Here is a 111,995-nt window from a genome sequence, read left to right as displayed (position 1 = left end):
CCGGGATCGACAGCACCGCGAAGACGAAGCCGAAGAGCCCCACCATCCTCGCCAGGGTGCGGTCGATCCGCTCGCGGCTGCGCGGCGGACCGGTGCGCGGGCCGGGCAGCTCAGTCGGCATGTCCGCGCTCGTCGAGGGCGAGGATGCCGTCTTCGACGGCGCGCCGCAGCAGCTCCACCTTCGACCGTGCCGGCCGCCCCACCTCGACGTACTTGGCCCTGATGCGGTCGAGGTACTCCTTCGCCGTCGACACCTTGATGCCGAGCTTCATCGCCACCTGCGACAGCGGCAGGCCGGAGGCGTAGAGATGCAGCACGTCGCGCTCACGCTGCGCCAGCTGGGCGCGCCCGAACTCCGGGTCGGCGTCGATGGCGCTCGCCCACTCGAGGTTGTTGAGCACCTCGCCACGTGCGAGCGCACCGATCGCCGAGGTGACCGCGCTCGCCGCCGCCGACTTCGGGATGACCCCGGCCGCCCCCGCGGCGAGCGCCTCCCGCACCAGCACGACCCGGTCGGCGATGCTGTGCACGAGCACGGCGGCGCCGAGCGAGAGGGCGTGCTGAACGTTCTCGGTGACGGTGAAGCCGTCGCCGAGGCTCAGGTCGAGCACGATCACGTCGCAGCGCTCCGACCCGAGGGCGACCCAGAGCTCGCTCACCGAGGCGGTGGCGGCGACGACCTTGAACCCGGCGTCGAGGCACACGGCCCGTACGCCGAGGCGCACCGACTCGTGGTCGTCGACGATCGCCACGCGGACCGGCAGCACTGCCGGAGCGTCGGTCGTGCTCTCCGCGGTCTCCTGCGGCACGGTCCACCCCTCGTCAAGACCCGTCCAGTCTACGGATGCAGGCTAATCCTTCACGAACCGCCCGACGCTCTCGAGGTGGTGGGTGTGTGGGAACAGGTCGAAGGCCCGGAGGGCGTCGAGCCGGTAGCCGCCCTCGGCGAGGTAGGCGGTGTCACGCGCGAACGCGACGGGGTCGCAGGCCACGTAGACGATCTGCGCCGGCGACAAGCGGGTGAGTGCGCCGGTGACGGCTTTGCCCGCTCCGGTGCGCGGCGGATCGAGCACGACGGTGGCGGCGGCGAGTCGTCGGCGCTCCTCCTGCCCGGCCGTGCGCTCGAGGTCGGCCAGGTACCTGTCGACCGGGGCCGTCACGGCGTGGGCGCCGATCCACTCGGCGAGGTTCTCGCCGGCGTACTCGGTGGCGAGCGCCTCGCTCTCGACGCTGGTGACCCTGGTGGCCTGGCCGAAGCGGTCGCCGAGGGCGGCAGCGAACAGCCCGACCCCGCCGTAGAGGTCGTGGTTCGCGGCCCGCGGGTCGAACAGCTCGGGGAGGGTGATCTCGGCGACCGCATCGGTGAGGGTGCGTGCGGCCTCGCGGTGCACCTGCCAGAACCCGTTCTCGGCGAGGCGGAACTCCCTCTCCCCCACCCGCTCGACGATGGTGGCGGGGCGATCCGCCGACGATGAGCCCGCCGCGGCTTCGGTGGAACCGGCACCCGGCCGCCGGCGGTCGCCGCCGCGGCGCCCCTGTCCCTGCCTCTGTCCCTGTCGCCGTCCGCCCTGTCGCCCCCGCGATCCACCCGTCTTCGACAGCTCCTCGGCGACCCGCCGCACCCGCACCTCGCCTCCCGCCGTCTCGACGAGCTCGATCGCGGCAGCGCCCTCGACCGGCCGGCCGAGTCCCGCCTCCGCTTCGATCGCCTCGGTGGCGAGCGGAAGGTCGTCGACGTCGACGACGGTGTGCGAGCGCGCGGCGTAGGGGCCGGGCCTGCCATCGGCACCGACGTGCAGCCGCAGGCGGGTGCGCCAGCGCAGCCCGTGGCCCTGCGCGTCGCCCACCGGCTCCACCTCGACGTCGTGCTCGACGCCACCGAACCGGCGGAGCGCATCCTGAAGCACCTCGGCCTTCAGCCCGCGCTGGCGGCCGAGGGCGATGTGCCCGAACTCGGCGCCACCCGCGCGCCGCTCGGGATCGCGGTCGATCGACGCCGCAGACCACACGTGCTCGACCCGGTCGGGCGAGGCGCTCAGCACCTCGACCGTGTCGGCGCGCCAGAACGACGACCTGCGATCGACGACCCGGGCGAGCACGCGCTCACCCGGCAGCGTGTCGGCGACGAAGACGACCCTGCCGTCGAGGCGCGCCACCGAGACACCCCCGTGGGCTACTGTGTCGATGTCCAGCTCGACGAGCTCGTTCTGACCGTCACTCATCCCCCGAGCATCCCACATGCCCGCTGACAGAAGGCGGCCCCGTGCGCCTGTATCTCGCCTCCACCTCCCCCGCGCGACTCGCGCTGCTGCGCCAGATCGGCATCGAGCCAGTGATCGTCCCCTCCGAGGTCGACGAGGATGCGGCGGTCGCCGAGGCCGTCGCAGAACGCGGCCCGCTGAGCACCTCCGAGATGGTGCAACTGCTCGCCGAGGCGAAGGCGGAGGCCGTGGTCGGGGCGCTCCCCGGCGGTGAGCCGATCGACGGCTTCATCGTCGGCGGCGACTCCTCGTTCGAGCTCGACGGCGTCTCCTACGGCAAGCCGCACCTGCCCGAGGTGGCGCGGGAGCGCTGGGGGCTGCAGCGCGGCCGCACCGGCGTGCTGCACTCGGGGCACTGGCTCATCGACCACCGCGGGGGCGAGCGGCGTTCGGCCGCCGGCCGGGTCGACCAGGCCTCCCTCACCTTCGCCGACGACATCACCGACACCGAGCTCGACGCCTACATCGCCTCGGGTGAACCGCTTCTGGTGGCCGGTGCCTTCACCATCGACGGCCTCGCCGCTCCGTTCATCCGGAGCATCACGGGAGCACCGTCCGCTGTCATCGGCATGTCGCTGCCCGTTCTGCGGGAACTCCTCGGCGGCTACGGGGTGTCGTGGACCGACTTCTGGGCGTCCGACCGCTCGTTGTAGGAACCGCGCGTGGCCCGCCAGGCATTTTTGTGCGTACATGCCAAAGGTGCGATGCAGCGCGGCAATAAGCTTGGGAATTATGCCGCGTCTTACCAAGGTCCTCATCGCCAATCGTGGCGAGATCGCCGTCCGTGTCATCAGGGCAGCCCGCGACAGCGGCATCGCCTCCGTGGCGGTGTACGCCGACCAGGATCGTGATGCACTGCACGCTCAGCTCGCCGATGAGGCCTACGCGCTCGACGGCACGACGAGCGCCGAGACCTACCTCGTCATCGACAAGATCCTCTCGGTCGCGCGCCGTTCGGGTGCCGACGGCGTCCACCCCGGCTACGGATTCCTCGCCGAGAACGCCGACTTCGCCCGCGCCGTGATCGACGCCGGGCTCACCTGGATCGGCCCCTCCCCCGAGGCCATCGAGAAGCTCGGCGACAAGGTGTCGGCCAGGCACATCGCCGAGAAGGTGGGCGCTCCGCTCGCCCCCGGCACCCTCGACCCCGTGTCGGGCGCCTCCGAGGTGCTCGACTTCGTCGCCGAGCACGGGCTCCCCGTGGCCATCAAGGCGGCCTTCGGTGGCGGCGGCCGCGGCCTCAAGGTCGCGCGCACTCTCGACGAGGTGCCCGAGCTGTTCGAATCCGCGACCCGTGAGGCCATCGCGGCGTTCGGCCGCGGCGAGTGCTTCGTCGAGAAGTACCTCGACCAGCCGCGCCACGTCGAGACGCAGTGCCTCGCCGACGCGTACGGCAACGTCGTCGTGGTCTCCACCCGCGACTGCTCGCTGCAGCGCCGGCATCAGAAGCTGGTCGAGGAGGCGCCCGCGCCCTACCTCACCGCCGAGCAGAACGAGCTGCTCTACTCCGCCTCCAAGGCCATCCTCAAAGAGGTCGGGTACCTAGGGGCGGGAACGTGCGAGTTCCTCATCGGCAAAGACGGCACCGTCTCGTTCCTCGAGGTGAACACCCGGCTGCAGGTCGAGCATCCGGTCTCGGAGGAGGTGACCGGCATCGACCTGGTGCGCGAGCAGTTCCGGCTGGCCGAGGGCGGCACGCTCGACTACGACGACCCGGCGCCCCGCGGGCACTCCTTCGAGTTCCGCATCAACGGAGAAGACCCGGGCCGGAACTTCCTTCCCTCCCCCGGGCCGATCCACGTGTTCAAGCCCGCCGGCGGCCCCGGCGTGCGCGTCGACTCCGGTGTGCAGGCCGGCGACGTCATCTCCGGCTCGTTCGACTCGCTGCTGGCGAAGCTCGTCGTCACCGGAGCCACCCGTGAAGACGCCCTCGAGCGCGCCCGCCGCGCCCTCGACGAGTTCGAGGTCGCCGGGCTCCCCACGGTGCTGCCCTTCCACCGCGACGTGGTGCGCAACGCCGCGTTCGCTCCCGAGGACGGCGAGCCCTTCTCGGTCTACACGCGCTGGATCGAGAGCGAGTACGACAACCCCGCCGAGCCGTGGAGCGGTTCGCTCGAGGAGGCGGCTCCGGCCGCCGAGCGCCGCACCGTGATCGTCGAGGTCGGCGGCAAGCGCGTCGAGGTGGCGCTGCCCGCACGCCTGCTTTCCGGGTCGCGCTCGGGCGCGAGCGGCGGAGCCGGTGCTCGCGGGGCGACCGGGGGTGCCGCGCCCAAGCGCCGTGGCGCCGCGCCCGCCGGCGCGGTCGCGGCGACGGGCGACTCGGTGAAGGCCCCGATGCAGGCCACCGTGGTGAAGCTCGCCGTCGCCGACGGCGACAAGGTGGTGAAGGGCGATCTCGTGCTCGTGCTCGAGGCCATGAAGATGGAGCAGCCCATCACCGCGCACAAAGACGGTACCGTCGCCGACATCGCGGCCGTCGTGGGCGCCACGGTCTCGTCGGGGCACGTGCTGCTGACCATCAGCTAGGGTTCTGCACCGCGCCGTCGACGAGGTTCACGGTTCGCGTGGCGTGCGCGAGCTGCGCGGTGTCGTGGGTCACCACGAGGGTAGCCGTGCCGAGCTCGGCCGTGAGCGAGAGCAGCAGCTGCATCACCGCGGCACCCGTGCTGCTGTCGAGAGCACTGGTGGGCTCGTCGACGAGCAGCGCCGCGGGCTCGTTCAGCAGCGCGCGGGCGATGTTGACCCGCTGCCGCTGACCGCCCGAGAGCTGGTGCGGGCGCTTGTGGCGATGGGCCGAGAGGCCCACCGAGTCGAGCAGCGCATCCGCTCTCTCCCTCGTGCGCGCCCGACGCCGACGCGCACCCGGCTCGCCGAGCTCGTTCATCACGAGCAGCTGCTCGCGCGCGGTGAGGGAGGGCAGCAGGTTCGACTGCTGGAACACGATGCCGATGCTCCGTCGCCGCAGGGCCGCCGCCTCCCGCGGAGCGAGCTGCGCGGCGTCGACCCCGTCGACGAGCACGCGACCGGAGTCGGGCCGGATGAGCGTCGCCGCCACCGCGAGCAGGCTCGACTTTCCCGACCCGCTCGGCCCGGTGATGCCCGTGAGCGCGCCGGGGCGGGCGACGAGGTCGACATGGTCGACCGCGGTGACGCGGCCGTCGCCGTCGGGGAAGGTGAGGGTGACGTCGTCGAGTTCGATCATCGTGAGCTCCCGAGTGCGGTGAGGGGGTCGGAGGAGGTGACGGTGCGGAGCGCGAAGGCGGCTCCGGCGAGACCCAGCACGGTCATGAGAGCCGCGGGGAGCGCCGTCGTCAGCGGGCTGAGAAGGAACGGGAGCGCCTGACCGGCGAGCAGGCCGAACCCGACCACGGCGAGCGTGCCGAGCCCGATGCCGACGGCGAGCACCACGAGGGCCTGGCCGAGGGCGTCGCGGACGAGCGACGCCGTGCTCGCGCCGAGAGCCTTGAGCACGGCGACGTCGGATGCGCGTTGCAGGCCCCAGACGGTGAAGAACGCCCCGACGACCAGGCCCGAGATGCCGAACAGCAGCGCCACCATGAGCAGGAGCGAGCCGATCTCGGAGCGGAAGGCGCTCAGCGCGCCGAGCGCCCCCAGATGAGACTCGGCGCTGGTCGAGGTCGCCGCCGACACGGAGTCCCAGTCGGGGTCGCCCGACACGGCGAGCACGGTGGCCGTGGCGCCGGGCGAGCCGGTCGCCGCGGCGATGCCCTGCCAGTCGTCGAGGGTGACGGCGACGACGGGCGTGTGGCTGTACCACTCCGCGGTCAAGGCTACCGAGCCCGCGGCGACGGTGAGCCGCATCCCGGCGATCTCGACGACGTCGCCGGAGGTGGTGCCGAGCGCCTCGGCGGCGGGCGCCGACAGGAGCACCTCGCCGTTCCGGGCGGGCACCGGGAGTGCGTCGCCGGGTGGCGCACCGATCACGGCGACCGCTGCAGACGAGCTCGGCCCGGCGGCGCGCAGCTGCGAGATGCCGATCGGGGTGGCCGAGCTCACGCCCTCGGCGGCGGCCCAGCTCGAGAGCTGGGTGTCGGAGATGGAGGAGTCGGCGAAACTGGGTGAGGCGCCGCCCGTCCCTCCGAAGACGATGCGGTCGCCCGGCAGGGCGAGCACCGCCGAGACGTTCTGCACGGCGAGCCCCCCGGTGAGCCCGCTCAGGAAGCCGACCAGCACGGTGATGAGCGCGACGACGGCGCCGATCAGGGCGAAGCGTCCTCTCGCGAAACGCAGGTCGCGGAGCGCGACGAACATGAGGGTCCTTTCCGGCCACCGCTCGGCGGCACCCTCTCACTCTCCCGGTTGCGCGGCGCGCGGTCGTCGGGCGCGGGGAGGGTGATGACCGCCCGAGGTGATGGCCCTCGGCTCGTCCTTTCGGACGATGACTCGGCGACCTCGCCGCGTAAGATCTCCAGTCATGACCCACCCGCTCACCCCCGTCTTCGTGGGGCTGCGCACCGGTCTCCACCTCGTCTTCACCGCGCTCGTCGCCCTCGTCGTCGCGCGCGCCGTCGTCGTTCCCGGGCCGGCCACCGGGGCCGTCGTCGCCACCTCGGTCGTGCTGCTCGCCGTCTACGCCGCCGGGGCGTTCGCCGCCCGGCGCGGCCGGCCACGCAGGCTGCCGGCGCTCGCCTGGCTGCTCACGCTCTCGGTGCTCTGGCTCGCGCTGCTCGTCCTCACCCCTGAGGCCGCCTATCTCGTCTTTCCCCTGTTCTTCCTCTACCTGCATCTGCTCGGCCGCATCGGCGGCCCGATCGCCGTCGCCGTCGTCACCGCGACCGCCGTCGTCGCTCTTGCCCTCCACGGCGGGTGGAGCGTCGGCGGTGTCGTGGGCCCGATGGTGGGCGCCGGCGTCGCGGTGCTCATCGGCCTCGGCTACCGTGCGCTCGCGCGCGAAGCAGCGGAGCGCGAGCGGCTCGTCGCCGAGCTGCTCGCCGCCCGCGACCGCATCGCCGCCTCCGAGCGCGAGTCGGGCGCGCTGGCCGAGCGGGCCCGCCTCGCCCGCGACATCCACGACACGGTGGCGCAGGGGCTGTCGAGCATCCAGCTGCTGCTGCACGCGGCCGAGCGCGCCGACCCCGACGGGCCGGGCATCGCGCACATCAGGCTGGCCCGCGAGACGGCGGCCGCCGACCTCGCCGAGACCCGCCGCTTCATTCGCGAGCTCTCGCCGCCCGCGCTCGAGAACCAGGGCCTCGCAGGTGCCCTCCGCCGGCTCGCCGACACGCAGTGGGCGACCGACGGGGTGCGGGTCGAGATCGTGGCACCCGAGGGCGTCGAGCTCCCCATGCCGGTGCAGACGGCTCTGCTCCGCATCGCCCAGGGCGCCGTCGCCAACATCGTGCAGCACGCCAGGGCGTCGCGCGCCACGATCACGCTGGAGATCCTCGCCGCGGGGCCCGCCCAGGGCGAACGGATGCTGCGCCTCACCGTCATCGACGACGGCGTGGGTTTCGACCCCGAGGCCGTGGCCCGGGCCCGCGCCGGCGGTCGTACCGATTCGTTCGGCCTCCGCGCCACCCGCGAGCGCGTGGAGCAGCTGGGCGGCACCCTCCTCGTCGACTCCGCCCCCGGTAGAGGCACACGCCTCGTCGTCGACCTCGCGATCGAGCCCGTCGCCGCCGCTGCGGGCACGGCGAAGGGCGTCGCGTGATCCGCCTCGTGGTGGCCGACGACCACCCCATCGTGCGCGCGGGCCTGCTCGCCCTGTTCGCCCAGGAGCCCGACATCGCCGTCGTCGCCGAGGCCGCCACCGGCACCGAGGCGGTGCGCGCCGCCGAGCGCGAGAGCCCCGACGTGGTGCTCATCGACCTCCAGTTCGGCTCGGGTGACGCCGCCTCCGGGGCCGACGCGACCCGCCGTATCCGTTCCCTCGAGGTGGCGCCGTACGTGCTCGTGCTCACGAACTACGACTCCGATGCCGACATCCTCGGCGCCATCGAGGCGGGAGCGAGCGGCTACCTGCTGAAAGACGCACCCCCGCACGAGCTGGTCGCCGCGGTGCGCGCCGCCGCCGCCGGCGAGAGCGCGCTGGCGCCCGTCATCGCCTCGCGTCTGCTCACCCGACTGCGTGCGCCCCAGGCCAGCCTCAGCCCGCGCGAGATCGAGGTGCTCGAGCTGGTGGCCGAGGGGCGCACGACGCAGTCGATAGCGGCCGAGCTGTTCCTCGGCGAGACCACCGTGAAGTCGCACCTCGCCCATATCTACACCAAGCTCGGGGTCTCCTCGCGCACGGCGGCGGTCTCCGCGGCGCGCAGCCGAGGCATCCTGCGCTGAAGGGTGCGGCGGCGACTACAAGACGATGTGCATCGCCCGCGCCGCATCCGAGATCGATCCCGAGAGCGACGGGTACACGGTGAACGCGCGCGACACCTGGTCGACGGTCATGCGGTGCTCCACCGCCAGGGCGATCGGGAAGATCAGCTCCGACGCGTTCGGCGCCACCACCACACCACCGATGACGGTGCCCGATCCGGTACGGGCGAACAGCTTCACGAAGCCGTCCTTGATGCCCATCATCTTCGCCCGCGGGTTCGACGACAGCGGAAGCTTGTAGATGTCACCCTGGGCGATGCCCTCCTCGATCTGACGCTGGGTCCAGCCCACCGTCGCGATCTGCGGCTGGGTGAAGATGTTCGAGGCGACGTTGCGCAGCTCGATGGGGTTCACCGCGTCGCCCATGGCGTGGAACAGCGCCGTGCGCCCCTGCATCGACGCGACCGAGGCCAGCGGCAGGAAGCTCGTGCAGTCGCCGGCGGCGTAGATGTTCGGCGCGCTGGTGCGGGCCACCCGGTTCACCCGGATGTGTCCAGACTCGGTCAGCTGCACGCCGGCCTCCTCGAGCCCCATGCCCTTCGTGTTCGGGATCGAGCCGACCGCCATGAGACAGTGCGACCCCTCCACCTTCGTGCCGTCGGAGAGCGTGGCCACCACTCCGTCGGCCGTGCGCTCCACCTTGTCGGCGCGCGACTTCGAGAGCACCGTCATGCCGTTGCGCTTGAACACGTTCTCGATCACCGCCGCCGCGTCGGCGTCTTCACCCGGGAGCACCTGGTCGCGCGACGAGATGAGAGTCACCTTCGACCCGAGCGCCGTGTAGGCGGAGGCGAACTCGGCACCCGTCACACCCGAACCCACGACGATGAGGTGCTCGGGAACGGCGGTGAGGTTGTACAGCTGCGTCCAGGTGAAGATGCGTTCCCCGTCGGGCACCGCAGACGACAGGATGCGCGGGCTCGCCCCCACGGAGATGACGATGGTGTCGGCGTCGATGTGCTCGAAGTCGGTACCGCCCTCGCCGGCCCCGGTCGAGACGATCACCGCATCCGGCCCGTCGAGCCGCCCGTGGCCGGTGAGCACCGTGACACCGGCGCGGATGAGGTTCGCCCGCATGTCTTCCGACTGCTGCCGCGCGAGCCCGAGCAGGCGCTTGTTGACCTGGGCGAGGTTCACGGCGACCTCGGGGCGTACGGGCCGGCCGTTCTTCTCGCTGCGGGAGAAGAACTGCACACCGAGATCGGCCGCCTCCCCGATGCCGTTGGTGGCCTCCGCCACCGCGATGAGCGTCTTGGAGGGCACCACGTCGGTGATCACCGCGGAGCCGCCCACCCCCGACTGCTCGATCAGGGTGACCTCGGCCCCGAGCTGCGCGCCCGCGAGCGCTGCCTCGTAGCCTCCCGGCCCTCCCCCGACGACGGCGACTCGCTGCTTGCGCTCGAACTCATAGGCCATGCACCACATTCTTCCCGGTCGGAGAGAGCCCGCCAAACCACGGGCGAGTGAATAGAGTGGATGAATGTCCTCACCGACCTCGAATCCGCTCGACCTGCCCGACTCCGACCCCTTCGAGGTCGCCCGCGACGCGGCAGCCCGCATCGCCGAGCTCACCGGCGTTCCGCGCCACGACATCGCCCTCACGCTCGGCAGCGGGTGGGGCAAGGCCGCCGACCTCATCGGCGAGACCGTCGCCACGATCCCCGCCTCCGAGGTGGTCGGCTTCAGCGAACCCGCCGTGCCCGGCCACGTCGGGTCGCTCCGCTCCATCCGGCTGCCGAACGGCAAGCACGCGCTCGTGATCGGCGCCCGCACCCACTACTACGAGGGCCACGGCGTGCGCCGGGTGGTGCACTCGGTGCGCACCGCCGCCGCCGCCGGCGCGACGGTGATGGTGCTCACGAACGGCGCCGGGGGCATCGAGGAGCACTGGAAGCCCGGCACCCCGGTGCTCATCAGCGACCACATCAACCTCACCTTCGACTCGCCGCTCGAGGGCGCGACCTTCGTCGACCTCACCGACCTCTACTCCAGCCGGCTGCGCGAGCTGGCCCGCACCGTCGACCCCTCCCTCGACGAGGGTGTGTACGTGCAGTTCCGCGGGCCACAGTACGAGACCCCGGCCGAGGTGCAGATGGCGAAGGCCATCGGCGGGCACATCGTGGGCATGTCGACGGCCCTCGAGGCGATCGCGGCCCGCCAGGCGGGCCTCGAGATCATCGGCTTCTCGCTCATCACGAACCTCGCCGCCGGCATCCAGAAGACGCCGCTCAGCCACGCCGAGGTCATCGAGGCCGGCAAGAACGCCGAGGCCGCCATCGGCGACCTCCTCGCGCGGGTGGTCGCGACGCTGTGAGCACCGGGGAGGCCGACGACCGGGGTGACGACCGCAACGACGTGGAGCTGCTCGTCGAGCAGGCCGCGGCCTGGCTCGCCCAAGACCCCGACCCCGAGACCCGCGCCGAGCTCTCGGGGCTGTTGCGCGGAGTGGGGTCGAGCCTGCCCGGCGCCTCAGACGAGTTGCGCTCACGCTTCGGCTCACGCCTGGAGTTCGGTACGGCGGGCCTGCGCGGCGAGCTCGCCGCCGGCCCCAACCGCATGAACCGGGTGCTCGTGGGCCAGGCCGCCGCCGGCCTCGCCGCGTACCTGCTCGAACGCGCCCATCCGGGAACCACCCCGTCGATCGTCATCGGCTACGACGGCCGCAAGAACTCGCACGTGTTCGCCACCGACACCGCAGAGATCATGGCCGGTGCGGGGGTGCGGGCCGTGCTGCTGCCGCGTCTCCTGCCGACGCCGCTCGTGGCGTTCGCTGTGCGCGACCTCGCTGTCTCGGCGGGGGTCATGGTCACCGCCTCGCACAACCCCCCACGCGACAACGGCTACAAGGTCTACCTCGGCGGGGCCGACGACGGCTCGCAGATCGTGCCGCCCGCCGACGCCGAGATCGCGGCGCACATCCTCCGTGTGGCCGAGACGGGCGACGTGAGCGCACTCCCGCGCTCGAGCGGCTACGAGATCGCGGGAGAAGACGTGATCGAGCGGTACGTGGCGGCCACCGCCGCGGTGGCGGCGTCTGCGGCAGGCCAGGGCGACACGGATGCGCGCCCCGCCTCGGCGAGCGCCGCCCATGGCCCGAAGGTCGTCTACACGGCCATGCACGGCGTGGGGTGGGAGACCTTCGCCCGAGTGCTCGACGCCGCCGGTTTCGACCGGCCGGAACTCGTCGCGGCGCAGATCGAGCCCGACGCGGCGTTCCCGACGGTCGCGTTCCCGAACCCCGAGGAGCCCGGCGCCCTCGACCTCGCCTTCGAGACCGCGCGCGCCGTCGGCGCCGAGCTGATCGTGGCGAACGACCCCGACGCAGACCGGCTCGCCATCGCCGTTCCCGACGCGTCCCGTGCCGAGGGCTACCGCGCCCTCACCGGCAACGAGGTGGGTCAGCTGCTCGGCTGGCGTGCGGCGGAGCGCTGGGTGGCGGCGCGCGGCGCCGGCGGTGCGGGCGGCTCCGACGGCGCCGCCGGCCCTCGCGGCACTCTCGCCTGCTCCATCGTCTCGTCGCCCGGCCTCGGTGCCGTGGCGCGCGCCTACGATCTCGACTTCGCCGAGACGCTCACCGGGTTCAAGTGGGTCTCCCGAGCATCCGGCCTCGTCTTCGGGTACGAGGAGGCGCTCGGCTACCTCGTCAACCCCGAGACCGTGCGCGACAAAGACGGCATCTCGGCCGCGGTGGCGCTGCTCGACCTGGCGCGGCAGCTCGCCGCCTCCGGCCGCACCGTCTCCGACCGGCTCGACGAGTTCGGCGAGCGCTTCGGCCACTACGGCTCGGCCCAGATCTCGCTGCGGGTCACCGATCTCGCCCAGATCTCGCGCGTGATGCAGCGGCTCCGCGCCGAACCGCCCAGCGAGATCGGCGGGCTGACCGTCGACCGCATCGACGACCTCAGCCGCGGCGACGGCGGCGTGCCGCCGAGCGACGTGCTGCGGATGCTGCTGCCGGGCGCTCGCGTCATGGTGCGCCCGAGCGGCACCGAGCCCAAGCTCAAGATCTACCTCGACGCCTGGAGCGACGAGGGCTCGCTGGCAGAGCGCCGCGACGCCGTCGTGGAGAAGCTCGCCCGTCTCGAGGGCGGCATGCGCGACCGCATCTCCTGACCGTATCTCCTGAGAGGGCCACCCTCGCCCCGCGGCTCCGGCGTAACGTCGAGGGTGAGCCCTGAGACGGGCGCCGAGAGACGACGCAATGAGACGGAGCCTTGATGACCACGATCGCAGACACCATCGTCGACATCCTCGACGACGCCGGAGTGAAGAGGGTCTACGGCCTTCCCGGCGACTCTTTGAACGGCTTCACCGACGCCATCAGGCGCGCGGACACCATCGCCTGGTCGCACGTGCGGCACGAGGAGGCGGCGGCGTTCGCGGCGGCGGCGGAGGCTGCGCTCACGGGTGAGCTCGCCGTGTGTGCGGGCAGCTGCGGCCCGGGCAACCTGCACCTCATCAACGGACTGTTCGACGCGAACCGGAGCCGCGTACCGGTGCTCGCCATCGCCGCGCAGATCCCGGCGACCGAGATCGGCACCACCTACTTCCAGGAGACGCACCCGCAGGAGCTGTTCCGCGAGTGCAGCGTCTACACCGAGCTGGTGAGCGTGCCCGAGCAGCTGCCGCGGGTGCTCGAGATCGCGATGCGCACGGCGATCGAGCGGCGGGGCGTGGCGGTCGTGGTCATCCCCGGCGAGATCTTCCTGAAAGACGAGGTGGGGCGCGCGAAGTCGGCGCCCATCCGCGCGACGCAGAGCATCCTGAGGCCGGTCGACTCGGAGCTCGCGAAGGCCGCCGAGCTGCTGAACGGTTCGAAGAAGGTCACCATCCTGGGCGGCGCCGGCACGGAGGGTGCGCACGACAAGGTGGTGGCCCTCGCCGAGCGGCTGAAAGCGCCTATCGTTCACGCACTGCGCGGCAAGGAATTCCTCGAGTACGACAACCCCTACGACGTGGGGATGACCGGGTTGCTGGGCTTCGCATCCGGATACAAGGCCATGGAGAGCTGCGACACACTGCTCATGCTGGGCACCGACTTCCCCTACCCGCAGTTCTTCCCGTCGAAGGCGACGGTCATCCAGCTCGACCTGCGCGGCGAGCAGATCGGGCGGCGCACCCCCGTCGACCTCGCGCTCGTCGGCGACGTGGGCGACACCATCGACGCACTGCTGCCGCTGCTCGAGGAGACGACGAGCACCCGCCACCTCGACGCCGCCCTCAGCCACTACGCGAAGGCGCGCAAAGAACTCGACGACCTCGCCGACGACGACCGCGACCGCACACCCATCCACCCGCAGTACGTCGCGCGGCTGGTGAGCGAGCTGGCGACCGACGACGCCGTGTTCATCCCGGATGTGGGTTCCCCGGTGGTGTGGGCGGCACGCTACCTGAAGATGAACGGCTCGCGCCGGCTCATCGGCTCGTTCAGCCACGGCACCATGGCCAACGCGGTACCGCACGCCATCGGGGCGCAGTCGGCATTCCCCGAGCGGCAGGTGGTGGCGCTCTCGGGCGACGGCGGGCTCGCGATGCTGTTCGGCGAACTGCTCACCCTGCGCCAGAACGGCTTGCCCGTGAAGATCGTGGTGTTCAACAACTCCTCGCTCAACTTCGTCGAACTCGAGATGAAGGCGGCCGGCATCGTGAACTTCGGCACCGGCCTCGACAACCCGAACTTCGCCGACGTGGCGAACGCGCTCGGCATCCGCGGCGCGCGCGTCGAGAAGCCCGGCGACCTCGAGGGCGCGCTGCGCGCCGCCTTCGCCCACGACGGGCCCGCGCTGGTCGACGTCGTCACCGCCCGCCAGGAGCTCTCCATCCCGCCCACCGTCACGGCGCAGCAGGCGAAGGGCTTCGCGCTCTACGCCATCCGCACCGTGCTCTCCGGCAACGCCAAGGAGCTCGTCGACCTGGCGGAGACGAACGTGGTGCGGCGCGTCTTCAGCTGATCTGCCGTCAGGCGCCGTGCTGCGCGCGGCGTCTGACGGGCCGCGCCGGTCCCTGCCCGGCGCGGCGCGATGTGTGATGGGGTGGTCGCTGGCGCGGCCGCCCCATCACCGGGGGTCACCGTTCGCAGGGCCTGTTGCGTGAGGCCGCTGCGGAGGGACGGCGCACCCGGTGCGGCCGGGAGGCGTGGGTGGGCTCAGCCGAGGGCTTCGTCGAGTTTCGACTCGATCTCGGTCTGGTCGAAGTAGTTGGTGATGACGACGATGTCGGCGTTGGTGCGGCCGATGGAGCCGACGAGCTCGGGCGAGGTCAGGATGACCTGGGCGTCGGCCGCCGCCACGGCGATCCCCGCCACGTCGGAGGCGGTGACGTCGGCATCGATGCCGAGCCGGTCGAGCGCGCGCACGGCGTTCACCCGCAGGATCTCCGAGGTGCCGATTCCTGCTCCGCAGAGCGCCACGATCTTCATCGGCTCAGGATAGTTCAGCGCCGGCCGTCGCACCGAGCAGCCGCCTGACCTCGGCGGGTGTCTCGGCGGCGGCGATCGCCGGCACCACCGACTCGTCGTTGAACACGTTAGCGAGCGCCGCGACCGAAGCGACGTGCTGGTCGGCCTCCGTCGCAGCGAGCCCGATCACCACCGACACCGGGTCGTTGTGCGCGTGCCCGAACGCGACCGGCTCGTCGAGGGTCACGAGCGCGAGACCCGGCGAGAGCACGTCGGGCCCGGGCCGCGCGTGCGCCAGCGCGAGTCCGGGTGCGATGACGATGTAGGGACCGTACTCCTCGACCAGCGCGATCATCCGCTCGCCGTAGCCCTCCTCGCAGCGCCCGTCGGCCTGGAGCGCCTCCGCCGCCGCGAGAACGGCTCCCCGCCAGTCGGCGACGGTGCGGTGCAGGGCGATGGCGTGATCGGGCAGGTCGTGCAGGGGTTCGATCGAGGAAGCCATGATCTGGAGAGTATCTCAGCCCCGTCCGACCGAAAGCGGGGAGTTCGCTGCAGATGCCTTCACGATGCGGCGGCCCTCGGCCCGGAGCGCGCTCAGCACCTCGGGCTCGGCGTCGATGCGGTAGTCGAGGTCGTCGGGAATCCAGGCGAGCCAGCTCAGCAACTGGGCGGCCGTGTCGGCGCGGATGGGCCAGACGCTCGACGTCGTCGGCCCGCCCGGGCCCGCGACCGCATCGTCGGCGTAGCCGTCGAACCGCTCCTTGAGCTCCTCGACGCCGATCGAGAAGTGCACGCCGGCGGTGACCCTGCGCCGCAGCGAGGAGTGGGCCTGCCGCACGAACTGGGCGGCGTCGGCGGCGGGGAGCATCCGCTCGGGGAACGACACCCGGGTCGCGAAGAGCTTCGACATGCGATCGACACGGAAGGTGCGCCAGGCCTGCCGCTGCACGTCCCAGCAGACGAGGAACCAGGTGCGCGGGGTGGGCACGAGGTTCTGCGGCTCGACCAGCCGGTCGCTCTCGGTGCCGTCGGCGGCCACGTAGTGGAAGCGGATGCGCTCCCGATCTCGGCAGGCGAGCGCCAGCTGCCCGATGAGGTCGTGCGAGATCGGGTCGGGCCCCGGCCTGCGAGAGACGGGCCCGCCTTCGCCGGGGCGTTGCGGCTGCACGGAACTGAGGGCGTTCACCCGGCGGCGGAGGGCGCTCGGCAGCACCTGTTCGAGCTTCGCGAGCGCGGTGAGCGTCGTGTTCTCGGCGTCGGCGAGCCCTCCGGTGGCCGCGACCCTCAGCGCGATGGCGAGGGTCACCGCCTCCTCGTCGGTGAGCAGCAGGGGCGGCAGCTGCGACCCCGCCTCGAGCCGGTAGCCGCCCGCCACGCCCCTGGTCGCGTCGACCTGGTAGCCCAGCTCGCGCAGCCGCTCGATGTCGCGGCGCAGGGTGCGTTCGGTCACCCCGAGCCGGTCGGCGAGCTCGCCGCCACGCCACTGCCGATGGGTCTGCAGCAGATTCAGCAGGGCCAGGATGCGCGAAGTCGTTTCGGCCATGACCCGATTCTCTCGCGACTACAGGACAAGAAGTGACCTGATTGCTTCCTAGGCTCGGATCACGAGCATCCACCTGGAAGGACCACATCATGATCGAGAACTGGAAGATCGAGCTCATCGCGTTCCCCGTCACCGACATCGACCGGGCCAAGGCGTTCTACGTCGACAAGGTCGGCTTCGTCTGCGACCACGACGCCACGCCGAACGACGACATCCGGTACGTACAGCTCACCCCGCCCGGCTCTGCCTGCTCCATCGCCATCGGCAAGGGCGTCTCCAGGATGGAGCCCGGCAGCCTCAACGCCGTGCAGATCGTGGTGCCGAGCGCCGCCGACGCCTACGCGCACCTTCGCGACAACGGCGTCGAGTGCAGCGAGGTCATCGACGAGGGGTGGGGCCTCTTCGTCTACTTCAGCGACCCTGACGGCAACAAGTGGGCGCTGCAGGAGCTTCCCGACTACGCGACCACGACGCAGGGTTGAGGCCGGGCTGCGGGCGGGGCGCCGGGCTCCGCCCGCAGCTGAGTGCCGGGCGCTAGAGGCCGGCGTCTTCGAAGGCGTCGGAAATGGCGTCGGCGAGGTCTTCGCGGTCTTCGACCGGGAGGAACGTCGCCGCAGCGGCATTGAGCTGGAACACCTCGAGGTCGCTGAGGTCGTAGCCGAACGCATCGGTCAGCAGCGCGAGCTCGCGGCTCACCGTCGTGTTGCTCATGAGCCGGTTGTCGGGGTTCACCGTCACCTGGAAGCCGAGCTGGTACAGCAGGTCGAAGGGGTGGTCGGTGATGTCCTCGCCCCACTCCGCGATCGCTCCGGTCTGCAGGTTCGACGACGGCGACAGCTCGAGGGTGATCTCGCGGTCTTTCACCCACTCGGCCAGCAGGCCGAGCGACACATAGGTGTTGTCGTCGTCCTGCCGCTCGATCTCGATGTCTTCGGCGATGCGCACGCCGTGACCGAGGCGCAGCGCGCGACCGTCGAAGAGCGCGCCGCGGATGCTCTCCAGCCCGTCCGCCTCCCCCGCGTGCACCGTGACGGGGAAGTAGTTCTGGGCGAGGTAGTCGAACGCCGCGATCTGGTTCTTCGGCGGGAAGCCGAGCTCGGCGCCCGCGATGTCGAATCCCACGACGCCGTTGTCGCGGTGACGCACCGCGAGCTCGGCGATCTCGAGCCCACGGTTCGCGTGCCGCATGGCTGTCACCAGCTGCCCGACCCTGATCGTGCGCCCCGCCGCACGGGCGTCGTCGGTGCCGAGCTCGATGCCCTCCTGCACGGCCTCGACGACCTCGTCGAGGCTGAGTCCGCGGGTGAGGTGCTGCTCGGGAGCCCACCGCACCTCACCGTAGATGACACCGTCAGCGACGAGGTCGTTCACGAACTCGCGTGCCACGCGCACGAGGCCCTCCTGGGTCTGCATCACCCCGAGGGTCACGTCGAAGGTGGCCAGGTAGGTCGGCAGACTGCCCGAGTCGGCGCTGTCTTCGAACCACTCGGCGAGCTCCTGCGCATCCGTGGTCGGGAGGGCGAAGCCGATGGCGTCGGCGAGCTCGATGATGGTGCCCGGCCGGAGGCCTCCGTCGAGGTGGTCGTGAAGGGAGACCTTCGGGAGGGAGGCGAAGCTGATGCCCGTTCCCGGGACGAGGAGTTCCTCTGATGCGGCAGTCATGGCTCCAGCCTAGGGTGTCGGCATCGGCGTGTCCCGGGGGTTAGCATGTGACATCTGTCGAACACCCCCGCGACGAGAGCGACCCCGATGACGAGCCCCGAACCCGCCGGCCCACCGCCGACCACGCGACGCCGCGGGCGGATGGTCGGCACCGTCGTCGCCGCCGTCGCGGGCGGCGCGATCGTCGCCGTGCTCGCGTTCTGGGGGCTCAGCGCCCTGGTCGGTCTCCGGCACGACGCCGCCGCCTTCGGTGCGGCCTTCGCCGTCTCCGAACGCGACCAGGCGGCGGCCGCCCACGAGGCACGGATGCGCGGCCTCGACGGCGTCGCCGCCCGCCTCGACGAGGTGGTCGGGCTGCAGCAGTTCGCCGACGACGGCTCGGCCGAGGCGACGGCGCTCGCGGGTCTGGTGGCGAGGCTCGATGAGACGGTGGCTGCCGACGAGACGGTGGGGGCGCCGGCTGGGGAGGCCGGGGCGCCGGGGGCGGAGGACGCCCCGGTGGGCAAGGCCACCACGCCTTCGGACGACTCGCCCGGGTATCGTCCCCCGTGGGAGCTGCTCGCCGGCGCCGAGACGCTCGACGACCAGGCCGACTCCGCGCTCGCCGCCCGGGCGCAGCTCGTCACCCTCACCGAGGAGGGAGCAGCCCTCGACGACGAGCTGCGTGCCGCCGAAGACGCCTACTGGGAGTCTCTGGCGGTGAGAGCCGAGAACGGCATCGCCGAGCATCCGCTCTCCACCAAGGCGACGCAGGTGGCGGTCACCCGGGTCATCGAGCAGGTTCGCGATCGCGGCTCCGCAGACGCGCACGACGCCTCTCTCGTCGCCGAGGTCTCTGCGGGCCTGCAGGCCCTCGCCGACTCCCAGTCCGCGGAGCAGGCCGAGCTCGACGACCCCGCCCTCGCCACCCGACGCGAGATCGAGGCCTACGCCAGGTCGCTCAGCAACGGCATCACCCTCGACTTCGTGTGGGCACCCGAGGTGAACGGCCGCGGCGAGGGCTGGCTCTCAGGCACGGCCCAGACCTGGGACAGCGACGGCGGATGGGCGATCATCAGCCTCAACTACGGCATCGAGGAGGAGTGGGGCTACACCGAGAACCCGCGCGCCCTGGTGGCGCACGAGGTGGGCCACACGCAGGTGTTCCGCGAGGGGTGCTGGCCGTTGTTCTCGGGCCCCGTCTTCGGTCAGGACGACGAGATGTGGGCGACTGCCTGGTCGATCAGCCAGGGCTTCGACCTGCCGGGCTCCGGTATCGAGGCCTACGGGCGCCCGAGCGACGAGCAGATCGCTGTCGCCGGACAATGCCGCTGAGGCGGGGTGGTGCAGCGCGCGGCCGGGCTGCGCGGCGCGGCGCGGCGAGGCGCGGCGCGGCGCGGCACCGAGGCTCAGAAACCGAGGTTCTCGCTGATCTCGTCGGCGGTCTCCCGCGCAGCGTGAACGACGCTTTCGCGGGTGGTCGCACTGTAGCTCGTCGACACGTACGGCACGGTGAGCGCTGCGAGCGCGGCGCGGTCGCGGTTCAGCACCGGGAAGACGAGGTCGGTGATCGACGGTTGAACCGGGTCGGCCCGTTCGAGGTAGCCGAGCTCCCGGATGCGCGCCACGGCCGCGCCGGCCTCCGCCTCGTCGTCGATGCCGTCGTGCACCGCACCGAAGGCGGAGAGCACCGCGCCGGTCGCTGTGGAGACCAGCGAGAACTCGGCACCCACCCGCACCCGGAACCCGAAGTCGGCTGGGCTCTCGGCCTGGGCCACCACGCGCACCCGGTCGACGTCGACCACGCTGAGGTTGCACGACTGCCCCACGGTGTCGGCGAGCCGGCGCATGGGCCCCGCCGCCGCCGCGACCAGGGTGCGGGTGGGCTCCTGTCGATTCACCAGGTCGAAGAGCCGCATCGAGAGCGAGTAGAGGCTCGTCTGCCGGTCGCGGGCGAGGTACCCGCGGCGCTCGAGGGTGCTCAGCACCCGGAAGATCTGGCTCGGCGAGCGCTCGACCGCCTGGGAGATCTCGAGCTGGCTGAGGCCGGACTCGCGGCCCGCGAGCACCTCGATGATGTCGAGCGCCTTCTCGAGCGCCGGAACGGCGTACTCAGGGGGCATGCGGTGCTACTCCGACGCGTTCATCGCCGCGAGCATGCGTCGCGCGATGGTGCGGTCGATGTCGTCGGGAACGGGCTGGGCGCCCGGCGTCAGGGTCGCGGCGGCGGTGGCGACGCGCTCGAGTGAGAGCGTCTGCAGGAGGAAGCCCAGGTCCATCGACTCGAGCGAGTTGCCCTTCGGCTCCCGGCCGGCGAGGTTGAACATGCGGCCACCGGCGATCAGGATGACGTGGCGCCCGCCGGGCAGCTCGATGCGCTCGATGGCCTCGACGATCTCGCGGCTGCCGGTGGCCGCCGCCCGCAGGCCCGCGACGTCGATCTCCCAGGGGAAGTGACCGCAGTTGGCGAGAACGGCGCCGTCGCGCATCCGGTCGATGGCCTCCATCGTGAGCACGTCCGGGTGGCCGGTCGCGGTGATGAACACGTCGCCCCAGGGGGCGAGGTCGACCCCGGTCGACACCCGGAACCCGTCGAGAGCAGCCTCGAAGGCCTTCAGCTCGTCGACCTCGACCACGGCGACCTTGCCGCCGAGCGCGCGGAGGTAATGGGCGACGCCGCGCCCGCACCAGCCGTAGCCGAAGACGACGAAGCGACGGCCGGGCACCATGAGGTTTGTGATGCGCATGAAGCTCTCCACCACCGACTGGCCCACGGCGTGCTTGTTCTCGCCGATGGCCTTGAGAAGGCTGTCGTTGATGACGATCATCGGGAACGGCACCGCCCCCGCGAGTTCGCCTCGCAGCCGGTCGCCGCCCGAGGTGGTCTCCTCGGTGCCTCCCAGGATGCTCGCCGTGACGCCCCGGGCCACGACGCCGGCGGCGAGGTCGCCGCCGTTGTCGAGCAGCATGTCGGGGCGGGCGTCGAGCACTCGAGCGACATTCGCGTGGTGCTCGTCGAGGCTGTCGTCGCGGCGGCCGAAGAGGGTCATGCCCTCGGCCTTGAGATAGTCGACCACGTCGTCTTGGGTCGAGCCGTGGTTGCCGGTGCCCACCACCTCGGCGCCGCCGGCGGCGAGGGTCTCGAGCAGCACAGCCGTCTTCGGCTCGAGGTGCAGCGACATGCCGATGCGGTGCCCCGCGAACGGCCGGCTGACGGCGAGCTCGGCGCGGGCCTGGGCGAGCAGGGGCATGCGGGAGCGGATCCACTCGACGCGGGCGGCGCCTCGGGCTGCGGACTCGGACTCGGTGGTCTGTGCGGTGCTCATGACGCCGATAGTACACAGATGAACGTCGATTTCATATATGCTCCTGGCATGACCCGAAAGATCATCCTCGACTGCGACCCCGGTCACGACGACGCCATCGCGATCCTCCTCGCCCACGGCAGTCCCGAGATCGAGTTGCTCGCCGTCACCACGGTGGTCGGCAATCAGACCCTGGAGAAGGTCACCCGCAACGCGCTCTCGGTCGCCCGCGTGGCCGGCATCACGGGGGTGCCGTTCGCGGCCGGGTGCGAGCGCCCGCTCGTGCGCAGCGTAGAGGTGGCCCCCGACATCCACGGCGAGTCGGGTCTCGACGGGCCGGTGCTCCCCGAGCCCGTGCTCGAGCTCGACCCGCGCCACGCGGTCGACCTCATCATCGAGACGGTCATGGCGCACGAGCCGGGTACCGTCACCCTCGTGCCCACCGGCGGTCTCACGAACATCGCGCTCGCGGCCCGCAAGGAGCCCCGCATCGTGCCGCGCGTGAAGGAGGTCGTTCTCATGGGGGGCGGCTACCACGTCGGCAACTGGAGCGCGACGAGCGAGTTCAACATCATCATCGACCCCGAGGCCGCGCACATCGTGTTCAACGAGTCATGGCCCCTCACCATGGTCGGCCTCGACCTCACCCACCAGGCCCTCGCGACCCCCGAGGTGGTGGAGCGCATCCGCGCCGTCGGAACCGGGCCGTCGCAGTTCGTCGTCGAACTGCTCGACTTCTTCGCGCACAGCTACCAGGAGGCGCAGGGTTTCGTGCACCCGCCGGTCCACGACCCGTGCGCCGTCGCCCAGGTCATCGATCCCTCGGTCATGACGGTGCGCGCCGTGCCGCTCGACGTCGAACTCGCCGGCACGCTCACGCTCGGCATGACGGTCGCCGACTTCCGCAACCCCGCACCCGCCGACTGCACGACGAAGGTGGCCGTCGACCTCGACCACGAGCGCTTCTGGTCGCTCATCGTCGACGCCCTCGAACGCATCGGTGGGCCCGCCAGGGTGTGACCTCGCCCCGGCTGCGGCCTAGGCGCGCATCCGTCGACGTCCCCGCGCACCCCGGGCGAGGCGCACATCCGTCACCGCGCCCCGGGCACCCCGGGCGGAGCGCACATCCGTCAACGTCCCCCGCGCACCCCGGGCGGAGCGCGCATCCATCAACGTCCCCGCGCACCCAGGGCGGGGCGCGCATCCGTTATGGCGCCCCGCGCGCGACGGCAGTGCAGGCCAGCCGCTGCGCGAGGCGGGCGGATGCGGTCGATCGCCGCACGTCGCGAACGGCGCGCGAACCCGAGATCGCGCCTCCCGCGCGCCCGCCGAGGTGCTCGTCAGTCGCCGTGCACGTCGTGGAGGTGGTGCACGGGGTCGTGGATGACGTAGCGCGCCAGCGTGTCCACGGTGAACGCGGAACCGTCGCTGCGGAAGCCGCGGCGCTCCCACGCATCGGCGGGCACGCTCTCGAGCAGGGCCGCGAGCGCCTCCCCCTCCTCGACGAGCTGTCGGGCGACGACGGCGGGGTCTTGCTCGCCGTAACGATCCTCGACCGCGGTGGCGTCCTGATCCCAATCAGCGAACTCGGGGTCGGTCTCGGCCAGCATCAGCGCGAACCGCTTCTGCGACACCCGGAACACGTCGCGCACATGTGCCCCGTACTCGAGCGCCGACCAGGTGGCGTCGTCGGGCCGCTCCCGCACGCCCGCGCGCTCCAGCACCGCCGGCCACGCCGCCGCGTTCTCGCGCACGAGCCCCGCGACCGCCGACGCCTCAGTCGCCGACGAGTCGAACCCGCACTCCGGGCACTCCCGCTCGAGCACCCACGTCCAGTTCTTCGTATCAGGAACAATCGCCATCCCCCCACGCTAGAACCCCCACCCCTCCCCCTCCACCGCATCCCCGCCACCCACCCCCGACTTCCTGCCACCTCCCCTCCCACCCCAACTTTTTGCGGACAAAGTCCGTCCAAACGTCGTTTCCGACGGACTTTGTCCGCAGGAAAGTGGCAGGCGTGCCAATGGTGTTGTGGATAACTCCGATAGAGGCGTTCGGGAGGCGCAGGATCGACCCATGACACCGTCGCTTGGCGCCCAGCAGTTCCCCGACCGACCGTTCACCGTCGCAGAGGCGCGAGACCATGGCGTGAGCCGTAAACGCCTCGGGGCGCGCGACCTCGCCGCGCCCTTCTGGGGCGTGCGGATGAAGAACGAAGGGGATGCGGCAACTCGCTCTGATCCCGACACTACGCCGGGACGATGCCGGGCCTTCGCCCTCCGGATGCCCGAACACGCGGTGTTCAGTCATGTCACCGCCGCCGAGCTCCACGGGCTCCCGCTGCCGCGCGCACTGCGCAATCTGGCCTCGCTCGACGTGACGGTGCCGGAGGCCGAACGCGCGATCGACGCGAAGGACATCCGCGGCCACTGCCACCGGCTCGACCCAAACGACGTGGAGGTGCTCGCGGGCCTCCGCGTCACCACGGCCGCTCGCACCTGGTGCGACCTGGCCGCCGTGCTCGATCAGGCGGAGCTGGTCGCCGTCGGCGACCGCATCCTCCTCCACGACAAGCCCCGCGCCACCCGCGACGAACTCACCCGGGCAGTGGAAGCGCACGGGCGGCGCTGGGGCGCGCGTCCGCTCCGTGCCGTCCTGCCCCGCCTGAGCGATCGCGCCGAGTCACCGCGTGAGTCGCGTCTGAGGGTGATGATCGTCGACGCGGGCTTCCCCGAGCCCTACGTCAACCCCGAGATCCCCTGCACCTGCGGATCCACTCATCGCATCGACCTCGCGTACCCGGCCCTGCACATCGGCATCGAGTACGACGGCGACCACCACCGCACCGACCAACGGCAATGGCGGAAAGACGTGGCGCGCATCCGTCACCTGGAGGCGCTCGGCTGGTCGATGGCGCGAGTGACGGCGAGCGACCTCGACTCCCCGGCTGCCCTGTTCCGCAGCCTCCGCGACAAGATCGACGAGCGCATCCGCTCACTGACCCGCTGACCCACTTTCGTGCAGACAAAGTCCGTCCGAAACAACTTTCGGACGGACTTTGTCCGCAAGAAAGTTAGGGCGACGGATGCGCGGGCGGGCTACGAGATGCGCTCGGCGACGAGGGGGGCTGCGCCGGGGTACTCCGAGGGGGCGCCGATGTCGTAGGCGCCCTCGAGGGATTCGAAGGCGCGGGCGAAGCGGGAGCCGTCGTCGGCGGAGAGGGTGAACAGGGGCTGGCCCTCCACCACGTGGTCTCCGGGCTTCGCGTGCAGGTCGATGCCGGCGGCGTGCTGCACGGGGTCTTGGGCGCGGGCGCGCCCGGCGCCGAGGCGCCAGGCGGCGATGCCGAAGGCGAGGGCGTCTTGACGCAGCAGCACACCGGAGCGCGGCGCGAGCACCGTCTCGGTCTCGCGCGCCACCGGCAGCGCAGCCGTGGGGTCGCCGCCCTGGGCTCGGATGACGCGGTTCCACGAATCCATGGCCCGCCCGTCGCGCAGCGCCTCGGCCACGTCGGCGTCGGGCTGCCCGGCGAGGCGCAGCATCTCGGCCGCGAGCGCGACGGTCAGCTCGACCACGTCGGCCGGGCCTCCGCCCTGCAGCACCTCCACCGATTCGCGCACCTCGTTGGCGTTGCCGATCGCGAGCCCGAGCGGAACGTTCATGTTCGTCAGCAGGGCCGTGGTGCGCACCCCCGCATCGTTGCCGAGATCGACCATGGTGCGCGCGAGCTCGCGCGACAGGTCGATGTCCTGCATGAAGGCGCCCGAGCCGAACTTCACGTCGAGCACCAGCGATTCGGTGCCCTCGGCGATCTTCTTCGACATGATCGAGGAGGCGATGAGCGGGATGGCCTCCACGGTGCCCGTGATGTCGCGCAGCGCGTAGAGCTTCTTGTCGGCAGGTGCGAGCCCGGAACCCGCCGCGCAGATCACGCCGTTCACCGAGGCGAGCTGGGCGAAGATCTCCTCGTTCGTCAGCGACGCACGCCACCCGGGAATCGATTCGAGCTTGTCGAGGGTGCCGCCGGTGTGCCCGAGTCCGCGCCCCGAGAGCTGCGGCACGGCCACGCCGAACGCGGCGACGAGCGGCATGAGGGGCAGCGTGATCTTGTCGCCCACTCCCCCGGTGGAGTGCTTGTCGACGGTGGGCTTGCCGAGCCCCGAGAAGTCCATCCGCTCCCCCGACGCGATCATCGCGAGCGTGAGGTCGCGGATCTCGTCGCGCGACATCCCGTTCAGCAGGATCGCCATCGCGAGCGCCGCCATCTGCTCGTCGGCGACGTACCCCCGCGTGTAGGCGTCGATCAGCCAGTCGATCTCGGCGGTGCCGAGCACCCCGTGGTCGCGCTTGGTGCGGATGAGGTCGACGACATCGAACTTCTCGGTGGCCATGATGCGGTGGTTCCTTACTTCTCTCAGACGGATGCGCGTCACACGGATGCGCGGCGGCGGCCTAGGAGGCGCCACCCTCCCGGTACTCCACGAGCGTGCGCGGCCCGAAGGCGTCGGGAATGACCTCGTCGATCGTCTTGATGCCCGACACCGTCTCGAGCAGCATCCCTTCGGCGGAGTGCTCGAACAGCAGTTGCCGGCAGCGGCCGCACGGCATGAGCGCGCCGCCGTTGCCGTCGACGCAGGTGAAGGCGACGAGCTTGCCGCCGCCCGTCATCATGAGCGTCGACACGAGCGTGCACTCGGCACACAGCGTCAGCCCGTACGACGCGTTCTCGACGTTGCACCCCGAGATGACCCGCCCGTCGTCGACGATCGCTGCCACCCCCACGGGGAAGTTCGAGTACGGCACGTACGCCTTGGTCATCGCGTCGAGCGCGACGGCGCGCAACGCATCCCAGTCCACGGCTCCGGATGCGGACACCACGTCGACAGAAGAACTCACCACAGCCTCCTAAGACGCGACATACGGTCGACCCGCAGCCGCCGGCCCACGCACCCGGCCCACGAGCCCCGCCACGGCGAAGATCGTCACGACGTAGGGCAGCATGAGCATGAACTCCGACGGCACCGGCGAACCGATGATGCCGAGCACGTTCTGCAAGTTCGACGCGAAGCCGAACAGCAGCGCGGCGAGGGTGGCCCGGATGGGATCCCACCGCCCGAAGATCACCGCGGCCAGGGCGATGTACCCGGCGCCCGCCGTCATCTCCTTGTTGAAGGCACCCACCGAGCCGAGCGTGAAGTACGCACCGCCGAGGCCGGCGATGGCACCCGCGAGCGCCACGTTCCAGAACCGGGTGGCGTTCACCTTGATGCCCACGGTGTCGGCGGCCTGCGGATGCTCGCCCACGGCTCGCACCCGAAGGCCCCACTTGGTCTTGAACAGTCCGTAGAACACCACGGCCACGGCGATGTACATGAGGTACACGACGATCGTCTGCCGGAACAGGGTGGGCCCGATGATCGGGATCTCCGACAGCAGCGGGATGGGGATGCGGTCGAACCGGGTGGGCGAGTTGAGAACCTCGGGGTCGGCCGTGAGCACCTTCGAGTAGAGGAAGGAGGTGAGGCCGGTCACCAGCACGTTGAGCACGACACCGACGATCACCTGGTCGACCAGGTACTTGATCGAGAACGCGGCGAGCACGAACGACACCAGGGTTCCGGCGACCACCGCACCGATGAGCCCCACGAAAGGGTTTCCCGTCACCGAGGCGATGACGGCCGAGGCGAAGGCCCCGGCGAGCAGCTGCCCCTCGATGGCGACGTTCACGACGCCCACCCGCTCGGAGATGACGCCGCCCATGGCACCGAAGATGAGCGGCACCGAGAGCGACACGGTTCCGATGAGGAGACCGGGCACCGGAATGGTCTGCCCCGCCGACGCCCAGGTGAGGAACGCGACGAGGAAGAGCACCGCGAACACCGCGATGAGCCACAGCCGCACCTTGCGCCCGCTCCACACGAGCCAGGCCGAGAGCGCCGCGAGCAGCACGAGCACGATCGAGATGACGATGCCGGTGGCGCGGGTGGGGAGCACGACCTCGGGGAGCTGGATGAGGTCGGAGTCGGTCGACAGCCGGAACGTCGACGACCCGTCGCGACCGAAGGCGATGAACAGGATGATGGCGCCGATCGCGAAGATGCCGAAGGCGATGGGGGCCTTCCAGCTCTTCACCACGACGGTCGCGAGCGACTCTCCCGTCGAATCGGGATGGTTGTGCTCGGTGGGAGGGACCCCACCCGTGGGTGCGAGGTTGTTCGACGCCACGTTGCCGATGCCCGATCCGCTCATTTCGCCACCGCCTCACGGTTCGCAGCCGCGACAGGCATCTTGGGTGCCTTGGGCTTCTTGGGCTTCGCGGGATCCGGCAGGCGGAACACGGTTCGGATGAGCGGCGGGGCCGCGATGAACAGCACGATGAGCGACTGCACGACGAGGACGATGTCGATCGGGATGCCCTGCGAGGCCTGCATGGCGAAACCACCTGCCTTGAACGCACCGAACAGGATGCCGGCGATGAAGATGCCCCACGGCTTCGACCGGCCGAGCAGCGCCACCGTGATGGCGTCGAAGCCGATGCCGGCGTCGATGCCCGAGCTGAAGCCCGTCGTCACCGTGCCGAGCACCTGCGAGACGCCGGCGAGACCCACCAGCGCACCCGAGATGACCATCGCGTACACGTACATGTTCTTCACGTTGATGCCGGCGACACGCGCGGCGTTCGGGTTGATGCCGACGGCACGGAACTTGAAGCCGAGCGAGGAGCGGTTGAGCAGCCACCACACGAACACCGTCGCGAGGATGACCAGCACGAACCCGAAGTGCAGGTTGAACTGCGGGCCGAGCAGGTCGGGGAACACCGCGGTCGCGTCGATGGGCGGCGACTTCGGGTTGTTGGAGCCCGGCGCCTGCAGCACCGGGGTGCGCAGGAGGAACGACACCAGGTAGAACGCGATGTAGTTCAGCATGATCGTGACGATCACCTCGTGCGCGCCGGTGCGTGCCTTGAGGAAACCGGCGATGCCGCCCCAGATGCCACCGCCGACGAGGCCGGCGATGACGGCGAGCACCATGTGCAGCCCCCACGGCAGGTGCAGGGTGAACCCCACCCAGCCCGCACAGGCCGCAGCGATGAGCATCTGGCCGCGACCACCGATGTTGAACATGCCGACACGGAACGCCAGCCCCACACCGAGACCTGCGGCGATGAGCGGTGTGGCGAAGGTGAGCGTCTCGGTGATCGGCTTGATCTGCTGCACGAAGTCGGGCCGGTTCGGGTTGATCACCGCACCCTGGAACAGGGCGACGTAGGCGCCCGAGACGGCCTTCCAGATCTCGGCGAAGGTGTCGCCGGGTCGGGCGAAGAAGTACGCGGAGGCCTTCTGCACGTTCTCGTCGGTGAGGGCGATGAGGATGCCGCCCGCCACCATGGCGAGCACCACGGCGAGGATCGAGATCATCACCGAGCCGCCGATGATCTCGGTGAAGGTCTGGCGCCAGCGCGACGGCGGTTCGACCGCCGGCTGCACCGCGCCCGGGTTCGAGGCGGGCGTGGTGGTGGTGTCGCTCACGCGGCCGTTCCTTCCAGGTCGATACCGGCGGGCACCTCGCCCGCCATCATGAGGCCGAGCACGTCGCGCGGGGTGTCGCCCGGCACGATGCCGACGATGGTGCCCCGGTACATCACCGCGATGCGGTCGGCGAGCGCGACGACCTCGTCGAGCTCGGTCGACACCACGATGACCGGAACGCCCTCGTCGCGGGTGGCGACGATGCGCTTGTGCACGAACTCGATGGAGCCCACGTCGATGCCGCGGGTGGGTTGGGCCGCCATGAACAGGCGCAACTCTCGGGAGAGCTCGCGCGCGAGCACGACCTTCTGCTGGTTTCCGCCGGAGAGGCGGCCCACCGGCGTCTCGATGCCCTGCGAGCGCACGTCGAACTCCTTCGACTTCTCCTCGGCGAAGCCGCGCAGGAACGACAGCTGCAGGCCGCCGGCCTTCACGAACGGCTCGCCGTCGGAGCGGTCGAGCATGAGGTTCTCGGCGATCGTGAACTCGCCCACCAGACCGTCCTCCTTGCGGTCTTCGGGAACGAAGCCGACGCCGGCGTCGAGCACCTTGCTCACGGAGAGGCCTCGCAGCGACTTGCCGTCGAGCGTGATCTCGCCGGTCACCCGCGGCTGGAGGCCCATCAGCGCCTCGGTGAGCTCGGTCTGGCCGTTGCCCTGCACTCCCGCGATGGCGACGATCTCGCCGGCCTTGACGTCGAACGACACGTCGTTCACGACGAGCTGCCCGCGCGGGTCGACCACCGAGAGGTTCGACACGACGAGGGCGGGGGTGCCCGGATGCGCGGGCTCCTTGTGCACGGTGAGCTCGACCGCACGGCCCACCATGAGCGAGGCGAGTTCGGCGTTCGTCGCCGTGGGCGACGCCTCACCGACGACCTTGCCGAGCCGGATGACGGTGATGCGATCGGCGACCTCGCGCACCTCGCGCAGCTTGTGGGTGATGAACACGATCGAGGTGCCCGACTCCTTCAGCTGACGCATGATCTGCATCAGCTCGTCGGTCTCCTGCGGGGTGAGCACCGCGGTGGGCTCGTCGAACACGAGTACGCGGGCGTCGCGGGAGAGGGCCTTGATGATCTCGACCCGCTGCTGCACGCCGACGGGAAGATCGTCGACCAGCGCATCCGGGTCGACGTCGAAGCCGAACCTGTCGCTGATCTCGCGCACCCGCTTGCGGGCGGCCGCGAGGTCGAGCCGGCCGGCGAAACCGGTCTGCTCGTGGCCGAGCATGACGTTCTCGGCGACGGTGAACACCGGGATGAGCATGAAGTGCTGGTGCACCATGCCGATGCCGGCGGCCATGGCGTCTCCGGGGCCGGCGAAGTGCTGGACCACGTCGTCGAGCACGATCTCGCCCTCGTCGGCCTGGTAGAGGCCGTAGAGCACGTTCATGAGGGTGGACTTGCCGGCACCGTTCTCGCCGAGCAGGCAGTGGATCTCACCGGGCTCGACGGTGAGGTCGATGTGATCGTTGGCGGTGAGGGCACCGAATCGCTTCGTGATGCCCCTGAGTTCGAGCTTCATAGCCTCAATCTACCTATTCCACGAGGGAGTCCATTAAGTGAAAGAGGTCGGAGGAACCAGCTGCGCTGGTCCCCCCGACCGTGAGCGTTCCGTGGAACGCGGGGTGTTACGGGGTCGAGGGCGACTCGACCTCGATGGTGCCGTCGATGATGCCGGCCTTGATGTCGTCGAGCTCACCCTGCAGATCGGGCGAGACCTTGCTCTCGAAGTCGTGGAACGGTGCGATGCCCACGCCGTCGTTCTCGAGGGTGCCCACGAACGGGGTGGCGTCGAAGTCGCCCGCGGCGGCCGTGTCGACGACGTCGACCACACCGGCCTTGACGCCCTTCATCACCGAGGTGAGGAAGAGGTCTTTCAGGTCGGTCGCGGTCTCGTAGTTGTCGGAGTCGACACCGATGAGCGCGATCTCCTTGCCGGAGTCGCGGATGGCCTCACCGGCCGAGAGGAAGATCGGCCCACCGACGGGGAGGATGACGTCGGCACCCTGGTCGATGAGACCCTGCGCGGCGGTCTTGGCCTCGACACCGGCGGCGAAGCCACCCGTGAAGACACCGGTCTGGCCCGCGACGTCCCAGCCGATGGCCTTGACGGAGGCGCCCTTCTGCTGGTTGTAGTAGTTGACGCCGTCGACGAAGCCGTCCATGAAGATGGTGACCGACGGGATCTGCATGCCACCGAAGGTGCCGACGGTGCCGCTCTTGGAGTAGCTGGCCGCGGTGTAGCCGGCGAGGAACGCGGCCTGGGCGGTGTCGAAGACGATCGGCTTGACGTTGTCGGCCTCGATCGACGAGTCGTCGATGATCGAGAACTCGACGTCGGGGTTGGCTTCGGCGGCGGCCTTGGTGGCGTCGGCGAGGAGGAAGCCGACCGAGATGATGAGGCTGCAGTTGCCCGCGACCAGCTGGTCGATGTTCGGGCCGAAGTCGGTGTCGGCCGAGCTCTCCACGGTGACGGGCTCGACGCCGAGCTTGTCGGCTGCCTCGACGATGCCCTCGTAGCCGGCCTGGTTGAACGACTTGTCGTCGAAGCCGCCCGAGTCGGAGACCATGCAGGGGATGAAGTCGCTGGATGCCTCGCCCGAGCTGGTGGATGCGGTGTCCGACGGAGCGGATGCGCAACCGGCCAGGAGAGCGGCCACCCCGAGGGTGGCGAAGCCGGCGAGACCCGCGCGGCGCAGTGTGATGCTCAAGTTGTCCTCCAAGATGCCGCCCTGCAAGGTTCGCAGGGGCTGTGTGCGAGCAACGTTACTAAATATGACGCCCCAGGACAGGGGTCATCCGCCATCGGGTCGCAAGCGATACAAAGCCGCGACCACGACGTAATCTGCACGAAATGTCCACGGCCTCACGGTGAAACAGCAGATCAGGGGGCCGACGGCGACTCCACGACGATCTCGCCAGACACGATCCTGGCGTTCAGCTCGTCGAGCTCGGCCGAGAGCTCGGGGGTGACCGAGGAGGCGAGGTCGTGGAAGGGCGCGAGCGCCACTCCCCCGTTCTCCAGCGTGCCGACGAACGGGTCGGAGCTGAAGCTGCCGTCGATGTCGTCGCCGACGATCTCGACCACCGCGTCACCGGTGTTCTTCATCACGCTCGTGAGCACGATCGGCCGGTACTGCGCGGGGAGCGTGTCATAACCGTCGTTGTCGACCCAGATGAGCGAGACGTCGCCGGCCTCGAGTGCCGCGGCGGCGGCCCCCTCCCCGACCTGTCCGGCGACGGGCAGGATGACGTCGGCGCCCTGGTCGATGAACCCCTGGGTCACGGTCTTGCCCTTGTTGATGTCTTCGAAGTCGCCGGTGAAGACGCCGTCCTGAGCCGCCTTGTCCCAGCCCAGTGCGCGCACCGAGGTGCCGTGCGCGGCGTTGTAGGCGGCGACGCCGTCGACGAAGCCGTCCATGAACAAGGTGACGGGCGGCTGGTTGCCGCCGCCGAAGGTGGCGACCGTGCCGGTCTTCGAGGTGCCCGCCGCGAGGTAGCCGGCCAGATACGACGCCTGTGCGGTGTCGAACAGGATCGGTTTCACGTTCGGCGCGGTCACCGACTCGTCGACGATGGCGAAGTGCACGTCGGGATGCGACGCCGCCTCCTCGGTCGTCGCATCGGCGAGCTCGTAGCCCACGGTCAGCACGAAGCCGCAACCGCTGTCGACGGCCTGCGTGACGTTCGGCGCGAGGTCGGTCTCGCCGGTGGAGACGAGCACCTGGGCGTCTATCCCGAACTCGTCCTGAGCGCGCTCGAGGCCCTCCCAGCTGGACTGGTTGAACGAGCGGTCGTCGAGTCCACCGGAGTTCGTCACCATGCGCGCGCAGTAGTCACTGGCCGCACCGGTGGGCTCCGCGGTGTTCGTGGGGGCGTCGGCACAGCCCGCGAGGGCGAGGGCGACGGAACCGACGAGGAGGCCGCCGAGCAATCGGGTGCGTCGCAGGGAGAGCATCATGCGACGAGTCTAGGGCGACTCTAGAGAACGTCTCCCGAACCGCCGGCGCGCAGGGCGTCGACGACCGACTTCACCCGCTGAGCGTGCTCGCTCGTGGTCACGAGCAGCGCATCCGGTGTGTCGACCACGACGATGTCGCTGACGCCGATGAGGCTGATGACGCGCTTCGACTGCGACACCACGATGCCAGAGGAGGAGTCGGCGAGCACCCTGGCGTTCTTGCCGAGGATGGCGAGGTCGGTGCCGCGACCGGCCGAGTGCAGCTTCGCGATGGAGGCGAAGTCGCCCACGTCGTCCCAGTCGAAGTCGCCGGGGATGACCGCGAGGGCGCCAGCCGCGGCGGCGGGCTCGGCGACGGAGTAGTCGATCGCGATCTTCTTGAGGTTCGGCCAGACCTGGTCGACGACCTCTCCGCGCCGCGGGGTGTCCCACGCCTCGGCGAGCTCGAGCACGCCGGCGAGCAGCTGGGGCTCGCTCGCCCCGAGCTGCTCGAGCAGCTTGTCGGCGCGGGTGATGAACATCCCCGCGTTCCAGAGGTAGTTGCCTGCCTCGAGGTAGCTGCGGGCGGTGTCGAGGTCGGGCTTCTCGACGAAGTTCGTCACCTGCAGGGCGCTCGGAGCGCCCTCGATCCGGAGCGGCTGGGCGCAGCGGATGTAGCCGAAGCCGACCGCCGCATCCGTCGGGGTGATGCCGATGGTGGCGATGTAGCCCGCGTCGGCGACCTCGACGGCCTGCGCGACGGCGGCCCGAAAGCGCTCGGGGTTCGTGATGACGTGGTCGGCCGCGAAGGAACCGATGATGACGCCGGGCTCTCGCCGCTCGAGGATGGCGGCGGCCAGGGCGATCGCGGCGGTGGAGTCGCGGGGCTCGCTCTCGAGCACCACGTTGTGGTCGGCGAGGGAGGGCAGCTGCTCCTCGACCGCGGCGCGATGGGCGCGGCCGGTGACGACCATGATGCGCTGCTCGCCCGAGATGGGGGCGAGGCGTTCCCAGGTGTCTCGGAGCAGGCTCTGCCCCGATCCGCTCAGGTCGTGCAGGAACTTCGGCGCGTCGGCGCGGGACAGCGGCCACAGCCGCGACCCGATGCCACCGGCGGGGATGACGCTGTAGAACCGCTGGAGAGCTGAGGGGGAAGTGGTCATGGGGCACAGCCTACCGAGCGCCATCCGACGCTCACCCGAGCGCCACCTGAGCGACACCGGGCGGACACGTGCCCTTCCTACCGTGGGACCGTGGCCGGATGAGGCCGCACGGCGACTGCGGAGGCACGTCATGCGCGTAGCGATCATCAGCGAGAGTTTCCTACCCACCGTCAACGGAGTCACCAACAGCGTCTGCAAGGTGCTCGACCACCTCGCCGACAACGGCCACCAGGCGATCGTCATCGCCCCGCAGGCCGGTTCGCCCTCCCACTACCGCGGCTTCCCGGTGCACCAGGTGCCGGCTGTCGCGTACCGGCAGTTCCCGGTCGGCATCCCGAACGCCCAGGTGGCGCGCATCATCGCCCGCTTCGAACCCGATCTGCTGCACGCCGCATCCCCCTTCCTGCTGGGGGCCCAGGGCATCGCCGCGGCGAACCGGCTCGGCGTGCCCTCCGTCGCGATCTTCCAGACGGATGTCGCGGGCTACGCCAGACGCAACAAGCTCGGAGCCACGGCGAGGCTCGCCTGGCGCGTGGTGAAGTGGGTGCACGACGGCGCCGACCTCACCCTCGCCCCCTCGCAGGTGTCGCTCACCGACCTGCGGAACGCGGGCGTGGAGCGGCTGGGCCTGTGGGGACGCGGCGTCGATCTGCAGCGCTACCACCCCCACAACCGCCTGCGCCCCGGCGCCTCGGCTCTGCACGACCTCCTTTCCGGGCCCGCGCGAGACGACGTGGTCGTCGGCTACGTGGGGCGCGTCGCGCCCGAGAAGGGGCTCGAACGGCTGGCCGCGCTGCGCGGGGTATCGGGCATCCATCTCGCCGTGGTCGGCGACGGCCCCTCCGACGAGCACGTGCGCCGCCTCACCCGCGGCATGCCCGCCACCTTCCTCGGCCGGCTCTCGGGCGAGCAGCTCGCCGACGCCTACGCGAGCTTCGACGTCTTCGTGCATACCGGCACCGAGGAGACCTTCGGCCAGACCCTGCAGGAGGCTCACGCCTCGGGCCTGCCCGTCGTGGCGCCCGCGGCGGGCGGGCCGATCGACCTCGTCGACCACGGGGTGAACGGCTTGCTCTTCGACCCCGCCGACGTCTCCGACTTCCGCCGCCACGTCGCGAACCTCGCCGCCGACACGGCGCTCCGGATGCGCATGGGCGAGGCCGGCAGGCGCGCGGTGCTGGGCAGGTCGTGGCAGACGATCTGCGACGAGCTGCTCGGCCACTACGCCGCCGTTATGGCACGCCGGAGTGCGCGTCAGCGCACTCCGGTCGGCTCACACGCCTGAATACAACGGGGAATGCAGAAGGCGTCCCGCCTTGTGATGGCGCGCATCCGCGCCACGACGGGCCTGTATACAAATTAGGACGACCTTAGAAGCCGATCGGGCGATCTGGGCGTAGACTGACGGAGGTCGTAGATCGGGTTCGCACCATTCGCAGTGTGGGCGGTCACGAACTCATTGAAGCCAAGGAGGGTTGTTCATGCCTGAGAACTCGGCAGGGACGATGACGCCGAGGCGGCCCGCTGGCACCCTCTACCGCGGCCGTGAAGGCATGTGGTCGTGGGTGCTGCACCGCATCACCGGCGTCGCGATTTTCTTCTTCCTCCTCGTGCACGTGCTCGACACCGCGATGGTGCGAGTGGCGCCCGAGGCCTACAACGCGGTCATCTCGACCTACCAGAACCCGATCATGGGGCTCGGCGAGACGGCGCTGGTCGCCGCCATCGTGTTCCATGCCTTCAACGGCATCCGCATCATCCTCATCGACCTCTGGTCGAAGGGCGCGAAGTACCAGCGGGTGATGTTCTGGGTCGTCATCGGCGTCTGGGCGGTGACCATGCTCGGCTTCGCGCCGCGTCACCTCATCAACGTCTTCAGCCACATCCCGGGAGCTGGTCACTGATGGCGATCTCGATCGAATCCCCCCGCGCCCCGCACACCGTCCGCCGCCGCAGCGGCGTGAACTGGGAGAAGTGGGGCTGGATCTACATGCGCGCCTCCGGCGTCGTGCTCCTCATCCTCATCTTCGGCCACCTGTTCGTGAACCTCATGGTCGGCGACGGCATCAAGGCCATCGACTTCGCCTTCGTCGGCGGCAAGTGGAGCGACCCGTTCTGGCAGGTCTGGGACGTGCTGATGCTCTGGCTCGCCATGATCCACGGCGGCAACGGCATGCGCACCATCGTCAACGACTACGCGACGAAGGCGCTCACCCGCAAGATCCTGCTGGGCGGCATCCTCGTGGCCGTCGTGGCGATGATCGTGCTGGGAACCCTGGTGGTCTTCACCTTCGATCCCTGCCCCGCGGGCTCGCCGGCCGATCTGCTGCCGTCGTTCTGCCCGGTCAACCAGTAGTCCCCCTAAGACGTGAGTGAATTCGTGAGCCAGTCCTTCCAGTTCGAAGACGGCGCCGTGATCGACGGCGTGCACTACCACCAGTTCGACATCGTCATCGTCGGCGCCGGCGGCGCCGGCATGCGCGCGGCCATCGAGGCCGGGCCGAAGGCGAAGACGGCTGTCATCTCGAAGCTCTACCCCACCCGCTCCCACACGGGTGCGGCGCAGGGCGGCATGGCGGCTGCGCTCGCCAACGTCGAAGAGGACAACTGGGAGTGGCACACCTTCGACACGGTGAAGGGCGGTGACTACCTCGTCGACCAGGATGCCGCCGAGATCCTCGCCAAGGAGGCCATCGACGCGGTCATCGACCTCGAGAACATGGGTCTGCCGTTCAACCGCACGCCCGAGGGCAAGATCGACCAGCGCCGCTTCGGCGGTCACACCCGCGACCACGGCAAGGCGCCCGTGCGCCGGGCCTGCTACGCGGCCGACCGCACCGGCCACATGATCCTTCAGACGCTGTTCCAGAACTGCGTGAAGCTCGGCATCAACTTCTTCAACGAGTACTACGCGCTCGACCTCGTCATGACGGAGGTCGACGGGGTCTCCAAGCCCAGCGGAGTCGTGGCCTACGAGCTGGCGACCGGCGAGATCCACGTCTTCCAGGCCAAGGCCATCATCTTCGCCACCGGCGGCTTCGGCAAGATCTACAAGACCACCTCGAACGCCCACACCCTCACCGGTGACGGCGTGGGCATCATCTGGCGCAAGGGCCTGCCTCTGGAAGACATGGAGTTCTTCCAGTTCCACCCCACCGGCCTCGCCGGCCTCGGCATCCTCCTCACCGAGGGTGCGCGCGGTGAGGGTGCGATCCTCCGCAACGCCTCGGGCGAGCGCTTCATGGAGCGCTACGCCCCCACCATCAAAGACCTGGCGCCCCGCGACATCGTCGCCCGGTGCATGGTGCAGGAGGTGGCCGAGGGCCGCGGCGCCGGGCCGCACAAAGACTACGTGCTGCTCGACTGCACCCACCTCGGTGCGGAGGTGCTCGAGACCAAGCTCCCCGACATCACCGAGTTCGCCCGCACCTACCTCGGCGTCGACCCGGTGGTCGAGCCGGTGCCCGTGATGCCGACGGCCCACTACGCGATGGGCGGCATCCCCACCAACATCAAGGCCGAGGTGCTCTCCGACAACGACACCGTCGTGCCCGGCCTCTACGCCGCCGGCGAGTGCGCCTGCGTGTCGGTGCACGGCTCCAACCGCCTCGGCACCAACTCGCTGCTCGACATCAACGTGTTCGGCAAGCGCTCGGGCAACAACGCCGCCGAGTACGTGCAGACCGTCGACTTCACGCCGCTGCCGCCGAACCCGGCCGGTGCCATCATCGACCTCGTGGCGTCGCTGCGAGCGGGAACCGGCACCGAGCGCATCGCCGCCATCCGCAAAGAGCTGCAGGACGAGATGGACAAGAACGCCCAAGTGTTCCGCACCGACGAGTCGCTCGCGGCGGTCACCGAGACCATCCACACCCTGCGCCAGCGCTACAAGAACATCCAGGTGCAGGACAAGGGCAAGCGGTTCAACACCGACCTCCTCGAGGCGATCGAGCTCGGCTTCCTGCTCGACCTCGCCGAGGTCGTCGTGTTCTCGGCCCGCAATCGCGAGGAGTCGCGCGGTGGCCACATGCGCGACGACTTCCCGAAGCGCGACGACGACAAGTTCATGAAGCACACCATGGCGTACCTGTCGGGAGACCCGCACTCCGCCGACGCCGCCGACCACATCCGGCTCGACTGGAAGCCCGTCGTCGTGACGCGCTACCAGCCGATGGAGAGGAAGTACTGATGTCCCTGGTTCTTGACGAGGCCCCCGCGGGCGGACCAGCACCCGAGGCCCCCATCCAGTCGTTCACCGTCACGCTCATCATCCGCCGTTTCGACCCCGACGTCGACGACGAGCCGCGCTGGCAGGACTTCGACGTGCAGCTGTACGCGACCGACCGCATCCTCGACGCCCTGCACAAGATCAAGTGGGAGCAGGACGGCTCGCTCACCTTCCGCCGCTCCTGCGCCCACGGCATCTGCGGGTCGGATGCGATGCGCATCAACGGCCGCAACCGCCTGGCCTGCAAGACGCTCATCAAAGACCTCGACATCACGAAGCCCATCTACGTGGAGGCCATCAAGGGCCTGCCGCTCGAGAAAGACCTCGTCGTCGACATGGAGCCGTTCTTCGCGTCCTTCCGTGAGGTGCAGCCCTTCCTGCAGTCGAACACCGCTCCACCCAAAGACAAGGAGCGCGTGCAGTCGGTGGCCGACCGCGCCCGCTTCGACGACACCACGAAGTGCATCCTGTGCGCCGCGTGCACCTCGTCGTGCCCCGTGTTCTGGACCGACGGGCAGTACTTCGGCCCCGCCGCCATCGTGAACGCGCACCGCTTCATCTTCGACTCGCGCGACGAGGCGGCGTCGACACGCCTCGACATCCTCAACGACAAGGAGGGCGTGTGGCGCTGCCGCACGACCTTCAACTGCACCGACGCGTGCCCCCGCGGCATCCAGGTCACCCAGGCGATCGCCGAGGTGAAGCAGGCCATCATGCGCGGCAAGCCCTAGCCCGGCGGCGTCTTCTCGCGAAACGACGGAGCCTCAGCCCTTCAGGTGGCTGAGGCTCCGTCGTTTCGCCGTATCGGCCTGAGACCTTCGTCGTTCGTTCGCGCCGACGGGAGCGTGCGGCCTCGGCGGGATGAACCTGCCGCCGGCCCGGTGGCGGGAGGGCTGGACAGTGGCAGGGTGGGAGGATGAGCGAGGCGAAGGGCAGCGGCGGGAACTCGGCGGTGAAAGACGACGAGGCGACGACGGAGATGTCGAGCACGGGTCGACCCTCGATCGACGTCGACGAGAAGAACACCGCGGAGCCGCCGAAGACCGGCATCCAGGCGCTCATCGCCAAGGTGATGGCGCTGCGCCCGGTGCGCGTCTTCCTGCGCTTCGGCTCCAGCGGCGGCGAGATCATGGCCTCGGGCATGTCGTTCCAGGCCGTGTTCGCGGTGTTCGCCGGCATCTGGGTGGGCTTCTCCATCTTCGGCATCGTGCTGGCGTCGAACCCCGCCGTGCTGGATGCGGTCGTCGCCCAGCTCTCCAACGCCATCCCCGGACTCATCGGCGACCAGGGCGCCATCGACCCCGAGGCGCTCAGCCAAGCACGCATCTTCGGCTGGACGGGCGCGATCGCCCTCGTCGGTCTGGTGATGACCGCGATCGGCTGGTTGGCGTCGACGCGCGACTCCATCCGTCGCCTGTTCAAGCTCGACCCGCCCACGACGAACGTCGTGCTGCTGAAGCTCAAGGACTTCGGTCTCGCCCTCGGCTTCGGGATCGCCATCGTGCTCTCCTCCGTCGTCAGCCTCGTGAGCAACCAGGGCCTGTCGTTCGCGTTCGAGCTCGTCGGCATCGACACCGAGTCGCCCTTCGCCCTGTTCGTGGCGTGGCTCGTCGGCGTGCTCATCGTGTTCGCATTCGACAGCTTCGTGCTCGCCATCGCGTTCCGGGTGCTCTCCGGGGTGAAGATCCCGCTGCGCCGGCTCATCGCCGGGGCCGTCATCGGCGGGGCGGCGCTCGGTGTGCTGAAGATCCTCGGCACGCAGCTGCTCGGCGGGGCCACCTCGAACCCCCTGCTGGCGTCGTTCGCCGTGATCATCGGCATCATGATCTTCCTCAACCTGGTGTGCCGCGTCATCCTCATCTCGGCCACCTGGATCGCCGTCGGCATGGACGACGCCGGCCTCGACCCGCGCTCGCTCAGCCCTGAGCAGCTCGAGACCGACCGCAGGCAGCGGGTGGCGGATGCACGCGACACGATCGTGCAGGCCGAGCGTGAGCGGCTCCAGGAGCAGCTCGACGCCTCGCACGGGCTCGCCCGCCGGCGCGTGCGCAAGAAGCTCGAACGCCTCGACCGTCTCGACGCCGCCGACGCCGTGCGCCTGAAGAAGCGCTGACGACGCCCTCCCCGCCCTCCGGTGTCGGAGGCCGACGCTAGGCTTGCTCCATGCCTTCGAAGCCCCTCAGACTCGCCTCGGTGAACGTGAACGGCGTGCGCGCCGCCTTCCGCAACGGCATGGGCGCGTGGCTCGACGGGCGTGACGTCGACATCCTGGCCCTGCAAGAGGTGCGCGCCGCCACCGAAGACCTTGAGAACCTGCTCGGGCCCGAGTGGAACATCCTCCACGACCCGGCCACCGCGAAGGGCCGGGCCGGCGTGGCGATCGCGAGCCGCGACAAAGCGACGATCCACCGGGTGACCTTCGGCCCCGACGAGTTCGACAGCGCCGGCCGCTGGCTCGAGGCCGACTTCGAATGGGGCGAGACCATCGTCACCGTCGTGTCGGCCTACGTGCACTCGGGCGAAGCCGACACCCCGAAGCAGGTGGAGAAGTACAAGTTCCTCGACGGCATGCTCGAACGCCTGCCGAAGCTGCACGAGCACAACGCGCTGGCCGTCGTGGTGGGCGACCTCAACGTCGGTCACCGCACCCTCGACATCCGCAACTGGAAGGGCAACGTCAAGCGAGCCGGCTTCCTGCCCGACGAGCGCGCCTACTTCGACCGCTTCCTGGGCGCCGAGGGCGACGAGGGGTACAACGCCGGCGCCGGGCTCGGCTGGGTCGACCTCGGCCGGCGCTTCGCCGGCGAGGTCGACGGGCCCTACACCTGGTGGTCGCAGCGCGGGCGCGCCTTCGACAACGACACCGGCTGGCGCATCGACTACCAGCTCGCGACCTCCGAGCTCGCGGCCAAGGCCGTCGCCTACGACGTCGACCGGGCGCCCACCCACGCCGAGCGCTGGAGCGACCATGCTCCCGTCGTCGTCGACTACGCGCTCTGACGACCACCCCCGCGCCACCGGCACCGACCGGGTGAGCGGCGCTCGGCCGTGTCGGCCCCGCCCTCGCCTCCCCCAGACCCCGCACCACCTCACGAACCCAGGCAGACCATCATGACCTCCGCTCCCGCATCCAAGCCCCGCCTGCTCTCGGGCATGCAGCCCTCGGCCGACTCGCTGCACCTCGGCAACTACATCGGCGCGCTGATGAGCTGGAAGGAGCTGCAGCAGACTCACGACGCCTTCTTCTTCCTCGCCGACCTGCACGCCATCACGGTGCACCAGGAGCCCGAGGCGCTGCGCGCGAACTCGCGCCGCACCGCCGCCCAGTACATCGCCGCGGGCATCGATCCGTCGGCGTCGACGCTGTTCGTGCAGTCGCACGTTCCGGCGCACGCCGAGCTCGCCTGGGTGCTCAACACCCTCACCGGCTTCGGTGAGGCGGCGCGGATGACGCAGTTCAAAGACAAGGCGGCCAAGCAGGGCCAGGAGGCGGCCTCAGTGGGGCTGTTCACCTATCCGATCCTGCAGGCGGGCGACATCCTGCTCTATCAGGCCGTCGATGTTCCGGTGGGCGAAGACCAGCGGCAGCACATCGAGCTCACCCGCGATCTCGCGACGCGCTTCAACTCGCGTTACGGCGACACGTTCACGGTGCCGAAGCCGTACATCCTGAAAGACACGGCCAAGATCTTCGACCTGCAGAACCCGACGGCCAAGATGTCGAAGTCGTCGGAGTCGCCCGCGGGGCTGATCTGGCTGCTCGACGAGCCCAAGGTCACGGAGAAGAAGATCATGCGAGCCGTCACCGACGCCGACGGCGAGGTGCGGTTCGATCGGGAGGCCAAGCCGGGGCTCGCGAACCTGCTCACGGTCTTCGCCATCCTGAGCGGCCGCACCGTCGACTCGGTGGTGGAGGAGTTCGCGGGCGGCGGCTACGGCACGCTCAAGAAGGCGCTGGCGGCGCTCGTCGTCGAGACCGTCGGGCCCATCCGCACGCGCACGCTCGAGTTGCTCGACGACCCCGCCGAGCTCGACCGCATCCTCGCTGTGAACGCCGACCGCGCCGAGGCGGTGGCCCAGGCCACTCTCGACACCGTCTACGACCGGGTCGGGTTCCTCCCCCGCCGCCGCTGACGCCTTCCGGTACGTGACCGCCCGCGCCGCGCTCCGCGGCTCAGCGCGCGTGCGGGTCGTCGATCGCCCCCACGATCTCCTCGCGCACGCGGCGGAGGTCTTCGAGCAGCGAGCCGATGAGGATCCAGTGGGCCGAGTCGGGTGTGAGCGCTGCGACGGGCGAGGTGAGCAGCGGCTCCTCGTGCCCGAGCACCTCCGCCTCGCCGGTGGGCAGGTCGGCGTGCACCATCACGAGCCGAAGGTCGTGCGCAGCACGACGCAGTTCTTCGGCGATGGCTCCGGTCATCGGCTCGCGGTGCAGCGAGTCGTCGAAGTGGTCGTTGAGCGCCCTGGCCATGCCGAGCACCCGGGTGACGACGACCGCCAGTCTCTCCTGCAACGCCCGATCGCCGGCGATCTGCTCACGCTGCCCGTTGCGTCGCGGGTTGAACCGCAGGCTCTCCTCCGCGGCGTCGATCGCCGCCTGCGCCTTGTACTGCATCGGGCGCAGGAGCCGAGCCTCCACCAGCACCTGGGTGCGGAAGGCGACGTCGGTGGGCGAGCTCAGCACCACGGCGAGACCCTCCATCGTCGCCGCGACCTCACGGCCGAGGGCAGCGACCGCGTCGTGCGCCGGCTGCAGGGCGACCGGCGGCACGATGAGCCAGTTGATGATCACCCCGATGACGCAGCCGATGATCGTCTCGATGATGCGGGCCGTGGCATACCCCGGCGTCGCGGCTCCGATCGAGAGCACGAGCATGGCGCTGATCGGAATCTGCACCGTCGACGACGCCGGGAAGCGCAACACCCAGCCGAGCAGCAGCGACACGACGATCGCGACCAGGATGAGCCAGCTCGGCGCTCCGAACACGAGCGCGGCGACGTAGGCCACGACGACCCCGACGATCACGCCGATCGATCGCTCCACCGCCCGGCTGAGCGACTGGTTGACGCTCGGTTGCACCACGAGGATGGCGGCGATGGGCCCGAAGATCGGCGCCTCCCCCGGCACCACGAGCGACCCCACGAGCCAGGCGAGCACCGCGGCGACAGCCGACTTCAACACCTGCAGCAGCGGCGTGCGCGTGGCGGTGCGGAACGACCGCGCCGGCCGCATCAGGGCGCCGGTGAGCCTCACCCACCGTGACCGAGCATCCGGACGCCCCACCGCATCCGTTCGCTGCCCGTCACCCGATGTGCTCACGACTCCAGGCTAGACCGCCGGGCGCTCGGCGCACCGGCGTCGTGCCGCCCGTGGCTCAGGGAACGGGCGTCGACTTCTCGGCCCCCGCGACACCCTGGGGTGCGGCGGGCACGCGCACGCGGTGCTCGCCGAACACCCACACCCGGTAGAGCACGAAGCGGAAGGCGGCGCCGAGCGCCAGCCCGATGACGTTGCCCGAGATGTTGTCGGCAAGCACCGAGGTGAAGCCGAGCACGTAGTGGGAGAACCACAGGCAGGCGAGCCCGATGCCCATGCCCACGATGCTCACCGCGAAGAACTCGACGCTCTCGCGCAGCACGTCGGCGCGGCGGCGGTCACGGAAGGTCCAGAACCGGTTGCCGAGCCAATTGACGAGAATGGCGAGCGTCGTCGAGATGAGCTTCGCGATGACAGGGCCGCCGTGCATGACCGACGGATCCATGATGGTCAGGCGCAGCAGGTTGAACACCCCGAAATCGACGACGAACCCGAGACCGCCCACCAGCCCGAATCGGATGAATTCGCTTGCTAGAATGCGGAGTCGCGTGCGCGCGGGGGAAGCTTTGCTCATGGATGGGCTGCCGTTTCTGACGGGCTGTAGTGAGTAGAACAGACTGAGTATTTCAGGCGAATGCTGAGCCTACGTGGTGAGAATGAACAGAAGGCGTCGATACGCTTTCGCTCGCGGAAGACCGCGATTGACGAGTGAACGAGGAAACAGTGGCAAAGACCGTCGTGGTGATCCCCACCTACAACGAGATCGGGTCGATCTCCGGGGTGACCGAACGCATCCTGAAGACGGTGCCCGAGGCCAACGTCCTCATCGTCGACGACAACTCCCCCGACGGCACCGGCCGGCTCGCCGACCGCATGTCTGCTGACGACCCCCGAATCCACGTGCTTCATCGTACCGAGAAGAACGGGCTGGGGGCCGCCTACGCCGCGGGCTTCGCCTGGGCGCTCGACCGCGACTACGACTACATCGTCGAGATGGATGCCGACGGCTCCCACCAGCCCGAGGAGCTCCCCCGCCTCATCGCCCTGCTCGAGGCGGGCTGCGACATGGGCATCGGTACCCGGTGGATTCCGGGCGGCGTCATCAAGAACTGGCCCGCCTACCGCAAGCTCATCTCGCGCGCGGGAACGGCCTATGCACGCATCCTGTTGAACTCCAAGTTGCACGACCTGACCAGCGGGTATCGCGGCTTCCGCGCCGAGTCGCTCCGCACCATCGACTTCAGCACCGTGAACTCGCAGGGGTACTGCTTCCAGATCGAGCTCGCCTGGCTGTTCGAGCGCAGCCGCGGAAAGATCGGCGAGTTCCCCATCACCTTCGTCGAGCGCGAGGAGGGCGTGTCGAAGATGTCGACCGGCATCGTGGTGGAGGCGCTCGCCAAGGTCACCGGCTGGGGGCTGTCGAGCGTCATCGGCCGCGCCCCGGAGCGCCTGGCCCTCCCGACGGCCGGCACCGCGCGCTAGACCCCGCCGCTCGGCGCACCCGGTGGCGGTTCAGAATCGCAAACGACACGCGATACGAGCTGCATACCGGCGCGGTCGGCACGACGTTTGCGCTTCTGAACCGCCCTCGCGCACCAGAGTTGAGGTATAACAGAAGAAGTAACGTGCTCCGGGGTCAGTGAGATTCTGAACCGGCGGTGACAGTCCGCGAGCCGAGACCCGCTTTCGAGCGGGACGAGGTTGATCTGGTGCAATTCCAGAACCGACGGTAATGGCGATGTCGAACGACATCTCCTCAGTCCGGATGGGAGGATGCACGGACGGTTTCCGCGTTCGCGGGAGCCGTCGGCGTTCATCGAGCGCACCCCGGAGACCGTCGAGAGACGAGGACCGGATGACCGCTGTGCTGACCGAGCGCGATGCGATGACCCGCGCCCTCGAGCTCGCACTGCTCGGCCCCCGCACGGGCGTGAACCCGCAGGTCGGGTGTGTGCTCCTCTCCCCCTCCGGCGAGCTGCTCGCCGAGGGCTGGCACCGCGGCGCAGGCACCCCTCACGCGGAGGTGGCCGCACTCTCCTCTCTCGCCGACCCTGCAGCTGCGACCGGCGCCACAGCGGTCGTCTCTCTCGAACCCTGCAACCACCACGGCCGCACCGGCCCCTGCAGCACCGCCCTCATCGAGGCCGGCGTGTCGCGGGTCGTGTACGCCGTCGCCGACCCGGGAGGCGCCTCGAGCGGCGGAACAGAGCGGATGCGCGCCGCCGGCCTCGAGGTCGAGGGCGGCCTGGGCGCGGCCGAGGTGGAGCAGGCGATCCGCCCCTGGCTCACCGCCACCCGGCTCGGCAGACCCTTCGTGACGGTGAAGTGGGCGTCGAGTCTCGACGGTCGCGCCGCGGCGGCCGACGGGAGCAGCCAGTGGATCACCGGCACCGAGGCCCGCGCCGACGTGCACCGGCGTCGCGCCGAGCACGACGTGATCGTCGTCGGCACCGGCACCCTGCTCGCCGACGACCCCGCCCTCACCGCCCGCGGTGACGAGGGACTGCTCCCCAGTCAGCCCGCCCCCGTGGTGCTGGGGTCTCGGGAGGTGCCGGCCGATGCCCGGGTGCGCGAGCATCCGCTGCCCCTTCGCCAGTTCGACGGCAGCGACCTCGAGCTCACCCTCGGCGCCCTGTTCGCCGACGAGGTGCGCACGGTCTTCGTCGAGGGCGGGCCCACCCTCGCCAGCGCGTTCATCGCCGCAGGTCTCGCCGACGAGCTCCTCGTCTACCTCGCACCCACCCTGCTCGGCGGCCCGCGCACCGCGCTCACCGATCTCGGGGTCGCCGACATCGGAGCCCAGCGGCGCCTGACGCTCGACTGCGTGGAGCGACTCGGCGACGACCTCCTGGTCGTCGCCCGCCCGGCCACCGCCCCCGAACCCCCGTCTCCAGGCGTTCACCTCGGCACCGACGCCGAGGCACGCCCCCTCGACCCACCCTTCCCCCTCAGCACCAAGGAGTAACCCATGTTCACCGGACTCATCGAGGAGCAGGGCGAGATCCTCGCCCTCGACCGCACGCCCGACGCCGTCGTCATCACCGTGCGCGCACCACTGGCCGTGAGCGACGCGAAGCACGGCGACTCCATCGCGGTGTCGGGTGTGTGCCTCACCGTCGTCGAGCAGACGGACGACAGCTTCACCGCCGACGTCATGGCGCAGACCCTCGCCATGAGCACCATCGGCGGCCTCACCGTCGGCGACCGCGTCAACCTCGAACGCGCCGCCCGCGTGGGCGACCGCCTCGGCGGCCACATCGTGCAGGGCCACATCGACGGCACCGGCACGGTGCTCGCCGTCACGCCGGGCGAGGCCTGGAGCGTGCTGCGGATCAGCCTGCCGCGCGACCTCGCGCCGCTCGTCGTCGACAAGGGCTCGATCGCCGTCTCCGGAGTCTCGCTCACCGTCTCGGCGATCGGCCACACGGGCGACAGCGACGCGGGCCACGGCGCCGCGGGCGGGGGCGACACGGACGGCGCCGCGGGCGGCGGAACGGATGCGCAGCACTGGTTCGAGGTCTCCCTCATTCCCGAGACGCTCAGCGCCACCACCCTCGGCGCTCTCACGGTCGGCGACCGCGTCAACCTCGAGACCGACGTTCTCGCCCGGCACGTCGAGCGCCTGGTCTCGTTCGCGGGCGGGAGCGCGTCATGACCTCCTTCTCCCCCATGTCCGAGGTGCTCGACGCACTGCGCGCGGGCCGCCCGGTGATCGTCTCCGACGCCGCCGACCGCGAGAACGAGGGCGATGCCATCCTCTCGGCCGCCCTCGCGAGCACCGAGTGGATCGCGTGGATGGTGCGCAACACCTCCGGCTACCTCTGCGCGCCGCTGCCGGGCGAGCTCGCCGACCGGCTCGCCCTCCCGCCCATGGTCGTGAACAACGAAGACACCCGCCGCACCGCCTACACGATCACCGTCGACGCCTCGGCGGGCGTGACGACCGGCATCAGCGCCCACGACCGCGCGCTCACCCTCAACCGGCTCGCCGATGCGGCGGCGACCCCGGCGTCGTTCATCCGCCCCGGACATGTGCTGCCGGTGCGCGCCGTCGACGGCGGGGTGCGCGAGCGCGCCGGGCACACGGAAGCGGCCGTCGAGCTGATGCGTGCCGCGGGCCTGCCGCCCGTCGGGGTGATCGGCGAGATGATCGCCGACGACGGCTCCGCCATGGTGATGGACGAGCTGCAGCAGGTCGCCGCGCGCGAGAAGTTGCCGATCACCACGATCGAGCTCCTCATCGAGTGGCTGGACGAGCAGGACGGGATCGGCGCGGGCGCGGCCACACCGGCCACACCGGCCACTGCGACGAACGCTCCCGGCGGTGTGGCCGATGCGGCCGCCGCCGACCTCGTCGTCGAGCCGGCAGCATCCACCGGCCCGCACAGCGCATCCGAAGCGCGCGTGCAGTTCGAGGTCGAGACGACGGTGCCCACCACCCACGGACCGCTCCGGATGCGCGCCTACCGCGACCTCAAGACCGGCACCGACCACATCGCCATCGTCTCCGACGCGCCCGCCGGCGCCGCGCTCGACCCTGGTCATGCACCGCTCGTGCGGGTTCACTCGGAGTGCCTCACCGGTGAGGCGTTCGGGTCGCTGAAGTGCGAGTGCGGCCCGCAGCTCGACACCTCGCTCGATCTGATCGCCGAGCACGGAGGTGTTGTGGTGTACCTTCGCGGTCACGAGGGGCGCGGCATCGGCCTGGTCAACAAGCTGCGCGCCTATCGGCTGCAGGAAGACGGGCTCGACACCTTCGACGCCAATGTCGCCCTCGGCCTTCCCGCCGATGCGCGTGACTACGGGGCGGCGGTGGCGATCCTCGACGATCTGGGGGCCTCGAGCATCAGGCTGCTCACCAACAACCCCGAGAAGGTGCGGCAGCTCGAGGAGCACGGCATCGTCGTGACCGAACGCGTGCCCCTCGTGGTCGGCGAGACGCCGCAGAACCGGCAGTACCTCGACACCAAACGCGACCGCATGGGGCACCTGCTGCCCACCAGCGCCGTCTGATCAGTCCGCGTCTGCGCGGTCGAACCCACGGCGATCAACGCCACCGAGTCTCACCCACCACGAAAGGAACACGCCCATGAGCGGAGCAGGAGCCCCCACCCTCGACACCGAGCTCGACGGCACCGGCCTCAACGTCACCATCGTCGCCGGAACCTGGCACACCGAGATCACCGACGGCCTGCTCGCCGGGGCGCGCCGGGCGCTGGCCGCCGCGAACGTGACGGTGAGCGAGGTGCGCGTGGCGGGCAGCTTCGAGCTGCCCGTCGTGTCGAAGGTCGCGCTCGAGAGCGGGGCGGATGCGGTGGTCGCCCTGGGGGTGATCATCCGCGGCGGTACGCCCCACTTCGAGTACGTGTCGGATGCCGCGACGTCGGGGCTGACGCAGGTGAGCATCCTCACCGGCAAGCCCGTGGGCTTCGGGGTACTGACCCTCGACGACGAGCAGCAGGGACTCGATCGCGCCGGACTCCCCGGCTCGAAGGAGGACAAGGGCCGCGAGGCCGCCGAGGCCGCCGTCGCCACCGCCCTCACCCTGAAGGCCCTCCGCCCCCCGCGCGACTAGGCGCGCGCGGTCAGGGCTGCGCGCCGAGCCAGGTGACCGAGAGGGCAGCGGCCGCCGAGGCGGCCTCCATCGCGTCGGCGTCGGCGACGCCCGCGGCGAGCGCCGCCGCGAGGGTGCCGCAGTAGCTGTCGCCGGCTCCGGTGGTGTCGACGACGGCAGCAGCCTTCTGGGCGGGCACGATGTTCTGCCCCCAGCGCGACCCCTCGCTCCCCAGCGTGACGAGCACCGAGCGCGGCACCAGGTCGTCGGCCCAGAGCAGGGCGTTCTCGTGCTTGTTCACCACGACCGGGTCGGCGAGGTCGAGCACGTCGGCGGGAAGCGGCGCGTAGGGCGCGAGGTTCACCACGCTGCGGGCCCCGCGTGCTGCGGCGATGCGCACCGCCTCGGCGACGACGGCGGTGTCGACCTCGAGCGAGCACAGCAGCACGTCGCCGGGGCCGAGCGACCCGAGAGGGGCGAGGTCGCCCACCGTCACCCGCGCGTTGGCGCCGGGTGACACGATGATGGTGTTCTCGCCCGAACCGTCGACCGCGATGGCGGCGTGCCCGGTGGGCACCCCCGTGGTGCGCGCCACGTGGGTGGTGTCGATGCCGTACGAGGCGAGCCGCTGCAGGTACGCGTCTCCGTCGGCGTCGTCGCCGACCCTGCCCACGAAGCCCACCTTCGCCCCGGCCCGCGCGGCGGCGATCGCCTGGTTGGCGCCCTTGCCGCCGAAGTGCTTCACGACGTCGCCGCCGATGAGCGTCTCCCCGGGTTGCGGGTGCCGCTCCACCTCGACCACGGAGTCGATGTTCAGCGAGCCCAGCACGACGACGGCGCCCATGTGCACCCCTTCCGGTGTCCGATGTCCACCAGCATCCTATGGTGAGCGTAATATTGCTCCTCACGGGTGACCCTCGTTCTTCTGCCAGCGCCGGTGCCCTCTGCGCCGAACCAGCGCACAGCCTCTCCGCGCACCCTCCTTCTTCTTCTCCTCCTCGAAAGCGACCAATGTCCACATCCGTCATCGACGCGCCGTCCGGCCGGGGCGGCGCCGCCGCCACCAATACCCGCGGACGGGTCATCCTCGCCAGCCTCATCGGCACGTCGATCGAGTTCTACGACTTCTACGTCTACGCCACGGCCGCCGTGCTGGTGTTCCCGGCGCTGTTCTTCGCGAACTCCGACCCCACCATCTCGCTCCTGTCGTCGTTCGCCGTGTTCGGTGTCGCGTTCATCGCCCGCCCGGTCGGCTCCATCCTGTTCGGTCACTTCGGCGACCGCATCGGCCGCAAGAAGACCCTGGTCGCTTCCCTTCTCACCATGGGCATCGCGACGGTGCTCATCGGCGCCCTGCCCACCGGCCTCACCCCCGGCTGGGAGATCATCGCCCCCGGTCTGCTGGTGCTGTTCCGCTTCTGCCAGGGTCTCGGCCTCGGCGGCGAGTGGTCGGGCGCGGCGCTGCTGGCCACCGAGAACGCGCCCGAGGGCCGCCGCGCCATCTACGGCACCTTCCCGCAGCTCGGTGCCCCCATCGGCTTCATCATCGCGAACGTCGTCTTCCTCGTGCTGAGCACCACGCTCGACCCCGAGCACTTCCTCGCCTGGGGCTGGCGCGTGCCGTTCCTCGCCAGCGCGGTGCTCGTGATCATCGGTCTCTACGTGCGCTTCAAGCTGGTCGAGACGCCGGCCTTCACGAAGGTCGTCGAGAAGGGCGAGGTGGCGAAGCTCCCCCTCGCGCGCGTGTTCAAGACCAGCTGGCGGCCGCTCATCCTGGGCACGTTCATCATGCTGGCCACCTACGTGCTGTTCTACCTGATGACCACCTTCACCCTCACCTTCGGCACGACCGCCTCCTCGGTCGAGCAGGCGCAGGCGGCGGCCGAGGCGGCCGGCAAGGCCTTCGACCCCTCCACCTTCGTGCCGGGTCTCGGTTACAACCGCAACGACTTCCTCATCATGCTGGTCATCGGCTGCGTGTTCTTCGGCATCTTCACGCTGGTGTCGGGCCCCCTCGCCGAGCGGTTCGGCCGTCGCAACTCGCTGTTCTGGACCACGGTCGGCATCGCCGCCTTCGGCCTGTTCTTCGTGCCGCTGTTCGCGGGCGGGTTCGTCGGCGTGATGGCCCTGCTCATCATCGGCTTCACGCTGATGGGTCTCACCTTCGGCCCGATGGGTTCGACCCTGCCCGAGCTGTTCCCCTCGAACGTGCGGTACACCGGGTCGGCGATCAGCTACAACGTCGCGTCGATCCTCGGCGCCGCGGTCGCCCCCTTCATCGCGGTGGCCCTGTGGCAGGCGGCGAACGGCAGCCCGGCGCTGGTCGGCAACTACCTGTCGCTGATGGCCCTCATCACCCTGGCCGCGCTGTACCTGAGCAAGGAGACGCGCGACCTGGCCTTCGACGACAACGTCAGCTGACGCCGTCTCGTCGTGCGCTTCGCCGACGGCACACGGGCCCGTGTCAACTCACGTTGACGCGGGCCCATTCGTCAACTACGGTTGACATCATGGATGTCACGGATGTGCGAACCCTCGCCGACGACGCCGGCAGCGACGACCCCATCGTCTCGCTCCGGGCGGTGGCCGGCCTGCGGCGCGAACTCGACCGGGTGGAGGCCGTCGCCGTGCGGCGCGCCCGCACCGCCAACGCCTCGTGGCAGCTCATCGCCCTCGCCCTCGGTGTGAGCCGCCAGGCAGTGCACAAGAAGTACGGGCGTCACTAGCCGCCCCCAGACGGCGTCACGGATGCGCGGTGCAGCCGCGGGCATCCGCCCACCACCCGGCGGGCTGAGGCACCCGCCGCCCGCCGGGCCGACGCACCGCCCGCCACCCGCGGGCCCGACCCTCCCACCGCCGCCACCCCCGCCCCGCCGCACGACCCAGAAGGAACAGCATGTCCGACACCACCCGCGCCCCGCGCTCCCGCGGCGGATTCGGCCGCGGCCGCAAGCCCGACGACGGCCCGCGCGCCACGTTCAAGCAGCTGCTGCCGTTCCTGTTCGAGCACAAGAAGGTGCTCGCGCTGGTGATCGCCCTCAGCATCGTCGGCGCGGCGGCGAGCCTCGCCCAGCCGCTCCTGGTGAGCCAGGTCATCACGGTGGTGCGGAGGGTCGCCCGCTCGACATGCTGGTGTGGGCGCTCGTCGTGCTGGTCATCGCCTCTGGCCTCATCTCGGGCTTCCAGCACTACCTGCTGCAGCGCACGGGCACGAGCGTCGTGCTCTCGGCGCGGCGGCAGCTCGTGCACCGCATGCTGCGGCTGCCCATCTCGCAGTTCGACACGCGGCGCACGGGCGACCTGGTGTCACGGGTCGGCTCTGACACGACGTTGCTCTACGCCGTCATCACCCAGGGCCTCGTCGACGCGGTGGGCGGGTCGCTGGTGTTCGTGGGCGCGCTCATCGCGATGCTCATCATCGACCCCGTGCTGCTCGGGCTGACCGTGCTCGTCATCGCCGTCTCGGTGGTGACCGTGGTGAGCATCTCGGGCCGGGTGCGCACCGCGAGCCGCAAGCAGCAGGAGAAGGTGGGAGACCTCGCCGCGGCCGTGGAGCGCTCGATCAGCGCCATCCGCACCGTGCGCGCCTCGAACGCCACCGAGCGCGAGATCGCCGCCGTCGACGCGGATGCGCAGGGCGCCTGGCAGATGGGCGTCAAGGTCGCGAAGATCTCGGCTCTCGTCGTGCCGATCGCGGGCATCGCGCTGCAGGTGTCGTTCCTCGTGGTGCTCGGGGTGGGCGGCTTCCGCGTGGCCTCGGGCGCGATCACGATCGCGAGCCTGGTGTCGTTCATCCTGTTCCTGTTCATGATGATCATGCCGCTCGGCCAGGCCTTCGGCGCCATCAACTCGGTGAACCAGGCGCTCGGGGCGCTGGGGCGCATTCAAGAGATCGTGTCGCTCCCCGTCGAGGGGCAGAACGACCGCGAGCTCGCGCCGCTGGCCACCCCCGGCGAGATCGCGGCGGCGAGGGCGACGGATGCTCCGGCCATCGAGTTCGTCGACGTGCGGTTCCGGTACGCCGAGGGGCGCGTCGCGACGGCGGTGCCGAAGCCGGGCGAAGCAGACGCCGGCGCAGCGGCCGGCGCCGCCTCGGGCGCCGCCCCCGCTCCCGACCCCGACACCGAGGCCGGCGTGCTGCACGGCGTCTCCTTCGCGGCGGGGCGCGGCGAGCGCACCGCGATCGTGGGCCCCTCGGGTGCCGGAAAGAGCACGATCCTCGCCCTCATCGAGCGCTTCTACGACGCCGACTCCGGCTCGGTACTGTTCGGTGGTGTCGACGTGAAGCGACTCGACCGAGAGGCGCTTCGCGCGCAGATCGGCTACGTGGAGCAGGATGCGCCCGTGCTGGCGGGGAGCATCCGTCAGAACCTGCTGCTCGGCTCGCCCGACGCGAGCGACGCCGACTGCGTGAGGGTGCTGCACGAGGTGAACCTCGGCGAGGTGCTCGAGCGCTCGCCCGAGGGTCTCGACGCGGCCGTGGGCGAGGACGGCGTGATGCTCTCGGGCGGCGAGCGCCAGCGGCTCGCGATCGCCCGCGCGCTGCTCGCCGCTCCTCCGGTGCTGCTGCTCGACGAGTCGACCTCGTCGCTCGACGGGCTCAACGAGCAGATGCTCCGCGAGGCCATCGACGCGGTGGCCGAGAACCGCTCGCTCATCGTCATCGCGCACCGGCTGTCGACCGTGGTCGACTCCGACCGCATCGTCGTCGTCGACCACGGGCGCGTCGTGGGCGTCGGCACCCACTCCGAGCTCGTCGCTTCCACCCCCCTCTACCGCGACCTCGCGAAGCACCAGCTCCTCGTCTGACCCGCCGCGACAGAACGCGAAGTGCCCCCTCCGGGTTCGGGAGGCGGCACTTCGCGCTTTCTCGGGGAGTGTGACCCGGCCCGCGCGTCAGCCCTTCGGGGTAGTGCGGCGGAGGATGAGGTACCCGAGCACGCCGCTCAGCGCGGTGGGCACGAGGCTCCACAGCATCACGCCCACGGGGCCGTGCTCGACGAACCACTGGCCGAAGGCGGGCCATCCGTTCGTCAGCGTGATGAGGGCGGCGATGCCGACGAGCAGCAGGATGAGCGAGGCGAAGAACACGAGCATGCCGTTCACCCGCCAGCGCTGGTAGATGGTCGCCACCACCGCGCCGACGAAGAAGAAGAACAGGAACCCTGTGAAGAACAGGAAGAACCGCGTGTACCAGGTCGCGTCGGCCCCGCCGAAGTAGATCGCCGTGAACATCTGGCCATGGAAGCCCCACCCGTTCGTCGCCGTCTCGAGGCCGGCGAGCACGGTCATCCCCGCGGCGTAGAGCGCCGAGAGCAGCACGAAGGCGAGCGAGGTGCCCAGCCAGAAGTCGCGGCGCGTGGTGCTGTAGCCGAGGGCGAACGGGAAGGTGAGCGCCACCGCCTGCACCCCCATCACCGTCATGTAGACGAAGATGTAGAACGAGGCGCCGCTGTACTGCAGTCCGTCGGAGACGTCTTGGCCCGAGCCCGGGCCGGCCGCGCGGCTGATGATCCACCAGATCAAGAAGTTCACCAAGAAGATGAAGCCGAGGATGAGCCACGGCAGCACGAACACCGTGAAGCGGTTGATGAGGTGCAGGCGCAGCACCGGCACGACGCGGCTCGACGTGCGTGGCGCCGCCGGGCGGGAGGGCGTGGTCAAGGAGTCGGTGACGGCGGTCATGCGCTCACCTCGTGGTCTTTCTGCTCGAAGTCGTTCAGGGAGGCGCTCGTCTTCTGCACGACGAGCTGTTGCAGCGACACCGGCGTGAGCTCGAGCCCCGCTGCGGCGGCCTCGGCCCGCTCGGCGGCGTCGAGCCGCCCGATGGTGACGGAGGCGAGTCCGCCGAGGTGGTCGCGGTGCAGCACCTCGCGACCCCGGACGAACGCGTCGACGGCGGTGCGGGTGCCGACGACGGTGGTGGCCGACCCGCGCAGGCTCTCCGCATCCTGATCGAGCAGGATGCGCCCCTCGTCGATGAGCAGCACGTGCTCGAGGAGGTTGGAGACCTCGTCGATGAGGTGGGTGGAGAGGATGACGGTGCGCGGATGCTCGGCGTAGTCGTCGAGGAGGCGGTCGTAGAAGGTCTGCCGGGCCACCGCATCCAGCCCCAGGTAGGGCTCGTCGAAGAACGTCAGCGGCGCCCGCGAGGCGAGACCGACGATGACGCCGATGGAGGAGAGCTGGCCGCGGGACAGCTTCTTGACCGGCCGCTTGAGCGGCACCCGGAAGTCGTCGATGAGGGTGGCGGCGAAGTCGGCGTCCCAGTGCGGGAAGAACCACGGGGCGCTCGCGAAGACGTGCTTCGGGAGGAAGTCGTCGGGGTACTTCTGGCTCTCCTTGATGAAGCTGGTGCGCTGCAGCACGTGGGAGTTCTCGACGGGCGACTCGCCGAACACCCGCACCTCGCCGCTGGTGGCGAACTCCTGGCCGGTGAGCAGCTGCATGAGCGTGGTCTTGCCGGCGCCGTTGCGGCCGAGCAGGCCGCAGATGGTGTTCTCCTCGACGGAGAACGTGACGTCGTCGACGGCGGTGACGCTGCGGTAGTGCTTGGTAAGGCCCCTGACCTCGATGACGGCGCTCATCGTGAGCCTCCTCTGATCATCGCAGCGAGCTCCTCACGCGAGATGCCGAGCTTGTCGGCCTCGGTGACGAGCGGCTGCACGTACTCGGTCTCGAACTGGTCGCGGCGCTTGGCCACGAGGCGGTCACGCGCCCCTTCGGCGACGAACATGCCGATTCCCCTCTTCTTGTAGAGGATCCCCTCGTCGACGAGCAGGTTCACGCCCTTCCCGGCGGTCGCCGGGTTGATGCGGTGGAACGCCGCGAACTCGTTCGTGGAGGGAACCTGGGTCTCTTCGGGGAGCGCGCCCCCGATGATGTCGTTCTCGATCTGCTCGGCGATCTGAACGAAGATCGGTCGTGACTCATCCACGACGACGACCCTTGGTTGGTTCATTACTCATGTAACTAACCAACCAGGTGCGCGCATGGAAGTCAACCCCCGGGGGTCAGCCGGGGGTTGAGAAGGATTTCAGCGGAGAGTTTCGGTTCGGGATGCGCGTCCAGCGCATCCCGAACCTCAGCGCTCGACGAGGTCGGAGGTCACGAGATCGGCGCCCGCGTGCGCGAGTTCGGCAATGGCCGCCCGCGACGTCTCCGGCGACACCCCGGCGATGAGGTCGGTGATGATGCGCACGTGACGGCCGTGCTCGATGGCATCGAGAGCGGATGCGCGCACGCAGTGGTCGGTCGCGAGACCGGCGATGTCGACGTCGGTCACCCCGTTGGCGTCGAGCAGCTCGTGAACGGTGCCGCCCTCCTCCGTGGTGCCCTCGTAGATGGAGTAGGCGGGCTCACCCTGACCTTTGCGCACGTGGTGGTCGATGGCGTTGGTGGTGAGCTCGTCGTGGTACTCGGCGCCCCAGGTGCCCGCGACGCAGTGCACGGGCCAGCTGCTGCGGTAGTCGGGCTCGCCTTCGAGGGCGAAGTGGCCGCCGTTGCTTGACTCGGGGTCGTGCCAGTCGCGCGAAGCGATCACGTAGTCGTAGGCCTCGCGATGCTCGGAGAGCAGCTTCGAGATGCCGTTGGCGACGGCGGTGCCGCCCTCGACCCCCAGCGCACCGCCCTCGATGAAGTCGTTCTGAACGTCGATGATGAACAGCGCTCGTGCCATGGCTCAAGTCTAGAGACGCGGGGCATCGGCGCCCAGCGGTAGGCGAGACGGATGCGGGCTCAGCTGTTCGAGAGCGCGTTGCCGCACTCGTAGACTCCCGTGGTGAGCGCGTCGAGCGCCGCCCTGGCGCTGTCGTCCACGTCGTCGAGGGCGAAGAAGGCGAAGGTGAGCACGGTGCCGTCGGCGGCGTTGACGATGCCCGACAGCGTGTAGCCGGTGTCGATCCACCCGGTCTTCGCGATGACGCTCCCGGCGGCGGGCGAGTCGGTGAAGCGGCCGGCGAGGGTGCCGCTCACCCCACCTACCGGGAGCCCGTCGTAGATGATGCCCAGTTCGCTCTCGTGCGCGTTGATCTTCATGAACAGCCGGGTGAGGAAGTCGGGCGAGACCCCGTTGTCGTCGCTGAGGCCCGAGCCGTCGGCGATGACGAGGCCCGAGGTGTCGAGCCCGTAGCGGGCGAGCGCCTGCGGAATCGCCGTCTGCAGCGCGGCAAAGTCGTTGCCGACGCCGAGCTCCACGGCCACCAGCCGTGCCAGCATCTCGGCTTCGGTGTTGTCGCTGCGCTGCAGCGCATCCGGGATCATCGTCGACAGCGGCGCCGACAGCACCTGACCGAGCTGCGCCGCCCCCGCGGGCGCGAGGCCCTCGGCCAGGGTGGCGCCTGGCACACCAAGGGCGCCGGCGAACGCTTGGCCGGCCGTGAGCACGGCGTTCTCGCTGCGGGTCGAGACGTTCGCCGAGGGCTCGGCACGGTCGCCGTCGACCTGCAGCCCGGTGACCTCCGACGAGTAGCCGTCGTAGAGCTCCTTGCGGTTCCACGACGGCTGCCACCGGTCGCCCGAGAACACGCTCGCGTCGAGCACGATCGAGGTGATGGGGGTTCCCGCCGTCGACGGGTCGGCAGCCCACGCCGCCTGCACCTGAGCGGCGAGGTCGAGCATGCTCGCGGCTCCGGGATAGATGTTGGCCGAGCCGCTCGCGAGGGTGATGTCACCGCCGCCCACCAACACGACCTCGCCCGGGTTCGCGCCCTTCACGACGGTGGTGGGCACCTGGTGAGCCGAACCCAGCACGGCGAGCGCCGCCGCGCTGGTGAGCACCTTCATCACGCTCGCCGTGCGGGCGTAGCTGCCGGCGCCACGATCGAACAGCACCTCGCCCGTGGTGGCGTTGCGCACCGCGCCGAGGAAGGTGCCGAGGCGGCCGTCGAGCGAGAGCCCGGCGACCGAGCAGGTGCGAACGGGCGCCGGCGCGGCCACCGCCTGCGGATGGGCGCGGGGGTCGGGAGTCGGCGTGGGGGTCGGTGTCGGCGTCTGCGTCTGCGTCCGCAGAGGCGCCGAGACCGCCACCGGAGGAGCGGATGCTGTGGTGCCGCCCGCCATCACAGCACCGGCCGCGAAGGCCCCACCCCCCAGCACGAGCGCCACCACGGCGGCAGCGCCGGCCGCCCACAGCCGCGGGCGGCGGGCGATCGACCCCCGGAGGCCGGGGGTGCGGGCGGGAGGAGCCGACATCTCAGCCATGGTACCCGGCGGCTATCGGACTCCCTACTCGCCCGGGTAGCTCAGGCCGATCTGACGGCGCACCTCGTCGAGCACACCCATGATCGCCACCGACTCCTCGAGCGGCAGGATCGGGCTCGAGCTCTCCCCCGCCTCGATGAGGCGCTCGATCTCGTCGGCCTGGTACTGCATCCCACGTGAGACGACGGGCTGCTCGAACCGCTCGATGACGCTGTCGTCGGAGGCGATGACGCTGAACGACGTCGGGGAGTACCACCAAGAATCGATCTCGATTCGTGCATCCGTACCGATGACCGCGGCCCGCACCGGCCCGCGCGCGTCGATGGCGCTCTGCGACATCGACTGGCGCCCACCCTCGTGCTCGAAGATGAGGGCGGTCTGCCGGTCGACACCCGTGCCCGACATGGTGGCGCTCGCGAGGATGCGCGAGGGCAGGCCGAGCACGTCGACGGCGAACGACACGGGATAGATGGCGAGGTCGAGGAGGCCGCCGCCGCCGAGCTCCCGGTTGTTGATGCGGTGCTGCGGGTCGGAGGGCAGCTTCTGGCCGTGGTCGGCGATCACCGTGCGCACGTCGCCGAGGGTGCCATCGGCGATGATCTCGCGCACTCGCACCATGTGCGGGAGGAACCGTGTCCACATCGCCTCCATCACCACTACGCCGGCGTCAGCGGCGGCGGTCTGGACGGCTCTGGCCTCGGCCTCGTTCACTGTGAACGACTTCTCGACGAGCACGTGCTTGCCGGCTGCGATGGCGAGCTGGGCATCCGCCGCGTGGGACGGATGCGGGGTGGCCACGTAGACGACGTCGACATCGGGGTCGGCGACCAGCTCGGCGTAGCTGCCGTGCGCGGTGGCGATGCCGAAGCGGGAGGCGAAGTCGTCGGCCGACGACTCCGTGCGCGAGCCCACGGCCGCCACGGAATGGCCGGTGGCGAGCAGATCGGTGGTGAAGGCCGAGGCGATGCCTCCGGTGCCCACGATTCCCCAGCGGAGTTCGGTCACGGTGAGTCCTTTCTCATCACCTCGACCGTATCCCACGTGGCGCGAGCCCGGCTCACGCAAGGGCGGCTACTTGTAGACGATCGCCGCCCACGCCAGCACTCCGGCGAGGAGAACCAGCACGACGATGAGACCGGCAGTGAGGGCCATCCGCAGTCGTGGACGCTGCGGCTTGTAGTACTTGTCGTACCGTGAGCGGCGTCGGGACCTCCGACGTCTCGTCGTCGAAGGCATGCCTCCACCGTAGGCAGTGCGAGGCGGGCGCAGGTGACGATCGTGTGAACGAGTGCTGAGAATTACCTAGGGCACTAAGTAATCGACACGCGTTGTTCGGGTGCTGCGAGGGCCGGGTCTCAGACTCCGGCGAAGCGGGTGAGGGCCACGTAGGCGAGGGCGCCGGTGCCGGCGAGCAGCACGGTGATGACCGTGATGCGCAGCACGAGGCTGCCGCTCATCCTGTCCCAGCGCGAGTGCAGCTCAGGACGGTAGAAGCGTCCGTGCTTGTCGGCCTTCTCCGAGCGGCTGGTCGCGGCGGACGGCCGCTGACGCACGGCCGGAGCGGGGGCGGCGGTGTCGGATGCAGGACCCACGTGCACATGCCGGCTCGCCGCGACGGGCTCCGCGGGGACGATGGGCTCGAGCGGCGCTGCCGGCTGCACGGCACGGAGGGGGGCGACCGGAGCCACGTCGTCCGCGGGGGTGACGTCGGCCAGAGGGGGCACGGCGCGGAGCGGAGCGACAGGAGTCTCCGCCGGTGCCGGCACGTGTTCGACCGGCGCCGGCACCGCCGCGACGGGGGCCGCTGCGGCTGGTGACGGCGCGGCTGGTGACGGCGCGGCTGGTGACGGCGCGGCTGGTGCCGGCGCGGGCGCTGCCGCCACCGGCGCGGCGGGGGCGGCTGCCGCCACCGCCGCTGCGGGCGCGCCCGTCACCTGGGCCTCGGCGAGTCTCTGCAGGCGCGCGGCGCGGCGGCTCGGGAGTGGCGCAGGGCCGGCCGCGTCGGCGTTCTCGGGGCCAGAGGCCGACGAGAACGACACGAGGTCGTCGAAGGTCAGTTCAGCGTTCGTCATGGTGCTCCGGGGTCGTCTGTCGCGCAACGTTCGGGTTATCGTCGGCTGGTTGTGGTATGTCGACGGGTGTGCGCGAGGTTTCACCATAACCGACACGTGTCGCACCTGCCAAACGCAAAAGCACGTGATACAGGAAAACCCCCGGGCTCTGTGAGCGCCGGGGGCTGAGGTGGGGCCGCCTGTGGGAATCGAACCCACGACCTATTCATTACGAGTGAATCGCTCTGCCGACTGAGCTAAGGCGGCCTGGCCGGCGACTCGCGCACGGCACAGCTACAAAGCATAGCCGAAACCGAGGCGGTCGGCGCACGCTCGATCGTTCGCGCCCCGCAGCGGTGGCGCAGTTCAGCGCGTGCCCTGACAGGAGGGTTCGAGGGGCGGCACGACCTCCCGCAGCCGCGCGTACGAGTGCCTGATGGTCTCGGGCAGCGACTCCGCGTCCGGATGCTCGGCCCAGGCCAACCACGACCCCCGCGCGACGGCCATGGTGACGAGGCCGACCATCCGTGCCTTCTCGGCGAACTCGGTGTCGGGCACCGGCTCGTTGCCCTGTTTCTCGGCGTCGCGTCGCAGGCGGCGCTCGACGGTCTCGGCGATCGAGGCCTCGAACGCACGCATGCGGTCGATGCGCAGGGCGAAGATCTGCGGGTGGTCGTTCATCACCCGGTGGCGCAGGCTGTGCAGCTCGGGGTCGATGCCGCCGTCCTCCTGGGCCTGCACGGCCATCAGCTCGAGCATCTCGCCGAGCGGGTCACCACCCGGCCCCGCCTCGACGAAGGCGGCGATCGCGTCGGCGGTGAGCGAGAACGGCGCGTCGCCGGCGAGCGACGCCTCCTTCGTGGGGAAGTAGTTGAAGAAGGTCCGCGGCGAGACGCCGGCGTCGCGGCTGATCTCATCGATCGTCACCTGGTCGAGGCCGTTCTCGGCGGTGAGACGCAGCACGGCGAGCTGGATGCTGCGCCTCGTCGCTCTCCTCTTGCGCTCACGGAGACCGACCTCTTCGGGTTCGACGGTCATCCCCCCATGATCGCAGACGGGGATGCCCGAACGCTCAGCTGGTGCAGTCGGGGTCGCTGCCCGGCACCGTGCCGTTCAGGAAGTAGTCGTCGACGACAGCCGCCACGCAGCTCGAGGAGTTGTAGGCGGTGTGCCCCTCCCCCTGGAACGTGACGAGGTGGCCGTTGTCGAGCTGGTCGGCGAGGGCCTCGGCCCAGGCGTAGGGCGTGGCCGGGTCGCCGGTGGTGCCGACGACCAGGATGGGATCGGACCCTGCGGCGGTGACCGGCCCGGGAACACGGGTGCTGGGGTAGGGCCACTCCGCGCATCCGATGTCTCCGAAGGTCCAGTACGGGCCGACGGTGGGAGACGCCTCGATGAGCTTCTCGTTCTGCTCGGCCCACACGGCCGGGTCGGTCTGTGCCGGGTAGTCGGCGCAGGAGATGGCGTTGAACGACTCGATGAGGTTGTCGGCGTAGCTGCCGTCGGGGTTGCGGCTGTTGTAGGCGTCGGCGAGCTGGAAGGCGTAGTCGGCCTGACCGTCGGCGACCGACGTGAACAGCGTGTCGAGGTAGGGCCAGCTCGACTCGTTGTACAGCGGGTAGAAGATGGCGGTGAGCAGCGAGCTGGAACCGAGCTCTCGGCCGTCGCTGGAACGCACGGGGCTCTCGTCGACCTGGGCGAGCAGCTTCTGGATTCCGGTCAGCGCCGTGTCGGCGCTGCCGTCGAACCAGCAGTCGGAGCGCGAGGCGCAGTCGGTGAGGTAGCTCTTCAGCGCGTTCTCGAACCCGGCGGCCTGGGAGATGGTGATGTCGAAGCCGCTCGACCGGGGGTCTTCGGCTCCGTCGAGCACCATGCGGCCGACCTTGTCGGGGAAGTTGTCGGCGTAGATCGCCCCGAGGAAGGTGCCGTACGAGTAGCCCAGGTAGTTGAGCTTCGAGTCGCCCACCGCGGCGCGCAGCATGTCGAGGTCGCGGGTGGTGCTCTCGGTGTCGATGTGCTCGAGCAACGGCCCGGTGTTCTCGGCGCACTTGGCACCGAAGTCGGCGGCGGCCTCCGTGTAGGCGGCGAGCCACTCCTTCGAGCCGCGCTCGCCCGGGATGATGTCGTAGAGCCAGGCGTCGCGTTCCTGGTCGGTGAGGCAGCGCACGGCGTCGGAGTGGCCGGTGCCGCGGGGGTCGTAGCCGATGAGGTCGTACGACTGCTGGAGTTCGGGATGCGCGGCGAAGTCGGGCGACTGCTCCACCATGTCGTAGGCGGAGCCGCCCGGGCCACCCGGGTTCACGAAGAGCGACCCGAGGCGGTCGCCCCCCGATGCCGGCTTCTTGATGAGCGCGAGCTCGATGGTGTCGCCGGTCGGGTCGCGCCAGTCGAGCGGCGCGATCGCGGTGGTGCAGAGGAAGGAGCCGCTGCACGGTTGCCACTCGAGCACCTGGCCGTAGAAGCGCTGGAGGTCTGCGGGCACGTCCTCCGCGGTGGGGGTCGACACCGTCGGTGCCGACGGCGAGCCGCCGCGCTGGGCGTCGACGAACCAGGTGACGCAGCCGGAGAGGGCGAGGGCCGTGGCGAGCACGACCGCGACGAGCCCGGTGGTGCGGCTGGCGGATGTCATTCGGCTCACGATCAACCCTTTCGTGCCGCTTGGCGGTTCGACTCAGCGACGGTGACGAGCATCGCCTCCAGCGCGAGGGCGGGAGCGACGTTTGCGGCAATCCTGCGACGCGCATCGGTGATCGCGTCCATCGCCGCGAGGGTCGATGTCGGATCGTTATCGGCGGCGGCCTTCCTTACCCGTTCGGCGATGGCCTCGTTCACGAGTTCGAGACCGGCACCGAGCTGCACGATCACGACGTCGCGGTAGAGGGAGAGGAGGTCGGTGAGGATGCGGTCGATGCCGTCGCGCAGGCTCCTCGTGGCACGGCGCTTCTGGTCGTCTTCGAGCGCTTTCATCTGCCCGCGCAGAGCGGGCGGCACCGGCTGCCCTGGCTCGACGCCGAGCGAACGGAGGGCGGCGGCGCGCTCCTCGGCGTCGCGCTCTTCGGTGATGGCCTGGGCGTCGGCGCCCGCCAGCTCGAGCAGGCGGGCCGCACCGCGCACGGCGTCGCCGACGGTCACGACCTGGAGTGCCAGGTCGAGCGTCTCGGCGCGCCGCCGACGGGCCTCGTCGTTCGTTGCGAGACGATGCGCCATGCCGATGTGACTCTGCGACTCGCGGGCCGCCTGCAGGGCGAGCTCGTGGTCGACGCCGTCTCGGCGCATGACGAGCGACGCGACGTCTTCGGTGCCGGGCACCCGCAGGCGCACCGAGCGCACGCGGGAGCGGATGGTGGGCAGCAGATCGGCCTCGCTCGGGGCGCACAGAATCCAGACCGTGCGCTCGGGCGGCTCCTCCAGCGCTTTAAGCAGCACGTTCGAGGTGCGCTCCGCCATGCGGTCGGCGTCTTCGATCACGACCACCCGGTAGCGGGACACCGAGGGTGAGAACTGTGACGACGAGACGAGCTTGCGCACCTCGTCGATGGTGATGACCACGCGCTCGGTGGCGAGGATCGACAGATCGGGGTGCGTGCGGGAGGCGACCTGTCGGCAGTCGGGGCAGACCCCGCATCCGCCGTTCGGGCACAGCAGCGCCGAGGCGAAGGCGTAGCCGAGGTTCGAACGGCCGGAGCCGGGCGGGCCTGTGATGAGCCACGCGTGTGTCATGGAGTCGGCGGGGCTGGCGCTGGTGCTGGTGCTGGTGCTGGTGCTGGTCGCACCGGAGCGGCCGGCTGCTGCCGACTCGGCGGCGGCACGGAACACCTCGATCGCGGCGTCTTGGCCGGTGAGGTCGTTCCAGACGGTCATGGTGTCAATCTACTGAAGGGGTCTGACAGTGGGCCGGGTCAGCGGGCTCGGGTCGTGTCGCTCGCGGCGAGCAGAGGGGCCACACGCTCGCGCACCTCGGCGGCGATCGTCTCGGCGTCTCGCGCCGCGTCGACGACGAGGAAGCGGTCGGGCTCGTTCCGGGCGAGAGCCAGGAATGCCTCCCGCACTCGCCGGTGGAAGTCGCTCTTCTCGGCCTCGAGACGGTCGAATCGCTTGTTGGCGCCGTCGAGCCGGGCGCGGGCAGCGTCTTCGTCGAGGTCGAGCAGGATGGTGAGGTCGGGCAGCAGCCCCTCCGCAGCCCACAACGACAGCTCGCGGATCTCACCCGCATCGAGTACACGACCAGCGCCCTGGTAGGCGACCGAGGAGTCGAGGTAGCGGTCTTGCACCACGACCTCTCCGCGCTCGAGCGCCGGGCGCACCTTCGTGCTGATGTGATGGGCACGATCGGCCGCGTAGAGGAGCGCTTCGGCGCGCGGGGCGATGTGCCCGCGGCTGTGCAGCACGATCTCGCGCACCTCGTTGCCGATGTCGGTGCCGCCGGGTTCGCGCGTGCGCACCACGGTGCACCCCTGGGCGGCGAGCCACGATTCGAGCAGCTCGGCCTGGGTGGTCTTGCCCGCGCCGTCGCCGCCCTCGAGCGTGATGAACAGGCCGGTCACGGCTGGGGTTCGGCAGCGGGGGCGGGAGCCTTGCGCGTCGTCGTCTTCGCGGCCGTGGTCTTCGCCGAGCTCGTCTTCGCTGCGGAGGTCTTGGCCGCGCTCGACTTGGCCGCCGTCGTCTTGGCCGCCGTCGTCTTCGCAGCGCTCGACTTGGCCGCTACGGGCTTCTTCGCGGCGGCGGGTTTCTTCGCGGCGGGCTTCTTGGCCGCTGCCGCCTTCGCGCGAGGCTTGGCGGGGCCCTTGGCGCGCTTGTCGGCGAGCAGCTGCACCGCGCGCTCGAAATCGATCTCCTCGACGGTCTCACCGCGCGGGATGGTGGCGTTCGTGACGCCGTCGGTGACGTAGGGGCCGAAGCGCCCGTCCTTGACCTTGATCGGCTTGCCGCTCTCGGGGTCGGCGTCGAACTCCTTCAACGCCGACGAAGCACGCCGCGCACCGTACTTGGGCTGGGCGAAGAGTTCGAGCGCGCCCGGGAGGTCGATCTCGAAGATGAGGTCTTCGCTCGTCAGGCTGCGGGTGTCGGTGCCCTTCTTGAGGTAGGGGCCGAACTTGCCGCCCTGGGCGGTGATGGGTTCGCCCGACTCGGGGTCTTCGCCCACCACGCGGGGCAGGTCGAGCAGTCGGAGAGCCGTGTCGAGGTCGATGGTGGCGAGATCCATCGACTTGAACAGGGAGGCGGTTCGCGGTTTCACCGCTGCCGCCGACTTCTTCGCTGCCGGTTTCGCCGCGCCGTCGGCGGGCGCCTCGGGGGCGGCCGGCTCGAGCTCGGTCACGTAGGGGCCGAACCTGCCGTCTTTCGCGACGATCTCCTTGCCGTTCTCGGGGTTGATGCCGATGACGCGGTCGGTGACCACGGGCGCGTCGACCAGCTCGCGCGCCTTCTCGGGCGTGAGCTCGTCGGGAGCGAGGTCTTGCGGCAGGTTGACGCGTCGCGGGGGCGCGTCGAGGTCGCCCGACGGGTCGAGCACCTCGAGGTAGGGGCCGTACTTGCCGATGCGCAGGGTGATGTCGTCGGCGATGGAGACGGAGTTGACGGCGCGCGCGTCGATCTCACCCATGTTGTCGATGACGCTGCGGAGGCCGGGGTGGTCGTCGCTGCCGAAGTAGAAGCCGTTCAGCCAGTCGACCCGGTCTTCTTCACCGCCCGCGATCTTGTCGAGGTCGGCCTCGAGCGCGGCCGTGAAGTCGTAGTCGACGAGCTCGGTGAAGAAGTCTTCCAGCAGGCGCACCACCGAGAAGGCCGTCCAGCTCGGAACGAGGGCCTGACCGCGCGGGGTGACGTAGCCGCGGTCGATGATGGTCGAGATGATCGACGCGTAGGTCGACGGCCGGCCGATGCCGAGCTCGTCGAGCGCCTTCACCAGGCTGGCCTCGGTGTAACGCGGCGGCGGGGTGGTGTCGTGCCCGGCGGCCTCGATGTCGGTGGCGGCGAGCTTCTGGTTCTCGCTGAGGTTCGGCAGCTTCGCCTCCGAGGGCTCGGCCGTGGCGTTGCGCTCTTCGTCTTTCCCCTCCTCGTAGGCGTGAAGGAACCCGCGGAAGGTGATGACGGTACCGGATGCGGAGAACTCGGCGGTGGTCGCACCACCCAGTTCGTCGACCGTGACCGGACCGGCGGCGATCGTGACCGTGGCGGTCGAACCCCGTGCATCCGCCATCTGGGAGGCGACGGTGCGCTTCCAGATGAGGTCGTAGAGCCGGAAGTCGTTGCCGCGGAGCGTGGAGGAGAGCTCGCTCGGAGTCTTGAACACCTCGCCCGCGGGGCGGATGGCCTCGTGAGCCTCTTGCGCGTTCTTGCCCTTACCACTGTAGAGGCGTGGCTTGTCGGGGAGGGTCTCGGCGCCGTAGAGGGCGCTCGCCTGGTTGCGGGCAGCCGTGATCGCCTGCTGCGACAGCGACGGCGAGTCGGTGCGCATGTAGGTGATGTAGCCGTTCTCGTAGAGCGACTGCGCCACGCTCATGGTCTGCCGCGCAGAGAAGCGGAGCTTGCGCGCGGCCTCCTGCTGCAGGGTGGAGGTGGTGAAGGGTGCCGCCGGGCGACGGGTGTAGGGCTTCGACTCGACGGAGGTGACGTGGACGTCGACGCCGTCGGCCTCGAGAGCCGCCGTGAGGGCCTGGGCCGCCGGCTCGTCGAGGGCGATCGCCTTGCCCTTCAGCTTTCCCGACTCGTCGAAGTCGCGGCCCGAGGCCACGCGCTCGCCGTTCAGGCGCACGAGGCGCGCGTCGAAGGCGTCGGTCTGCGGGGCGGTGGCGTCAGGAACGAAGGTGGCCGTGAGGTCCCAGTAGTTGGCCGAGGTGAACGCGAGGCGCTCGCGCTCACGGTCGACGACGAGGCGGGTGGCCGCCGACTGCACCCGACCGGCGCTGAGGCCTGGGCCGACCTTGCGCCAGAGCACCGGGCTCACCTCGTAGCCGTAGAGGCGGTCGAGGATGCGACGGGTCTCCTGCGCGTCGACGAGCGCGTCGTCGATCTGCCGGGTGTTGTCGCGGGCCTGCTCGATGGCTTCGCGGGTGATCTCGTGGAACACCATGCGCTTCACAGGCACCTTGGGCTTCAGCACCTGCAGGAGGTGCCACGCGATGGCCTCGCCTTCGCGGTCTTCATCAGTGGCGAGGTAGAGTTCGTCGGCGCCGGCGAGGGCCCTCTTGAGCTCGGCCACCGTCTTCTTCTTGGCGTCGGAGACGACGTAGTAGGGCTCGAACTTGTTCTCGACGTCGACAGAGAACTTGCCGAGGGAGCCCTTCTTGAGGTCGGCAGGGAGGTTCTTGGGCTCCACCAGGTCGCGGATGTGGCCGACCGAGGCCATCACGTCGAAGCCGTCGCCGAGGTACTGGGCGATGGACTTCACCTTGGTGGGCGACTCGACGATGACGAGCTTTCTCGGGCCTGGCAACTTCACTCCTTATATATGCGACGCGGCGGAACGCGTCAGGCACACCATACACACCCCGGACGGGTGAGAACCTAATCCTCCCGTTCGCCGTGGAAGAACGGGGTTCCGTTGCATCTGGGGAGGAGGAGAGCACAATGGTGGTGACCGCTTCGACGTCGAAGAGGAGACAGGGAGAAACGCCATGTCATCGAGCTCTGCCAGCAGCTACACCGCCAAGTTCACCGACGGGCCACTCGAAGGCAAGACCATCCGCACCGACTTCACCGAGTCGGGTGAACCGCAGGCACGACTCACCATTCCCGCAGCGAGCGCGGAGAAGCAGTACCTCTACCGCCGCTCGAGCGGTCTCGAGTACGCCGCCTCCGGGCGCCCGAGTGCCGTCGATTACCGCTACGTGGAGTCGATCGTCTCCTGAGGGGGCCCCGCGCGGGCTCGCGCCGTGACGGCGAGGCCGACGATGGTCGTCGCCAAGGTAACCGATGCCCTTCCCTCCGCGTCCACAGCGCAGTCCGCGAGTGCGAACCCTACGACGGCCGCTGCTTCGGCGGCGACACCACAGGGTTCACCCGCCACCCGCCCCGATGCGGAGTCGGCCGCCCCGAGCGCTGCGGCGTCGGCAGCGCCGCGAAGCGTCTGAGCGGTCGAGAGCGCCCCGGCCAGCGTGGCGAGCAGACACGCGCTGACTGCGACGGCCACGACGAGCGCGAGTCCGAGCACGCTGCCGCTCCCTTCGTCGTCGGCGTGTGAGACCCGGAACGAAGAGAGCGTTCGAGTCGACGGCCTCACGATGCGGCGTCCCCCGGGGCGGGTGCCCTGTCGTCGAGGGCACACCCGGAAGCGCTCAGCTCGACGTGTTCGTCGAGGAGGGCGATCAAAGGTCGTGCGCGAACGGTGACGCAGACCAGGTGGCCCGTGTTCCACGATTCCGCGCCGGCACCCACCTGCACGTCGGCTACCCGGGCGGCCGCGGCCTCCGCTTCACCCCGCCCGAGAAGGCGTGCCGCATCCGCAGCCGCATCGGCGACGCGCACCTGGAGCGCACCGAGCTGCAGCGCCCCCATCCCGAGCGCGAGCACCACCACCACCGCGGGCAACACCACCGCGAACTCCGCAGTCACCGACCCCCGCTCCTCCTCCGCCCCGCTCAGCACCCGCGTGCAGGCACGCGCCACCCGCGCCGCGGAACGCGCCACCCGCGCCAAGGCACCCGCACCCGGCCCTCGCCCCGCACGACGGGCTCGCGCACACCTCCGCCTCAGTCCTGGGTGCGGAAAGCACTCCCCAAGAGCGCCTCGAGGGCATTTTGCGCGACCAATGTGGGACAGCGCACTGCCCCACTCACGCGTCGGTCGCAGAAAATGCTCCCACTTCGTCGCGAAGCAGCACTTTGCGCGACCAAAGCGCGAGAGGTGGGTGGCGCGTGGTGCGCAGGCGCGCCTCGCGCGACCACCTGGCGGAACGGGAATGATGGGCGACGCCAAGTGCGGCGACACCCGGGTCGACCCGGGCACCGGGGCGTGCGGCGAGACGGGGGCCGTGGGCGGCGCCAGGTGCGGCCACACTCGGGTCGGCCCGGGGGCCGGGGCGAGGGGTGGCACGGGTCAGCCCGCCGACGTGAGGGCGCGGTGGATGAGGTCGGTGAGCATGCCCTTGACGTCGTCGCCCTTCAGGATCACCACGAGCAGGCCGGCGAGGCCTACGGCCGCGAGGGTGGCGATGGCGTACTCCGCGGTGGCGGCGCCTGTGTCATCGGAGAGGTTCGGGACGAGGGCGCGGAATCGCGACCATCGGGAGCGGCTCCGCTCCGAGGTCGCTGGGAGCGAGCGGGCGGGAAGTCGTTCGACGTGGATCGTGGAGAGTGGCGCAGAGGAATGGGACTGAGTCATCGTGGGCTCCTTCAGCTGAGTGGGTGGATCGAAAGGGTGGTCGTGGACGGTGCGCCCTGGCCAGTCAGGCAAAAGTGATGGTGTCGCCAAGGACAGCGAGGAAGGCCGGGACGACAGCGAAGAGGAGGAAGGCGGGGAGCACACAGACGCCGAGCGGGAGCATGAGCCAGACGCCGAGGGAGGCAGCTCGCTCCGCGGCGCGGCGGGAGGCGTCGTGGCGGAGACGGGCGGCATCGCGTCGGAGCAGCGTCGCCGGATGCGCACCCGCGCGCAGGGCCAAGGCCATGGTGTCTCGCGCCTCCGTCTGCCAGCGGTCGCCCTGCGCCGCGGCGAGATCGAAACGGCCGACGGCCATCTCGACGAGGGCCTCGGCGGCATCGGGCGGACATCCGCCACTCAGTGCGACGGCGAGGAGCTCAAGGCCGAGGCCGGGCGTTCCTCCGTCGTCGCGCGCCGCCCGGAGCAGTCGCGCCGACCAGAGCTGCGCCACCGCGAGCAACACGGCACCGCAGCCGAGGCAGAGCCAGCCGACAGCAGTGGTGAAGAGCACGCGTGAGGAGTCGATGCCGATCGCCGAACCGGCCGCCATGGCGATCAGCGGGAGACAGAGCACGAGGCGTGTGGTGGCGCGTGGACCGGCGAGGGCGACGGAGGTGTCGCGTTCGACGGCCGCGGTCGCGGCGAACGACGACGCCATGTCGGAGAGGCACCGGGCGATCGGTGCCCCCGACGCCTCGGCGACGAACCACACGCTCGCGAGAGCAGCCCAGTGACGGCGACGCGACTCGCGTTCACGAGTCGACCGCCCGATCCCCTGAACGGCCGAGCCGACGGGCGAACGGGCAGCACCCCTGGGATCCGCACCCTCACCCGCGCCCACCCCCGCCCCCGCACCGGCACCGGCACCGGCACCAGCACCAGCACCAGCACCAGCACCAGCACCAGCACCAGCACCAGCACCAGCACCAGCACCAGCACCAGCCTCCGCCCCGGCCATCGCACCCGCCTCCGCCATCGCTCCAGAACCTGCACCGGCCCCCGCCACCGCCGCAGGCACCCGCACCCCTGCGCGAATGCGCTCGGCAACCCGAGCGACCGCCACGTCATCACCCACCTCCGCGAGGTACAGCCACGCGTCGCGCGGCCCGACCCCCGCCTCGAGCAGCGCCGCGAGCCGCTCGCACACGGTGGCGAGCGCCTGCGCCTCAGGCTGCCGCTTCACGAAGTCCGCCGATCCGCGAGGCCACGTCATCCGGCGCCGACGACGCAGACGAGACCACGGCAGCACGGGACGGAACCCCGCCCCCACCGAGTTCCCGCACCGCGAGACGATCGCGAGGATCGAGGCAGAGCTCCCCGAACTCCGCGAGCTCGCGGCGCTCGCCCACCCGTCGCAGGTGGCAGACGAGCCCGATCGCGCTCACCGCCTGCCGCGCCACCGCTGCCGCGTCGAGCCCGGCGAGCGCGCCGAGCGCCTCGAGTCGCGCCGGCACGTCGCCGAGGGCGTTGGCGTGAAGGGTGCCGGCCCCTCCGTCGTGCCCGGTGTTGAGGGCCGACAGGAGGTCGCGGATCTCGCCCCCGCGGCACTCGCCGAGCACCAGCCGATCGGGTCGCATCCTGAGCGCCTGGCGCACCAGTTCGGCGAGGCCGATGCCGCCGGCGCCCTCGAGGTTCGGTTGCCTGGCTTCGAGGGCGACAACATGCGGATGCGCGACGCGCAGCTCCGTGACGTCTTCGATGACGACGATGCGTTCAGCGGTCGGTGCACTGCTCAGCACAGCCGACAGGAACGTCGTCTTGCCACTGCCGGCGGCACCCGTGACGAGCAGGTTGGTGCGCCGCCGAACCGCCTCGTCGACGATCCCCCGCCGCGCCGCCGCGTCACGGACGCCGAGGCCCGCACCAGCACGCGCGCCCGAACCCGCCCCCGAGCCCACACCCCCGAAGAACCCCCGCGCCTCGAGATCGTCGAGCGACGGGAACTCCGCCTGCGGCACCCGCACCGACACCAGCGTGCCGCCGACAGCGACGGGCGGCAGCACCACGTGCACCCGGCACCCGGCCACAGTCACGTCGACGCACGGCGTCGACTCGTCGACGTGGCGCCCACCCGCGGCGACGAGCCGCACCGCGAACTCGCGCAGCCGCTGCTCGTTCGGGCACGACCAGCCCGGTTCGCGGCGCGGGCCCCCGCCTCGGTCGACCCACAGTTCGCGATGGCCGTTCACGAACACGTCGGTGACGAGCTCGTCGTCGAGGTAGGGGGCGAGGGGCCCGAAGAGCGCGCTGCGAGGTGATGTCATGCGGCGACGGTAAGCCGCCTGCGCCCGTGCGAATCTGCCGGTCTTCGAACCGGTGGAGAATCAGACGAGTTCTGCTCCTGTGCAGAACCCGCCTAGCGCTTAAAAAGAAGGGGCGGCACCCAATGGGGGGAAGGGTGCCGCCGCAGCAACGCTGGATTGGGGGGAATCACTAGTGCGCTGCATCCGAACACGAGGTTCGGTGATTCCGAGTTTACTCGCTCGTAACATGGGCGCAAATCACTCCAGCGAATTCCCAGTGAGCGCACTCCTGGGAGCCGGAATGGATCAGGCGAACTCGGCGATGAGCTCCACCTCGACTGCCGAGTCGAGCGGCAGGACGGCGACTCCGACGGCCGAACGGGCGTGAACGCCGCGGTCACCGAATACCTCGCCGAGGAACTCCGACGCACCGTTGATGACGCCGGGCTGACCCGAGAACGAGGGGTCGGAGGCGACGAACCCCACGACCTTGACGATGCGCACGACGCGGTCGAGCGACCCGATGGCACTCTCGACCGCGGCCAGCGCGTTGAGCGCAGCGGTGCGAGCGAGCGCCTTGGCCTCGACGGGCGACACCAGGCCGGGCTGCTCGCCCACCTTGCCGGTGACGGCGAGCGCTCCTCCGACGAAGGGCAGCTGACCCGCCGTGTAGACGAGATTGCCCGAGACGACGGCCGGCACGTACGCACCCGCGGGCGCGGAGACGGTGGGGATCTCGATTCCGAGCTCGCGGAGCTTGGCGGCGACCTGCGACACGACTACGCCCCCGCTCCGGCGACGGAAGCTTCAGCCCCGGCGACGGGCCGTTTGAGGTAGGCGACGAGCCCGCCCTCGGGCCCCGTGACCACCTGCACGAGCTCCCAGCCGTCGGAGCCCCAGGTGTTCAGGATGGCGGCGGTGTTGTGGATCATGAGCGGCGTCGTCACGTATTCCCAGGCAGGTACAGCGGGCACGGGCGCCCCTTTCTCGGTTTTTCACAGAGTTCTCGCTTACCCTTGATCCTATGTCTGCCCCGAAAGCCTCTGCTACGGGTGCGGTCGGAGCCATTCTGGGCATCGTCGGTATGAGCGCAATCGCGGGCATCCTGGTCACAGCAATGGTCACGCCCGCCCTCGCCGTCACCGGCATTGCCGCGAACAACTCGATCGGCATGTTCGAGAACCTCCCGAGCTACATCAAGCCGGATGCTCTTGCCGAGAAGACCAACATCTACGCCACCCAGAGCGATGGCTCCCCCATCCTGCTGGCCTCCGTGTTCGAGCAGAACCGCGAAGAGGTCGGGTGGGACCAGATCAACCAGTTCGTCAAAGACGCGGTGATCGCCACCGAAGACCCACGCTTCTACAGCCACGGCGGCGTCGACATCGCGTCGACCCTGCGCGCTGCGGCGGGCAACGCGCTCGAGACCAGCGCCAGCGGTGCGTCGACCATCTCGATGCAGTACGTGCGCAACATCCAGGTGCAGAAGGCCGAGTCCATCCAGGACGAGGCCCAGCGCGACGCCGCCTACGAGGAGGCGACGAAGACGAGCATCGACCGCAAGCTGAAGGAGATCAAGCTCGCGATCGGCCTCGAGAAGGAGTACTCGAAAGACGACATCCTCCTCGGCTACCTCAACATCGCCCCGTTCGGTGGCCGTGTCTACGGCATCCAGTCGGCGGCTCAGTACTACTTCGGGGTGAACGCCTCCGACCTCACGCTCGCCCAGGCCGCGAGCCTCATCGCCACGGTGAACGAGCCCAACGGCCTGCGCATCGACGACCCCGACAACATCGCCGACAACCAGGCACGTCGCGACAAGGACGTGCTGGCGTCGATGCTCAAGGAGCACAAGATCACCCAGGCGCAGTACGACGAGGCGATCGCCACCCCGGTGACGCCGAACATCGTGCAGCCCTCCACGGGTTGCCAGACGGCCAACGCCATCGCCGCAGGCTTCTTCTGCGACTACGTGACGCACATCGTGAAGAACGACGAGGCGTTCGGTCCCGACGAAGACACCAGGTGGAACAACTTCAAGACCGGTGGCTACCAGATCTACACCAGCCTCGACGTCGACCTGCAGAACGCGGCGATGGCGGCGATGAACGCGAATGTTCCGAAGGTCGCCGACTTCGACCTCGGCTCGTCGCTCGTCACCGTGCAGCCGGGCACCGGCCGCGTGCTGGCCATGGTGCAGAACAAGGACTTCAGCGACGACCCCGAGGTCACCGCGACGAACCTCGGCGCCAGTGCCATCAACTACAGCACCGACTACACCTACGGCGGTTCGACAGGGTTCCAGGTGGGCTCGACCTACAAGATCTTCACCCTCGCCGAGTGGCTGAAGACCGGTCACTCCCTGGGTGACATCGTCAACGGCTCCCCCGGCACGCTCAACCTGGCGCAGTTCAAAGACAGCTGCACGGGCGGCAACGGCGGCACCTACTCGGTGAAGAACGACGGTGGCTCGAACCCCGGCAACGTGACCGTGCTGAACGCCACCGCGAACTCGGTGAACCTCGCCTACCTCCGCATGGCGCAGAAGCTCGACCAGTGCGAGATCCGCAAGACCGCCGAGGCCTTCGGCGTTCACCGCGCCGACGGCAACCCGCTCGGCGAGAACCCGGCCGACGTGCTGGGCACCAACGAGATCGCTCCGCTCACCATGGCCGCCGCGTTCGCCGCCGTCGCGAACGAGGGCACCTACTGCTCGCCCATTGCGATCGACAAGATCCTCGACGCGGAGGGCAACGAGCTGCCCGTTCCCACCTCGACCTGCTCGCAGGCCGTGGCCCCGAACATCGCGGCGACGATGATCACCGCGCTCGAAGCCGTGATCAACAGCGGTACGGCGACGGCATCGAACCCGCGTGACGGCATCCCGCACTTCGGCAAGACCGGTACCACCGACTCCGAGAAGGACACCTGGTTCGTCGGCGCCTCGACCGAGCTCGCCACCGCGGTCTGGGTGGGCAACGTCGTGGGCACGGTCTCGATCCGCAACACCTCCATCGACGGCCAGAGCGGCGGCAACGTCAGGCACAGCATCTGGAAGCAGTTCATGACCGATGCCGACGGCAAGTACGGGGGCACCGAGTTCCCGACCGCCGACAACACCCTGGTCAACGGCGTGCAGGTGCAGATCCCGAACCTCACCGGTATGTCGATCGACGCGGCGCGGGCTGCTCTCACGGCAGCGGGCTTCGACTTCGATGACGGCGGAGTCGTCGACTCGACGGCGAAGGCCGGCACGGTCGACAGCAGCTCGCCGAGCGGCACCGCCACCAAGGGTTCGACGGTCACCGTGTACACCTCGAACGGTGAGCTGCGCACGGTTCCGAACCTCGTGGGCCTCAGCCCCGATGCGGCGAAGTCCGCCGTGGCGGCAGCCGGCATCGACCCCTCGCAGGTGGTCTTCAACGGCCCCTCGAGCGGCAACGCCAAGGTGACGGGTTCGTCTCCGAGTTCGGGTGAGCCGATCCGCTTCGGCACCGACAAGCTGAGAATCACCACGAAGGCCGGCTGAGGGTGAACTCTCTCGCGCGGGCCACCGCGGGCACCCTCGGGGCCGTCGCGGTGGCCGGCGCCGCCTGTGTCGCGTACGGGACGTTCATCGAACGCAAGCAGTACACCCTGCGCACGGCGAGCATCCCTGTGCTGCCGAAAGGCGCCCCCGACATCAGGGTGCTGCACCTCTCCGACCTGCACATGGCGCCGTGGCAGACCGACAAGCAGCAGTGGGTGCGCGATCTCGCGGCACTCGACCCGCATCTCGTCGTCGACACCGGCGACAACCTGGGCCACCGCGACGGACTCACCGGCCTGCGCGCCGCGCTCGACGTCTTCGCGGGCGTGCCCGGCGTCTATGTGAACGGGTCGAACGACTACTGGGGTCCGTCGTTCAAGAACCCCCTGCGCTATTTCATGGGCCCGTCGAAGCACGCCCACGCGGCCGAGCGCCTCGACACGGATGCTCTTGAGCACTACCTCGATTCGCTCGGCTGGAAGAGCCTCAACAACGCCGCGGCCACCACCGAGGTGGAGGGCACCATCATCGACTTCTTCGGGGTGAACGACCCGCACCGCGGCTACGACCGCCTCGACCGGATCCCCGGAGCCCTCGATGAGCTGCGCGAAGACGACGACCGCGGCCCGCGTCTTCTGATGGGGGTGGCCCACGCGCCCTACCAGTACGTGCTGAACTCCTTCGTCACCCACGGCGCCGAGGTGGTGTTCGCCGGGCACACGCACGGCGGGCAGGTCTGCATTCCGGGCTACGGCGCGATCGTCACCAACTGCGACATCCCGCGCCGCCAGGTGAAGGGTCTGAGCCTGTGGCGGCACGGCTTCCACAGCGCCTACCTCAACGTCTCGGCCGGTCTCGGCACGTCGATCTACTCGCCGTTCCGCTTCGCCTGCAAACCCGAGGCGACCCTCCTCACCCTCACCGCCAAGGGTTGACGGAGGCGACGGATGCTCGCGGTCTCGCCGTCCGGATTTATCAGCTATCCTTGTTGAGGCCTCAGCCGCGGTTCTCCGCGGCGATCCACTCGGGGTGTGGCGCAGCTTGGTAGCGCGCCTCGTTCGGGACGAGGAGGTCGTGGGTTCGAATCCCGCCACCCCGACAGAGGAAGCCGGGCGGAGACAGCGTCTCCGCCCGGCTTCTGCGTGCCGGCTGCGAATGCGCTGCGACGCGCCGAAGCGTTGCGAGCGGTGCGGGCCGCTCCGTCGTACTCTCTCAGCTAGAGACGCCAACCCGAATGTGGCGACATCCGTGTGACGAGGAGGTCATGATGGAGCTCGTAGCTATCGCAGTGATCGTAGGAACCACCTGGCTCGTGAGCGCCACCGGATTCGCCTTCGTCATAGGCCGTTCGATCAAGCTGCGCGACCGCGTGCGGTGATCGGTCGATCCGGCCCAGGGTGGGGTTGCCGCTCCGCACCCCCGGGGGCAGGGTTGACGACATGAAAAGTGTCTCCTACGCCGGCCTGACCTTCGAGACGGCCGACGAGATCGCCGACGCGCTGCTGCAGCTCGCCGCCGCGCTGGGCGCGAACGAGCGATCGGAGACCGTCGACATCCCCGTGGTGGAGAACAACGGCGATCTGGCATCGGTGCAGCTCGTGATCGGCCCGGCGAGCCAATTCATCTCGAAGCGGGTGACGTCACCCTACGACGACCCGTCGAACGCCGAGGTCGTGGAGCACCTGCGCTACCGCACGCGACTGCTCGACCTGCCGAGGGCCGCGGCCATCAGCGACACCGAGATCGAGCGCCTCGACTTCGACTCCCCCTCCTGACCCGACCGGCCTGATCTGCCCGCGTCGATGCCCCGCGCACCCCATCGCGCAGGGCGTCACACCCGTCCGAGCACCCCGTTCGACTCCTCGAGGTAGCAGGCTCCGCAGAGCGACTCGTACGTCACGTCTTCCCCGTCGATGGCGACCTGGGCGCCGTCGAAGACGTAGCGGTCTCCGATGCGTCGGGCGTTGAAGATCGCCTTGCGGCCGCAGCGGCAGATGGTCTTCAGTTCTTCGAGGCTGTGCGCGACCTCGAGCAGACGGATGCTGCCAGGGAACCCTTCGGTCTGGAAGTCGCTGCGGATTCCGTACGCCATCACGGGAACACCGTCGAGGATGGCGATGCGGAGGGCGTCGTCGACCTGCGCCGGGGTGAGGAACTGGGCCTCGTCGATGAGGAGGCAGCTCACATCGTGCCCGGTGGTCTCGAGTTCGCGCCGGCGGAGCGCGGCGAACTCGGCGCGCAGCTCCGTGTCGAGCCCGATGAGAAAGTCGGCGTCGCGCGTGACACCGAGCCGCGAGACGATGCGACGGTCACCCTTGGTGTCGATGGAGGGTTTGGCGATGAGTACGGTCTGGCCGCGCTCTTCGTAGTTGTAGGCGGCCTGGAGCATGGCCGTGCTCTTGCCGCTGTTCATCGCCCCGAACCGGAAATACAGTTTCGCCACCCGTTCACCCTAAACCCCGGCGCGAAGGGCAGAACCAGCCCCGGGCACCGGGCCCCGGCGACACCGGAGGGGTGAGTCGCGGGGTGAACCTTGCCGGTGAGGTCGCGGGTCGGTGGAGTGGGGCACGACGATGGAGGCATCGGTCGAACCGATGTCGACCGGCACCGAGAATCCCCACTCCGCCGGTCACGCGGTCGGCCTCGCGAATCCCCGTAGCGAGGCCGACCGCCCTGCTCAGAACGCTCAGAACAGCATCGGCTGCGAGTCGCCCACCGGGCCGAACGTGGGCAGGCCCGGTTTGTCGGCGCGACCGGGCGGCAGGAGGCCGCCGATCGACGACTCCCGCCCCTCGGCCAGCCGATGCTTGCGCAGCAACGGCCGCATCCGCTCGCCGAGCCACGAGCGGTACTCCGCCGGCGCGTACACCGATGTGCCGTACAGACGCGAGTACGCCGGCAGCAGTTCGGGGTGCTCGCGGCCGAGCCAGGCGAGGAACCACTGCTTCACTCCGGGCTTCAGGTACAGGGTCGAGTACACCACGCTGTCGGCGCCCGAGGCGGCGACGAGCCCCAGGGCGTGGTCGAGCTGATCGATGCCGTCGGTGAGCAGCGGAAGGATCGGCATCATGAACACCTGGCACGGGAGCCCCCGCTCGCGCGCCGCCGCCACCGTGGCGAGACGCGCCTTGGCGGTCGGCGTGCCCGGCTCGATCGACTGCTGCAGCTCGTCGTCGTAGACGGCGATCGACATGGCGAGCCCCACCGGTACGACGGCTGCGGCCTGCTCGATGAAGTCGAGGTCGCGGCGCATCAGCGACCCCTTCGTGAGCACAGTGAAGGGCGTGCCCGAGTGGGCGAGCGCCTCGATGATCGAGGGCATGAGCGCGTAGCGCCCCTCCGCCCGCTGGTACGGATCGGTGTTGGTGCCGAGCGCAACCGGGTTCCGCTGCCACGACGGCTTCGACAGCTCTTTGCGCAGCACTTCGGCCACGTTCACCTTCACCACGATCTGCTGATCGAAGTCGGCCCCGCCGTCGAACTCGAGGTACTCGTGGGTGGGGCGGGCGAAGCAGTAGACGCAGGCGTGCGAGCATCCGCGATAGGGGTTGATAGTCCACGCGAAGGGCATCGCCTTCGATGTGCCCGGCACGTGGTTGAGCGCGCTCTTGGCGAGCACCTCGTGAAAGGTGATGCCCGCGAACTCCGGCGTCTGCACCGACCGCACCAGCCCGCTCACGGCGGCGAGGCCGGGCAGCGTCGACGTGTCTTCGGCCGTGAGTGTCTGTGTCGCCCATCTCATCGCCTCATTCGAACATAGTTTCGAATATCGGTCAAGCTTCGACGACGCGTGGCTCGGCGGGCGCCGTCACGCGTCGTCGTCGGCGTACTCGCGGAGAAGGGCGTGTTCGCGATCGCGGCCCGGGTAGAACAGCACCGCCACGGCGGCGCCCACGACCATGAAGGCCATCCCGGTGAGGTAGGCCCAGTCGGCGCCGCTGAGGAACGACTCCCTCGCGGCCTTCACGATGCCGTCGGAGTACTGCGGGTACTGCGCGGCGATGGCGATGGCGCCGTCGAACGACTTGAGCAGCTGCGTCTGGATGCTGCCCGAGATCTCACTCCGAACTGCTGCGGGCGCAGCGGCGATGGAGGAGGCGATCGCCGACGCGTACCCCGCCGTGAGGATGGCGCCGAGCACCGACTGCATCACCGACCCGCCGAGGTCGCGCTGCAGGTCGGAGGTGCCCGAGGCCATGCCCGCCTTCAGCACCGGCACGGAGTCGGTGAGCGATCGCGAGGCCGGCGGGCCGGCCAGCCCGACGCCGAGACCGATGAACGCGTAGCCCACCGTCACGGGGAGGTAGCCGGCGCCCACGTCCCAGAACAGGTACATCACCACGAAGGCGAGGAGGCAGCAGGCGAAGCCGGCCAGCAGCACCAGCCGCGAACCCAGGCGTGGCACCAGCCGGCTCGACACCGGCGAGGCGAGCGTCATCGTCACGGCGGCGGGAAGGATGGACGCCCCCGCCTCCAGCGCCGAGTAGCCCAGCACGTTCTGCAGGAAGAGCTGCCCCACGTACATGGCGCCCATGAGCGACCCGAACACGACGGTTCCCGCCACGGCGGCCACCCAGAAGGTGCGCCGCCCCGCCACCCTCAGGTCGTAGAGCGGATTCGGCGCACGCCGCTGACGCAGCACGAACCCCACCCCTGCGAGCACGGCGACCGAGCCGAGCACGATCGAGAACAGCTGGGCTCCCGGCACCGCCGCGAAGTTGATGGCGAGCACGAGCGAGGCGACGAGCAGCACCGACAGCACCCCGCCGAGGTTGTCGACGGGCTCGGTGCCCTCGTTCACCTTCGCGGGCACGACCACCACCACGAGCACGAGCGTCAGCGCGGCGAGCGGAGGCGTCATGAGGAACACCGAGTGCCAGTCGAAGACGCTCAACAGGAAGCCGGATGCGAGGGGCCCGAGAGCGCTGATGGCTCCGCCGAGACCCGACCACAGGGCGATCGCGGCGATGCGCTTGCGTCCGCTCCACAGCGCGGCGATGAGCGCCAGCGTTGTGGGGTAGGCCATGCCTGCGGCGACGCCCCCCACCGCGCGTGCGGCGAAGAGCACCTCGATCGAGGGGGCGAAGGCGGCGAGCAGGGCGGCCGGGATGCTCAGTGCCAGACCCAGCACGAGCATCCGTTTGCGACCGTATCGGTCGCCCACCGCGCCGAGGTAGAGCACCGAGCCGGCGAGCCCGAGTGAGAAGCCGACCGCGACGAGGTTGAGCGCGGTCTGCGAGGCGTCGAACGTCTTGCCGATCGAGGGCAGTGCGACGTTCGCCACGGAGAGGTTGAGGTTGGCGACGCCCGAGGCGAGGATGAGCGCCGTGAGCACGAGGCCTCCTCGAGCTGGGGAGCGACCCGCATCGATGCCCGCGGAGGGCACGGTCGGCGCGCTCATCAGGCCTCGTAGAGCTCGAGCGGGAGGCCGTCGGGGTCGGCGAAGAACATCATGGCCTTGCCGGTGTGCGGGTCGACGCGGAGCTCCTCGCAGGCGACGCCCTTGCCGAGCAGCTCCGCCCGCGCATCGGCCACAGAGTCGACCTCGAACGCGAGGTGGCGGAGACCGAGGGCCTCGGGGCGCGTGGGCCTCGCGGGCGGGTCGGGGAAGGAGAACAGCTCGATGAGGTACTGGCCGTTCAGGGCGAGGTCCCCCATCCACGAGTCGCGCTCGGCGCGGTAGACCTCGCTGAGCAGCGTGCACCCGAGCACGTCGAGGTAGAAGGCCTTCGAGCGCTCGTAGTCGCTCGCGATCACCGCGATGTGGTGCACACGATTCAGCTTCATGAGCACATCTTGGCAGTCGCCCGGGCAAAAATTTAGCGGGATGAGAGGACCCGATACTCTCATCCCGCAAGGAAACGCCAACAGGCCGACCGCGTTGAGCCGTTACCCTTACGACCGCGATCGAGCCCGCACTCGGCGTGCCCGTTGGCCTCACATTACACTGTCACACCACTCACAGACACGGGATTGTCAGGCCGGTCACCCCCGTGAGAAGGTGAATGCCCCCAAAGGGGGCTGGACACCGTTGTCATGGTGCGGAATTCCCCACCTGGCGCGATTGATTGCCTGAACGCAACATTTCTTCTTCTCGTAACATTCGGCGTGTCGGAACCGGATATGGTCGCTCTCATGAATGAGATCGTGCTCCATCGCAAGACAGACACCATCGCCATTCTCATCGGGGAGAACGACGATCCGCAGACCGCGACGCCCCTGGCGACGGTCTACCGGATGAAGGACGGGTGGCACATGAAGCTCACCCACCGCCACGACCGCTTCGCCTGGTCGGGCCCGTTCGCCGAGCCCGATGAGGCCGTCGATCGCTACACGCCCGCCGACGTCACGGGGCCGCTGCAGCGCATCGCGGTGTGAGAGAGGCGGTGCGACGGGCGGCACGGACGCTCGGTGTGCACCCGCCCTTCGCCCCCGTCAGGCGGTGAGGGCGATGTACTTCTCCTCGAGGAACTCGAGGATGCCTTCGCTCGACCCCTCCCTGCCCAGTCCGCTCTGCTTCACGCCGCCGAACGGGGCCGCCGGGTCGCTCACGACGCCGCGATTCACCGCGACCATGCCGGCCTCGAGCCGGCGCGCCACGGCGATCGCCTCCCGCTCTTCGCCGAACACATAGGCCATCAGCCCGAACTCGGTGTCGTTCGCCATGTCGACCGCCTGGTCGACGTCGTCATAGCGCACGACGGCGGTGACAGGGCCGAAGATCTCCTGCCCCGTGATCGTGGAGCCGTGCCGCACGCCCGTGAGAAGCGTCGCGTCGTAGAAAGCCCCCTCCTCCGAGCTGCTCCCACCCTGCACCACGCTGGCGCCCTCGCTCACGGCGACGTCGACGAGCGCTGCGACCTTGTCGCGCTCCTTCACCGACACCAGCGCTCCGAGTTCGTTGCTGCGGTCGAGCCCGGGGCCTGTGCGCACCTCGGCGAGCGCTGAGCGCATCCGTTCGACGAAGGCGTCGTGGAGGCTCGAGTGCACGTAGAAGCGGTTCGCCGCGGTGCAGGCGGAGCCGCCGTTGCGCATCTTCGCGAACAGCGACTCGCGCACGGTGAGATCGAGGTCGGCTCCCGGCAGCACGATGACGGGCGCGTTGCCGCCGAGCTCCATCGACGCGCTCACGACGGTGTCGGCGCAGGCGTGGAGCAGTTCGCGCCCCACCTCGGTCGACCCGGTGAAGGAGAGCTTGCGCACGGCGGGGTGGGCCAGCATCTCGGCGACCACGGGCCCCGTGTTCACCGGGGTGACGAGGTTCACGACCCCGGCAGGCACACCCACCCGACGCAGAACGTCGACGACGTAGGCCGCGGTGAGGGGTGTCTCGCGTGCGGGCTTCAGGATGACCGTGCACCCTGCCGCGAGCGCCGGCGCGAGCTTGCGCGTGGCCATCGCCGCCGGAAAGTTCCAGGGCGTGATGAGCAGCGACACCCCGATGGGCTGCCGGTCGACGACGATGCGCTTGTCGCCCGCGGGCGACAGCCGGTACTCGCCTGGGATGCGCACGGCCTCCTCGGCGAACCAACGGAAGAACTCCTTGGCGTAGTTCGCCTCGCCGATCGCATCGGCGTACGACTTGCCGTTCTCCCTGATCATGATCTCGGCGAACAGCTCCACCTCCTCGGTGAGCACCTCGTAGGCAGCGCGGAGCAGCTCGCTCCGGCGCCGGGGCGGGGTCGCCGCCCACCCGTCCTGGGCAGCTGCGGCGGCGTCGATCGCGGCGAGGCAGTCGTCGGGGGTGGCGACGGCGAAGTCGGCGATCGTGCTGCCGTCGCTCGGGTCGACGACGGGGAAGGTGCGGCCCTCCCTCCCTTGCCGCCACTCGCCGTCGATGAAGAGCTCGGCGACGAGGGGGACGGATGCGCAGGGCTTCCCGGACGCGCCCGCCTCGGCGGTCGAAGTGGATGCGGTGGTGACGGTCACGAGAGATTTCCCTTTCCGCGGCCCGGCCTGGCCGAGGCTGCGATGAGACTGCGGTCGCCGGCGTGGGCGGCCTCGAGGATGGTGAGGAGGGTGCCGGGCTCCGAGCCGACCGGCGAGATGGCGAGGAGCCTCGCCGAACCCTGCGCGAGCTCGGCGATGTGCGGCAACTGGTCGTGTGTGATGCCGATCTCGGCCAGGTTCGCCGGGATCCCGATGGTGCGGCAGAGCTCGGCGACCCGGTCGACGGCGTCTTGCGCGGCGACCCAGGTGTCGTCGGCGCGACCGCCGAGCGCAAGGTCGAGCTCGGCGAGGCGCTCGGGAACGGCGGGCACGCAGGCCTGCAGCACGTAGGGGATCATGAGCCCGGTGCCGAGACCGTGCGGCGTCTTGGTGAGCGCGCCGATGGGGTACTGCAGCGCGTGCGAGAGGTGCGTTCCGGTGGGCCCGAACGACATCCCCGCCAGCAGGCTGCCGTACGCGACCTGCTCCCGCGCCTCCCGGTCGGAGCCGTCGGCGACGGCTCGCGCGAGGTACGGTGCGATCCGGCGCACCGCCTCGAGCGCGAGCTGGTCGGCGAAGAGGTTGCTGCCCGTGAAGACGGGGAGTCCTCCACTCCAATCGAGGGGAAGAGGTGCGGCGGTGTACGACTCCAGGGCGTGCACGAGTGCGTCGATGCCGGCATACGCGGTGACCGAGGGAGGTGCGCCGAGGGTGAGCTCCGGGTCGACAACGGCTGCGGCCGGAACGAGGTGCGGGCTCGAGATGCCGAGCTTCATCTCGCGTTGCGGGTCGGAGACGACGGCCACGGGAGTGACCTCCGAGCCCGTGCCCGCCGTCGTGGGCACCGCCACGACGGGCAGCACCGGCCCGGGCACGCGGTTCTCGCCGTAGTAGTCGGCGAGCGTGCCGCCGTGCGTCACGAGCAGCGCGATGAGCTTCGCCGCGTCGAGCGAGCTGCCTCCGCCGTAGGCGAGCACGACGTCGGGGGCATCGCCGACAGCGGCGGCTCCGGATGCGGTGAGCGAGTCGACCGGGAGCTCCGGCGACACCTCGCTGTGCACCGTCACCGTGAGTCCTGCTGCGCGGGCCCGCGTGACGAGTCGCACGAACTCCGGGGAATCGGCCAGGAAGGGATCGACCACGGCGAACACCCGCGAGCCGTGCTCGGCGAGCAGGGCCGGAACCTGGTCGCGCACCCCGTATCCCACGTGGATGCGCGAGGGCAGCCGCAGCGTGCCCGTCGGGGCGAGGTGGGGCGTCGTGGCCTGTCGCTCAGGCACTGAAGCCTCCGTCGACGGGCAGCACGACGCCGCTGATGTGACTGGCGAGATCGCTCAGCAGCCAGGCCGCCGCCTCGCCCACCTCTGCGCCGGTGCCGACCTTCCGCAGCGGGGTCGCCGCGACGCGCGCCTCGACCCCGCCGGGGATGGCGACCCGTGTCTGCTGGAGCATCGGCGTCTCGGTGGGCCCCGGTGCGAGCGCGTTGATGCGCACGCCGAGCGGGCCGTTGTCGTGAGCCGCGGTGCGGGTGAGACCGATCACCGCGTGCTTCGTCGCCTGGTAGGCCCCCATTCCCGAGCTCCCCCGCAACCCTCCGATGCTGCTCACGTTGACGATGGAACCGGCCCCGGCCGCCCGCATCACGCGCAGCTCCTCGCGCAGGCACAACCACACGCCTTTCACGTTGACGGCCAGGATGCGGTCGAACTCGTCTTCGCTCACCTCGTCGAGCCGGCCCGCTTGGGTGAGGCCCGCGTTGTTGAAGGCGCCGTCGAGGCGCCCGAATCGCGCGACGGTCTCGTCGACGACTCGGGCGACATCGGCGCCGACGCTGATGTCGCCGGTGGCGTAGTGGGCCGTGTGCCCGTCGGCGGCGAGCGCCTCGGCCACCTCCCGCAACGGCCCCTCGGAGCGGGCGACGAGCATGACGCTGGCGCCGTGCTCGGCGAACACCCGGGCAGCATCCGCCCCGATGCCCGCGCTCGCCCCGACCACCAGCACGACCTTGTCGTGCAGGAGCCCTGCGCGGCTGCTGTCGGTCATCTCTTCCTCCTCGAATCGACTGTTCTGATTCTCATGCGTTCTCCTGGATCGTGGCGGTCACCGAGCGTGCCGCTCGCACCGCCGCCGTAGCGGCCCCGCCGAGCAGACTCGCGTCGTTGCTCAGCATCGTGAAATCGAAACCGGCGTCGATCGACGCTCGCACAGCGTCCGTCGTCGCGCCTCCCGCGTTGCCCACGGGCACCCCCCTGGCGTGCGAGGCCTCGACCGCGCCGGCGATGAGCTGCACCACGTGGGGATCGCTCTCGGGGAGGCCCTCGCTCACCGAGAGGTCGGCGGCGCCCACGAGCAGAGCGTCGACCCCGGCGACCGCCGCGATCTCTCCAGCCGCCCGCGCAGCTGCGGCGCTCTCGATCTGGGCGATGAGCACCACCTCGTCGCCGAAACGCAGGTACTCCTCGCGGGGCACCGCACCCCACGCCCCGGCACGGCTGGTGCTGCCGACCCCGCGGGTTCCTGCGGGCGGGAAGCGCACGGCGGCGGCCGCGGCCCGCGCCTCCTCCGCCGAGTCGACGTGCGGCAGCATGATTCCCTCGGCGCCCGCGTCGAGCATCCGCTGCACGAGGCCGCCCGCGAGCGACGGCACGCGCACGATCGGCGACATGCCCGCGAGCAGGGCGACGCCGATCTGGCGCGACGCCGACTCGGCACTCATCGCCGAGTGCTCGAGGTCGATGACCACGAAGTCGAAGCCTGCGAGCGCCAGCAGCTCGATGGTCTCCTGTGCGGGAATCTTCGACCAGGTGCCGAGCGGCGGCCCCGAGGGGCGCGCGAGCGCGGTGCGGAAGAGACTCGTGCGGCGGCCCGACCCGATCATGCTGCCGGGTAGTCGTCGGCGTTCAGCACCCAGCCCGAGGCCGAGAAGTCGTGACGCGGGGGCGAGAAGATGTCGAGCAGCTGCTGGTGCTCCCCCACGCCCTGCGTGGTGTGCACGGTGGGCGGCGGGATGATGCAGATCGACGGGGTGCCGATCTCACGGTGCTCGTCGTCGCGCCAGCTCGCCGAGTTGGGCCCCCACGGGTAGCGGATGTGGTGGACGAACGTTCCCTTCACGCCGAACGAGATCTGCTCGAAGTCGTCGTGGTGGTGCGGCGAGAGCTTGTGGGCGTCGCGCGGCCCGGGTTCCTCGGCGAGGAAGTTCACCATGAGCGTCGTGGTGCGGAAGATGCGGCCGAATCGCCCCTCGGCGATCGGGGTGTCGGCGAGCCGGTACACCCGCAGCGCGAAGCCGCCCACCGGGTCGGGCCACGGCTCGAGCGGGGCCGCGCGAAGATCGGGCGAGTCGTAGGCGGCGGCGTTCAGCGCGCTGGTGCGCAGCCCCTCGTCGACCGTCGAGAACACGCGGATGACGGGCCCGTCGGCGAGCACCTCGATGGTGCTCGCGCCGGGCGGCACCACCACGAAGGCCTCCTCGTCGACCTCGACGGAGGAGGCGGAGGATCCGGATGCGCCGGCAGAGGCACCCGCGGTCACGCGCAGCGGCGCGCTGTCGGAGTACATCAGCACCGCGTACTCGTCGGGCTGGTCGTCGCGCGCGAACTCCTCGCCGGCCTTTGCCTCGGAGTAGGCGATGACGAGGTTGGCGGCGCGCGCGATCCAGGTGCGGCTGCCGAGGTCGCTCACCTCGCTCGGCTCCTGGTCGCGGAACGCGATCCACTGCGACGGCTTGATGGGAGTCGATGCGTCGATCCCCTCGCGCACGGGCGCCGGAGCGGTGGCGAGGCGGGAACGGATGTCGTCTTTGGCATACATGGTCATTGCGGTGTCCTCACGGGGTCGGAAGGGAGACGCGCTCGGCTCCCTTGAGTGCGAGCATGCGGCGGGCGTCGTCGGGGGTGGCGATCTGCCGGCCGAGGTCTTCGACGACGGCACGCATCTTCACCACCTGCTGGGCGTTGCTCGTGGCGAGCTCGCCCTTGCCGATCCACAGGCTGTCTTCGAGCCCCACCCGCACGTGGCCGCCGAGCCATGCCGAGTGAGTGGCGAACTGCATCTGCGCCCGCCCGGCGGCGAACGCCGAGAACGAGTAGTCGCCGCCGAACAGCTTGTCGGCGACCGCCACCATGTGGGTGAGGTTCTCGTGATGGGCTCCGATCCCGCCCAGGATGCCGAACACGCCTTGAATGAGGAACGGGGGCTTCGCGAGGCCCCGCTCGGCGAAGTGGGCGAGCGTGTAGAGGTGCCCGATGTCGTAGCACTCGTACTCGAACCGCGTGCCGAGGCCCTCGCCGAGCTCGCGCAGCGTGTGCTCGATGCGCTCGAAGGAGTTGATGAACGGCTGCGAGTAGGTGTTCAGCACGTACTGCTTCTCCCAGTCGTGCTTCCACTCGGTCACCTTGTCGGCGATCCCCGAATAGACGAAGTTCATCGACCCCATGTTGAGCGAGGCCAATTCGGGTGCGAAGCGCAGCGCCCCGGCGAGCCGCTCCTCCATGGTCATCGCCGACGAGCCGCCCGTCGTGATGTTGATCACCGCATCCGTCTCATCGAGGATGCGCGGCACGATCTCTTCGTACACCTCGGCCTGCCAGGCGGGCCGGCCATCGGGGTGCCGCGCGTGCAGGTGGATGATCGCCGACCCCGCCGCCACCGCGTCGAGCGCCGAGGTCACGATCTCGTCGGGGGTGACGGGCAGGTGGTCGCTCTGCGAGGGCACGTTCACCGACCCGGTGATGGCCGTGCTGATGATCACCTTCTCGGCGGTGCGCATCAGGCCGACTCCTCGAGGCCGAGGAGGAAGGCGGTGTTGCGGCAGATCATCTGCCGCACGTCCTTCTCCTTCACCCCGTGGTCGAGCAGCTGCTGGATGACGTAGATGTAGCCGTCGACCGGCAACGGGTTGGTCTTCTGCCCGAGGTCGGAGTCGATGACGGTGCGCTCGGGGCCGACCCGCTCGATCCAGTCGACGAGCTGCTGGATGGGGAAGCCGGGCGCGGGCACCGCCGGGTGGTACATCGACATCTCGTGCTCGACATACGCGCCGTAGCGCAGCATCTCCTCCACGTCGCCCTCCGAGGCGTTGACGATGAAGTCGGGGTGGTGCAGCAGCAGACGGCGCACGCCGTTCTCCTGGGCAGTGGCGAAGAGGGCCTTCATCGAGTCGGCGTCGAGGTGGCCGCCCGAGAGCATGATCCCCGCCTCGGCCACCAGCTGGGTGACCCGCACGGCCTCGGGCGAGACGGTGCCGTCTTCGGCCCAGATCGTCTCCTCCTTCTCCTCGAGGTTCGAGCCCGCGGTGGGGAAGCCGTCGTCATGGCTGTGGGCACGGATGTGCTGACCCGCCGAGACCGTCGGCCCCCACACGGCACGGCCGCCCATCTGGATGGCGACGGCGACCGCCGAGGGATTCACCCCGCCCACCTCGGAGTTGAGTGCGACGCCGCCGAAGGCGGGGGTGGGAGCGTCTTTCAGCAGCTCCTTCATCGCCAGCAGGTCCATCACGGTGTTGTGGTGGTGCGACTTGATGAGGATGGCCCGCATGTTGATGCGAGCCGCGTCGTACGAGGCCTCGACGTGGTCGAGTCGGCGGGGGAAGGGGCTCGGCCCGGAGTGCACGTGAAGGTCGACAGCGCCGTCGAGCACCTTGAGCAGGGCGGGTGAGGGGATGGGCGAGTCTCGGGTGTCGAGCATCCGTGAACCTCCTTGTTCGTATAGTGGGATTGGCGTTCACGATATGCACTTTTTGCGGGAATGTCCAGCCAGATCCGCTGAATGACGCACTTTCGGGCAGGTCGCAGGTGTTCGTCATACGGATTTGGGAATTGCATTATGAACATTTGCTTGCTTTACTGAGTGCGGCAGCACAGCCCGACCCTCGAGGAGGAGGTGACGATGAACGGCACGACCGACCAGGCGCACGAGCCTGAACCCGTGGTCTCGATCCACGACGTCGATCGCGGAGGCATCCAGTCGATCGAGCGGGCTGCGATGGTGCTCGCACTGTTCGACCAGAACACCCGGGTGCTCTCCCCCGCCCTGGTGTCGGAGCGCCTCGGCCTCAACCGCACCACCGCGCACCGTTACCTCGCGTCGCTGCAGGTGTCGGGCTTCTTGAGCAGCAGCTACGGCCCAGGCCCCCTGGTCGATCAGCTCTCCGGCCTGGTGTCGGGGCGCCAGCAGATCCTCTCCCTCGCCCCCACGATGCTGCGCGAGCTCTCCGACCGCACCGGGCTCACCGCTGTGGTGAGCTTCCTCGGCCGCTCAGGTGCCGTCGTGGGCCACGTCGAAGAGGCGGGGGCCGGAACGATCGTGCTCACGGTGCGGGTGGGAACGGTGCTCGAGACGAAGGCCGCGCAGTCGCGGGCCCTGCTCGCGTTCCAGTCAGACCCTGCGGTGGTGGCACGGATGCACGCGGGGCTCGACGCCGACGAGGCCCGTCGCGAGAACGCCGAGCTGGCGAAGGTGCGGCGCGACCGCCTCGCCTGGGCCGACCTCGGCCGGGTGGGCCTGTCGTCGGTCGCGGTTCCCGTGTTCGGCCGACACGAGGTGCAGGCGGCCATGGCCGTGCTCGGCACCACGACCATGCTGCCCTCCTCCGGAGAGTCGGAGGAGCGTGTGGCGATGCTGCGCGAGGCTGCCGAGCAGCTCAGCGCCCAGGTGAACGGATAGACGATGACGACGACCCGAACCTCACGGGCGAGCTGGTTGCTGCTCGTTCCCGCCCTCGGCCTCCTGGCGGTGGTGCTGCTCACGCCGCTCATCCAGAGCTTCTTCCGCAGCATCGGCACCCCCGAGTTCACGCTCGAGCACTACGCGAGCCTGTTCACCGACGGCGTCACCATGACGGTGCTGGGGCGCACGGCGCTCACCGCCGTCATCGTGACCGTGGTCGCGTTCCTCCTCGGCTACCCCTACGCCTACCTCATGACGAGGGTGGGCCCGAGGCTCCGCGGGGTGCTGCTCGTCATCGTGCTCATCCCGTTCTGGACCTCGGTGATGGCTCGCAACTACGCCTGGATCGTGCTGCTGCAGCGCGGCGGCCCGGTGCAGAGCGTGTTCGAGTTCTTCGGCGTCACCGACGTCAGCTTCCAGGGCAGCGTGGTGGGCGTCACCATCGCGATGAGCCAGGTGCTGCTGCCGTTCATGGTGCTCCCCCTGTTCAGCTCGCTCGGCGCCATCGACCGCAAGCTGCTGCTCGCCGCACGCGGCCTCGGCTCCTCACCGCTCGTGGCGTTCTGGAAGGTGTACTGGCCGCTCTCCCGCGGTGGCGTGGTGTCGGGGCTCATCCTCGTGTTCACCCTGAGCCTCGGCTTCTACGTCACCCCCGCCCTGCTCGGCTCGCCGCAGCAGTCGCTCATCGCCCAGCTGCTCGCCCAGCGCACCACGCAGCTGCTCGACTTCGCCGGAGCCGGCGCCCTCGGCATCCTGGTGCTCGTCATCACGCTGGCGCTCGTGGCCTGGGCCAACCGCTTCGGCGGAACCATCTCGGCGCTCGGCGTCGCCAGCACCTCGCAGACGAAGGACCAGTGATGACCGCAACCGTTCCCGCCGCGCGCCGGCCGAGGCGCCGCGACCGTGGAGTCGACCCCATCCCGTGGTGGCTCGTCGTCGTCGGCACGCTCGTGGCGCTGTACTTCATCCTCCCCACGCTCATCGTCATCCCGCTGAGCTTCAGCTCGGCCTCGGCGTTCGAGTTCCCTCCGAAGGACTTCTCGCTGCGCTGGTACGAGAACTTCTTCACCGACCCCATCTGGCTCGGCTCGCTCGGCAACTCGTTCCTCGTGGCGATCCTCGCCGCGCTCATCGCGACGGTCGTCGGCACCGCGGCGGCGGTCGGCCTCAACCGGCTCACCGGGCGTTTCGCCGGCTTCCTCCGCACCCTGCTCATGGTGTCGATGGTCACCCCGGCGATCGTCGTGGCGGTGGCGGTGTACATCTCCTTCCTGCAGTGGCACCTCGTCGGCACCCTGCAGGGCTACGTGCTGGCTCACGCGGCGCTCGGTGTGCCGTTCGTGCTGGTGTCGGTGACCACCGCGCTCGGCGGCTTCGATCCGAAGCTGCTGCGCGCATCCGCGTCGCTCGGCGCCCCGCCGTTCCGCTCGTTCCTCAGGGTGACGATGCCGCTCATCAGCCGCGGCGTGCTCACCGGAGCCATCTTCGCCTTCGTGACCTCGTTCGACGAGGTGGTGATCGCCCTGTTCCTCAGGGCGCCCACGTTCCAGACCCTGCCCGTGCAGATGTACAACAGCGTCACCTTCGAGCTCGACCCCACCATCTCGGCGTCGTCGAGTCTCGTGGTGGTCGTGGTGACAGTCATCTTCCTCGTGCCGCTGCTCATCGGCAGCCGCAAGAAGACCCGTTAGGAGACCCCGTGTCCACCCAGATCAGGCTCACCGAGGTGACCAAGCGCTACGGTTCGGCAGCGCCCGCCGTCGACGCCATCTCGCTCACCATCGAACCGGGCGAGTTCATGACACTGCTCGGCCCGAGCGGCTCGGGCAAGACCACGACGCTCAACCTCATCGCGGGGTTCGAGACGCTCACGAGCGGCACGATCGCACTGAACGGCACCGACGTGGGGCGCCTGCCCCCGCACAAGCGCAACCTCGGCATGCTCTTTCAGAACTACGCGCTCTTCCCGCACATGACGGTGGCCCAGAACGTCGCCTACCCGCTGCGGGAGCGCAAGGTGTCGAAGGCCGAGACCGCACGACGGGTGGCCGAGGTGCTCGAGCTCGTGCAGCTGCCGGGCCGCGACGGCGCCTACCCCTCCGAGCTCTCGGGCGGGCAGCAGCAGCGCGTGGCGCTCGCCCGCGCGATCGTGTTCGACCCGGCGGCGCTGCTGCTCGACGAGCCGCTCGGCGCGCTCGACCGCAACCTGCGGGCTGCGTTGCAGACCGAGATCCGCCGCATCCACCGCGAGGTCGGCTCCACCTTCGTGTTCGTCACGCACGACCAGGAGGAGGCGATGAACCTCTCCGACCGCATCGCGCTGTTCAACGCGGGGCACATCGAGCAGGTGGGCTCGCCGGAGGAGCTCTACCGGGCGCCCGACACACTGTTCACCGCGCGGTTCCTGGGCGACTCGAACGTGTTCGACCTCGGCGGCTCTGGGGGCGGCTCGGCGGGCGGCTCGGGGCTCGGTACCTCGGCGGCCTGGGAGGGGAACACCTGGTCGGTCGACCCCGCCACCGTCACCGCGCATCCGGGGGTCGCCACTCACGCCGCCGTCGTGGTGCGCCCCGAAGACGTGCGCATCGCCGCCTCCCCCGCCGAGGTGCCCTCGGGCGCCAACTGCATCGCCGCCACCGTGCGCGACCTGGAGTACATGGGCGCGTACCGCACGGTCATGCTCGAGCTCTCGCCGACCGGGCCGCTCGGCCGGGCGCGCATCGATGCGCTCGACTCCCCCCTGTCGCTCGGCGACCAGGTCACCGCGTGGTGGCGGCCCGAGCGCCAGCGCATCGTCGCCGCCTGAGCCGCCCCCCACATCCGTTCCACCCTCCCTGCACACCCACACCAGCAAAGGAAAGAATGACAATGACGTCCCGATCCAGAATCCTCACGGCGGGCGCCGGCCTCGTGGCCGCCACCGCCCTCCTCGCCGGCTGCGCCGGCGGCACCCCGGCGAGCACCGGCGCCTCGGGCACCGACTCCGCCTCCAGCGGCGACGCACCCGCCACCATCACCTTCGTCGGCTACGGCGGCGGCGGGCAGGACGCCCAGATCGAGGCGTGGCAGAAGCCGTACACCGAGGCCCACCCGAACATCACCTTCGTGAACACCTCGCCGCCCGACGTGGCGCAGGTGAAGGCGCAGGTGGAGAGCGGCGCCGTGCAGTGGGACGTGATGGCCACGGCCCCGTACGCCGCCCAGCAGAACTGCGACACCCTGTTCGAACCGCTCGACCTGAGCGGCATCGACCAGACCGACCTCGTCGAGGGCACGGTCGGCGAGTGCTACCTCGGCAACTGGATCAACGCCACACCCGTCGCCTACCGCACCGACGCGTTCCCGGCAGGAGAGGGGCCGAAGACGGTCGCCGACTTCTTCGACACCGAGAAGTTCCCCGGCCAGCGCGGCATCGTCACCAACCTGCAGAACGGCATCCTGGAGTACCCGCTGCTCGCCGACGGGGTCGACCCCGACGAGCTCTACCCGCTCGACGTCGACCGGGCGCTCGACAAGCTCGGCGAGATCCGCGACGTCACGACCTTCGCGCCGAACGTGGGGGCGTTGCAGCAGGCGGTCGAGGCCGACCAGGTCGACATGTTCCTGCTGCCCGACTCGCGGCTGGTGCCGCTCCTGCAGGGCGGCATGGACATCACGATCGTGTGGGACGAGACCGTCGCCTCGCTCAACGCCTTCGCCATCCCGAAGGGCGCTCCGAACAAGGATGCGGCCGTCGACTTCATCTCGAGCGTCGTCGAACCGGAGCAGGTTGCGAAGATCTCGGAGCTGCTCGGCGTGGCACCGGTGAACACCGCGGCGAAGCCCGAACTCGACGAGTTCACGAAGCAGGTCGAGGTGTACGGCCCCGCCAACACCGGGGGCACCGTGCTGCAAGACGTCGACTGGTACGCCGAGAACTTCAACGACGTGTCGACGAAGCTCACCACCTGGCTCGCGGGCTGAGAGCGCGGATGTCGGCTCCGGTGGCGCTCGAACTCACCCGCAGCGTTGTTCGCCGGCTGAACTACGCTTCAGTCATGGCGAACACCGACGGCGCGAGTGAGGCATCCGGATCCGACATCCAGGCGGTGGCCCGAGTCGGTCAGATCTGCGCGCTCTTCGGCCCTCACACGGCCGAGCTCACGGCCGCCGACGTCGCCGATCGGCTCGGGCTCAACCGCACCACGGCCTATCGCTACTGCGCGTCGCTCGTGGCAGCAGGCATCCTCGACCGTGGCCCCCGGCGCGGAACGTTCGTGCTGGGAGGGCTCATGCTGCAGCTCGGCATCCACGCCCTCAGCCGCCGTCAGGTGGTGGAGATCGCTCCCCCGCGTCTGGCCTCGCTGAGCGCCGCAGTGCGCATGACGGCGGTGCTCAGCCTGTGGGGTGCGCGGGGGCCTGTGGTGACGCTGGTGGAGGAAGACCGCAGCCGCACCGCTGTGGTGACCGTGCGCGCCGGAGCGCAGCTCGACGCCACGGCGGCCCAGTCGCGGGTGTTCCTCGGGCAGCTCACCGACGAACGGGCGATGGGCTGGATGACCGAGGGCATGACCTCGGCCCAGCGCGCCGAGCTTGAAGCCGCCGTCTACACCGCGCGTCGCGCGGGCTACTGCATCGCCTCCCAGTCGGGAGGGGTGTTCTCCGCGGCAGCCCCCGTGTTCGACGAATTCGGCATCGCCGCCACCGTCGGGCTGCTGGGCGCCGACCCCCAGGCCGACCTCTCCGCGGGGTCGACCATCATCACCGAGCTGCTGAGAACGACCTCAGCGCTCACCGCAGAACTTCGCGGAACGCGAGAGGCACGACCTCATGAGAATTCCGAGCTATGACGAGCTCCTCCAGCGCACACCCTCCGGCTCCAGTTGGGGTGTGTTCGGGCCTGGCGACGAGCTGGGCACCGCCAACTTCCTGACGGCAGAACGGGTCTCGGCCGCGTCGCGCCTCATCCGCACCGGCCGGCGCTTCGGGCTCGACCACCCGGTGACGGCGTTCGAGCCGTACCCCACCGGAACGCGGCGCGCCCTCCGCCACGAGGTGTTCTCGAACAACGAGTGGCACCGCGACGACTGGGTCGACTCCTTCTACCTGCAGTCGTCGTCGCAGATCGACGCGCTGCGCCACATCGGTCACCCCGAGCACGGGTTCTACAACGGCCTCTCGAGCGCCGAGAACTCGCCGGAGTCGGTCGCGCTCGGGGTGCACGCCTACGCCGAGTCGGGTCTCGCCGGCCGCGGCGTGCTGCTCGACCTGCCCCGGTACTTCGCGCGACACGGGCTGCCCTACGATCCGACCGCCACCATCGCGGTCGGCCCCGAGATGCTCGACGAGATGGCTGCCGAGCAGGGGGTGGAGTGGGAGGGCGGTGAGCTGCTCCTGCTGCGCACCGGATGGGCAGAGCAGTACCTCGGGCAGACCGAGGCCGAGCGCGCGCGCATCCCGTGGCGGCGGTCGCCCGGGCTGGCGCAGCGTGAGGAGGTGGTGCGGTGGCTGTGGGACCACCAGATCGCGCTGGTCGCCGCCGACAACCTCGCCGTGGAGGCCGACCCGGTGCTGGAGAGCGACTTCCGCTCGCCCGGCGAGAGGCCGCCCGAGCGCGGGGTCGACCACAGTGGCATGCTGCACCGGCCCCTCATCGCGCTGCTCGGCATGGCGCTCGGCGAGCTGTGGCGGCTCGACGAGCTCGCGGCGGCGTGCGCCGCCGACGGCGTCTGGGAGTTCTTCGTGACCTGCAAGCCGCTCCACCTCATCGGCGGAGTGGGGTCGCCGCCGAACGCGATCGCGATCAAGTGACGGCGATCGGATGCGCGGCTCGCTCGGCGCGTCACGGCCGCAGGTAGACGCCGAGTCGGTGCAGCAGCGCCGCCAACGCCACCCAGAACGCAAGCATCGCGAGCGTGAAGGTGAGCTGCGGCTGCCCGCCGACGGCGATTGCCGCCGCGATCTCGGCAGCCGGGGTGCCCCCTGACGGTGACGACCTCGTGAGCACGCTCATGAGCGCGTGCGATCCGAAGTAGACGAGCAGGCTGTTGCGCCCGAGCGCGACCAGCGGCCAGACCGCGGCGCGCACGCCCCGCCCCACGCGGCGCCGGTCTACCGCGAGGTGCGCCGCCAGCAGGGCGAGGGAGGTGCCTGACGCCACCCAGAGGGCGAACGGCGGCGTCCACAACCTCTTCATGGCGAGCGGATGCACGCCCGCCACCATCTCGGGCACCCAGATCGTGAGGAACCCGGCGAGCGCCGCCCCCGCGGCGAGTCCGATCAGAGGTAGCGCGCTCCGCCCCACTCCCCCGTCGCTGAGTCGCGGGCTGAGCATGAGGTGCCCCGCCGTCGCGCCGGCCGACGCACTCACCAGCGCGCCGAGCAGGGCGACGAGCCCTACTGGGTCGTGCCCCAGCGCACCCTGATGGTAGATGTGCTGCACCCCGAAGACGGCCGGGTCGATGACCCCTGAAGGATTGCAGTCGGGCGTAAGAACCAGCCCCGCGCATCCGCTCGCCCACGCCGAGAGCAGCACGGTGTGGGTCGTCGCGAACGCCGCGGTGACGATGGCCCAGCCCCACCAGGTGCGGGTGATGAGGTGCACGAGGCCCAGCACGGCCACCACCCCGGCGTAGAGCTGGAGCACGCCGGTGAGCCACCAGTCGTCGAGGCTCCAGCTGTCGAGCGCGATCGCGTTGTAGACGAGCCCCGCCGCCAGCAGGATCGCCACCCGTCGCAGCAGCGGCCATGCTCGCACGCGGCGATGCATGGCAAAAGCAAGCCCGCATCCCGACAGCGTCACGAAGACGGGGAACACGACGTCGACCGGATGCACCCCCTCCCACACTGCGTGCCCGAACCACTCCGGCTGGGCCAGCAGCGAGTCGACGGCCACACTCACTACGAGCATCCCCCCGCGCACGACGTCGAGGCTCAGGATGCGGTGGGCGGGCACCCGGCAAGCGTAGCTGACAAATACTCGGATTTGTGGCCGGCGGCCCCCGTGCGCAAGTCGACGATCGTCGTACGCTCGCAGCATGAGACTTCGACTGAAGATCGTCACCGCCTCGGCCGCCGCCGCGCTTCTGGCGGGTGCAGGGCTGGCAGGGTGCACCGCGACTCCCGCACCCCCCGAGACGGTCGCCACCACCCCCTCATCGACCCCGACGCCCACGCCGAGTTCGACGCCGCCTCCCACGCCGACCACGACGCCCAGCGGCACGGCGACGCCCGAGCCGACGGCCGCGGCGCCGTACGACCTCGAGGCCGCCTACGAGGTCTGCGTCGGACTCTCCGAGGAGACCGTCGCGAGCCCCGGCACCTACACGCCGTTCGACCCCGCCGACACCAACCCCATCGCCGAGGAGAAGATCACCACCCCCGTCTCCGACGACCCCGACGCCCTCATGATGCACGTGCACTGGACCGCCGACTCCGGCGACTGGACCAGCGCCTCCTTCTGCTCCATCAGCGGCCCGTTCGACGACCCGACGATCACGCTCGAGCGCGCCAGCAGCAGCAACTGAGAGCTGTCCAAGTCGCTCAACTGCAACTACTTGCCTTAATGGAAACTACATGCCATCCTTGAACCAAGGAAAGGCGGCATCATGCACCCCAGCGACACCATCACACCAGCGGAAGCCCGCGAGCTCCTCGATCGAGCGGAGCGTCTGAGCCGGTCTGCGCACGAGGCGACGCGCTGGCCGTACATCGCGTTCATCCTGGCCCTCGGCGTCGCCACGTCGATGGGTACCTTCGCCATGGCGCTCACCACCGGGCGCGCGTTCGGCCTCGCCTACGTCGGCACGCTGGGCGTGGCGTTCGCGCTGCTGCTGTTCTTCATGATCAGCATCAGGGGCCGCTCGGCGTTCGCCCGCAGCCGGCGGTGGGCCCTCACCATCGCCAGCTGGTCGGTGGCCTACATCGCGGCGATCGCCGTCGTCGCGTGGGCACACGGCTCGGTCGTGCTGGCGGCCATCACCTCGGGGCTCATCCTCGCCGTGGCCCTCGTGAGCGCAGCCCGAGAGGGTCGGCCGTGACCAGCACCGAGCATCACCCCCGCCACCGCCTCGACGAGCTTCTGCAGAACCCCGTGCGCTTCTCGATCGTCGCCGCTCTCGACCGCGCCGGCACCCTCTCGTTCAAAGAGGTGCGCGACGCCGTCGAGATCACCGACTCCGCCCTCAGCAAGCAGGTCTCCTCCCTCGAGGCCGCGGGCTACCTCAAGGTCGGCAAGTCGTTCGCCGGCAAGATGCCCCGCACCTCCCTCACCCTCACCCGCGAGGGCCGCACGGTCTGGCGCACCCACCTCACCACCCTCCGCGAGATCGCCGGCGACGCCATCGACTGAGTCCTGGCCGCGGTCGCGCTCTACTCTGAACCCATGAGCGCACGCGGGCACAGGGTCGTCGGGTGGCTGTTCATCGTGGTCTTCGGCATCGTCGTGGTGCTCATGCTCCTCCTTGGCCGGGTACACAACGGATGGGCGCCGGCCGAGGTGCAGTGCTACCACGGCCCGTTCCCCACGGTTGGTGGGCCCTACTACGAGAACACCGAGGTCTCCGGCGGCGTGAGTCTTTTCCCCCTGGGCATCGACTGCACCTACGACAGCCCCGACGACGCGATCGGCCCGCAGACCGTCCACAACTACCAGCTGGGGCCCACGATCCTGTTCGTCATCGGGATCGCGGGCATCGCCGGTGGCTGCCTGCTCATCGTGCGCGGCCACCTCATCGACCGCCGCTGAGGCATCGCTAGAGTTCGAGCATGAGATCGGTGCTGATGGATGCTCTGGTGTTCACCAACTACGGCCAGTTCGAGATCGTGCAGGCTGCGGAGGGCTTCGACGGTGGCGCCGACCGGTTCTTCGCCGGTCAGGAGAACGGATGGGTCGCCGCCGCCGTTCCGGGAGTGCTCTACCTCCCTCTCGCGCGGTGGGGCGGCGGGTCTTCGGTGAGAGTCGAGCACTGGACGGAGGAACCTCCTCTCGAGGACTGGGAAGACATCGTCGAAGTCTCGACCACCTTCCGTTCGGGCGAGCCGATCGTCTGGATGACCTGGGGCGGAGACGTCGGCGGCACCCTCGATCTCCCCCCGGCCACCTACCGCGTACGCGTCAACGCCCGCGGCCGCGACGCCGGCCACGACGGCGAGTTCGCAGAGGGCATCGTCGACCACTACCTCCTGCAGTTCTGGCCGGCTCCCCCAGCCCCCGATCGAGTACTCAAGACCACGAGCGCCAACGCTGCGTACTGGAACCGCGAGTGGGGCGGAAGACGCCGACAGCATCCCTCCCATGACAGCTGAGGCAGGCCCGCCGAAGAAGGTGCACCGAGCCCCACGGACTTCATGGCCACGCAGACAAATCGTGCTGTTGGCGGTCGCGGCCCTGCTCTTAGCGAGCGCTGCGGCCTTCTTCACCGCGACAGTGGTTCTCATCGATCAGAGCAAGGGTGTGTGGGCGAGCCAAGCTCTCGGCGTTGCAGCATGTCTGTTTGTCGGGGCCGCTAACAGCGCCGTCTGGTGCTGGCGATTGAGCCGCCCGCCCAAGCTGACTGTCACGGCGGTGGCGCGTTGGGTAGCGGTGTTGGCGCTATGCAGCGTCGTCCTTGTGATCTGGGTGGTCGCGCTCCTCTCGAACCTCGTCTACCCCGAGGCCTGGTCTTCCATCTGAAACGTCGACGGCGCCGACCGCGCCGCTGTCGTCAGGCGAACCGTGTCTGACCCCGCGACGAGCCCCCGTAGCTCCGAAGCATGGGCGGCTGAACCGCAATCACACATTTCCCTTCGCGCGATGGCCCCGTCTAGGCTCGGGGCACGCGAGGGGAAGGGTGACGCGATGGCGAGCGTGCATGTGGTGAGGCCGGTCGCACCGCGCACTCAGGCCGATCGGGTGGTGGTTCCCGATGTGGCGAGGGGATTCGCGATCTTCGCCATGCTCGTCGCCCACGCCGTCCCGCTGCTGCCGCAGGTGCCGGGAGCCGTGCGCTTTCTCGAGCGTCAGCTCAACGATGTGGCGTCGCCCCTGTTCGCGTGCGTGATGGGCATGGCGACGGCGATCGTCCTCGCGAAGACTCGTCTCGACCCCCACGGCGTTCGGGCCGTCATCGTGCAGAACGTGATCCGCGGATGCATCCTGGTCGTTCTCGGGGTCTGGTTGCAGACCTGGGGAAGCTGGATCGCCATCATCCTGTCGTTCCTGGGTATCGTCCTGGCCGTCGGCACTCCCCTTCTTCTCCTGCCGACCAAGGCGCTGGTCGCCGTCATCGCGGTCGTCGTTGTCGCCGGCGCACCGCTCAACGCCTTCGTGACGGGAGTCGTGGAGCCGACCATGGCGCTTCCGGGGAGCCTGGGCGCGACCTTCCTCGACTGGGTTTTCCTGAACCCGCACTACCGGGTGACGAACCTCCTGCCGTGGTTCCTGTTCGGCGCCGTCGTGTTTAGGATCGGGTTCTCGTCGCGACGGCTCGCCTGGACCATGCTGATCCTCGCCCCTCTCGCCTGGGGAGGCGACTTCCTCATCCGTCGTCTGTGGTCGGTCCAGCGTGGGCCCTCGGGGAGCTACCTTGACACCCTCCACGACACCGGGCTCGTGCTGGGCGCCCTGGCGGTCATCATGCTGCTCGCAACGGTGCGTGCAGAGGCGCCCGCGCGCTTCATCCGCGACGTGTTCGTGCCCTTCCGGGCGATCGGCACAGTCGCCCTCTCGCTCTACGTTCTGCAGGTGGCGATCGTGGCCTGGCTCGCGAAGAGCGGCACGCTCGTGTTCAGCGAGAACAACTATTCCGCCTGGATTCTCATCGTGCTCGCGGTGCCCGGCGCCGGCATCCTGTGGTGGAGATTTGTCGGCAAGGGGCCGATCGAGTGGGTGATCGGCTTCCTCTCGGGCCGCTACCGTGTCTCGCGCTCGCCCCGGCCGGAGCGCAGCTCGACCCCAGCGTGATCGGGTAGTGTCGTCGTTTCCTATGACGAAATCATCAGCGCCCGTGCTGCGCACCGTCGCGGCCGTGCTGCTCGTGCTCTACGGGCTGGGCGTGGCGTTCGTGGTGTTCTGGCCGTCGCCGGTCGACTCGGCGTCGAGGTCAGATCTGCTGCACCTTATCGCGCAGCTGCACGCCCAGGGTCTCCCGCGCTCGATCGGGTATCAGCAGATCGAGTTCGCCGCCAACGTCGGCATGTTCGTGCCGCTCGGCATCCTCATCGGCCTCGTTCTGGGGCGCCGCTGGTGGTGGCTGGCACTCCTCATCTGCGCCGCCGCGTCGACCTCGATCGAGTTCGTTCAGTACCTGCTCCTCCCCCACCGCTTCGCCACCTACCGCGACGTCGTCGCCAATACTTTCGGCGGCGCCCTCGGCACGGTCGTGGCCGGCGCGGTCTACGCGCTGCGGCGCTAGATCAGTGCCTCTTGCCATACAGCGGCCGGAGCAACTCCCCAAGCTCGACGTCAAAGGCCCGCGCTATCCGGTACCACGATTCGAGGCTGCCCCGCGACGCCGGCTTGTCGGGGTTCCGGCGTGGCTTGCCGCTTTCCATGGACACGAGAGTGGCCCTTCCGACTCCTGAGCGCGCTGCAAGCTGGTCGTAAGACCAGCCTCGCTCGTGACGGATTCGCGCGAGTTCCTCGCGGAGCGCGTCAAAATCCGGTTCCGGCACGGGTCCGTAATCAGTCACTCAGCAAGTGCACCGAAATTACTCATTGGCAGTGTTATGGCTATCCATCACAATTGGATAGCCATAACGAAAGGACTGGAGATGACCTATGTGCCCCGCCGACTGAGCAGCAGCCGCTGTCTCAATTGCGGATTGAGACTCCGGCCCCGGGACCTGATCGCATCCTGGCGAGCATGTTCCGAAGATTGCGCGGACGAGCTGTGGTTCCGACGCCAGGTTGCAGCCACCTAAGGGCCGCCGCGGACGATTGGGGGATCGCCACCACTATTCACCCCCCTTTCGGTGGACTACCGCGCTAACCAATCGTCTGTCACACTTCTCGTATGAGCCAGATATCGAGACGCGCTGTCCTGAGAGCCGGGGCGTGGTCGGCGCCAGTCGTAGCTGTTGCGGTTGCCGCCCCAGCCGCGGTGGCGTCACAGGCGTCCACGGGGTCACTGGCGCTGTCGGAAGAGTATTACAGCACGCAAACCTTCTTCGGCGGCACTTTCCTAGTGACAGGGATGTTCACGCTGAGTACGGGGTCTGCTTACCCGACGGGGGCGGATGTGAGCGTATCCTTCGCGGACCCGCTGCCCCTCACAGTGGACGGCCCGATCTCTGTCGACGCCTCAAATGGGACCCTCAGCTTCACGGTCGTCTTCGAGCCGGTTACACCGCCACAGTACTCTGACACGGTGATGACGGTCAGTGCCCCAGGTTTCTCTGCGGCAACCGCGATCGTTTGGGTGCCAGAACCTGACTAGTTCCAGAATGAGCGCGAAGTGAGCGCATGGCTTCGAGATTTTCATCCATGAAGGCGAACCCGCGATCGACCTTGAGCGAACGGTGAAGTCGATGTTGCCCACGCCGACACAACAGCCGCGCGAATTTCGACTCCGCTGCGGTGCGGGAGGAATAGCGTGGCCTTGTCGGTCCTTTCGTCCGCCTGGCACGGCGCAGCAGCTGCCTGTAGCCTTTCGATCAACGATTGTCGAAGCTGGGGGAATTGATGGGTGAGATCGGACGTCGGACGGTGCTGAGGGCGGCCTGGGCCACGCCGGTCGTGGTGGCTGCTGCCGCTGCGCCGTCTGCTTCTGCGAGCGTGGAGACTCTGACTGCATTCGTGGTGCCGCCTGCGGGAAGGGCTCGGCCAATCTACGTGTACGCGACGACTCCGTCATCAGCAACGCCGGAGAAGATCACCATCGTGATTACGCCGCTGGACGATCCGGACGCCGGATTCTCCTTATCCGAACCTGAAGCACCCGGCTGGGTACTCTCCATGTCTGGGAATGTGGCAGTAGTCGAGACAGTCGCGCCAGTGGCACCGGGATCTACCACGCCGTTTTGGTTCAGCTACGTGCTCCCAGCCGCGGGCGTTTTGGCTGGCATCACAGTGCAGTACCCCGGCTACCCCGACGTGGAGCTGACCGCCATATCGTACGGCGGCGTCTGAGTCTCAGCTTGCTTGCTCGCAGAGCGGGCACCAGGTGCGGCGGACGCCGTCTTCGGCGTACACCATGACAACTCCGTGCGTCTCGCACGGGTGCGCGTTTGTAATCATGAGATCCCCCTCTTTCGATGAGCGCGATCTTACCTCCGGTACGTTTCGTCAAAATGAACGCTTCGAGGGTGCGAATGCGAGTGGGCACGTCTTCGAGATGACCGTGATCCACGCCATTACCGCTTGGACCAAAAATCTAGGAGACACATCCTAGAAGGTCTTAGACGAACGACGCGCGATGTCCGCGTGCGTGTAGGCGCCCTGGGGATTTCGCCCGAGGCGGTCGCGGAGCGCCGCCGCGACGACGTGCCGGAGATGCGCGGGTCGGCCAGCGCGGAGCACACGGCCCCGCAGGGTGTAGGCGTCGAGATAGGCCAGACGCGGAGCCCAAATGGGACGGAGACGACGATTACGGATGCCCGCGGCCGCCGTGAGGTGAAGGAACGCTTGCGTGGTGCCCAGAGCACTCGCCAGGTCGACACCTGGCGAGATCGACGGCAGCGACACTCGTGAGCCGTCAGCAGCCGGAGTGGTCATCGCAACGAGCCCCCGCAGGTCGGAGTACGGCGGGATGTACGGCAGGAACCGCGAGAAGTCGACCTCTGCCTTCGCGACCTCCTCCAGCGGTGCCGTCTTGGAGAGCCCCATGAACCGCTCGAAGGTCCATCTACTCTGCGGGTGGAAGGCCGTGACCTGCGCCGCGAAGCCCACATTGACGACCAGCACGTCCGGGATCCCGAGGCGCCGGGCGGTTCGGGCGATCGTCGTCCCGATCTCCGGATGCGTCGTCTCCGACTCGTCGAACACCAGGGTCGCCCCCTGCATGAACTCGTCGACGTTCTCGACGGTCACGCCGTCGCGGTAGACGTGCACCTGGGCACGGGGGTTGATGGCTCGAACCTCGTCGCGGAACACGTCGGCCTTCGAACGGCCATAGGTCGCGGTCGTCGCCCCGGGCACACGATTGGCGTTCTGAGGCTCGAAGTCTTCAGGGTCGGCGATGCTGAAGCTCGACACACCCATTCGCGCGAGCTTGGTGCCCACCTGGTAGCCGACGCCCCCGACCCCAGCGATGGCGACTCGCGATGAGATCAGCGCCTGCTGCTCGGCTTCGTTCCAGAATCCGAAGTTGCGCGAGAACTCGAGGGAGTCGACGGATCTCATCCGCCCTCGACCACAGCCTCTTCGGTGCGAGCGGTGCGCGGGCTCGAGAACGTCTGGTCGGCTGCAGTGGAAGCATCCGCCATCGCGGCCGCTGCCTCGCGCTGTGCCCGCGACACCCGGCCGAAGTACTCGAGGGAGCCGTCGGCTTCGATGAGCTGGCCGAGAATGGTGGCGTTGCGCTCGGTGATGCGAGCCGCCGACCCGTCGAGGTCGAACTCGACCGGGAGGTTGTAGTCGAGGTAGTGCTCGATGTAGCGGGGCTCACCGATGCGAGAGATGGCGAGCACGCCGGCGAGGTGCCGCTCGAGCCACGGCTCGATGATGGCGAAGGTGCGCCCGACGTCGTGCGCCGTGAAGTAGGAGGACATGAGCGCGAACAGGTGCCACTGCACCAGCTCTTGCATAGCCACGCGCTCATGGCGGGCGATGACGCGCGACACCTCGACGCTGCCGTCGGCGAGCGGGTCGTCGGCGAAGAGCTCGGGGCAGAACTCCTCGACGGGCAGGGGGCGGCTCTCGCCGTCGGCACCCTTGATGATGGTGCGCGCGACTCCCACGATGCGTACGCCCTCGGGGGCGTTCTCGAGCACCGCGAACGTCACCGAGCGTGCGTCGTCTTCGTCGCGATCGAGTCCGTCGTCGGAGAGGTCGGAGGGGTCGAGCTGACCGGTCTGCTCGACGTACACGCGACGGCGGAATTCGAAGTGCTGGCGATACACCTCTTCGAAGCCCGGACGAGCGACACCGTTGATACCGATGATGCCCGTGGCAAGACGCGCATCGGGGTCAGAGAGGAAGGCAGGGGAACCGGTGATGACGGGGATGACCGCCGCGTTGCTGACAGATTTGTCAATCCGCGACACGGGCCGACTTCCGTGCTGGCACCCACGTGCGACGCGTGAATCGGAGCACTTCGGATCCTCCGTTTTCAGGGGGTGGATGACCTTCCGGCGTGTCCGCGAAAAGCACGATGCCGTTGACCCGAGCATAGAAGTGCGGCAAGTCGTTTGCAACTTGGGACGCTATGTCCCAAGATGGTTCCGAGAGGGGCTTTCATGTCGGAGAACAGCTGGACGAAGTCCGCCACCGGTCGCACTCGCGTACCGAAAGACGAAGTACGAACGAAGCTCCTCGACACGGCAATGGCGCTCGTCCAGTCGAACGGGCTGACTGTCGGTTTCGAGCACCTCCTGATGGACGACCTCATCAAAGAGGCAGGCGTTCCGCGCAGCTCGGTCTACCGCATCTGGGACTCTAAAGAGGCCTTCTTCGAAGAGCTCCTCAGCGAGGTCGCGAACCAGGTCTCCCCCGGTCGCGCCGACGAGGAATCGCTCGTCGCCACGTGGGAGTATCTCGGCTTCCGCGCCGATGAACTGCGCACCCCTGAGGGCCGCCGCCGCATCCTCGTCGACGTCACCGGCCTCGCCGCCGAGCAGAACTTCGAGTCGGTCACCTCGTCGATCCAGTGGCGCACCTACGTGGCCCTCTCTTCGACCGCCCTCTCGTACCCCGACTCGCGCGTGCGCGAGCGCATCATCGAGGCGCTGCGCAACAGCGAGCTCGCCTTCCTCGACCAGATGGAAGTCTTCTACCGCAACATCGTGCCGGCGGTCGGCTACAGACTCCGCCCCGACCTCAACGACGACTACCGCCCCCTCGTCGTCGCCGCCGCCGCGATCATCGAGGGTCTCGGTATCGCCCGCACCACTATCCCCGACCTCGTCGAGGGCCGCTACAACGTCGACAACGAAGGCCGCCCCGCCGAGGTCTCCCTCGCGGCGATCTCGTACCACGCGATCATCACTGCGTTCATCGTGCCCGACCCGAACTACGACGCCGAGGCCGCCATCGCCCGCCTCTCGGGTGGCATCGATGAGATGCCCGTAGTGCAGCCTCGCTCCCGCGACCTCGACGGCGGCGTCGACGACTGAGGGTCGGGTTTCGGGCCTGTCGCGAAGAAACTGCACTCCGCCTTGGCCCTTCCCGGGCATATTGCAGCTGACAATGTCGGTCTTGCCGGCCAGCAAGCCGCTGTCGCTTCTGGGCTCGAAAAGTGCACGGTCGATCCACCGCTAGTCTGTCGGTGAGGGTTCCTTCTCCTTGAAGGTCGTCAGCCCTTGGCGCGGGGGCGGCGCACCTGCGGATCTGCACAAGTCCACTGTGCTCCGTCCCCCGCTTCCAATCTCTGCATGGGGCTCGCGGTGCCGAGGGCACCTACCCGATTCGAGTCACGCGTCCCTGCGTTGAGCGACATCCGGTACTGACGGCGTCTCCCCCTGGTGCGTCTTCTCAGCGAACACGCGCTTCTGATGACCAGTGACGAAGTGCCGTTCGACGATCCAGAAGAACCCATAGGAGATCGCCACAGCTGCAGGGACTGCGACGAACACGAGGAGCAGCCGGTTCGTGAGTGTCGGGAGTTGCAGGGGCAGGAGCAGGATATTGGCGAGCGCCAGTATGGGTGAATGGATGAGATAGATGCTGTACGAGAACAGCCCGAGAGAGACCAGCGGGCGTAGCTCTAGGAGGCGCCGCCCCGCACTGAGCCTCCCGTGAAGGTCGTTGCATGGAGTACCGCCACAGAAAGAGCGGCAACAGCACGCAAACCATCGGCGAACTCGAATTTAGGACGCACCCCCGCAGCAGTCACGCACCGATCCTAAGGATCCCGAGCCGGGTTGTCCAAGCGGGTCACGACTGCGCGAGCCGCGACCGGCGGCGGCACAAAGCTGGCGCAGCCCCAATTAGCCCCCGTGAGTAACGACTGAGTAGTATGGCGGAAAAGGTGGAAATTCACCGACGGGGTTCTCGCGCCAGCAGTCTTTTAGGTTCACGAGCCCATCGGCACCACAGCAACGGGCGGAAGCCGGCTGGTGGAGCGCCATATGATCGTGCGCCGGGAAGAAAGAAGGAAGCGTGCCGCTCTCTCAGATCGACTCTCAGTATCTCAGCGAACTGCGTGACTCCACCCAGCTGACTCTCCGGGCTGCGATCGGCGACGCCTCTGATGTAGCGATTCTGGACGCGCCAAACCAGACGAACGTCGGTGACTCCCTGATCTGGGCGGGCGAGTTGGCTTACCTCCGACGGATGGGGCTTCGGCTTCGGTACGTCGCTGACATCAAGACATTCGACGCGGGTCGGCTCCGTAGGGTCATGCCGCGCGGAGTAGTTCTGTTGCACGGCGGAGGTAACTTCGGGGATCTCTGGGTGGGCCATCAGATGCACCGCGAGAAGGTGGTTCGTGAGCTCCCCGATTACCGCATCGTGCAGCTTCCGCAGTCCGTCTACTTCAAGTCGAAAGAGCGCGCCGAAACGGCCAACTCGATCCTCGGTCAGCACCCGGACTTTCATCTCCTCTTGAGAGACCCACTGTCTCTTGAGCGCGCCGCTGAGCTGCTTCCTGCGTTGTCGACCGAGTTCTGCTACGACATGGCGCTGGGCTACCAGCCACCCGAGCCCCCTCACCCGCCCCGCCCCAAGTCCATCCTCATCATTGCACGCGAGGATCGGGAAGCCGCCTCGGGCCTCAGCTCAGTTACGCAGGACTGGATCCAGGGTGCCGAGATCACCAGCACCGATTGGCACAGCGAAGGCTGGTTGGCGACGAAGTACCGTCTTGCTCGTGCCTGCATGCACCTTCAACGAACGCTCGCCCGCGCAAATCGTAAGCTCCGAGTCACCCCGGTGCTTCCGCAAGTCATCGAACGTTCTCTCATCAAGAGTCTCAACCAAATAAACATCGACGGCGCCTTGAAGTGGTACGCGTCCGCCAGCATCGTCGTTGTTGACCGTCTTCACGCCCACGTCCTTGCCTTGCTGCTGGGGCTCGATCACGTCGCTCTGGACAACAACTACAGAAAAATCGGCGCAGTCTTCGACCTTTATACCGGCAAGTTCTCCACCGCTCGCTACGCCACCGACACCGATACCGCCAGGCACATCGTTCAAACTTGGGTGGGCCGCTGATGCTTGCTTTCATCACAACACTCCGACACCCACAGAACTCCGTGAGTTACGACCGCGTAGAAGCCCTTCTCGCGGACACATTGGCGTCAGTGTCCCAGCAGGATTCCGACGACTTCGTCATTCTCGTCGTCGGCAACAAGCGTCCGAGCTTCGACCTCCCCGCCCGAACGCATTTCGTCCCGGTGGACTTCCCGGCGCCGGCCCCTCCGACGGGTGCGCAGACTGCGCGTGAACCCTTCGTCTGGGATAAAGGCACCAAACTCGGGATCGGAATGGTTGCTGCGCGACAGTACGATCCGACCCACGTCATGATCTTCGACGCAGATGACTTCGTGCACCGCAGTCTTGCCGGTGTCGTGCGGGAGAACCCGGATCATCCTGGGTGGATCGTGCGACGAGGCCTGATGTATTCACGCTCACGCAATGCTTACGTACAGAAGGACAATTTCAACCGAACGTGTGGCACGTCCTTTGTGATCCCGTTTGACGCGTACGGAGTTCCCACCGACCTGTCCATCGCGGCGACTCAGGATGAAGTGGCTGGTGCGTTCGGGGAACGTCTTTCAGCGATCATGGGTGCGCACCGCGAGGCGGAAGCGTGGCACAGGGACCACGGGCGTCGGCTGGAAGACTTTGCTTTCCCTGCGGCGGTTTACCATGTGGACACCGGGGAAAATCATTCCGGCAAGTCCCTGACCGGTCTCGCGCGGCCCTACAGCCGGGCCCTCGGTAGGGACTTCGGCATTTCCCCGTCCCGTGGGCGCCTGAGCACACTCTGGGCAGCTCTCGGCCCGGTGGCTGTGGCCGAGGAGCTGAAAAGCTTGTTTATTCGCAGCGTGAAGCGGATACGATCCGTGACCGCTCGCGATGCGAAACGATGAACGGGTTTCTTCTCAGTGAGCGATAGCGACGACCTCCGCCGAAAGGCCACTAAGTCCATCGGCTGGATCATCCTCGAGAAGTGGAGCTCCCGGCTCCTCTCCCTTGTCGTCATTGCCATCCTGACCCGGCTTCTCTCGCCTGAGGATTTCGGACTCGTCTCCCTCGCCACTGTCGTCATCGCTCTGCTTCAGGTCTTTGTCGAGTCGGGCTTCGTCACGGTACTCGTTCAGAAGAAGGAGCTTGGCGAGAAAGACACGTCCACAGCGTTCTGGACGTCGGTTGCCATCAGCTTGGTGCTGTTTGCGGCGCTTTACTTCTCCGCACCGTTGCTCGCTGCGCTCTTCCAGGAACCCGATCTCACTACGGTGCTACAGGTGCTCGGGCTTGGCCTCCCGATCTCGTCGCTCTCGCAAGTGCCTGCAGCCTTGCTCGAACGCTCCTTCGGTTTCAGATCCCTGGCGATCCGTCAGGTCGCTGGCGCCCTGTTCGGTGCCGCGGCGGCGGTTCCGATCGCATTCATCGGCGGTGGAGTATGGGCGCTGGTAGCGCAGACGCTTGTGACGAATGCTGCATCCGTCGTCATTCTCTGGGGCGCAACTACGTGGAGACCGCGCTTCGAGTTCTCCTTCGCCTCGCTGAGGGGCATGTGGAAAATGGGCGTCCGCATCATGGGCATCGGGCTTCTAGACGCCCTCCAACAGAACATCGACAAGCTACTGATCGGGGCGTTCTTCAGCGCCCAAGACCTTGGTTACTACTACCTTGCGCAACGGGTCGGCACGATCTTGATCGACCTGGTGACGACGGTGATGTCGCGAGTCACTCTGACAACATTCTCGAAAGTGCAGGATGACCTACCGCGGCTCAACCGCATCTTCTTGCAGATGACGTTCGCGTCTGCCGCGATAGGTGTGCCGATCTTCGGGCTCGTCGCAGTCCTTGCGACTCAAATTATCCCGTTCGCATTCGGGCCAGGATGGGAAGCATCAGTTCCTTTGATGTGGGTCCTTGCCTGCGGCTGGGCATTCGGCGCAGTGATGTACTTCGACCGCAGCGCATTCCTGGCCATTGGCCGAGCCGACGTGGCCCTTTGGGTCGCGATCCTTCAGAATGTCGTCGGGGTGGCGCTGGTTTTCGCGCTGCTTCCCTTCGGAATGTTCGGAGTCGCACTTTCTCGATGGTCACGCATCGTGACGTGGCCGGTTCGGATCCATATCCTTCACAGGCTTATCGGGCTCCCTGTTTGGAAGTACCTCGGGCAGGTCTTCCGCTGCGTAGCAGCGATGATCCCGGTCGTCGTCGGGATTGCCTTCCTGCAGCTCACTCCCTGGGCGAGCGGGTCTCACGCCTTCTGGACGTTCGCTGTACCAGCCGGAGTATTAGGAGTCCTGGCATACGGAGCGATCCTCTGGGGTCTCGCGGGCCGCGAAAACCGAGCGGTACTCGTTCAGATCGGCACCCCGATTGGGGTAAGAATCCGCGGGAAGTTCACGAGCATCGCTCGTCGACTCAGACGGTCCCCACGCCCCGAGTGACCCGATCGAACAACTAAGCTTCCCCCGACACGAGGTGAACCCTCTTTGATGACAGCCTCCCTCGTGTGAGGAGGCAACTGGCAAGCTGCTCCGCGAGCTGATGCATGGGGGTGCAATGCGATACTACGCTGACGAGTGCCATAGCTGACGAGTCATGCGCTGACCAGGCGCTCTATCCCAATCTCGCCACCTCGAAGATCGACAATGGGATCGGATACAACTGCTACAACGATTCCCCCGAGGACGGCCTTCTGGGGACATGCTCATACGGCTCAGAGCGCCCAGACGCGCTACGCCTGGCAGTGACGGGTGATTCGCATGGCGCAGTGCTCGTGAACGTTCTCGTTGCAGTCGCCGATGAGGAGAACTGGCACATCGACACGTACGTCAGTCGAGGCTGCACGTGGGCGGCATCCTGGTTCGAACCGGAAACCGACTGCGCTGACTATCGTGAGTCGCTACAAGCCGCGCTTGAGGAGGAAGAGTACGACGCGGTCATCACGACTGTTCGTCGACGGTTAGACATGCCCATGGCTTCAGATTTGGATTTTGCGAAAGCAAGGGCTGAGGTTTGGACCTCAATCATCGATCCAGGCGCGGAAGTCATCACAGTGATCGACAATCCCCTTGTTCCTGAGCCCATGGCCGACTGCGTCATCCAGCACCCACGAGAGGCGCTTCGCGCCGAGCGTTGCGTCGTCCCTCGAGGTGTGGCGCTTTCGGAGTTCGATACGTCGCACGCAGCGGCCGACCTCGAGCCGCGGGCACGAGTCTTGGATCTGACCGATCTCTACTGCGACGACGACGGCTGTCCGATGGTCATCGGAAATGTCATCGTCTACCGCGATCGTCATCACATCACCGGCACGTATGCGGCAACCGCTTCCCCCTTCATTGCGGATCGCCTCCGAGCGTCTTTGACGCGGCGAGAATAGCCGTAGGCGACCGAATTGGTGCGGTGCGCAAACAGGACGGCTCAGTCGTTTCGGTTCGGTTCCAGCGAAAAGTACACTCTCTGATCCTGATTGAGGATGTCGACGAAGAACCCACCAATGACATCCGAGCCCCTCGGTAGCGTTATGGGGACGAGATCCTCCGTGGAGCCGTTTG

At 69.2% G+C, this 111,995-nt stretch carries 112 protein-coding genes, 2 tRNA genes and 1 pseudogene (1 of these 115 running past the window's edge); 54 read left to right on the top strand and 61 right to left on the bottom strand.

The features are described from left to right. The 3 genes in view from ABFY20_RS05255 to ABFY20_RS05245 are tightly spaced (at most 42 nt apart) and all read right to left on the bottom strand, a layout consistent with a single transcriptional unit that may run on beyond the window. On the bottom strand, positions 1-121 hold the start of the coding sequence (locus tag ABFY20_RS05255) for a sensor histidine kinase (protein WP_368498885.1). It extends 1,139 nt beyond the left edge of the window; 121 of the gene's 1,260 nt are visible here — the first part of the coding sequence; it begins with the start codon at positions 119-121; the stop codon falls past the left edge of the window. Beyond that, positions 111-809 (bottom strand): response regulator, encoded by a 699-nt coding sequence (locus tag ABFY20_RS05250; RefSeq protein WP_368498884.1) that lies wholly within the window; start codon positions 807-809, stop codon positions 111-113. The genes ABFY20_RS05255 and ABFY20_RS05250 overlap by 11 nt, the downstream gene beginning before the upstream one ends. Before the next feature lie 42 nt (positions 810-851). Further along, positions 852-2,222: a class I SAM-dependent RNA methyltransferase gene (locus ABFY20_RS05245; protein WP_368498883.1), complete on the bottom strand. Its 1,371-nt coding sequence runs from the start codon at positions 2,220-2,222 to the stop codon at positions 852-854. 41 nt (positions 2,223-2,263) lie between these two features. On the opposite strand from ABFY20_RS05245, the gene ABFY20_RS05240 reads away from it, so the two are divergent. Both ABFY20_RS05240 and ABFY20_RS05235 read left to right on the top strand, forming a co-directional pair. Beyond that, on the top strand, positions 2,264-2,914 hold the full coding sequence (locus ABFY20_RS05240; RefSeq protein ID WP_368498882.1) for a nucleoside triphosphate pyrophosphatase: 651 nt from the start codon (positions 2,264-2,266) through the stop codon (positions 2,912-2,914). A gap of 79 nt (positions 2,915-2,993) precedes the next feature. Further along, entirely contained in the window at positions 2,994-4,787 is a 1,794-nt protein-coding gene (locus ABFY20_RS05235) for a biotin carboxylase N-terminal domain-containing protein (protein ID WP_368498881.1), read from the top strand. Here the strand turns inward: ABFY20_RS05235 and ABFY20_RS05230 are convergent. Then, on the bottom strand, positions 4,780-5,463 hold the full coding sequence (locus ABFY20_RS05230; protein ID WP_368498880.1) for an ABC transporter ATP-binding protein: 684 nt from the start codon (positions 5,461-5,463) through the stop codon (positions 4,780-4,782). The genes ABFY20_RS05235 and ABFY20_RS05230 overlap by 8 nt on opposite strands. Further along, on the bottom strand, positions 5,460-6,533 hold the full coding sequence (locus tag ABFY20_RS05225; protein ID WP_368498879.1) for an ABC transporter permease: 1,074 nt from the start codon (positions 6,531-6,533) through the stop codon (positions 5,460-5,462). Before ABFY20_RS05225 ends, ABFY20_RS05230 begins: the two co-directional genes overlap by 4 nt. 163 nt (positions 6,534-6,696) lie before the next feature. Between ABFY20_RS05225 and ABFY20_RS05220 the strand changes: the two genes are divergently transcribed. Both ABFY20_RS05220 and ABFY20_RS05215 read left to right on the top strand, forming a co-directional pair. Further along, positions 6,697-7,932: a sensor histidine kinase gene (locus ABFY20_RS05220; protein ID WP_368498878.1), complete on the top strand. Its 1,236-nt coding sequence runs from the start codon at positions 6,697-6,699 to the stop codon at positions 7,930-7,932. Beyond that, positions 7,929-8,555 (top strand): response regulator, encoded by a 627-nt coding sequence (locus ABFY20_RS05215; protein WP_368498877.1) that lies wholly within the window; start codon positions 7,929-7,931, stop codon positions 8,553-8,555. The genes ABFY20_RS05220 and ABFY20_RS05215 overlap by 4 nt, the downstream gene beginning before the upstream one ends. 15 nt (positions 8,556-8,570) lie before the next feature. Here the strand turns inward: ABFY20_RS05215 and ABFY20_RS05210 are convergent, their stop codons facing one another. After that, positions 8,571-10,010, bottom strand: coding sequence for an NAD(P)H-quinone dehydrogenase (locus tag ABFY20_RS05210; RefSeq protein WP_368498876.1), 1,440 nt, complete (start codon positions 10,008-10,010; stop codon positions 8,571-8,573). A 64-nt stretch (positions 10,011-10,074) separates the two neighbouring features. Here ABFY20_RS05210 and ABFY20_RS05205 point away from each other — a divergent pair, with 64 nt between their 5' ends. The 3 genes from ABFY20_RS05205 to poxB all read left to right on the top strand — a co-directional run bounded on the left by ABFY20_RS05205 (position 10,075) and on the right by poxB (position 14,545). Further along, a complete protein-coding gene (locus ABFY20_RS05205) occupies positions 10,075-10,908 on the top strand; it encodes a purine-nucleoside phosphorylase (protein WP_368498875.1) in 834 nt (277 codons plus the stop codon). After that, entirely contained in the window at positions 10,905-12,707 is a 1,803-nt protein-coding gene (locus ABFY20_RS05200; protein ID WP_368498874.1) for a phospho-sugar mutase, read from the top strand. Before ABFY20_RS05205 ends, ABFY20_RS05200 begins: the two co-directional genes overlap by 4 nt. A gap of 104 nt (positions 12,708-12,811) precedes the next feature. Beyond that, positions 12,812-14,545 (top strand): ubiquinone-dependent pyruvate dehydrogenase, encoded by a 1,734-nt coding sequence (poxB, locus tag ABFY20_RS05195; RefSeq protein ID WP_368498873.1) that lies wholly within the window; start codon positions 12,812-12,814, stop codon positions 14,543-14,545. Positions 14,546-14,739: 194 nt separating this feature from the next. Here poxB and ABFY20_RS05190 read toward each other — a convergent pair whose 3' ends face one another. From ABFY20_RS05190 to ABFY20_RS05180, 3 genes are read right to left on the bottom strand one after another with little or no spacing between them, the layout of a single operon-like run. Beyond that, positions 14,740-15,012, bottom strand: a complete 273-nt coding sequence (locus ABFY20_RS05190) for a PTS sugar transporter subunit IIB (RefSeq protein ID WP_171705732.1) — start codon at positions 15,010-15,012, stop codon at positions 14,740-14,742. A gap of 4 nt (positions 15,013-15,016) precedes the next feature. Continuing rightward, complete coding sequence (locus tag ABFY20_RS05185; protein WP_368498872.1) at positions 15,017-15,493, bottom strand: PTS sugar transporter subunit IIA; 477 nt, start codon at positions 15,491-15,493, stop codon at positions 15,017-15,019. A 15-nt stretch (positions 15,494-15,508) separates the two neighbouring features. Beyond that, positions 15,509-16,534, bottom strand: coding sequence for a helix-turn-helix transcriptional regulator (locus tag ABFY20_RS05180; RefSeq protein WP_368498871.1), 1,026 nt, complete (start codon positions 16,532-16,534; stop codon positions 15,509-15,511). Positions 16,535-16,623: 89 nt separating this feature from the next. On the opposite strand from ABFY20_RS05180, the gene ABFY20_RS05175 reads away from it, so the two are divergent. Then, positions 16,624-17,016: a VOC family protein gene (locus ABFY20_RS05175; protein ID WP_368498870.1), complete on the top strand. Its 393-nt coding sequence runs from the start codon at positions 16,624-16,626 to the stop codon at positions 17,014-17,016. 52 nt (positions 17,017-17,068) lie between these two features. Here ABFY20_RS05175 and ABFY20_RS05170 read toward each other — a convergent pair whose 3' ends face one another. After that, complete coding sequence (locus ABFY20_RS05170) at positions 17,069-18,196, bottom strand: adenosine deaminase (protein WP_368498869.1); 1,128 nt, start codon at positions 18,194-18,196, stop codon at positions 17,069-17,071. Between the two features lie 87 nt (positions 18,197-18,283). Between ABFY20_RS05170 and ABFY20_RS05165 the strand changes: the two genes are divergently transcribed. Then, positions 18,284-19,510, top strand: coding sequence for a hypothetical protein (locus ABFY20_RS05165; protein WP_368498868.1), 1,227 nt, complete (start codon positions 18,284-18,286; stop codon positions 19,508-19,510). Positions 19,511-19,584: 74 nt separating this feature from the next. Here the strand turns inward: ABFY20_RS05165 and ABFY20_RS05160 are convergent, their stop codons facing one another. Together ABFY20_RS05160 and ABFY20_RS05155 are read right to left on the bottom strand one after the other, a co-directional pair. Then, positions 19,585-20,298: an IclR family transcriptional regulator gene (locus ABFY20_RS05160; protein WP_368498867.1), complete on the bottom strand. Its 714-nt coding sequence runs from the start codon at positions 20,296-20,298 to the stop codon at positions 19,585-19,587. A gap of 6 nt (positions 20,299-20,304) precedes the next feature. Next, complete coding sequence (locus ABFY20_RS05155) at positions 20,305-21,501, bottom strand: adenosylhomocysteinase (RefSeq protein WP_368498866.1); 1,197 nt, start codon at positions 21,499-21,501, stop codon at positions 20,305-20,307. A gap of 48 nt (positions 21,502-21,549) precedes the next feature. Here ABFY20_RS05155 and ABFY20_RS05150 point away from each other — a divergent pair, with 48 nt between their 5' ends. After that, positions 21,550-22,500: a nucleoside hydrolase gene (locus ABFY20_RS05150; protein WP_368498865.1), complete on the top strand. Its 951-nt coding sequence runs from the start codon at positions 21,550-21,552 to the stop codon at positions 22,498-22,500. A 320-nt stretch (positions 22,501-22,820) separates the two neighbouring features. Here ABFY20_RS05150 and ABFY20_RS05145 read toward each other — a convergent pair whose 3' ends face one another. Then, positions 22,821-23,342 (bottom strand): DinB family protein, encoded by a 522-nt coding sequence (locus ABFY20_RS05145; protein ID WP_368498864.1) that lies wholly within the window; start codon positions 23,340-23,342, stop codon positions 22,821-22,823. A 214-nt stretch (positions 23,343-23,556) separates the two neighbouring features. On the opposite strand from ABFY20_RS05145, the gene ABFY20_RS05140 reads away from it, so the two are divergent. Continuing rightward, a complete protein-coding gene (locus tag ABFY20_RS05140; RefSeq protein WP_368498863.1) occupies positions 23,557-24,489 on the top strand; it encodes a hypothetical protein in 933 nt (310 codons plus the stop codon). An 89-nt stretch (positions 24,490-24,578) separates the two neighbouring features. Here ABFY20_RS05140 and ABFY20_RS05135 read toward each other — a convergent pair whose 3' ends face one another. From ABFY20_RS05135 to ABFY20_RS05100, 8 genes are all read right to left on the bottom strand, one after another. Further along, positions 24,579-25,871 (bottom strand): thymidine phosphorylase, encoded by a 1,293-nt coding sequence (locus ABFY20_RS05135; protein ID WP_368498862.1) that lies wholly within the window; start codon positions 25,869-25,871, stop codon positions 24,579-24,581. A 61-nt stretch (positions 25,872-25,932) separates the two neighbouring features. Next, the gene (locus tag ABFY20_RS05130; protein WP_368498861.1) at positions 25,933-26,376 is read right to left on the bottom strand and encodes a cytidine deaminase; all 444 of its coding nucleotides are present in this window, start codon (positions 26,374-26,376) and stop codon (positions 25,933-25,935) included. Between the two features lie 9 nt (positions 26,377-26,385). Then, positions 26,386-27,729: an ABC transporter permease gene (locus ABFY20_RS05125; protein ID WP_368498860.1), complete on the bottom strand. Its 1,344-nt coding sequence runs from the start codon at positions 27,727-27,729 to the stop codon at positions 26,386-26,388. Continuing rightward, the gene (locus tag ABFY20_RS05120; RefSeq protein WP_368499739.1) at positions 27,726-28,967 is read right to left on the bottom strand and encodes an ABC transporter permease; all 1,242 of its coding nucleotides are present in this window, start codon (positions 28,965-28,967) and stop codon (positions 27,726-27,728) included. Before ABFY20_RS05120 ends, ABFY20_RS05125 begins: the two co-directional genes overlap by 4 nt. A 38-nt stretch (positions 28,968-29,005) precedes the next feature. Next, positions 29,006-30,535: an ABC transporter ATP-binding protein gene (locus tag ABFY20_RS05115; RefSeq protein WP_368498859.1), complete on the bottom strand. Its 1,530-nt coding sequence runs from the start codon at positions 30,533-30,535 to the stop codon at positions 29,006-29,008. A 106-nt stretch (positions 30,536-30,641) separates the two neighbouring features. Beyond that, on the bottom strand, positions 30,642-31,724 hold the full coding sequence (locus tag ABFY20_RS05110) for a BMP family protein (protein WP_368498858.1): 1,083 nt from the start codon (positions 31,722-31,724) through the stop codon (positions 30,642-30,644). A gap of 173 nt (positions 31,725-31,897) precedes the next feature. Next, positions 31,898-32,971 carry a BMP family protein gene (locus ABFY20_RS05105; RefSeq protein WP_368499738.1) on the bottom strand — a complete coding sequence of 358 codons (1,074 nt, stop codon included), beginning with the start codon at positions 32,969-32,971 and terminating at the stop codon, positions 31,898-31,900. Between the two features lie 23 nt (positions 32,972-32,994). Next, positions 32,995-34,116, bottom strand: coding sequence for a mannose-1-phosphate guanylyltransferase (locus ABFY20_RS05100; protein ID WP_368498857.1), 1,122 nt, complete (start codon positions 34,114-34,116; stop codon positions 32,995-32,997). Between the two features lie 130 nt (positions 34,117-34,246). Here ABFY20_RS05100 and ABFY20_RS05095 point away from each other — a divergent pair, with 130 nt between their 5' ends. From ABFY20_RS05095 to trpS, 8 genes are all read left to right on the top strand, one after another. Beyond that, complete coding sequence (locus ABFY20_RS05095) at positions 34,247-35,401, top strand: glycosyltransferase family 4 protein (protein WP_368498856.1); 1,155 nt, start codon at positions 34,247-34,249, stop codon at positions 35,399-35,401. Between the two features lie 196 nt (positions 35,402-35,597). After that, positions 35,598-36,020: a succinate dehydrogenase, cytochrome b556 subunit gene (sdhC, locus tag ABFY20_RS05090; RefSeq protein WP_171705752.1), complete on the top strand. Its 423-nt coding sequence runs from the start codon at positions 35,598-35,600 to the stop codon at positions 36,018-36,020. After that, the gene (locus ABFY20_RS05085) at positions 36,020-36,472 is read left to right on the top strand and encodes a succinate dehydrogenase hydrophobic membrane anchor subunit (RefSeq protein WP_368498855.1); all 453 of its coding nucleotides are present in this window, start codon (positions 36,020-36,022) and stop codon (positions 36,470-36,472) included. Before sdhC ends, ABFY20_RS05085 begins: the two co-directional genes overlap by 1 nt. Before the next feature lie 12 nt (positions 36,473-36,484). Continuing rightward, entirely contained in the window at positions 36,485-38,305 is a 1,821-nt protein-coding gene (gene sdhA / locus ABFY20_RS05080) for a succinate dehydrogenase flavoprotein subunit (RefSeq protein ID WP_368498854.1), read from the top strand. Further along, the gene (locus ABFY20_RS05075; protein WP_171705754.1) at positions 38,305-39,075 is read left to right on the top strand and encodes a succinate dehydrogenase iron-sulfur subunit; all 771 of its coding nucleotides are present in this window, start codon (positions 38,305-38,307) and stop codon (positions 39,073-39,075) included. The genes sdhA and ABFY20_RS05075 overlap by 1 nt, the downstream gene beginning before the upstream one ends. A gap of 185 nt (positions 39,076-39,260) precedes the next feature. Beyond that, positions 39,261-40,457: a YihY/virulence factor BrkB family protein gene (locus ABFY20_RS05070; RefSeq protein ID WP_368498853.1), complete on the top strand. Its 1,197-nt coding sequence runs from the start codon at positions 39,261-39,263 to the stop codon at positions 40,455-40,457. 50 nt (positions 40,458-40,507) lie between these two features. Continuing rightward, positions 40,508-41,344: an exodeoxyribonuclease III gene (locus ABFY20_RS05065; RefSeq protein WP_368498852.1), complete on the top strand. Its 837-nt coding sequence runs from the start codon at positions 40,508-40,510 to the stop codon at positions 41,342-41,344. Positions 41,345-41,455: 111 nt separating this feature from the next. Then, entirely contained in the window at positions 41,456-42,478 is a 1,023-nt protein-coding gene (trpS, locus tag ABFY20_RS05060) for a tryptophan--tRNA ligase (protein ID WP_368498851.1), read from the top strand. A gap of 40 nt (positions 42,479-42,518) precedes the next feature. Here trpS and ABFY20_RS05055 read toward each other — a convergent pair whose 3' ends face one another. Together ABFY20_RS05055 and ABFY20_RS05050 are read right to left on the bottom strand one after the other, a co-directional pair. Further along, positions 42,519-43,664, bottom strand: a complete 1,146-nt coding sequence (locus ABFY20_RS05055) for an aromatic acid exporter family protein (protein WP_368498850.1) — start codon at positions 43,662-43,664, stop codon at positions 42,519-42,521. Between the two features lie 55 nt (positions 43,665-43,719). Beyond that, positions 43,720-44,235: a GtrA family protein gene (locus ABFY20_RS05050; RefSeq protein ID WP_368498849.1), complete on the bottom strand. Its 516-nt coding sequence runs from the start codon at positions 44,233-44,235 to the stop codon at positions 43,720-43,722. Positions 44,236-44,384: 149 nt separating this feature from the next. Here ABFY20_RS05050 and ABFY20_RS05045 point away from each other — a divergent pair, with 149 nt between their 5' ends. The 5 genes from ABFY20_RS05045 (at position 44,385) to ribH (ending at position 49,236) form a co-directional block, all read left to right on the top strand. Beyond that, positions 44,385-45,143, top strand: a complete 759-nt coding sequence (locus ABFY20_RS05045; protein WP_368498848.1) for a polyprenol monophosphomannose synthase — start codon at positions 44,385-44,387, stop codon at positions 45,141-45,143. Between the two features lie 373 nt (positions 45,144-45,516). Beyond that, a complete protein-coding gene (ribD, locus tag ABFY20_RS05040) occupies positions 45,517-46,626 on the top strand; it encodes a bifunctional diaminohydroxyphosphoribosylaminopyrimidine deaminase/5-amino-6-(5-phosphoribosylamino)uracil reductase RibD (protein ID WP_368498847.1) in 1,110 nt (369 codons plus the stop codon). A 3-nt stretch (positions 46,627-46,629) separates the two neighbouring features. Beyond that, entirely contained in the window at positions 46,630-47,316 is a 687-nt protein-coding gene (locus ABFY20_RS05035) for a riboflavin synthase (protein WP_368498846.1), read from the top strand. Then, positions 47,313-48,674: a GTP cyclohydrolase II gene (ribA, locus tag ABFY20_RS05030; protein WP_368498845.1), complete on the top strand. Its 1,362-nt coding sequence runs from the start codon at positions 47,313-47,315 to the stop codon at positions 48,672-48,674. The genes ABFY20_RS05035 and ribA overlap by 4 nt, the downstream gene beginning before the upstream one ends. A gap of 76 nt (positions 48,675-48,750) precedes the next feature. Further along, positions 48,751-49,236: a 6,7-dimethyl-8-ribityllumazine synthase gene (gene ribH, locus ABFY20_RS05025; protein WP_368498844.1), complete on the top strand. Its 486-nt coding sequence runs from the start codon at positions 48,751-48,753 to the stop codon at positions 49,234-49,236. Between the two features lie 10 nt (positions 49,237-49,246). On the opposite strand, the gene ABFY20_RS05020 is transcribed toward ribH, so the two are convergent. Beyond that, positions 49,247-50,059: a ribokinase gene (locus ABFY20_RS05020; RefSeq protein ID WP_368498843.1), complete on the bottom strand. Its 813-nt coding sequence runs from the start codon at positions 50,057-50,059 to the stop codon at positions 49,247-49,249. Positions 50,060-50,226: 167 nt separating this feature from the next. On the opposite strand from ABFY20_RS05020, the gene ABFY20_RS05015 reads away from it, so the two are divergent. From ABFY20_RS05015 to ABFY20_RS05005, 3 genes and pseudogenes are all read left to right on the top strand, one after another. Next, on the top strand, positions 50,227-51,636 hold the full coding sequence (locus ABFY20_RS05015; protein ID WP_368498842.1) for an MFS transporter: 1,410 nt from the start codon (positions 50,227-50,229) through the stop codon (positions 51,634-51,636). An 89-nt stretch (positions 51,637-51,725) separates the two neighbouring features. After that, positions 51,726-51,941, top strand: coding sequence for a hypothetical protein (locus tag ABFY20_RS05010; RefSeq protein ID WP_368498841.1), 216 nt, complete (start codon positions 51,726-51,728; stop codon positions 51,939-51,941). A gap of 170 nt (positions 51,942-52,111) precedes the next feature. Continuing rightward, a pseudogene (locus ABFY20_RS05005) lies at positions 52,112-54,024 on the top strand (ABC transporter ATP-binding protein). An 87-nt stretch (positions 54,025-54,111) separates the two neighbouring features. On the opposite strand, the gene ABFY20_RS05000 reads toward ABFY20_RS05005, so the two are convergent. From ABFY20_RS05000 to topA, 14 genes are all read right to left on the bottom strand, one after another. Continuing rightward, positions 54,112-54,900, bottom strand: coding sequence for a hypothetical protein (locus tag ABFY20_RS05000; protein ID WP_368498840.1), 789 nt, complete (start codon positions 54,898-54,900; stop codon positions 54,112-54,114). Then, complete coding sequence (locus ABFY20_RS04995; RefSeq protein ID WP_368498839.1) at positions 54,897-55,802, bottom strand: ABC transporter ATP-binding protein; 906 nt, start codon at positions 55,800-55,802, stop codon at positions 54,897-54,899. The genes ABFY20_RS05000 and ABFY20_RS04995 overlap by 4 nt, the downstream gene beginning before the upstream one ends. Next, positions 55,799-56,176: a GntR family transcriptional regulator gene (locus ABFY20_RS04990; protein WP_368498838.1), complete on the bottom strand. Its 378-nt coding sequence runs from the start codon at positions 56,174-56,176 to the stop codon at positions 55,799-55,801. The genes ABFY20_RS04995 and ABFY20_RS04990 overlap by 4 nt, the downstream gene beginning before the upstream one ends. A 123-nt stretch (positions 56,177-56,299) precedes the next feature. Beyond that, positions 56,300-56,893 carry an isochorismatase family protein gene (locus ABFY20_RS04985; protein WP_368498837.1) on the bottom strand — a complete coding sequence of 198 codons (594 nt, stop codon included), beginning with the start codon at positions 56,891-56,893 and terminating at the stop codon, positions 56,300-56,302. A 59-nt stretch (positions 56,894-56,952) separates the two neighbouring features. Continuing rightward, positions 56,953-58,407 carry a D-alanyl-D-alanine carboxypeptidase/D-alanyl-D-alanine-endopeptidase gene (dacB, locus tag ABFY20_RS04980; protein WP_368498836.1) on the bottom strand — a complete coding sequence of 485 codons (1,455 nt, stop codon included), beginning with the start codon at positions 58,405-58,407 and terminating at the stop codon, positions 56,953-56,955. A gap of 33 nt (positions 58,408-58,440) precedes the next feature. Then, a complete protein-coding gene (locus tag ABFY20_RS04975) occupies positions 58,441-59,421 on the bottom strand; it encodes a Gfo/Idh/MocA family protein (protein WP_368498835.1) in 981 nt (326 codons plus the stop codon). A 66-nt stretch (positions 59,422-59,487) separates the two neighbouring features. Then, positions 59,488-59,652 carry a hypothetical protein gene (locus ABFY20_RS04970; RefSeq protein ID WP_368498834.1) on the bottom strand — a complete coding sequence of 55 codons (165 nt, stop codon included), beginning with the start codon at positions 59,650-59,652 and terminating at the stop codon, positions 59,488-59,490. A gap of 119 nt (positions 59,653-59,771) precedes the next feature. After that, positions 59,772-60,488 (bottom strand): hypothetical protein, encoded by a 717-nt coding sequence (locus ABFY20_RS04965; RefSeq protein ID WP_368498833.1) that lies wholly within the window; start codon positions 60,486-60,488, stop codon positions 59,772-59,774. 170 nt (positions 60,489-60,658) lie between these two features. Then, positions 60,659-60,734, bottom strand: a tRNA-Thr gene (locus ABFY20_RS04960). 99 nt (positions 60,735-60,833) lie between these two features. Further along, complete coding sequence (locus ABFY20_RS04955; RefSeq protein WP_368498832.1) at positions 60,834-61,505, bottom strand: TetR family transcriptional regulator; 672 nt, start codon at positions 61,503-61,505, stop codon at positions 60,834-60,836. A gap of 34 nt (positions 61,506-61,539) precedes the next feature. Further along, positions 61,540-63,096: an alpha/beta hydrolase gene (locus ABFY20_RS04950; RefSeq protein WP_368498831.1), complete on the bottom strand. Its 1,557-nt coding sequence runs from the start codon at positions 63,094-63,096 to the stop codon at positions 61,540-61,542. A gap of 11 nt (positions 63,097-63,107) precedes the next feature. Beyond that, the gene (locus tag ABFY20_RS04945) at positions 63,108-64,328 is read right to left on the bottom strand and encodes a DNA polymerase III subunit delta' (RefSeq protein WP_368498830.1); all 1,221 of its coding nucleotides are present in this window, start codon (positions 64,326-64,328) and stop codon (positions 63,108-63,110) included. A 38-nt stretch (positions 64,329-64,366) separates the two neighbouring features. Beyond that, positions 64,367-65,011: a dTMP kinase gene (gene tmk / locus ABFY20_RS04940; protein ID WP_368498829.1), complete on the bottom strand. Its 645-nt coding sequence runs from the start codon at positions 65,009-65,011 to the stop codon at positions 64,367-64,369. Beyond that, a complete protein-coding gene (topA, locus tag ABFY20_RS04935; RefSeq protein WP_368498828.1) occupies positions 65,008-67,902 on the bottom strand; it encodes a type I DNA topoisomerase in 2,895 nt (964 codons plus the stop codon). The genes tmk and topA overlap by 4 nt, the downstream gene beginning before the upstream one ends. Positions 67,903-68,083: 181 nt before the next feature. On the opposite strand from topA, the gene ABFY20_RS04930 reads away from it, so the two are divergent. Continuing rightward, positions 68,084-68,317, top strand: a complete 234-nt coding sequence (locus ABFY20_RS04930) for a hypothetical protein (RefSeq protein ID WP_368498827.1) — start codon at positions 68,084-68,086, stop codon at positions 68,315-68,317. Here ABFY20_RS04930 and ABFY20_RS04925 read toward each other — a convergent pair. The 7 genes from ABFY20_RS04925 to ABFY20_RS04895 form a co-directional block, all read right to left on the bottom strand. Continuing rightward, positions 68,293-68,688, bottom strand: coding sequence for a hypothetical protein (locus tag ABFY20_RS04925; RefSeq protein WP_368498826.1), 396 nt, complete (start codon positions 68,686-68,688; stop codon positions 68,293-68,295). The genes ABFY20_RS04930 and ABFY20_RS04925 overlap by 25 nt on opposite strands. Beyond that, entirely contained in the window at positions 68,685-69,020 is a 336-nt protein-coding gene (locus tag ABFY20_RS04920) for a TadE family type IV pilus minor pilin (RefSeq protein WP_368498825.1), read from the bottom strand. Before ABFY20_RS04920 ends, ABFY20_RS04925 begins: the two co-directional genes overlap by 4 nt. A 483-nt stretch (positions 69,021-69,503) precedes the next feature. After that, positions 69,504-69,788 (bottom strand): DUF4244 domain-containing protein, encoded by a 285-nt coding sequence (locus ABFY20_RS04915; protein WP_368498824.1) that lies wholly within the window; start codon positions 69,786-69,788, stop codon positions 69,504-69,506. Positions 69,789-69,852: 64 nt separating this feature from the next. Further along, complete coding sequence (locus tag ABFY20_RS04910; protein ID WP_368498823.1) at positions 69,853-71,010, bottom strand: type II secretion system F family protein; 1,158 nt, start codon at positions 71,008-71,010, stop codon at positions 69,853-69,855. Then, positions 70,994-72,091, bottom strand: a complete 1,098-nt coding sequence (locus tag ABFY20_RS04905; protein WP_368498822.1) for a CpaF family protein — start codon at positions 72,089-72,091, stop codon at positions 70,994-70,996. Before ABFY20_RS04905 ends, ABFY20_RS04910 begins: the two co-directional genes overlap by 17 nt. A gap of 285 nt (positions 72,092-72,376) precedes the next feature. After that, the gene (locus ABFY20_RS04900; protein WP_368498821.1) at positions 72,377-72,847 is read right to left on the bottom strand and encodes a RidA family protein; all 471 of its coding nucleotides are present in this window, start codon (positions 72,845-72,847) and stop codon (positions 72,377-72,379) included. 2 nt (positions 72,848-72,849) lie between these two features. Next, entirely contained in the window at positions 72,850-73,044 is a 195-nt protein-coding gene (locus tag ABFY20_RS04895; protein ID WP_368498820.1) for a hypothetical protein, read from the bottom strand. A gap of 110 nt (positions 73,045-73,154) precedes the next feature. On the opposite strand from ABFY20_RS04895, the gene ABFY20_RS04890 reads away from it, so the two are divergent. The 4 genes from ABFY20_RS04890 to ABFY20_RS04875 all read left to right on the top strand — a co-directional run bounded on the left by ABFY20_RS04890 (position 73,155) and on the right by ABFY20_RS04875 (position 77,374). After that, positions 73,155-75,599, top strand: coding sequence for a transglycosylase domain-containing protein (locus tag ABFY20_RS04890; RefSeq protein WP_368498819.1), 2,445 nt, complete (start codon positions 73,155-73,157; stop codon positions 75,597-75,599). A gap of 2 nt (positions 75,600-75,601) precedes the next feature. Then, positions 75,602-76,534 (top strand): metallophosphoesterase, encoded by a 933-nt coding sequence (locus tag ABFY20_RS04885; protein ID WP_368498818.1) that lies wholly within the window; start codon positions 75,602-75,604, stop codon positions 76,532-76,534. Positions 76,535-76,624: 90 nt separating this feature from the next. Then, positions 76,625-76,698, top strand: a tRNA-Pro gene (locus ABFY20_RS04880). 340 nt (positions 76,699-77,038) lie between these two features. Further along, entirely contained in the window at positions 77,039-77,374 is a 336-nt protein-coding gene (locus ABFY20_RS04875) for a hypothetical protein (RefSeq protein ID WP_368498817.1), read from the top strand. A gap of 56 nt (positions 77,375-77,430) precedes the next feature. Here the strand turns inward: ABFY20_RS04875 and ABFY20_RS04870 are convergent, their stop codons facing one another. The 4 genes from ABFY20_RS04870 to ABFY20_RS04855 form a co-directional block, all read right to left on the bottom strand. Beyond that, entirely contained in the window at positions 77,431-78,042 is a 612-nt protein-coding gene (locus tag ABFY20_RS04870) for a thymidine kinase (protein WP_368498816.1), read from the bottom strand. A gap of 243 nt (positions 78,043-78,285) precedes the next feature. Beyond that, on the bottom strand, positions 78,286-79,341 hold the full coding sequence (locus ABFY20_RS04865) for an Rv2578c family radical SAM protein (protein ID WP_368498815.1): 1,056 nt from the start codon (positions 79,339-79,341) through the stop codon (positions 78,286-78,288). A 66-nt stretch (positions 79,342-79,407) separates the two neighbouring features. After that, positions 79,408-81,000, bottom strand: a complete 1,593-nt coding sequence (locus tag ABFY20_RS04860) for an MFS transporter (RefSeq protein WP_368498814.1) — start codon at positions 80,998-81,000, stop codon at positions 79,408-79,410. Continuing rightward, positions 81,000-81,386, bottom strand: coding sequence for a VOC family protein (locus ABFY20_RS04855; RefSeq protein ID WP_368498813.1), 387 nt, complete (start codon positions 81,384-81,386; stop codon positions 81,000-81,002). Before ABFY20_RS04855 ends, ABFY20_RS04860 begins: the two co-directional genes overlap by 1 nt. Positions 81,387-81,734: 348 nt before the next feature. On the opposite strand from ABFY20_RS04855, the gene ABFY20_RS04850 reads away from it, so the two are divergent. Beyond that, positions 81,735-81,977, top strand: coding sequence for a hypothetical protein (locus ABFY20_RS04850; protein ID WP_368498812.1), 243 nt, complete (start codon positions 81,735-81,737; stop codon positions 81,975-81,977). Positions 81,978-82,034: 57 nt separating this feature from the next. Here the strand turns inward: ABFY20_RS04850 and ABFY20_RS04845 are convergent, their stop codons facing one another. The 7 genes from ABFY20_RS04845 to ABFY20_RS04815 are packed head-to-tail and all read right to left on the bottom strand — an operon-like array spanning position 82,035 to position 89,219. Then, on the bottom strand, positions 82,035-83,528 hold the full coding sequence (locus tag ABFY20_RS04845; protein ID WP_368498811.1) for an NAD-dependent succinate-semialdehyde dehydrogenase: 1,494 nt from the start codon (positions 83,526-83,528) through the stop codon (positions 82,035-82,037). After that, entirely contained in the window at positions 83,525-84,808 is a 1,284-nt protein-coding gene (locus ABFY20_RS04840) for an iron-containing alcohol dehydrogenase (RefSeq protein WP_368498810.1), read from the bottom strand. Before ABFY20_RS04840 ends, ABFY20_RS04845 begins: the two co-directional genes overlap by 4 nt. Continuing rightward, positions 84,801-85,571 carry an SDR family NAD(P)-dependent oxidoreductase gene (locus tag ABFY20_RS04835; protein ID WP_368498809.1) on the bottom strand — a complete coding sequence of 257 codons (771 nt, stop codon included), beginning with the start codon at positions 85,569-85,571 and terminating at the stop codon, positions 84,801-84,803. The genes ABFY20_RS04840 and ABFY20_RS04835 overlap by 8 nt, the downstream gene beginning before the upstream one ends. A 31-nt stretch (positions 85,572-85,602) precedes the next feature. After that, a complete protein-coding gene (locus ABFY20_RS04830) occupies positions 85,603-86,406 on the bottom strand; it encodes an HpcH/HpaI aldolase/citrate lyase family protein (RefSeq protein ID WP_368498808.1) in 804 nt (267 codons plus the stop codon). After that, on the bottom strand, positions 86,403-87,347 hold the full coding sequence (locus ABFY20_RS04825) for a hypothetical protein (protein WP_368498807.1): 945 nt from the start codon (positions 87,345-87,347) through the stop codon (positions 86,403-86,405). The genes ABFY20_RS04830 and ABFY20_RS04825 overlap by 4 nt, the downstream gene beginning before the upstream one ends. A gap of 10 nt (positions 87,348-87,357) precedes the next feature. Beyond that, positions 87,358-88,299 carry a 3-keto-5-aminohexanoate cleavage protein gene (locus tag ABFY20_RS04820; RefSeq protein WP_368498806.1) on the bottom strand — a complete coding sequence of 314 codons (942 nt, stop codon included), beginning with the start codon at positions 88,297-88,299 and terminating at the stop codon, positions 87,358-87,360. Then, positions 88,299-89,219: a DUF6282 family protein gene (locus tag ABFY20_RS04815; protein ID WP_368498805.1), complete on the bottom strand. Its 921-nt coding sequence runs from the start codon at positions 89,217-89,219 to the stop codon at positions 88,299-88,301. The genes ABFY20_RS04820 and ABFY20_RS04815 overlap by 1 nt, the downstream gene beginning before the upstream one ends. 201 nt (positions 89,220-89,420) lie before the next feature. Between ABFY20_RS04815 and ABFY20_RS04810 the strand changes: the two genes are divergently transcribed. From ABFY20_RS04810 to ABFY20_RS04780, 7 genes are all read left to right on the top strand, one after another. After that, on the top strand, positions 89,421-90,197 hold the full coding sequence (locus ABFY20_RS04810) for an IclR family transcriptional regulator (protein ID WP_368498804.1): 777 nt from the start codon (positions 89,421-89,423) through the stop codon (positions 90,195-90,197). Between the two features lie 3 nt (positions 90,198-90,200). Continuing rightward, positions 90,201-91,058: an ABC transporter permease gene (locus tag ABFY20_RS04805; protein WP_368498803.1), complete on the top strand. Its 858-nt coding sequence runs from the start codon at positions 90,201-90,203 to the stop codon at positions 91,056-91,058. Next, positions 91,058-91,891 carry an ABC transporter permease gene (locus tag ABFY20_RS04800; protein WP_368498802.1) on the top strand — a complete coding sequence of 278 codons (834 nt, stop codon included), beginning with the start codon at positions 91,058-91,060 and terminating at the stop codon, positions 91,889-91,891. The genes ABFY20_RS04805 and ABFY20_RS04800 overlap by 1 nt, the downstream gene beginning before the upstream one ends. Positions 91,892-91,899: 8 nt before the next feature. After that, positions 91,900-93,006: an ABC transporter ATP-binding protein gene (locus ABFY20_RS04795; protein ID WP_368498801.1), complete on the top strand. Its 1,107-nt coding sequence runs from the start codon at positions 91,900-91,902 to the stop codon at positions 93,004-93,006. A 62-nt stretch (positions 93,007-93,068) separates the two neighbouring features. Continuing rightward, positions 93,069-94,163 carry an extracellular solute-binding protein gene (locus ABFY20_RS04790; RefSeq protein WP_368498800.1) on the top strand — a complete coding sequence of 365 codons (1,095 nt, stop codon included), beginning with the start codon at positions 93,069-93,071 and terminating at the stop codon, positions 94,161-94,163. Positions 94,164-94,237: 74 nt separating this feature from the next. Beyond that, complete coding sequence (locus ABFY20_RS04785; RefSeq protein ID WP_368498799.1) at positions 94,238-95,029, top strand: IclR family transcriptional regulator; 792 nt, start codon at positions 94,238-94,240, stop codon at positions 95,027-95,029. Continuing rightward, positions 95,010-95,990, top strand: coding sequence for a cyclase family protein (locus ABFY20_RS04780; protein ID WP_368498798.1), 981 nt, complete (start codon positions 95,010-95,012; stop codon positions 95,988-95,990). The genes ABFY20_RS04785 and ABFY20_RS04780 overlap by 20 nt, the downstream gene beginning before the upstream one ends. 31 nt (positions 95,991-96,021) lie before the next feature. Here the strand turns inward: ABFY20_RS04780 and ABFY20_RS04775 are convergent, their stop codons facing one another. Beyond that, a complete protein-coding gene (locus ABFY20_RS04775; RefSeq protein WP_368498797.1) occupies positions 96,022-97,134 on the bottom strand; it encodes a heparan-alpha-glucosaminide N-acetyltransferase domain-containing protein in 1,113 nt (370 codons plus the stop codon). Positions 97,135-97,216: 82 nt separating this feature from the next. On the opposite strand from ABFY20_RS04775, the gene ABFY20_RS04770 reads away from it, so the two are divergent. The 8 genes from ABFY20_RS04770 (at position 97,217) to ABFY20_RS04735 (ending at position 101,572) form a co-directional block, all read left to right on the top strand. Further along, the gene (locus tag ABFY20_RS04770; RefSeq protein ID WP_368498796.1) at positions 97,217-97,705 is read left to right on the top strand and encodes a hypothetical protein; all 489 of its coding nucleotides are present in this window, start codon (positions 97,217-97,219) and stop codon (positions 97,703-97,705) included. Positions 97,706-97,786: 81 nt separating this feature from the next. Then, a complete protein-coding gene (locus tag ABFY20_RS04765; RefSeq protein ID WP_368498795.1) occupies positions 97,787-98,218 on the top strand; it encodes a chemotaxis protein CheY in 432 nt (143 codons plus the stop codon). Further along, a complete protein-coding gene (locus ABFY20_RS04760; protein WP_368498794.1) occupies positions 98,215-98,529 on the top strand; it encodes a transcriptional regulator in 315 nt (104 codons plus the stop codon). The genes ABFY20_RS04765 and ABFY20_RS04760 overlap by 4 nt, the downstream gene beginning before the upstream one ends. A 33-nt stretch (positions 98,530-98,562) precedes the next feature. Next, the gene (locus ABFY20_RS04755) at positions 98,563-98,925 is read left to right on the top strand and encodes a hypothetical protein (protein WP_368498793.1); all 363 of its coding nucleotides are present in this window, start codon (positions 98,563-98,565) and stop codon (positions 98,923-98,925) included. Between the two features lie 20 nt (positions 98,926-98,945). Beyond that, complete coding sequence (locus ABFY20_RS04750; protein WP_368498792.1) at positions 98,946-99,485, top strand: hypothetical protein; 540 nt, start codon at positions 98,946-98,948, stop codon at positions 99,483-99,485. Next, a complete protein-coding gene (locus ABFY20_RS04745; RefSeq protein ID WP_368498791.1) occupies positions 99,475-99,852 on the top strand; it encodes a hypothetical protein in 378 nt (125 codons plus the stop codon). The genes ABFY20_RS04750 and ABFY20_RS04745 overlap by 11 nt, the downstream gene beginning before the upstream one ends. Before the next feature lie 165 nt (positions 99,853-100,017). Further along, the gene (locus ABFY20_RS04740) at positions 100,018-101,121 is read left to right on the top strand and encodes a DUF418 domain-containing protein (protein ID WP_368498790.1); all 1,104 of its coding nucleotides are present in this window, start codon (positions 100,018-100,020) and stop codon (positions 101,119-101,121) included. 22 nt (positions 101,122-101,143) lie between these two features. Further along, a complete protein-coding gene (locus ABFY20_RS04735) occupies positions 101,144-101,572 on the top strand; it encodes a VanZ family protein (RefSeq protein ID WP_368498789.1) in 429 nt (142 codons plus the stop codon). Position 101,573: 1 nt separating this feature from the next. On the opposite strand, the gene ABFY20_RS04730 is transcribed toward ABFY20_RS04735, so the two are convergent. Continuing rightward, positions 101,574-101,831, bottom strand: a complete 258-nt coding sequence (locus tag ABFY20_RS04730) for a helix-turn-helix transcriptional regulator (RefSeq protein ID WP_368499737.1) — start codon at positions 101,829-101,831, stop codon at positions 101,574-101,576. 1,009 nt (positions 101,832-102,840) lie between these two features. Between ABFY20_RS04730 and ABFY20_RS04725 the strand changes: the two genes are divergently transcribed. Next, positions 102,841-103,287: a hypothetical protein gene (locus ABFY20_RS04725; protein ID WP_368498788.1), complete on the top strand. Its 447-nt coding sequence runs from the start codon at positions 102,841-102,843 to the stop codon at positions 103,285-103,287. Positions 103,288-103,545: 258 nt separating this feature from the next. On the opposite strand, the gene ABFY20_RS04720 is transcribed toward ABFY20_RS04725, so the two are convergent. Both ABFY20_RS04720 and ABFY20_RS04715 read right to left on the bottom strand, forming a co-directional pair. Then, positions 103,546-104,499: a ThiF family adenylyltransferase gene (locus tag ABFY20_RS04720; protein WP_368498787.1), complete on the bottom strand. Its 954-nt coding sequence runs from the start codon at positions 104,497-104,499 to the stop codon at positions 103,546-103,548. Beyond that, a complete protein-coding gene (locus tag ABFY20_RS04715) occupies positions 104,496-105,362 on the bottom strand; it encodes a hypothetical protein (protein ID WP_368498786.1) in 867 nt (288 codons plus the stop codon). The genes ABFY20_RS04720 and ABFY20_RS04715 overlap by 4 nt, the downstream gene beginning before the upstream one ends. 192 nt (positions 105,363-105,554) lie before the next feature. Here ABFY20_RS04715 and ABFY20_RS04710 point away from each other — a divergent pair, with 192 nt between their 5' ends. Continuing rightward, positions 105,555-106,430 carry a TetR/AcrR family transcriptional regulator gene (locus ABFY20_RS04710; RefSeq protein ID WP_368498785.1) on the top strand — a complete coding sequence of 292 codons (876 nt, stop codon included), beginning with the start codon at positions 105,555-105,557 and terminating at the stop codon, positions 106,428-106,430. Positions 106,431-106,727: 297 nt separating this feature from the next. On the opposite strand, the gene ABFY20_RS04705 is transcribed toward ABFY20_RS04710, so the two are convergent. Further along, on the bottom strand, positions 106,728-107,123 hold the full coding sequence (locus tag ABFY20_RS04705; RefSeq protein WP_368499736.1) for an acyltransferase family protein: 396 nt from the start codon (positions 107,121-107,123) through the stop codon (positions 106,728-106,730). A 292-nt stretch (positions 107,124-107,415) separates the two neighbouring features. Between ABFY20_RS04705 and ABFY20_RS04700 the strand changes: the two genes are divergently transcribed. The 4 genes from ABFY20_RS04700 to ABFY20_RS04685 all read left to right on the top strand — a co-directional run bounded on the left by ABFY20_RS04700 (position 107,416) and on the right by ABFY20_RS04685 (position 111,820). Beyond that, on the top strand, positions 107,416-108,468 hold the full coding sequence (locus tag ABFY20_RS04700; RefSeq protein ID WP_368498784.1) for a polysaccharide pyruvyl transferase family protein: 1,053 nt from the start codon (positions 107,416-107,418) through the stop codon (positions 108,466-108,468). 89 nt (positions 108,469-108,557) lie between these two features. Then, complete coding sequence (locus tag ABFY20_RS04695) at positions 108,558-109,349, top strand: hypothetical protein (protein WP_368498783.1); 792 nt, start codon at positions 108,558-108,560, stop codon at positions 109,347-109,349. 15 nt (positions 109,350-109,364) lie between these two features. Further along, entirely contained in the window at positions 109,365-110,885 is a 1,521-nt protein-coding gene (locus tag ABFY20_RS04690) for a lipopolysaccharide biosynthesis protein (protein WP_368498781.1), read from the top strand. A 104-nt stretch (positions 110,886-110,989) separates the two neighbouring features. Then, positions 110,990-111,820 (top strand): SGNH hydrolase domain-containing protein, encoded by an 831-nt coding sequence (locus tag ABFY20_RS04685; protein WP_368498780.1) that lies wholly within the window; start codon positions 110,990-110,992, stop codon positions 111,818-111,820. Positions 111,821-111,995: the final 175 nt, after the last annotated feature.

This window comes from Herbiconiux sp. A18JL235 (assembly GCF_040939305.1).
In the GTDB taxonomy this organism is placed as follows: Bacteria; Actinomycetota; Actinomycetes; order Actinomycetales; family Microbacteriaceae; genus Herbiconiux.
Note: the sequence above shows the minus strand (reverse complement) of the source record. Positions and strands in the feature narration are given on the sequence as shown.

Bases quoted from the DNA above. Each gene is read 5' to 3' on its own strand.
- ABFY20_RS04865 (WP_368498815.1), bottom strand. From the start codon at position 79,341: ATGAGATGGGCGACACAGACACTCACGGCCGAAGACACGTCGACGCTG.
- ABFY20_RS04800 (WP_368498802.1), top strand. From the start codon at position 91,058: ATGACCGCAACCGTTCCCGCCGCGCGCCGGCCGAGGCGCCGCGACCGT.
- ABFY20_RS04965 (WP_368498833.1), bottom strand. From the start codon at position 60,488: ATGACGAACGCTGAACTGACCTTCGACGACCTCGTGTCGTTCTCGTCG.
- ABFY20_RS04780 (WP_368498798.1), top strand. From the start codon at position 95,010: ATGAGAATTCCGAGCTATGACGAGCTCCTCCAGCGCACACCCTCCGGC.
- ABFY20_RS04770 (WP_368498796.1), top strand. From the start codon at position 97,217: ATGAGACTTCGACTGAAGATCGTCACCGCCTCGGCCGCCGCCGCGCTT.
- ABFY20_RS05070 (WP_368498853.1), top strand. From the start codon at position 39,261: ATGAGCGAGGCGAAGGGCAGCGGCGGGAACTCGGCGGTGAAAGACGAC.
- ABFY20_RS05185 (WP_368498872.1), bottom strand. From the start codon at position 15,493: ATGGCTTCCTCGATCGAACCCCTGCACGACCTGCCCGATCACGCCATC.
- ABFY20_RS04815 (WP_368498805.1), bottom strand. From the start codon at position 89,219: ATGCTCGACACCCGAGACTCGCCCATCCCCTCACCCGCCCTGCTCAAG.
- ABFY20_RS05145 (WP_368498864.1), bottom strand. From the start codon at position 23,342: ATGGCGATTGTTCCTGATACGAAGAACTGGACGTGGGTGCTCGAGCGG.
- ABFY20_RS04875 (WP_368498817.1), top strand. From the start codon at position 77,039: ATGAAAAGTGTCTCCTACGCCGGCCTGACCTTCGAGACGGCCGACGAG.
- ABFY20_RS05180 (WP_368498871.1), bottom strand. From the start codon at position 16,534: ATGGCCGAAACGACTTCGCGCATCCTGGCCCTGCTGAATCTGCTGCAG.
- ABFY20_RS04915 (WP_368498824.1), bottom strand. From the start codon at position 69,788: ATGACTCAGTCCCATTCCTCTGCGCCACTCTCCACGATCCACGTCGAA.
- ABFY20_RS05020 (WP_368498843.1), bottom strand. From the start codon at position 50,059: ATGGGCGCCGTCGTCGTGCTGGGCTCGCTGAACATCGACTCCGTGGTC.
- ABFY20_RS04835 (WP_368498809.1), bottom strand. From the start codon at position 85,571: ATGACCGACAGCAGCCGCGCAGGGCTCCTGCACGACAAGGTCGTGCTG.
- ABFY20_RS05170 (WP_368498869.1), bottom strand. From the start codon at position 18,196: ATGACTGCCGCATCAGAGGAACTCCTCGTCCCGGGAACGGGCATCAGC.
- ABFY20_RS04710 (WP_368498785.1), top strand. From the start codon at position 105,555: ATGTCGGAGAACAGCTGGACGAAGTCCGCCACCGGTCGCACTCGCGTA.
- ABFY20_RS04785 (WP_368498799.1), top strand. From the start codon at position 94,238: ATGGCGAACACCGACGGCGCGAGTGAGGCATCCGGATCCGACATCCAG.
- dacB (WP_368498836.1), bottom strand. From the start codon at position 58,407: ATGTCGGCTCCTCCCGCCCGCACCCCCGGCCTCCGGGGGTCGATCGCC.
- ABFY20_RS04685 (WP_368498780.1), top strand. From the start codon at position 110,990: ATGGGGGTGCAATGCGATACTACGCTGACGAGTGCCATAGCTGACGAG.
- ABFY20_RS04890 (WP_368498819.1), top strand. From the start codon at position 73,155: ATGAGCGCAATCGCGGGCATCCTGGTCACAGCAATGGTCACGCCCGCC.
- ABFY20_RS05230 (WP_368498880.1), bottom strand. From the start codon at position 5,463: ATGATCGAACTCGACGACGTCACCCTCACCTTCCCCGACGGCGACGGC.
- trpS (WP_368498851.1), top strand. From the start codon at position 41,456: ATGACCTCCGCTCCCGCATCCAAGCCCCGCCTGCTCTCGGGCATGCAG.
- ribD (WP_368498847.1), top strand. From the start codon at position 45,517: ATGACCGCTGTGCTGACCGAGCGCGATGCGATGACCCGCGCCCTCGAG.
- ABFY20_RS04820 (WP_368498806.1), bottom strand. From the start codon at position 88,299: ATGCGCACCGCCGAGAAGGTGATCATCAGCACGGCCATCACCGGGTCG.
- ABFY20_RS04955 (WP_368498832.1), bottom strand. From the start codon at position 61,505: ATGACCGTCGAACCCGAAGAGGTCGGTCTCCGTGAGCGCAAGAGGAGA.
- ABFY20_RS04740 (WP_368498790.1), top strand. From the start codon at position 100,018: ATGGCGAGCGTGCATGTGGTGAGGCCGGTCGCACCGCGCACTCAGGCC.
- ABFY20_RS04860 (WP_368498814.1), bottom strand. From the start codon at position 81,000: ATGAGCGCGCCGACCGTGCCCTCCGCGGGCATCGATGCGGGTCGCTCC.
- ABFY20_RS05085 (WP_368498855.1), top strand. From the start codon at position 36,020: ATGGCGATCTCGATCGAATCCCCCCGCGCCCCGCACACCGTCCGCCGC.
- ABFY20_RS05075 (WP_171705754.1), top strand. From the start codon at position 38,305: ATGTCCCTGGTTCTTGACGAGGCCCCCGCGGGCGGACCAGCACCCGAG.
- ABFY20_RS05100 (WP_368498857.1), bottom strand. From the start codon at position 34,116: ATGACCACTTCCCCCTCAGCTCTCCAGCGGTTCTACAGCGTCATCCCC.
- ABFY20_RS04945 (WP_368498830.1), bottom strand. From the start codon at position 64,328: ATGACCGTCTGGAACGACCTCACCGGCCAAGACGCCGCGATCGAGGTG.
- ABFY20_RS04990 (WP_368498838.1), bottom strand. From the start codon at position 56,176: ATGAACCAACCAAGGGTCGTCGTCGTGGATGAGTCACGACCGATCTTC.
- ABFY20_RS05165 (WP_368498868.1), top strand. From the start codon at position 18,284: ATGACGAGCCCCGAACCCGCCGGCCCACCGCCGACCACGCGACGCCGC.
- ABFY20_RS05210 (WP_368498876.1), bottom strand. From the start codon at position 10,010: ATGGCCTATGAGTTCGAGCGCAAGCAGCGAGTCGCCGTCGTCGGGGGA.
- ABFY20_RS05190 (WP_171705732.1), bottom strand. From the start codon at position 15,012: ATGAAGATCGTGGCGCTCTGCGGAGCAGGAATCGGCACCTCGGAGATC.
- ABFY20_RS04850 (WP_368498812.1), top strand. From the start codon at position 81,735: ATGAATGAGATCGTGCTCCATCGCAAGACAGACACCATCGCCATTCTC.
- ABFY20_RS04790 (WP_368498800.1), top strand. From the start codon at position 93,069: ATGACGTCCCGATCCAGAATCCTCACGGCGGGCGCCGGCCTCGTGGCC.
- ABFY20_RS04735 (WP_368498789.1), top strand. From the start codon at position 101,144: ATGACGAAATCATCAGCGCCCGTGCTGCGCACCGTCGCGGCCGTGCTG.
- ABFY20_RS04810 (WP_368498804.1), top strand. From the start codon at position 89,421: ATGAACGGCACGACCGACCAGGCGCACGAGCCTGAACCCGTGGTCTCG.
- ABFY20_RS05065 (WP_368498852.1), top strand. From the start codon at position 40,508: ATGCCTTCGAAGCCCCTCAGACTCGCCTCGGTGAACGTGAACGGCGTG.
- ABFY20_RS04765 (WP_368498795.1), top strand. From the start codon at position 97,787: ATGCACCCCAGCGACACCATCACACCAGCGGAAGCCCGCGAGCTCCTC.
- ABFY20_RS05035 (WP_368498846.1), top strand. From the start codon at position 46,630: ATGTTCACCGGACTCATCGAGGAGCAGGGCGAGATCCTCGCCCTCGAC.
- ABFY20_RS05225 (WP_368498879.1), bottom strand. From the start codon at position 6,533: ATGTTCGTCGCGCTCCGCGACCTGCGTTTCGCGAGAGGACGCTTCGCC.
- ABFY20_RS04805 (WP_368498803.1), top strand. From the start codon at position 90,201: ATGACGACGACCCGAACCTCACGGGCGAGCTGGTTGCTGCTCGTTCCC.
- ABFY20_RS04905 (WP_368498822.1), bottom strand. From the start codon at position 72,091: ATGACATCACCTCGCAGCGCGCTCTTCGGGCCCCTCGCCCCCTACCTC.
- ribA (WP_368498845.1), top strand. From the start codon at position 47,313: ATGACCTCCTTCTCCCCCATGTCCGAGGTGCTCGACGCACTGCGCGCG.
- sdhC (WP_171705752.1), top strand. From the start codon at position 35,598: ATGCCTGAGAACTCGGCAGGGACGATGACGCCGAGGCGGCCCGCTGGC.
- ABFY20_RS05235 (WP_368498881.1), top strand. From the start codon at position 2,994: ATGCCGCGTCTTACCAAGGTCCTCATCGCCAATCGTGGCGAGATCGCC.
- ABFY20_RS04830 (WP_368498808.1), bottom strand. From the start codon at position 86,406: ATGATCGGGTCGGGCCGCCGCACGAGTCTCTTCCGCACCGCGCTCGCG.
- ABFY20_RS04855 (WP_368498813.1), bottom strand. From the start codon at position 81,386: ATGAAGCTGAATCGTGTGCACCACATCGCGGTGATCGCGAGCGACTAC.
- ABFY20_RS05140 (WP_368498863.1), top strand. From the start codon at position 23,557: ATGACACCGTCGCTTGGCGCCCAGCAGTTCCCCGACCGACCGTTCACC.
- ABFY20_RS04985 (WP_368498837.1), bottom strand. From the start codon at position 56,893: ATGGCACGAGCGCTGTTCATCATCGACGTTCAGAACGACTTCATCGAG.
- ABFY20_RS05115 (WP_368498859.1), bottom strand. From the start codon at position 30,535: ATGAAGCTCGAACTCAGGGGCATCACGAAGCGATTCGGTGCCCTCACC.
- poxB (WP_368498873.1), top strand. From the start codon at position 12,812: ATGACCACGATCGCAGACACCATCGTCGACATCCTCGACGACGCCGGA.
- ABFY20_RS05125 (WP_368498860.1), bottom strand. From the start codon at position 27,729: ATGAGCGGATCGGGCATCGGCAACGTGGCGTCGAACAACCTCGCACCC.
- ABFY20_RS05150 (WP_368498865.1), top strand. From the start codon at position 21,550: ATGACCCGAAAGATCATCCTCGACTGCGACCCCGGTCACGACGACGCC.
- ABFY20_RS04725 (WP_368498788.1), top strand. From the start codon at position 102,841: ATGGGTGAGATCGGACGTCGGACGGTGCTGAGGGCGGCCTGGGCCACG.
- ABFY20_RS04995 (WP_368498839.1), bottom strand. From the start codon at position 55,802: ATGAGCGCCGTCATCGAGGTCAGGGGCCTTACCAAGCACTACCGCAGC.
- ABFY20_RS05245 (WP_368498883.1), bottom strand. From the start codon at position 2,222: ATGAGTGACGGTCAGAACGAGCTCGTCGAGCTGGACATCGACACAGTA.
- ribH (WP_368498844.1), top strand. From the start codon at position 48,751: ATGAGCGGAGCAGGAGCCCCCACCCTCGACACCGAGCTCGACGGCACC.
- ABFY20_RS04745 (WP_368498791.1), top strand. From the start codon at position 99,475: ATGACAGCTGAGGCAGGCCCGCCGAAGAAGGTGCACCGAGCCCCACGG.
- ABFY20_RS04750 (WP_368498792.1), top strand. From the start codon at position 98,946: ATGAGATCGGTGCTGATGGATGCTCTGGTGTTCACCAACTACGGCCAG.
- ABFY20_RS05135 (WP_368498862.1), bottom strand. From the start codon at position 25,871: ATGGCCACCGAGAAGTTCGATGTCGTCGACCTCATCCGCACCAAGCGC.
- ABFY20_RS05000 (WP_368498840.1), bottom strand. From the start codon at position 54,900: ATGACCGCCGTCACCGACTCCTTGACCACGCCCTCCCGCCCGGCGGCG.
- ABFY20_RS05175 (WP_368498870.1), top strand. From the start codon at position 16,624: ATGATCGAGAACTGGAAGATCGAGCTCATCGCGTTCCCCGTCACCGAC.
- ABFY20_RS04950 (WP_368498831.1), bottom strand. From the start codon at position 63,096: ATGACATCCGCCAGCCGCACCACCGGGCTCGTCGCGGTCGTGCTCGCC.
- ABFY20_RS04825 (WP_368498807.1), bottom strand. From the start codon at position 87,347: ATGACCATGTATGCCAAAGACGACATCCGTTCCCGCCTCGCCACCGCT.
- ABFY20_RS05105 (WP_368499738.1), bottom strand. From the start codon at position 32,971: ATGCTCTCCCTGCGACGCACCCGATTGCTCGGCGGCCTCCTCGTCGGT.
- ABFY20_RS05220 (WP_368498878.1), top strand. From the start codon at position 6,697: ATGACCCACCCGCTCACCCCCGTCTTCGTGGGGCTGCGCACCGGTCTC.
- ABFY20_RS05050 (WP_368498849.1), bottom strand. From the start codon at position 44,235: ATGAGCAAAGCTTCCCCCGCGCGCACGCGACTCCGCATTCTAGCAAGC.
- ABFY20_RS04970 (WP_368498834.1), bottom strand. From the start codon at position 59,652: ATGCCTTCGACGACGAGACGTCGGAGGTCCCGACGCCGCTCACGGTAC.
- ABFY20_RS05015 (WP_368498842.1), top strand. From the start codon at position 50,227: ATGTCCACATCCGTCATCGACGCGCCGTCCGGCCGGGGCGGCGCCGCC.
- ABFY20_RS04930 (WP_368498827.1), top strand. From the start codon at position 68,084: ATGTCATCGAGCTCTGCCAGCAGCTACACCGCCAAGTTCACCGACGGG.
- ABFY20_RS05160 (WP_368498867.1), bottom strand. From the start codon at position 20,298: ATGCCCCCTGAGTACGCCGTTCCGGCGCTCGAGAAGGCGCTCGACATC.
- ABFY20_RS04720 (WP_368498787.1), bottom strand. From the start codon at position 104,499: ATGAGATCCGTCGACTCCCTCGAGTTCTCGCGCAACTTCGGATTCTGG.
- ABFY20_RS05095 (WP_368498856.1), top strand. From the start codon at position 34,247: ATGCGCGTAGCGATCATCAGCGAGAGTTTCCTACCCACCGTCAACGGA.
- ABFY20_RS05205 (WP_368498875.1), top strand. From the start codon at position 10,075: ATGTCCTCACCGACCTCGAATCCGCTCGACCTGCCCGACTCCGACCCC.
- ABFY20_RS05155 (WP_368498866.1), bottom strand. From the start codon at position 21,501: ATGAGCACCGCACAGACCACCGAGTCCGAGTCCGCAGCCCGAGGCGCC.
- ABFY20_RS04755 (WP_368498793.1), top strand. From the start codon at position 98,563: ATGAGCGCACGCGGGCACAGGGTCGTCGGGTGGCTGTTCATCGTGGTC.
- ABFY20_RS05010 (WP_368498841.1), top strand. From the start codon at position 51,726: ATGGATGTCACGGATGTGCGAACCCTCGCCGACGACGCCGGCAGCGAC.